The organism is Actinoplanes hulinensis (assembly GCF_019429605.1).
Classification (GTDB): domain Bacteria; phylum Actinomycetota; class Actinomycetes; order Mycobacteriales; family Micromonosporaceae; genus Actinoplanes; species Actinoplanes campanulatus.
The window spans coordinates 165261-280603 of the sequence record NZ_JAHXZI010000008.1 but is presented as its reverse complement, the minus strand read 5'-3'; the positions used below and the strand labels follow the sequence as shown (position 1 = coordinate 280603).

At 72.3% G+C, this 115343-nt stretch carries 99 protein-coding genes and 1 pseudogene (1 of these 100 only partly in view); 37 read left to right on the top strand and 63 right to left on the bottom strand.

Going from position 1 to position 115343, the window contains the following annotated elements:
• The 3 genes from KZ829_RS17225 to KZ829_RS17215 form a co-directional block, all read left to right on the top strand.
• Positions 1-1504 carry the 3' portion of a DEAD/DEAH box helicase gene (locus KZ829_RS17225; RefSeq protein ID WP_220144915.1) on the top strand. 1250 nt of this gene lie to the left of the window's left edge, so only the last 1504 of its 2754 coding nucleotides appear in the window; its start codon lies beyond the left edge, outside the window; it ends in the stop codon at positions 1502-1504.
• A 98-nt stretch (positions 1505-1602) separates the two neighbouring features.
• A complete protein-coding gene (locus tag KZ829_RS17220) occupies positions 1603-2433 on the top strand; it encodes an ATP-binding protein (protein ID WP_220144914.1) in 831 nt (276 codons plus the stop codon).
• On the top strand, positions 2430-2762 hold the full coding sequence (locus KZ829_RS17215; RefSeq protein ID WP_183219173.1) for an STAS domain-containing protein: 333 nt from the start codon (positions 2430-2432) through the stop codon (positions 2760-2762). The genes KZ829_RS17220 and KZ829_RS17215 overlap by 4 nt, the downstream gene beginning before the upstream one ends.
• 9 nt (positions 2763-2771) lie before the next feature.
• Here the strand turns inward: KZ829_RS17215 and KZ829_RS17210 are convergent, their stop codons facing one another.
• The 3 genes from KZ829_RS17210 to KZ829_RS17200 all read right to left on the bottom strand — a co-directional run bounded on the left by KZ829_RS17210 (position 2772) and on the right by KZ829_RS17200 (position 6008).
• Positions 2772-3554 (bottom strand): hypothetical protein, encoded by a 783-nt coding sequence (locus tag KZ829_RS17210; RefSeq protein ID WP_220144913.1) that lies wholly within the window; start codon positions 3552-3554, stop codon positions 2772-2774.
• Positions 3555-3654: 100 nt separating this feature from the next.
• On the bottom strand, positions 3655-5334 hold the full coding sequence (locus tag KZ829_RS17205) for an AMP-dependent synthetase/ligase (RefSeq protein ID WP_308285529.1): 1680 nt from the start codon (positions 5332-5334) through the stop codon (positions 3655-3657).
• Positions 5331-6008: a TetR/AcrR family transcriptional regulator gene (locus KZ829_RS17200; protein WP_246635753.1), complete on the bottom strand. Its 678-nt coding sequence runs from the start codon at positions 6006-6008 to the stop codon at positions 5331-5333. The genes KZ829_RS17205 and KZ829_RS17200 overlap by 4 nt, the downstream gene beginning before the upstream one ends.
• Before the next feature lie 74 nt (positions 6009-6082).
• Here KZ829_RS17200 and KZ829_RS17195 point away from each other — a divergent pair, with 74 nt between their 5' ends.
• A complete protein-coding gene (locus tag KZ829_RS17195) occupies positions 6083-6862 on the top strand; it encodes an inositol monophosphatase family protein (protein ID WP_220144912.1) in 780 nt (259 codons plus the stop codon).
• A gap of 38 nt (positions 6863-6900) precedes the next feature.
• Positions 6901-8115 carry a DUF3500 domain-containing protein gene (locus KZ829_RS17190; protein ID WP_308285528.1) on the top strand — a complete coding sequence of 405 codons (1215 nt, stop codon included), beginning with the start codon at positions 6901-6903 and terminating at the stop codon, positions 8113-8115.
• 38 nt (positions 8116-8153) lie between these two features.
• Here the strand turns inward: KZ829_RS17190 and KZ829_RS44540 are convergent, their stop codons facing one another.
• The 8 genes from KZ829_RS44540 to KZ829_RS17150 form a co-directional block, all read right to left on the bottom strand.
• Positions 8154-8801 carry an FHA domain-containing protein gene (locus tag KZ829_RS44540; RefSeq protein WP_220144911.1) on the bottom strand — a complete coding sequence of 216 codons (648 nt, stop codon included), beginning with the start codon at positions 8799-8801 and terminating at the stop codon, positions 8154-8156.
• Positions 8798-10060 carry a vWA domain-containing protein gene (locus KZ829_RS44535; protein ID WP_220144910.1) on the bottom strand — a complete coding sequence of 421 codons (1263 nt, stop codon included), beginning with the start codon at positions 10058-10060 and terminating at the stop codon, positions 8798-8800. The genes KZ829_RS44540 and KZ829_RS44535 overlap by 4 nt, the downstream gene beginning before the upstream one ends.
• Before the next feature lie 10 nt (positions 10061-10070).
• Positions 10071-11156 (bottom strand): PP2C family protein-serine/threonine phosphatase, encoded by a 1086-nt coding sequence (locus KZ829_RS17175; RefSeq protein WP_220144909.1) that lies wholly within the window; start codon positions 11154-11156, stop codon positions 10071-10073.
• 10 nt (positions 11157-11166) lie between these two features.
• Positions 11167-13446 (bottom strand): serine/threonine-protein kinase, encoded by a 2280-nt coding sequence (locus KZ829_RS17170; protein WP_220144908.1) that lies wholly within the window; start codon positions 13444-13446, stop codon positions 11167-11169.
• On the bottom strand, positions 13443-14669 hold the full coding sequence (locus KZ829_RS17165) for a hypothetical protein (RefSeq protein ID WP_220144907.1): 1227 nt from the start codon (positions 14667-14669) through the stop codon (positions 13443-13445). The genes KZ829_RS17170 and KZ829_RS17165 overlap by 4 nt, the downstream gene beginning before the upstream one ends.
• A 150-nt stretch (positions 14670-14819) precedes the next feature.
• Positions 14820-15740, bottom strand: a complete 921-nt coding sequence (locus KZ829_RS17160; RefSeq protein ID WP_220144906.1) for a glutamate ABC transporter substrate-binding protein — start codon at positions 15738-15740, stop codon at positions 14820-14822.
• Entirely contained in the window at positions 15740-17011 is a 1272-nt protein-coding gene (locus tag KZ829_RS17155; protein ID WP_246635804.1) for a GlnX family signal transduction membrane protein, read from the bottom strand. Before KZ829_RS17155 ends, KZ829_RS17160 begins: the two co-directional genes overlap by 1 nt.
• A gap of 141 nt (positions 17012-17152) precedes the next feature.
• Positions 17153-18706: a long-chain-fatty-acid--CoA ligase gene (locus tag KZ829_RS17150; RefSeq protein ID WP_220144905.1), complete on the bottom strand. Its 1554-nt coding sequence runs from the start codon at positions 18704-18706 to the stop codon at positions 17153-17155.
• Between the two features lie 153 nt (positions 18707-18859).
• Between KZ829_RS17150 and KZ829_RS17145 the strand changes: the two genes are divergently transcribed.
• Positions 18860-20068, top strand: a complete 1209-nt coding sequence (locus KZ829_RS17145) for an EAL and HDOD domain-containing protein (protein WP_308285527.1) — start codon at positions 18860-18862, stop codon at positions 20066-20068.
• Positions 20069-20073: 5 nt separating this feature from the next.
• Here KZ829_RS17145 and KZ829_RS17140 read toward each other — a convergent pair whose 3' ends face one another.
• The 11 genes from KZ829_RS17140 to KZ829_RS17090 all read right to left on the bottom strand — a co-directional run bounded on the left by KZ829_RS17140 (position 20074) and on the right by KZ829_RS17090 (position 32121).
• Positions 20074-20499: a hypothetical protein gene (locus KZ829_RS17140; RefSeq protein WP_220144903.1), complete on the bottom strand. Its 426-nt coding sequence runs from the start codon at positions 20497-20499 to the stop codon at positions 20074-20076.
• Positions 20500-20640: 141 nt separating this feature from the next.
• The gene (locus KZ829_RS17135; RefSeq protein ID WP_220144902.1) at positions 20641-21261 is read right to left on the bottom strand and encodes a peptidase associated/transthyretin-like domain-containing protein; all 621 of its coding nucleotides are present in this window, start codon (positions 21259-21261) and stop codon (positions 20641-20643) included.
• A gap of 98 nt (positions 21262-21359) precedes the next feature.
• Positions 21360-22163 (bottom strand): ABC transporter permease, encoded by an 804-nt coding sequence (locus tag KZ829_RS17130; protein ID WP_246635752.1) that lies wholly within the window; start codon positions 22161-22163, stop codon positions 21360-21362.
• Positions 22160-23119 carry an ATP-binding cassette domain-containing protein gene (locus KZ829_RS17125; RefSeq protein ID WP_220144901.1) on the bottom strand — a complete coding sequence of 320 codons (960 nt, stop codon included), beginning with the start codon at positions 23117-23119 and terminating at the stop codon, positions 22160-22162. The genes KZ829_RS17130 and KZ829_RS17125 overlap by 4 nt, the downstream gene beginning before the upstream one ends.
• Positions 23120-23236: 117 nt before the next feature.
• A complete protein-coding gene (locus KZ829_RS43990; protein ID WP_220144900.1) occupies positions 23237-26392 on the bottom strand; it encodes an AfsR/SARP family transcriptional regulator in 3156 nt (1051 codons plus the stop codon).
• A 22-nt stretch (positions 26393-26414) separates the two neighbouring features.
• Positions 26415-26789, bottom strand: a complete 375-nt coding sequence (locus KZ829_RS17115; protein WP_220144899.1) for a glycosyltransferase — start codon at positions 26787-26789, stop codon at positions 26415-26417.
• 5 nt (positions 26790-26794) lie between these two features.
• Positions 26795-27742, bottom strand: coding sequence for a phosphodiester glycosidase family protein (locus KZ829_RS17110; protein WP_308285526.1), 948 nt, complete (start codon positions 27740-27742; stop codon positions 26795-26797).
• Positions 27743-27802: 60 nt separating this feature from the next.
• Positions 27803-28705 carry a Sco1979 family transcriptional regulator gene (locus tag KZ829_RS17105; protein ID WP_308285525.1) on the bottom strand — a complete coding sequence of 301 codons (903 nt, stop codon included), beginning with the start codon at positions 28703-28705 and terminating at the stop codon, positions 27803-27805.
• Positions 28706-28955: 250 nt separating this feature from the next.
• A complete protein-coding gene (locus KZ829_RS17100; protein ID WP_220144897.1) occupies positions 28956-30746 on the bottom strand; it encodes a carbohydrate-binding domain-containing protein in 1791 nt (596 codons plus the stop codon).
• Positions 30743-31522, bottom strand: coding sequence for a polyphosphate polymerase domain-containing protein (locus tag KZ829_RS17095; protein ID WP_220144896.1), 780 nt, complete (start codon positions 31520-31522; stop codon positions 30743-30745). Before KZ829_RS17095 ends, KZ829_RS17100 begins: the two co-directional genes overlap by 4 nt.
• Positions 31519-32121: a DUF4956 domain-containing protein gene (locus KZ829_RS17090; protein ID WP_220144895.1), complete on the bottom strand. Its 603-nt coding sequence runs from the start codon at positions 32119-32121 to the stop codon at positions 31519-31521. The genes KZ829_RS17095 and KZ829_RS17090 overlap by 4 nt, the downstream gene beginning before the upstream one ends.
• 151 nt (positions 32122-32272) lie before the next feature.
• Between KZ829_RS17090 and KZ829_RS17085 the strand changes: the two genes are divergently transcribed.
• A complete protein-coding gene (locus KZ829_RS17085) occupies positions 32273-32962 on the top strand; it encodes a response regulator transcription factor (protein WP_220144894.1) in 690 nt (229 codons plus the stop codon).
• Positions 32959-34350, top strand: a complete 1392-nt coding sequence (locus KZ829_RS17080) for a HAMP domain-containing sensor histidine kinase (protein ID WP_220144893.1) — start codon at positions 32959-32961, stop codon at positions 34348-34350. The genes KZ829_RS17085 and KZ829_RS17080 overlap by 4 nt, the downstream gene beginning before the upstream one ends.
• On the opposite strand, the gene KZ829_RS17075 is transcribed toward KZ829_RS17080, so the two are convergent.
• On the bottom strand, positions 34335-34574 hold the full coding sequence (locus KZ829_RS17075) for a hypothetical protein (protein ID WP_220144892.1): 240 nt from the start codon (positions 34572-34574) through the stop codon (positions 34335-34337). The genes KZ829_RS17080 and KZ829_RS17075 overlap by 16 nt on opposite strands.
• A 261-nt stretch (positions 34575-34835) precedes the next feature.
• On the opposite strand from KZ829_RS17075, the gene lhgD reads away from it, so the two are divergent.
• Both lhgD and KZ829_RS17065 read left to right on the top strand, forming a co-directional pair.
• Positions 34836-36032, top strand: coding sequence for an L-2-hydroxyglutarate dehydrogenase (lhgD, locus tag KZ829_RS17070; protein ID WP_220144891.1), 1197 nt, complete (start codon positions 34836-34838; stop codon positions 36030-36032).
• Positions 36029-36517 carry a hypothetical protein gene (locus KZ829_RS17065; protein ID WP_220144890.1) on the top strand — a complete coding sequence of 163 codons (489 nt, stop codon included), beginning with the start codon at positions 36029-36031 and terminating at the stop codon, positions 36515-36517. The genes lhgD and KZ829_RS17065 overlap by 4 nt, the downstream gene beginning before the upstream one ends.
• On the opposite strand, the gene KZ829_RS17060 is transcribed toward KZ829_RS17065, so the two are convergent.
• Genes KZ829_RS17060 through KZ829_RS17045 form a run of 4 tightly spaced genes read right to left on the bottom strand, consistent with a single transcriptional unit; the run spans position 36442 to position 40909 of the window.
• A complete protein-coding gene (locus tag KZ829_RS17060) occupies positions 36442-38049 on the bottom strand; it encodes a methyl-accepting chemotaxis protein (protein ID WP_220144889.1) in 1608 nt (535 codons plus the stop codon). The two genes, KZ829_RS17065 and KZ829_RS17060, sit on opposite strands and share 76 nt — an antisense overlap.
• Positions 38050-38101: 52 nt before the next feature.
• A complete protein-coding gene (locus KZ829_RS17055) occupies positions 38102-38944 on the bottom strand; it encodes an ABC transporter ATP-binding protein (protein WP_372453875.1) in 843 nt (280 codons plus the stop codon).
• Between the two features lie 7 nt (positions 38945-38951).
• Positions 38952-39974, bottom strand: coding sequence for a FecCD family ABC transporter permease (locus KZ829_RS17050; protein WP_220144887.1), 1023 nt, complete (start codon positions 39972-39974; stop codon positions 38952-38954).
• Entirely contained in the window at positions 39971-40909 is a 939-nt protein-coding gene (locus KZ829_RS17045; protein WP_220145003.1) for a FecCD family ABC transporter permease, read from the bottom strand. Before KZ829_RS17045 ends, KZ829_RS17050 begins: the two co-directional genes overlap by 4 nt.
• A gap of 217 nt (positions 40910-41126) precedes the next feature.
• On the opposite strand from KZ829_RS17045, the gene KZ829_RS17040 reads away from it, so the two are divergent.
• The gene (locus KZ829_RS17040; RefSeq protein ID WP_220144886.1) at positions 41127-42152 is read left to right on the top strand and encodes an ABC transporter substrate-binding protein; all 1026 of its coding nucleotides are present in this window, start codon (positions 41127-41129) and stop codon (positions 42150-42152) included.
• A gap of 74 nt (positions 42153-42226) precedes the next feature.
• On the opposite strand, the gene KZ829_RS17035 is transcribed toward KZ829_RS17040, so the two are convergent.
• The 6 genes from KZ829_RS17035 to KZ829_RS17010 form a co-directional block, all read right to left on the bottom strand.
• On the bottom strand, positions 42227-42505 hold the full coding sequence (locus tag KZ829_RS17035; RefSeq protein ID WP_220144885.1) for a hypothetical protein: 279 nt from the start codon (positions 42503-42505) through the stop codon (positions 42227-42229).
• Positions 42489-43310 (bottom strand): slipin family protein, encoded by an 822-nt coding sequence (locus KZ829_RS17030; protein ID WP_220144884.1) that lies wholly within the window; start codon positions 43308-43310, stop codon positions 42489-42491. The genes KZ829_RS17035 and KZ829_RS17030 overlap by 17 nt, the downstream gene beginning before the upstream one ends.
• Entirely contained in the window at positions 43307-43939 is a 633-nt protein-coding gene (locus tag KZ829_RS17025; RefSeq protein WP_220144883.1) for a hypothetical protein, read from the bottom strand. The genes KZ829_RS17030 and KZ829_RS17025 overlap by 4 nt, the downstream gene beginning before the upstream one ends.
• A 26-nt stretch (positions 43940-43965) precedes the next feature.
• Positions 43966-46356: a nitric-oxide reductase large subunit gene (locus tag KZ829_RS17020; protein WP_220144882.1), complete on the bottom strand. Its 2391-nt coding sequence runs from the start codon at positions 46354-46356 to the stop codon at positions 43966-43968.
• A gap of 148 nt (positions 46357-46504) precedes the next feature.
• Entirely contained in the window at positions 46505-46972 is a 468-nt protein-coding gene (locus tag KZ829_RS17015) for an OsmC family protein (protein ID WP_220144881.1), read from the bottom strand.
• Positions 46973-47012: 40 nt separating this feature from the next.
• Positions 47013-47354, bottom strand: a complete 342-nt coding sequence (locus KZ829_RS17010; RefSeq protein WP_183219124.1) for an MmcQ/YjbR family DNA-binding protein — start codon at positions 47352-47354, stop codon at positions 47013-47015.
• 79 nt (positions 47355-47433) lie between these two features.
• Here KZ829_RS17010 and KZ829_RS17005 point away from each other — a divergent pair, with 79 nt between their 5' ends.
• On the top strand, positions 47434-48411 hold the full coding sequence (locus KZ829_RS17005; RefSeq protein WP_220144880.1) for a sulfotransferase family protein: 978 nt from the start codon (positions 47434-47436) through the stop codon (positions 48409-48411).
• Positions 48412-48473: 62 nt separating this feature from the next.
• Here KZ829_RS17005 and KZ829_RS17000 read toward each other — a convergent pair whose 3' ends face one another.
• The 8 genes from KZ829_RS17000 to KZ829_RS16965 form a co-directional block, all read right to left on the bottom strand.
• Positions 48474-48620 (bottom strand): hypothetical protein, encoded by a 147-nt coding sequence (locus tag KZ829_RS17000; protein WP_220144879.1) that lies wholly within the window; start codon positions 48618-48620, stop codon positions 48474-48476.
• A 1366-nt stretch (positions 48621-49986) separates the two neighbouring features.
• Positions 49987-50625, bottom strand: coding sequence for an SRPBCC family protein (locus tag KZ829_RS16995; protein WP_220144878.1), 639 nt, complete (start codon positions 50623-50625; stop codon positions 49987-49989).
• Positions 50622-50990 carry an ArsR/SmtB family transcription factor gene (locus KZ829_RS16990; RefSeq protein WP_183219121.1) on the bottom strand — a complete coding sequence of 123 codons (369 nt, stop codon included), beginning with the start codon at positions 50988-50990 and terminating at the stop codon, positions 50622-50624. Before KZ829_RS16990 ends, KZ829_RS16995 begins: the two co-directional genes overlap by 4 nt.
• A gap of 169 nt (positions 50991-51159) precedes the next feature.
• Complete coding sequence (locus KZ829_RS16985; RefSeq protein WP_220144877.1) at positions 51160-52557, bottom strand: cellulase family glycosylhydrolase; 1398 nt, start codon at positions 52555-52557, stop codon at positions 51160-51162.
• Between the two features lie 114 nt (positions 52558-52671).
• Positions 52672-53685, bottom strand: a complete 1014-nt coding sequence (locus KZ829_RS16980) for an ABC transporter ATP-binding protein (RefSeq protein WP_220144876.1) — start codon at positions 53683-53685, stop codon at positions 52672-52674.
• Positions 53682-54449, bottom strand: coding sequence for an ABC transporter permease (locus tag KZ829_RS16975; protein WP_308285524.1), 768 nt, complete (start codon positions 54447-54449; stop codon positions 53682-53684). Before KZ829_RS16975 ends, KZ829_RS16980 begins: the two co-directional genes overlap by 4 nt.
• Positions 54437-55300: an ABC transporter permease gene (locus KZ829_RS16970; protein ID WP_308285523.1), complete on the bottom strand. Its 864-nt coding sequence runs from the start codon at positions 55298-55300 to the stop codon at positions 54437-54439. Before KZ829_RS16970 ends, KZ829_RS16975 begins: the two co-directional genes overlap by 13 nt.
• Positions 55301-55325: 25 nt before the next feature.
• Entirely contained in the window at positions 55326-56447 is a 1122-nt protein-coding gene (locus KZ829_RS16965) for an ABC transporter substrate-binding protein (RefSeq protein WP_220144874.1), read from the bottom strand.
• 212 nt (positions 56448-56659) lie between these two features.
• Between KZ829_RS16965 and KZ829_RS16960 the strand changes: the two genes are divergently transcribed.
• On the top strand, positions 56660-57013 hold the full coding sequence (locus KZ829_RS16960) for a hypothetical protein (protein WP_220144873.1): 354 nt from the start codon (positions 56660-56662) through the stop codon (positions 57011-57013).
• Positions 57014-57017: 4 nt separating this feature from the next.
• On the opposite strand, the gene KZ829_RS16955 is transcribed toward KZ829_RS16960, so the two are convergent.
• Positions 57018-57662, bottom strand: coding sequence for a LysE family translocator (locus tag KZ829_RS16955; protein WP_220144872.1), 645 nt, complete (start codon positions 57660-57662; stop codon positions 57018-57020).
• Positions 57663-57758: 96 nt separating this feature from the next.
• Here KZ829_RS16955 and KZ829_RS16950 point away from each other — a divergent pair, with 96 nt between their 5' ends.
• Positions 57759-58691, top strand: a complete 933-nt coding sequence (locus KZ829_RS16950; protein ID WP_220144871.1) for an alpha/beta hydrolase family protein — start codon at positions 57759-57761, stop codon at positions 58689-58691.
• Between the two features lie 61 nt (positions 58692-58752).
• On the opposite strand, the gene KZ829_RS16945 is transcribed toward KZ829_RS16950, so the two are convergent.
• A complete protein-coding gene (locus tag KZ829_RS16945; protein ID WP_220144870.1) occupies positions 58753-59310 on the bottom strand; it encodes a hypothetical protein in 558 nt (185 codons plus the stop codon).
• A gap of 43 nt (positions 59311-59353) precedes the next feature.
• Entirely contained in the window at positions 59354-59539 is a 186-nt protein-coding gene (locus KZ829_RS16940) for an antitoxin (protein WP_220144869.1), read from the bottom strand.
• A gap of 92 nt (positions 59540-59631) precedes the next feature.
• Between KZ829_RS16940 and KZ829_RS16935 the strand changes: the two genes are divergently transcribed.
• The 4 genes from KZ829_RS16935 to KZ829_RS16920 all read left to right on the top strand — a co-directional run bounded on the left by KZ829_RS16935 (position 59632) and on the right by KZ829_RS16920 (position 66324).
• Positions 59632-61077 (top strand): ATP-binding protein, encoded by a 1446-nt coding sequence (locus tag KZ829_RS16935; protein WP_220144868.1) that lies wholly within the window; start codon positions 59632-59634, stop codon positions 61075-61077.
• A 153-nt stretch (positions 61078-61230) separates the two neighbouring features.
• Complete coding sequence (locus KZ829_RS16930) at positions 61231-61911, top strand: phosphatase PAP2 family protein (protein WP_220144867.1); 681 nt, start codon at positions 61231-61233, stop codon at positions 61909-61911.
• A 10-nt stretch (positions 61912-61921) separates the two neighbouring features.
• Positions 61922-62641, top strand: coding sequence for a phosphatase PAP2 family protein (locus KZ829_RS16925; RefSeq protein ID WP_308285522.1), 720 nt, complete (start codon positions 61922-61924; stop codon positions 62639-62641).
• Between the two features lie 170 nt (positions 62642-62811).
• Positions 62812-66324, top strand: a complete 3513-nt coding sequence (locus tag KZ829_RS16920; RefSeq protein ID WP_220144866.1) for an NACHT domain-containing protein — start codon at positions 62812-62814, stop codon at positions 66322-66324.
• Here the strand turns inward: KZ829_RS16920 and KZ829_RS16915 are convergent.
• Positions 66315-67703, bottom strand: a complete 1389-nt coding sequence (locus tag KZ829_RS16915; protein WP_308285521.1) for a sulfatase-like hydrolase/transferase — start codon at positions 67701-67703, stop codon at positions 66315-66317. The two genes, KZ829_RS16920 and KZ829_RS16915, sit on opposite strands and share 10 nt — an antisense overlap.
• Positions 67704-68331: 628 nt before the next feature.
• Here KZ829_RS16915 and KZ829_RS16910 point away from each other — a divergent pair.
• Positions 68332-68967 carry a 4a-hydroxytetrahydrobiopterin dehydratase gene (locus tag KZ829_RS16910; RefSeq protein ID WP_220144865.1) on the top strand — a complete coding sequence of 212 codons (636 nt, stop codon included), beginning with the start codon at positions 68332-68334 and terminating at the stop codon, positions 68965-68967.
• Between the two features lie 62 nt (positions 68968-69029).
• Here the strand turns inward: KZ829_RS16910 and aceB are convergent, their stop codons facing one another.
• Positions 69030-70655 (bottom strand): malate synthase A, encoded by a 1626-nt coding sequence (gene aceB / locus KZ829_RS16905; protein WP_220144864.1) that lies wholly within the window; start codon positions 70653-70655, stop codon positions 69030-69032.
• Positions 70656-70684: 29 nt separating this feature from the next.
• The gene (gene aceA, locus KZ829_RS16900) at positions 70685-71968 is read right to left on the bottom strand and encodes an isocitrate lyase (RefSeq protein WP_220144863.1); all 1284 of its coding nucleotides are present in this window, start codon (positions 71966-71968) and stop codon (positions 70685-70687) included.
• A 128-nt stretch (positions 71969-72096) separates the two neighbouring features.
• Between aceA and KZ829_RS16895 the strand changes: the two genes are divergently transcribed.
• The 3 genes from KZ829_RS16895 (at position 72097) to KZ829_RS16885 (ending at position 75048) form a co-directional block, all read left to right on the top strand.
• Positions 72097-73548, top strand: a complete 1452-nt coding sequence (locus tag KZ829_RS16895) for an XRE family transcriptional regulator (protein ID WP_220144862.1) — start codon at positions 72097-72099, stop codon at positions 73546-73548.
• A gap of 81 nt (positions 73549-73629) precedes the next feature.
• Positions 73630-74307, top strand: a complete 678-nt coding sequence (locus KZ829_RS16890) for a response regulator transcription factor (RefSeq protein ID WP_220144861.1) — start codon at positions 73630-73632, stop codon at positions 74305-74307.
• Positions 74308-74514: 207 nt separating this feature from the next.
• The gene (locus KZ829_RS16885; RefSeq protein ID WP_220144860.1) at positions 74515-75048 is read left to right on the top strand and encodes a sensor histidine kinase; all 534 of its coding nucleotides are present in this window, start codon (positions 74515-74517) and stop codon (positions 75046-75048) included.
• A 188-nt stretch (positions 75049-75236) separates the two neighbouring features.
• Here the strand turns inward: KZ829_RS16885 and KZ829_RS16880 are convergent, their stop codons facing one another.
• Genes KZ829_RS16880 through KZ829_RS16865 form a run of 4 tightly spaced genes read right to left on the bottom strand, consistent with a single transcriptional unit; the run spans position 75237 to position 76807 of the window.
• Positions 75237-75722, bottom strand: coding sequence for a DUF402 domain-containing protein (locus tag KZ829_RS16880; RefSeq protein ID WP_220144999.1), 486 nt, complete (start codon positions 75720-75722; stop codon positions 75237-75239).
• Positions 75723-75727: 5 nt separating this feature from the next.
• Positions 75728-76114 carry a RidA family protein gene (locus KZ829_RS16875; protein ID WP_220144859.1) on the bottom strand — a complete coding sequence of 129 codons (387 nt, stop codon included), beginning with the start codon at positions 76112-76114 and terminating at the stop codon, positions 75728-75730.
• A gap of 9 nt (positions 76115-76123) precedes the next feature.
• A complete protein-coding gene (locus tag KZ829_RS16870) occupies positions 76124-76438 on the bottom strand; it encodes a DUF1905 domain-containing protein (protein ID WP_246635749.1) in 315 nt (104 codons plus the stop codon).
• 21 nt (positions 76439-76459) lie between these two features.
• The gene (locus KZ829_RS16865) at positions 76460-76807 is read right to left on the bottom strand and encodes a VOC family protein (protein WP_220144858.1); all 348 of its coding nucleotides are present in this window, start codon (positions 76805-76807) and stop codon (positions 76460-76462) included.
• A gap of 101 nt (positions 76808-76908) precedes the next feature.
• On the opposite strand from KZ829_RS16865, the gene KZ829_RS16860 reads away from it, so the two are divergent.
• From KZ829_RS16860 to KZ829_RS16850, 3 genes are read left to right on the top strand one after another with little or no spacing between them, the layout of a single operon-like run.
• Positions 76909-77676 carry a lytic polysaccharide monooxygenase gene (locus tag KZ829_RS16860; RefSeq protein WP_220144857.1) on the top strand — a complete coding sequence of 256 codons (768 nt, stop codon included), beginning with the start codon at positions 76909-76911 and terminating at the stop codon, positions 77674-77676.
• Positions 77661-78230 carry a DUF305 domain-containing protein gene (locus tag KZ829_RS16855; protein ID WP_308285520.1) on the top strand — a complete coding sequence of 190 codons (570 nt, stop codon included), beginning with the start codon at positions 77661-77663 and terminating at the stop codon, positions 78228-78230. Before KZ829_RS16860 ends, KZ829_RS16855 begins: the two co-directional genes overlap by 16 nt.
• A gap of 58 nt (positions 78231-78288) precedes the next feature.
• Positions 78289-78807, top strand: a complete 519-nt coding sequence (locus KZ829_RS16850; protein WP_220144856.1) for a GNAT family N-acetyltransferase — start codon at positions 78289-78291, stop codon at positions 78805-78807.
• On the opposite strand, the gene KZ829_RS16845 is transcribed toward KZ829_RS16850, so the two are convergent.
• The gene (locus tag KZ829_RS16845) at positions 78797-79711 is read right to left on the bottom strand and encodes a LysR family transcriptional regulator (RefSeq protein ID WP_220144855.1); all 915 of its coding nucleotides are present in this window, start codon (positions 79709-79711) and stop codon (positions 78797-78799) included. The two genes, KZ829_RS16850 and KZ829_RS16845, sit on opposite strands and share 11 nt — an antisense overlap.
• Positions 79712-79781: 70 nt before the next feature.
• Here KZ829_RS16845 and KZ829_RS16840 point away from each other — a divergent pair, with 70 nt between their 5' ends.
• Both KZ829_RS16840 and KZ829_RS16835 read left to right on the top strand, forming a co-directional pair.
• On the top strand, positions 79782-80693 hold the full coding sequence (locus tag KZ829_RS16840; RefSeq protein ID WP_220144854.1) for a DMT family transporter: 912 nt from the start codon (positions 79782-79784) through the stop codon (positions 80691-80693).
• Between the two features lie 226 nt (positions 80694-80919).
• Entirely contained in the window at positions 80920-81918 is a 999-nt protein-coding gene (locus KZ829_RS16835) for a sulfotransferase family protein (protein WP_220144853.1), read from the top strand.
• Positions 81919-81924: 6 nt separating this feature from the next.
• Here KZ829_RS16835 and KZ829_RS16830 read toward each other — a convergent pair whose 3' ends face one another.
• Both KZ829_RS16830 and KZ829_RS16825 read right to left on the bottom strand, forming a co-directional pair.
• A complete protein-coding gene (locus KZ829_RS16830; RefSeq protein ID WP_220144852.1) occupies positions 81925-82563 on the bottom strand; it encodes a response regulator in 639 nt (212 codons plus the stop codon).
• Positions 82560-83735 (bottom strand): sensor histidine kinase, encoded by a 1176-nt coding sequence (locus tag KZ829_RS16825; protein WP_220144851.1) that lies wholly within the window; start codon positions 83733-83735, stop codon positions 82560-82562. The genes KZ829_RS16830 and KZ829_RS16825 overlap by 4 nt, the downstream gene beginning before the upstream one ends.
• 138 nt (positions 83736-83873) lie before the next feature.
• On the opposite strand from KZ829_RS16825, the gene KZ829_RS16820 reads away from it, so the two are divergent.
• The 3 genes from KZ829_RS16820 (at position 83874) to KZ829_RS16810 (ending at position 89634) form a co-directional block, all read left to right on the top strand.
• Complete coding sequence (locus tag KZ829_RS16820; protein ID WP_220144850.1) at positions 83874-84641, top strand: ABC transporter ATP-binding protein; 768 nt, start codon at positions 83874-83876, stop codon at positions 84639-84641.
• Positions 84638-87136, top strand: coding sequence for an FtsX-like permease family protein (locus tag KZ829_RS16815; RefSeq protein ID WP_220144849.1), 2499 nt, complete (start codon positions 84638-84640; stop codon positions 87134-87136). The genes KZ829_RS16820 and KZ829_RS16815 overlap by 4 nt, the downstream gene beginning before the upstream one ends.
• A 167-nt stretch (positions 87137-87303) precedes the next feature.
• On the top strand, positions 87304-89634 hold the full coding sequence (locus KZ829_RS16810; protein ID WP_220144848.1) for an N-acetylmuramoyl-L-alanine amidase: 2331 nt from the start codon (positions 87304-87306) through the stop codon (positions 89632-89634).
• A 3-nt stretch (positions 89635-89637) separates the two neighbouring features.
• On the opposite strand, the gene KZ829_RS16805 is transcribed toward KZ829_RS16810, so the two are convergent.
• From KZ829_RS16805 to KZ829_RS16770, 8 genes are all read right to left on the bottom strand, one after another.
• Complete coding sequence (locus tag KZ829_RS16805) at positions 89638-91626, bottom strand: response regulator (protein WP_220144847.1); 1989 nt, start codon at positions 91624-91626, stop codon at positions 89638-89640.
• On the bottom strand, positions 91623-92678 hold the full coding sequence (gene cheB / locus KZ829_RS16800) for a chemotaxis-specific protein-glutamate methyltransferase CheB (RefSeq protein ID WP_220144846.1): 1056 nt from the start codon (positions 92676-92678) through the stop codon (positions 91623-91625). Before cheB ends, KZ829_RS16805 begins: the two co-directional genes overlap by 4 nt.
• Positions 92675-94741, bottom strand: a complete 2067-nt coding sequence (locus KZ829_RS16795) for a hybrid sensor histidine kinase/response regulator (RefSeq protein ID WP_220144845.1) — start codon at positions 94739-94741, stop codon at positions 92675-92677. Before KZ829_RS16795 ends, cheB begins: the two co-directional genes overlap by 4 nt.
• Positions 94741-96210 (bottom strand): methyl-accepting chemotaxis protein, encoded by a 1470-nt coding sequence (locus tag KZ829_RS16790; RefSeq protein WP_220144844.1) that lies wholly within the window; start codon positions 96208-96210, stop codon positions 94741-94743. The genes KZ829_RS16795 and KZ829_RS16790 overlap by 1 nt, the downstream gene beginning before the upstream one ends.
• Complete coding sequence (locus tag KZ829_RS16785) at positions 96207-96737, bottom strand: chemotaxis protein CheW (protein WP_220144843.1); 531 nt, start codon at positions 96735-96737, stop codon at positions 96207-96209. Before KZ829_RS16785 ends, KZ829_RS16790 begins: the two co-directional genes overlap by 4 nt.
• Complete coding sequence (locus KZ829_RS16780; RefSeq protein ID WP_220144842.1) at positions 96734-98101, bottom strand: CheR family methyltransferase; 1368 nt, start codon at positions 98099-98101, stop codon at positions 96734-96736. Before KZ829_RS16780 ends, KZ829_RS16785 begins: the two co-directional genes overlap by 4 nt.
• A complete protein-coding gene (locus KZ829_RS16775) occupies positions 98098-98592 on the bottom strand; it encodes a chemotaxis protein CheW (protein WP_220144841.1) in 495 nt (164 codons plus the stop codon). Before KZ829_RS16775 ends, KZ829_RS16780 begins: the two co-directional genes overlap by 4 nt.
• A gap of 140 nt (positions 98593-98732) precedes the next feature.
• Entirely contained in the window at positions 98733-99098 is a 366-nt protein-coding gene (locus KZ829_RS16770) for a hypothetical protein (RefSeq protein ID WP_220144840.1), read from the bottom strand.
• A 300-nt stretch (positions 99099-99398) separates the two neighbouring features.
• On the opposite strand from KZ829_RS16770, the gene KZ829_RS16765 reads away from it, so the two are divergent.
• From KZ829_RS16765 to KZ829_RS16735, 7 genes and pseudogenes are all read left to right on the top strand, one after another.
• Positions 99399-99986, top strand: coding sequence for a CAP domain-containing protein (locus KZ829_RS16765; protein ID WP_220144839.1), 588 nt, complete (start codon positions 99399-99401; stop codon positions 99984-99986).
• Positions 99987-100142: 156 nt separating this feature from the next.
• Positions 100143-100898, top strand: coding sequence for a L,D-transpeptidase family protein (locus KZ829_RS16760; RefSeq protein ID WP_246635748.1), 756 nt, complete (start codon positions 100143-100145; stop codon positions 100896-100898).
• 174 nt (positions 100899-101072) lie between these two features.
• Positions 101073-101744: a hypothetical protein gene (locus tag KZ829_RS16755; RefSeq protein ID WP_220144837.1), complete on the top strand. Its 672-nt coding sequence runs from the start codon at positions 101073-101075 to the stop codon at positions 101742-101744.
• Positions 101741-104413, top strand: a complete 2673-nt coding sequence (locus KZ829_RS16750; RefSeq protein ID WP_246635747.1) for an AAA family ATPase — start codon at positions 101741-101743, stop codon at positions 104411-104413. The genes KZ829_RS16755 and KZ829_RS16750 overlap by 4 nt, the downstream gene beginning before the upstream one ends.
• A 289-nt stretch (positions 104414-104702) precedes the next feature.
• Complete coding sequence (locus KZ829_RS16745; protein WP_220144836.1) at positions 104703-106007, top strand: efflux RND transporter periplasmic adaptor subunit; 1305 nt, start codon at positions 104703-104705, stop codon at positions 106005-106007.
• Positions 106004-106675, top strand: a pseudogene (locus KZ829_RS16740) (ABC transporter ATP-binding protein); the annotation flags it as partial. The gene KZ829_RS16745 and the pseudogene KZ829_RS16740, both read left to right, overlap by 4 nt.
• Positions 106671-107855, top strand: a complete 1185-nt coding sequence (locus tag KZ829_RS16735) for an ABC transporter permease (RefSeq protein ID WP_220144834.1) — start codon at positions 106671-106673, stop codon at positions 107853-107855. The pseudogene KZ829_RS16740 and the gene KZ829_RS16735, both read left to right, overlap by 5 nt.
• Positions 107856-107964: 109 nt before the next feature.
• On the opposite strand, the gene KZ829_RS16730 is transcribed toward KZ829_RS16735, so the two are convergent.
• Positions 107965-114045 carry a hypothetical protein gene (locus KZ829_RS16730; RefSeq protein ID WP_220144833.1) on the bottom strand — a complete coding sequence of 2027 codons (6081 nt, stop codon included), beginning with the start codon at positions 114043-114045 and terminating at the stop codon, positions 107965-107967.
• Positions 114046-115343: the final 1298 nt, after the last annotated feature.

Below are 115343 nucleotides of genomic sequence, written 5' to 3'. Positions count from 1 at the left end.
CCCCGGGGAGTACACGCAGTTGACCGGCCGGGCCGGGCGCCGCGGCATCGACGTCGAGGGCCACGCCGTGGTGCTGTGGAACCCCGAGGTGGACCCGCGGCACGTGGCCGGGCTCGCCTCCACGCGGACCTATCCGTTGCGGTCGTCGTTCCGGCCGTCGTACAACATGGCGGTCAACCTGGTCGGCTCGGTCGGCGCGGAGAAGTCCCGGGAGCTGCTGGAGTCGTCGTTCGCCCAGTTCCAGGCGGACCGGTCGGTGGTCGGCCTGGCCCGGCAGGTGCAGCGCAACGTCGAGACCATGGAGACGTATTCCGAGGACGCCGCCTGCCACCACGGCGACTTCGACGAGTATTTCGGGATCCGGGTGGCCATCGCCGACCGGGAGAAGTCGCTGTCGCGCCAGGGCGTCCAGCAGCGCCGGTCGGCGGCCGTCGACTCACTGGAGCGGCTGCGGACCGGTGACGTGATCCGGGTGCCGCAGGGCCGCCGGGCCGGGCTGGCCGTGGTCCTCGAGCCGGCGACCGGTGGGTTCGGGGAGCCCCGGCCGCTGGTGCTCACCCAGGACCGGTGGGCCGGCCGGGTCAGCCCCGGCGACTTCGGCGGGCAGGTCGAGGTGCTGGCCCGGGTGCGGGTGCCGAAGAACTTCAACCACCGCTCGCCGGGCGCCCGCCGGGATCTGGCCGCCCAGGTCAGCGCCACCGGGCTGGACCGGCATCCGGACCGTCGCCGGGCCGGGCGCGGCCGCGCCAACCCGGGGGAGGACGCGGAGATCGCCCTGCTCAAGGTGAGGATGCGGCAGCACCCCTGCCACGCCTGCCCGGAGCGGGAGGACCACGCCCGCTGGGCCGAGCGGCGGCACCGTCTGCACCGCGACACCGAGACGTTGCGGGCCAAGGTGTCCGGGCGCACTGGCTCGCTCGCCCGGACGTTCGACCAGGTCTGCGCCGTCCTGACCGCCCGCGGCTACCTCTCCTCCGACGGCGAGGTGACCGAGGCCGGCCGGATGCTCGGCCGAATCTGGTCGGAGGCCGACCTGCTGGTCGCCGAGTGCCTGCGCCAGGACGTGTGGGAGGGGCTGGCGCCCGACGAACTGGCCGCCGCTGTGTCGATGGTGCTCTACGAGTCCCGCCGTGAGGGCGAGGACCGCGCCTCGGTGCCGAAGGGCCCGGTCAGCGGCGCCGTCGACGCCTGCGCCAAGCTGTGGGGCGAGATCGCGGCCGACGAGTCGGAGCACGGGCTGTCGCTGACCCGCGAGCCCGACGCCGGCTTCGTCTGGCCGATGTACCGCTGGGCCCGGGGTGAGCCGCTGGCCCGGGTGCTGGCCAGCGGCCACTACGACGCCGACATGCCGGCCGGCGATTTCGTCCGGTGGGCCCGCCAGGTGCTCGACCTGCTCGGCCAGGTGAAGGACGCGTCCACCGCCTCGCCGAGCGTGCGGGAGACGGCCCGCAAGGCGATCAGCGCGGTCAATCGGGGGGTGCTGGCTCTGCAGAGCGCCCTGTAGATCGTGGCGGATGGTGAATCACCGTTGACGGTATCTCCCGGATAATCCAAGAATTGCGGCGGCGGCATCGATGTTGCTGATTTCCGGGAGAAGAGGGTATGAGCGCGGGCTCACCGCACCTGATCGGGTGGTCCGGTGATGCGGTGGCGGATTCGGTGCTGGCCGTCATCGACGCGGACACCGCGGTCATCGAGCTGTCCGTGTGGGGTGGCTGGGACCGGCGACGGTCGGTGCAGGCCCGTACCGTGCTGGACAAATGCCTGGCCGAGCACCCGACCGGGGTGATCGTGGACCTGCACCGGCTGCGTGACCCGCATGCGGTGAGCGCGCCACTGTGGCTGACCGCGTGCGCCCAGGGGGCCGCCCTGCAACCGCCGGTCGCGGTCGCCGTCTGCGTGCCGGCGAACGCGCCGGTGGCCCGGCGGCTGCGGCGTCTCGGCGCCCGGGACTGGCTGGTGCTGTACGCGACAGTTTCGCAGGCCCGGGCCGCGCTGGCCGGCCGGAACGCGCTGCCGGACCGGCTGCACCTGGCCCTGCCCCCGGACCCGGCGGCCGCGATGCAGGCCCGGTCCCTGGTCTCCGACGCCTGCGCCGGCTGGGGCCTGGGCCACCTGTGCGAGCGGGCCCGCCTGGTGATCTCCGAGCTGGTGGTGAACGCGGCCGAGCACGCCGGCACCGACATCGAGGTGGTGGTGTCGTCGCGCGGCTCCGGGCCGGCGGCCGCGGTGCACCTGGCCGTCTACGACGGTGACCTGGTGCTGCCCCGGGTCTGTGATCCGGTGCCCGGCCCGCTCGGTCCGTCGCTGGTCGACCGGGGCCTGGGGCTGCGGATCGTCGGGTCGGCGGCGTCGGCGTGGGGCGCCCTGCCGGCACGCGGCGGCAAGCTGGTCTGGGCGATCATCCGGTCCCGCCCGGAGGCGCCGTCGTGACCGGGACGCGGATCGCCGGCAGCCGGCAGGGCGACCGCCTGCTGATCACCCTCCAGGGCAGCCTGGACGCCATGTCGGTGGAGGCGTTGCAGACCCAGCTCTACGACCTGACCCGGGTGCACGACCTGATCGGTTTCGGCGACCCGGTCCGGCAGATCCACATCGACGTGGCCGGGGTGGACTTCTGCGACGCGGCCGGGTTGCGGATGCTGGTGGCGGCCCGGCGGGTGGCGGAGGCCCGGCAGGCGACCTGCCACCTGCACGATCCGCAGCCGCACCTGCGATGGCTGCTGCGCGCCACCCGGGCCGCCGACCTCTTCGACATGTGACCGCGGCCGCTACTTCTTGTCGTAGTAGAAGTCCCAGGCCTCGCCGTAGTTGGACGGCTTCTTCACCCCGGACGGCTTGCCGTGGCCGCTGAGCCGGGTGGTCATCTTCAGTGCGCCGTCGCTGTCGCTCAGCGTCACGCCGATGGAGGTGACCCAGCCGGCCGCGTCGGTGGTCGCGGTGAACTGGGCGTTGCCGCCGAACCAGACCGAGATGGCCGGGGTGCCGACCGGCAGGAAGCCGTCGTTGAACTTGTCGCCCTCGATGTCGAGGGTGCCGGCGAACGCGTTCGGCCCGGTGCTGCGGACCTGGTCGACCGACGAGGTGAACCGGGACAGGCCGGTCGGGTCGGTCATGTCGAACCAGTACAGCGAGTCCTTCTTGATCCGCTTCAGGTCGAGGTGCACCCAGGTCTCGTTGCTCTTCTCCCGCGAGTACAGGTCGGTGCCGACCACGATCCGCTGGGCCTGGTCGGCCTCCTTGCCGGTGATCTTGTACTTGACGCTGAGGCGCTTCGCCTTCGGGTCGAACGCCCCGGAGCCGGCGACCTTCTGCTTGTCCGGCACGTCACCGGTCACGCTGAACCGGTAGGTGCTCTTACGAGACTTCTCCAGCGCGGCGAGCAGCTGATCGCGGGCCGGGGCCGCGGACGGGCTCGGCGCGGCGGCGGCCGACGTGGACTCGGTGCCCGGCGTGGACGCGGGCGCGGACGCCCGCTTGACGGCCGGGGTGGTGCACCCGGCGGCGAGCGCGACGGTGGCGAGAGCGAGCAGGGCAGGGCGAGATGGCGACATGTTGATTCCCCCATGGATCGACGCATCCAAAACCCTATGTGATCGCGCAACCGGTATAGACGCAGGCAGAGGCGGGTGCGGCCAAGGTCACGCCGGGCGCCTAGGTGTAGAGACCGTCCAAACGCGACCGGTAGCGCTCCTCGGCCTTCCGGCGGCGCAGCTTCATCGACGGGGTGAGCAGGCCGCTCTCCACGTCGAGGTGCTCGTCGAGGATCAGGAACCGCTTGACCGTCTCCCACGGGTTGAGACCGGCGTTCAGGCGCTCGACGCAGGCCGCGACCTCGGCCTCCACCTCGGGCGTACGGGTGACCTCCGGATCCAGGTCGATCAGCGCGGTGATGTACTTCCGGCCGTCGCCGTGGATCAGGATCTGGCTCGCCATCGGGCAGATCGCCTTGAACCTCGCCTCGATCGCCTGCGGGGCCACGTACTTGCCGTTCGACGTCTTGATCAGGTCCTTCTTGCGGTCGGTGATCCGCAGCGAGCCGCTCTCGGTGATCTCACCGATGTCGCCGGTGTGCAGCCAGCCGTCCACCAGGGTCTCGCCGGAGTCCAGCCCGTGGTAGCCGCTCATGATGCCGGGGCCGCGCAGCAGGACCTCCCCGTCCTCGGCGATCCGTATGTCGGTGCCGGGCAGCGGGCGGCCCACGGTGCCGTAATCCGGGGCCTCGGGACGGTTGAAGACCGTGGTGGCGCAGGTTTCGGTCATTCCGTACCCCTCGGCGATCGGCAGGCCGACGGCGCCGAACCAGGCCGCGATGTCCGGGGAGAGAGCGGCGGCGCCGGAGATGAAGAACCGCATCCGCCCGCCGAACCGGGCCCGAACCTTCGACAGCACCAGCCGGTCGGCCAGCACGTTGCGGTGCCCGGCCTTGATCGCCCAGGCGAACAGGCGGCCCTTGAGGCCACCGCCGACCGACGCGCCGACCCCGGCGTACACCTTCTCGAAGATCCGCGGCACGGCCGGCATGATGGTCGGCCGCACCTCGGCGAGCCGCTGGACGATCCGGCTCACGTCGCCGTCCACGGCGAACTCGAAGCCCACCGACAGCTGGCAGGACAGCAGCGCCTTGCCGAAGGCGTGCGACAGCGGCAGCCACAGGTAGCCGACGTCGTCGGTCCGCAGGAAGCCCATCGCCTGGATCGCCAGGCCCTGGTAGACCCAAGCGCCGTGGGTGATCCGCACACCCTTGGGCAGGCCGGTGGTGCCGGAGGTGTAGATCAGCGTGGCCAGGTCGTCCGGACGGACCGCGTCCGTGGTCCGTCGCACCAGCTCCGGATCGGCGTCCAGCGCCTCCCGGCCGGCGGCCCGCAGCTCGCCGAGGCCGTCCATCCGGAACACCCGCTCCACGTGCGGGCCGACCTTCGCCTCCTGGGCGGCGTCCGCCACGAACGCGAACCGGCTGCCCGAGTCGGTGAGGATGTGCGCCACCTCCTCCGCCGACGACGACGGGTAGACGGTGGTGGTGGCGCCGCCCGCGCACATCACCCCGAAGTCCGCCTCGATCCACTCGACGGACGTGCCGGACGCGATCGCCACCCGGTCCTCCGGGCGCAGGCCGAGCGTGATCAGTCCCGCCGCGATCTCCCGGACCGCTGACGCGGTCTCCGCCCAGGTCTGCGCGATCCACCCACCCTCGCTGCCGGGTCGCCGATAGGCCACTTCATCGGGGGTACGGGCGGCGCGCCGCAGGAACATCGCACCGAACGACGACGGACTGTCCCGCCGTAGATCGTCGAGGCGGGCCAGCTCGACCGCGGGGGCGGCACAGATCGTCACACTCTCTCCTCTGCTGGGCTCTGCACCATCCGGCACAGCCAGGTGGACAGTTCCGGGACCAGGGCCGACAGGTCGGGCACGGGTTCGGCGTCGAGGGCGTCCGACGCGATCTGCCGCAGCGCGTAGATCGCGCCGACATAGGCGCTCAGCGGGGTGTCCCCGATCGTGCCGGGGAACCGCTGTTCCCGCAGCTCGCGGATGAACCCGGCCAGGTGGGTGAGCGCGGCGCGCCGCCGGTCGCGGGCCGCCCGGCTCAGCGCGTCCATCTCCACCCCGAACGCGCGGGCCGCCACCAGGTCGCTCTCGCACGTGCCCAGGTAGGCGGCCACGAACTCGCGCACGCAACCGGGCCAGTCCTCGCCCCGGTTCGCCGCCACCGTCAGCCGGGCCAGGAACACCGCGATGAACCGGTCGTAGGCGGCGTGCACGCAGGCGTCCTTGTCGGCGAAGCACTCGTAGAACGCCGCCCTCGACACCGCGGCCCGGGCGCAGATCTCGCGCACCCCGAAGCCCCGGTAGCCCCCGGCCGCCAGCAGCTCGGTGGCGGCGATCATCATCCGCTCCCGCTGGGCGGCCACCACCTGCTCACGGGCCAGCACGTGCCGGCCCCGGGGCAGGCCGGCCGGCACGGTGAAGATCACTCCGTCGGTGATCCGGTCCATCTGAGTACGCATTGTTACTTCAAGATTCCCATGACGTTCTCGTGACACGGGACAACCCCTCGGGGTGCCGCGGGCAGGATGGGTGCGTGGCTGATGATCTGAGACTCGCCCAGGACGCCGCCCTCGCGGGTGCGGCCGAAGGCCTCCGGCAATTCGCGGCCCTCGCCGGGCTGCCGCGTGAGGTCAAGACCGACGGGTCGGTGGTGACCGCCGCCGACCGGGCCGTCGAGACCCGGATCCGGGAGGTCCTCGCCGTCGCCCGGCCGGGGGACGCGGTCCTCGGCGAGGAGCACGGCGAGACCGCCGGCACCGAGGGCCGCCGCTGGATCATCGACCCGATCGACGGCACCCACCTCTTCGTCGAGGGCGACGACCGGTGGCTCGTGCTGATCGCCCTCGAGGAGCGGGGCGAGATCAGCGTCGGCGTCGCGGCGGTCCCGGCCCAGGGGCGGATCTGGTGGGCCGAACGCGGCGGCGGCGCCTGGGAGGGCCGGATCCAGGACGGCCGGATCCTCGGCGAACACCGGATCCGGGTCGTCGGCGCCGGGCCGGTGGAGCTGGCCGGGAGCCGGCTCGGCGTGGTGCCGGACTGGGGACGCGACACGGTCGCGCCTCTCATCGAGGCGGCCGACGAGCGTGGGTGGGCGGTGCAGCCCGCGCTCCTGGTGGCCCGGGGTGAACTGGATCTGGCGGTGCAGACCGGCGGCCAGATCTGGGACTTCGCGGCCACCTCGCTGATCGTGACCGAGGCCGGCGGCGATTACCGGGGCCTGGACGGGCGGACCCGGCCGGGGCCGGGGGCGGCACTGTATTCCCGGAGTGCGGAATTGGTTGATAAAGCCTTGAAGGTGCTCAACGCTCGCTAGCGTGATGATCCGGACGGATCTTCATCAGGGAGCGGATCGTGAGAAATCGATGGTTGCCCTTCGCCGGCGTGCTTCTCATGCTCGCGTCGGCCGGCTGCGGCGGGCCGGCGGACCAGGAGCCGTCGACCGAGAAGTCCATCTCGGCGGCGGTGGCCGTCGTCAGGTCGTACGAGAAATCGGTCGCCGGCGTGGTCCAGGCGGCCGAGGCGTTCCTCGCCACCCTCGACGCCGACGAGAAGGCGCTCACCCAGCTGGAGCTGTCCGAGGCCAATGCGACCCTGTGGTCGAACCTGCCGTGCGGCTCGTCCTGCCGGCCCGGCATCCGGTTCGGTGACCTGGACATCGAGGAGCAGGCGGCCGCCAGGAGCGTGCTGAAGACGGCGCTCGGGACGCGGTCCGGCAACGGCTACGAGCGGGTCGAGCAGATCATGGCCGCCGACGACCAGCTCGCCCTCCTCCAGGCCAAGGGCGCGATCAGCAGCGCCCGTCCGGCCATGCCGACCGGTGGCCCGCCCAGCGGGATGCCCAGCGGGACGCCCAGTGGTGGCATGCCGGGCGGCGGCCCGCCCGGTGAGATGCCGAGTGGCGGCGCGGACACCACCTACTCCTCCGGCAACTACTTCCTGGCGTTCCTCGGCACGCCCAGCACCACCGGGGCCTGGATGATCAGCTTCGGCGGCCATCACCTCGCGGTGCACATGTCGTACAAGAACGGCGAGGTGGCCGGGGCGTCGCCGTACTTCGTCGGCGTCGAGCCGATCACCTGGACCGACGCCGCGAACATCCGGCACGCGCCGCTGTACGACATGAGGACCGGCCTGGTCACCATGCTCGGCAGCCTCACCGAGACCGAGCGGGGGAAGGCGAAGCTGGCGAAGACGTTCACCGACGTGCTGCTCGGGCCGGGCGAGGACGGCCAGTTCCCGGCGAAGAAGGAGGGCCTGTCCGCCGGGTCGCTCACAGCCGGGCAGAAGAGGCTGGTCCTGGCCGCTGTCGCGCCCTGGGTCGAGGTCGCCGACGACGCCACCGCCGCGGAGCTGATGAAGATCTACGAGTCGCAGATCGACCAGACCTACATCGGCTGGTCCGGCGGCACCTCATTGACCAACCACGCCGACTACGTGCGCATCGACGGGCCGAGCGTCTGGGTGGAGTTCGTCTGCCAGAACGGCGTGGTCGTCCAGGACCAGATCCGCTATCACACGATCTATCGCGACCACACCCGTGACTACGGCGGCGAGTTCACCTTCTGACGCGCGGGCCCCCGGTCACGCCGGGGGCCCGGCGGCCGTCACGGCGCGTGCAGGGTGATCGTCGTCCAGGCGCCGACGTGCACCTGGTCGCCGTCCTTCAGGGTCCGGGTCTGTCCCGGGTCCAGCGGCTGGGCCTCCCCGTTGAGGTAGGTGCCGTTGGTCGAGCCGAGATCGGAGACCAGCCACGTGCCGTCCACCGAGAAGGTGAGCAGCGCGTGGTTGTGCGAGGCCCCGGGATCGGCGGGCGCCTGGGCCAGGTCGATCTCCGGGGTGGTGCCCTTCGAGGAGCTCTGCCGGCCGATCCGCACCTGTGGCGGGGCCAGCCGGACGGTCCGCCCGGGCGCGCCGGACGGGAACTCGACGCCCTCGATGTCGTTGTCGGCGAAGTAGTCAGGGTCGGCGAAGACCGTGGCCGTCCACTCGCCGGCCGGCGCCGCCGGAGTGGGTGTGCTCAACTGCGGGACCCGCCCGGTCGTGTAGTCGTAGCCGCAGTCCTCGCAGAACCGGCCCGGCCCCCGCGGCGCCCGGCACTTGGGGCAGTCCCCGGCCGGTGCGGCCGGCTCGGCGGCGGCCGGGGGAGCGGTCACCACGGCCGCGGGTGCGGCGCCCTCGATCGGGGAGCCGCACGTGTCGCAGAAGTCGTCCTCGGTGGACGCGTGACCGTTCGGGCAGGTGTAGGCGCTCACTGGCCGCGGCCCACCCGGACCGTCTTGGTGGAGCGGGTGTCCAGGGCCATCTCGTCCTCGGCCGCCACCCGGCGCTTGAGCCGGACCGTGCCGGTGACCGCGTCCTCGATCTCCACCACCTTGGACAGCAGCTCCTCGGTGGCGGCGTTGCCGCTGGCCCGGGCGAGCTGGGCGGCCCGGCCGAACTTGATGGTGGCGGTCCGGTCGTCGCCGGCCTTGTGCGCGGTCAGCCCCTCCTGGATCACCTCGGCCAGCTCGGCCTGCCCGGTGTAGTGGGCGACCTGCCTATTGATCTTGGTGGAGAGTGCGGTGTCCTCGGTCCAGGTCGCCTTGACCAGTACGGTCGCGAGCACCGTGTCACCCTCGAGGATCTGCACCCGCCCGGCCATCATGTTGTCGCCGACGTTGCCCGGCGTGACGTCGAAGCAGAGGTGGTAGTCGCGGCTCTCCTGTCCCCAGGAGCCGAGCGGGTAACGGCCCGCCCGCCCGTCCTCGACCCGTTTGCCGGTCAGGTCGGCCACCCGCGGCTCGACCTGCTTCACGAAGCGGATCCTGCTGGTCACCGGGGTGATCACCTTGAGCTGGACGTCGGCGCTGGTCTTGCCCATCGCCGCGGTGATCATCTGCTGGAACGAGGCGGTCAGCTCGGTCGGTTTGGCCACGATGTCGACGGTGCCGAGCATCCGGTCGGCGATCTTGCGGAGCTCGGCGACCTTCCAGTTGGCGCCGACGCCCCGGCAGTCGCAGACGAACTGCTCCTTGATCTGGTCCAGCACCGTCTCCAGATAGCCGGCCCGCTCACCGTTGTCGCCGTCGGTCAGCAGGATGGCGTGCTTGATGTCGCCCGGCCGCTGGGCGAACAGCTGGGCGGCCATCAACAGCCAGGCGCCCATCGCGGTGCCGCCGTTGGCCTGGAGCCGGTCGATCGCCCGGGCCGCGTCGGCCCGGGTCTGCGGCGAGGAGACCGCCAGCTGCCCGGGGTCCGGGAACAGCTGCTGGGCGGTGCTGACGCCGGCGATGATGGCGAAGTTCACGCCGTCGTCGATGCACTCGACGGCCGCCTTCGCGGCCTGGCGGGCCGCGCCGATCCGGCCCTCGGCCTGCATCGACCCGGACGCGTCCACAATGATGATCTCGGTGGCGCCGGCCGTGCGGCGACCGCCCTCGCTGCCGGCCGACGTGATCGTCACGATCGCGTTGACCTCGCTCGCACCCGTGGCGAGGTACTCGTTCTGGAACGCCTCAGCGGTGTACGACACGCGTGTCTCCTCAATCCTCGCTGGTGGTGGACAGTTCCGTCGTCTTCGGTTCGGTCTCGGTCACCGGGTGCACCGGCACCAGGGCGACCGTGATGTTGTCGCCGCCACCGGCCGCGTTCGCGTAGGCGACGAGTGCCCGGGCCGCGTCCAGCGGGCCGGGAGCGGCGGCCAGGGCCTCCCGGATCACGGCGCCGAACTCGGCCGGGTCGGGCAGGTAGTTCCACAGTCCGTCGCTGCACAGGATCAGATGGCCCGGCTCGGTGGCGGTGAACGAGCGCACCCGCGGAGCCACCGGCCCGGCGTCCGCGCCCAGCCACGCCGTGATGGCGTGCGCCTTCGGATCGTTCATGGCGGTCACCGGGTCGGCGCCCAGGGCGATCACGTGGGCGGCCCACGAGTCGTCCTCGGTGAGCTGCTCGGCCGGGCCGTCCGGGCCCAGCCAGTAGATCCGGCTGTCGCCGACCCAGCCGTACCCGACGTGCGGCCCGCGGACCGCGGCGGCCACGATCGTGCAGGCCGGGTTCGCGGCGGCCCGGCGCGGGTCGCCGGTGTGCGCCAGCGAGGCCACCGCGGCGGCGGCCCCGGCGATGGCGTGCGCCACCGCGCCGGCCAGCCCCACCGCGCCCTGCGGACGCTCCAGGTCCACCGTCTCGTCCGGATTGGGCGCCGGCTGCTCGTCCGGGTGGCGGGCGGCGGCCAGCAGCTCACCGGCCGCGCGGACCGCGATGTCCGAGGCGGCGTCCGGGTCGAACGACGCCGACACGCCGTCGGAGACCACCACGTCGGCGGCGTCCGCCCCGACGGCCAGCCACATGGCGTCCTCGTTGCGGTGGTGGCGGCGGCCCCGGTCGCTCACCGCGGCGCCGGTCGCGCCGCCGTCGGCTTCCAGATGGTCGCGGGATCGGCCGGCCTGCATGCCGCACTCCTCGCAGTACCCGTCGTCGTCCACGGCGCCCACCGCCCCGCAGTGCGAGCAGTCCTCCCGGGCCGAGGACGGCTCCGCCGTTTCGGTGAGCCGGCGACCGCACACCTCACAGAAGCTCGCGCCGGCGGTGCGCTCGTCGGCGCACGAGGTGCAGTCGGTGGTCAGCGTCATTTCCGCCCTTTCAAGTACGCGTACGCGGCCGGACCGCGTTCGCCAGGTCGACCAGGCGGATCTTCTCCGCGCCGTGCGTTGCCCGGGCCATCTCCCGGTACGCCGACTCCAGCGCGAACCGTACGTCCCGTTCCGGATCCTTCTCCGCCGGGGTCCCGCCGATCACCGTGGTCAGCACCGTGCCGGTGAGCCGGGTGCCGCCGTCCATGGTGCGCAGCACCTGCTCCAGCAACTCGGCCCGCAGCGACGCCAGCTGGGCGGCCTCCACCTCGAGCCGGGAGATCAGCCCGGCGGCGGTGGCCAGCGAGTCCACATCGACCGTCGCGGTCCGGTGCGAGCGGACCAGCGCCCGGATCGCGCCGATCTGCGAGCTGGGGTACGCCGACGAGGTGCCGGGGACCCGCGCGTACGCCTCCACGGCCCCGGCCCGGTCGCCGTTCGCCAGCCGGCACCGGGCCAGCCCCGCGGCCGCCGCCGTGTACGCCGGATCGGTGCGGCTCACCACGTCGTAGTACCCGCAGGCGGTGGCCGGGTCGCCGGCCAGCTCGGCGGTGACCCCGAGGGCCAGCTGCGGCGCCGGCTCCCCGGGCAGTGCCGACCAGACCGCGTCGAACCGCTGCCGGGCCCGCGCCGGGTCGCCGGTGGACAGCGCCAGGATCCCGTCGTACCAGTCGACCCGCCAGTCCGGCTCCAGCGAGTCGCGGACCATCTCGGCGGCCGCGGTGTCGCCCTGCACGATCAGCTCCCGCAGGGTCCGCAGTCGCACCTCGACGGTGTCCTCCGGGGCGGTCCGCAGCTGGGCGAGCACGGTCTTCGGGTCGGCCGCGGTGATCGAGGCGAGGAAACCGGCGGCCGGGTCGCTCAGGTCGATCAGCGGGACGGGCAGGTCCTGCCAGCGGGCCTTCTCGTCGCGCAGGTCGGTGCGCAGCTCCCCGGTGAAGTAGCGGGACACCGCCGGCCGCGGGGTGCCGTCGGTGGCGAGGACCTGCCGCAGCACCCCCAGCATCTGCTCGGACATCTCGGCCGCGTCGGCGAACCGCTCGCCGGGGTCGGTACGGGTGGCCCGCACCAGCAGCCGGTAGAACGACTCGTGCCGCCGGTACACCTCGAACTCGCCCCGGTCCGGCAGGCTGTCCTTGAAGGTGCCCTGGTAGCCGCGGAAGTCGGTGGTCAGCACCGCGAGGGTGCGGCCGATGGTGTAGAGGTCGGACTGCGGGGACGGCCCGTCGGTGGCCATCTCCGGCGCCTGGTAGCCGGCGGTCCCGTAGATCGCCGCCTCCTCGTCGTCGACGTGCACCACGCCGCCGAGGTCGATCAGCCGCATCTGGTCGCCGGACTGGATCACGTTGTCCGGCTTGAAGTCGCAGAAGATCAGGCCGCGGTCGTGCAGGTACCCGAACGCCGGCATGATCTCCAGCACGTAGGCCAGCGCCTGATCCACCGGCAGCGGGGTCGCCGCCCCGTCGACCCGGCGCTCCTTGAGCAGGTCCTTGAGCGACTTGCCGCCGACGAACTCCATCACGATGTAGCCGGAGCCGTCGAACTCGACGAAGTTGTAGATCTTCACGATGTTCGGGTGCTCGACCTCGGCCAGGAAGCGCCGCTCCGCCACGGCGGCGGCCAGCGCGTCCTCGTCGCCGGAGTTGAGCAGGCCCTTGAGGACCACCCACCGGTCCGACACGTTCTTGTCGACGGCCAGGTAGACCCAGCCCAGGCCGCCGTGCGCGAGCGGGCCGACCACCTCGTACTGGCCGGCGACCAGGTCACCCTTGCTCAGCTTGGGGGTGAAGTTGAACGCCTCGCCGCAGGACGGGCAGAAGCCGGACGGGCGGGCGGTCCGCTCGCCCCGGGCCCGGCCCACCGGGTTGCCGCACTTCGCGCAGAACCGTTTGGACTCCGGCACCTCGGCGACGGTCATCACGGCGGTCGACGGGTCGGCGGTGCGGATCGGCTCGATGGCGACCAGCCCGCCGCCGAACCGGCGGGCCGAGCCGGTCCGGGAGCTGCCGCTGGTCCGGCCGCTTCCCCGGGTACGCGAGGACAGCGCGCTGCTCGCCCGGGCCGACGCGGCGGTCGCCGTCCGGGGCGCGGGCACCGTGACCGGGGCGAGCCCGCAGGTGTCGCAGTAGCCCTCGTCGATCGTCCCGTCGCAGCCGTCCCGGTTGCAGCGGCCCGCCACGACAGCGGGAGCGGGAGAGGGAGCGGGCGTGGTGACGGGCGCGAGCCCGCACGTGTCGCAGTAGCCGTCCTCGATCGTTCCGGGACAGTTGTCCCGCCGGCAGCTGGTCATCGGGCCTCCCTGGCGGCGATGGTGGCGGAGAGCGCGTCCTGGTACGCGTCGACGGCGGCCCGCGCCGTCGTCAGGTCACACGGCGCGGAGAAGAGGGCGTCGCGGGCGGTCTCGGCGAGCGGGCCGAGGCCGGGGTCCTCGCCGAGCCCACGGCTCAGCGCCTTCGCCCGGTACGCGTCGAGCCGCCCGCGCAGCTCGTTGCGCTCGGCCAGCAGGTGGGCGTTGCGGGCCCGCGCGTCCCGCAGGTCGGTCAGCCGCTGCCGGGCCTGCCTGGCCCAGGCCGACAGCCGGGGGCTGATCAGCGCCCAGTGCCCGGCCGCGGCGAGCGCCTCGATCGCGACCAGGTCGGGCAGCAGGCTGTCGCCTTGGACCGTGGCGACCCGGTGCCCGGGGAATCGCCCGGCCACCGCGTCGCGGGCCGCGGCGGCGTCCCGGGACGCCGCGTCCACCTCGGCGGCGAGCCCCCTGGCGTCGCGCAGCCGCTGGGTCAGCGACTCCCGCAGCTCGGTGGCCGAGGTCCGCTCGGCGTCGGCCCGGGCGATCAGGGCACGCACCCGGTCCAGGCCGGCGGTGTTCGTGCCCAGTGGGTCCGAGGCCAGGGTGCCGGTGATGTCACCGAGCAGCCGGTCGGCCTCGTCGAGCAGGCGCTCCGCCTCGGCCGCCAGCGTGCCGGCGCCGGCCTGCCGGGTGAGCGAGCGGGCCCGGGACAGCGCGGCCGCGGCGTCGGCGGCGGCGGGCACGGCCCGGCGCCAGGCGTCACCGGCGGCGGTCACCACGGCGACCGCGGTGGTGAACGCCGCCTCCATGCCGGCGAGCAGTTCGGCCGGGGTGCAGGTGGTGCTGACCTGCCCGGAGCCGAGCAGCCCACGCTGGGCCAGCGGCACCGTGGCGGTGGCCAGGGTGATCGAGTGGCCCAGCACCTCCTGCTGGTAGGCGGCCCGGTCGGCGTCGCTCATCCGCTTCAGCGCGCGGTCGCCGTGCCCGCGCAGCGCCCGGGCCCGGGTGATCACGTCACCGAGCAGCCGGTGGCCCTGCCACAGCTGGGCCAGGGCCTCGCCGGCGTCGGACCAGGCGGCCGCGGTGCGGCCGGTCAGGCGGGTCCGGCCGAGCTCCTGGCGGTCCGGGTTCTGGTCCAGCTCGACCAGGTTGGCGGAGATGGCGGCCACCGCCTTCTCCAGCCGTTCCAGCTCGGTGTCGACGGCGAGCAAGCTTCCCGGGCTCATTGCGCCACCTCCGCTGCGCTCCGGCGTCGCAATGAGTTCAAGACTGAGCTGGATGATTCGCTCGCAAGCTCGCTCATTGCGCCACCTCCGCTGCGCTCCGGCGTCGCAATGAGTTCAAGACTGAGCTGGATGATTCGCTCGCAAGCTCGCTCATCGGTACTCCGCCACGGGTGGCTTCGGCGCCGGGCCGCTGTCGTGCAGCCATTTGTCGTAGAGGGCCTTCCAGGTGCCGTCGGCACGCATCCGCTCCAGGACCGCGTTGACGAACTCGGTCAGGTCGCGGTGGGTCCGGCTGATCGCGATCGCGTACGGCTCCTGGGTGAAGGGGTCGCCGACCACCTTGGCGTACGGGTCCTGGGCGGCCAGGCCGGCCAGGATGGTGTCGTCGGTGGAGATCGCCTCCACCTCGTTCTGCTGGAACGCCACGAGGCACTCGCCGAAGTCGCGGCGGGCCACCGCGTCGGGTCTCGGCTCGATCTTCGCGAGGTTCTCCAGCGAGGTGGAGCCGCTGGCCGCGCACACCGTGCGGCCGCCGAGGTCCTGGATCCGGGTCACCGTCGAGTCCCTGCCGACCAGCACCTTCTGCCCGGCCTCGTAGTAGACGGTGGAGAAGTCGACCCGCTGCCAGCGGGCGCAGTTGGTGGTCATGGTGTTGATGGCCATGTCGACCTGGCCGGTGGCGACCGCGTCCACCCGCCGGGAGCGGGGGATCACCAGGATCCGCACCCTGTCCGGGCTGCCGAAGATGGCCCGGGAGATCTCCCGCGCCATGTCGACGTCGAAGCCCTCGATGGCGCCGCTGAACGGGTCGCGCGAGCTGAACAGCAGGGTGTCCTGGCTGGTGCCGAGGATCAGGTGGCCGCGTGCGCGGATCTCCGCCATCCGGCTGCCGGCCGGGATCTCCAGGCCCCGGGTGGGGCGCCAGCTCTTCCGCGGCTCGCACTCCGGGACCGGTGCCGCCGAGCCGGTGGCGGACGGTGCGGGCGACGGGCCGGGCGCCGGCGGCGGGGGAGCGGGGGTGCAGCCGGCGGCGAGCAGCGTGAGGGCGGCGACGACAGCGAGAGCGCGCATCAGCGGTACTCCTCCAGCCGGGCCCGCAGGCCGATCGTGGCGAGCACGCCGATCACCAGCGCGAGCAGTGGGCCCAGCACGATGAGCGCGCCCAGCCCGGACCCCGCGGCCTCGCTCCGGGAGTCGAAGGCGGCCCGCCGGTCGTCCATGGCCCGGTCGAGGGTGGCGGTGAGCTGGTCGAAGGTCTGCGCCATGCCGTCCGAGGCGGCGAGTTTCACGGCCCCCTCGTAGTCGCCGCCGTCGTCGAGTGAGCGGACCTGCCGGTGCGATGTCAGGAACTCGCCGTGCAGGTCGGCGGCCTCGCGCATCAGCGCCGGCATGTCGTCGAGCTGCGGGTCGTCGAAGGTGACCCGCTCGCTCAGCTGGAGGAACTCCTCCTCGAGCGGCCCGTGCCCGGCCCGCGCCGCGAGGGTGAGCGCCTCGTCGGCCCGCTCCCGCAGCACCAGGATCCGCTTCTCGGCGAGGACCTCCAGCGGTGCCGACCCGTCCCGGTCGGCGGCGGCCAGCTGGCCGCGCTGGTGGCCGAAGACCACGACGCAGCCGACCATCAGGAGCACGGCGACCCCGGAGGCGGCCAGCAGGGGCACGTTGAACACCCGGTTCGTGCTGCGGCTCAGGTAGATCTGTGTCCACACGAGCGCCACCGCGAGCCCGACGAACAGCACCACCAGCAGCATGAGCCACCAGGAGGCGCTGGCGTCGTCGTACCCACTGTCGGCCGCGCGGCGCGCCTCCTGGAAGAGCAGCTGTGCCTGCGGTTGCAGGGTCTCCCGGTTCAGCTGGGAGGCGGTGGACAGGTAGGCGGCGCCGACCGGCTTTCCCTGCCTGTTCAGCGTGCGGGCCGAGGCGATCAGCGCGGTGTAGCGGGTGAGCCCGGTGGCGATCCGCTGGATGGCCTCACCGGCCCGGCCGTCGGCGGGGACGCGGCGGGCGGCCGAGGTGAGCGCGGCGGCGGCCCGCTCCAGGTCGTCCTCGTAACGGCGGGTCAGCCCGGCCGGCTCCAGGCCGCCGGTGATGAAGGCGCGGGCCGCGGTGGTGTCGGCGTCGGCCAGCGAGGAGTAGACGGTCTGCGCCTCGCTCATCAGCGGCTGGGCCCGGTCACGCAGGTCGGCGGTGCCGGTGGCGGCGGCGCTCGCGGTCACGCCGGCGACCAGGCCGGTCAGCGCGGTGAGCGCGAGCAGGGTGACGAGCAGCAGCTGGAGGCGGCCGGGCGAGGTGTGCCGCAACCCGGTGAGGTGCTGCAGCGCGGCCCGTGGCGGCGCCTGAACCATCGTCACGCTGTGAGCCTCTCCCCAGTTGGAACCGCAGGTCCACTGTGCGTCATGGGCGCAACCGCGAGCCGGACCCGGCGCGGTCGGAGGAAAGCAGGACGCCCGGCGGGAGCCGCCGGGCGCCGTGCTCGACCCTCACGTTCAGCTGAGCTCACGTTTGAGCAGCTTGCCGGTCGCCGTCATCGGCAGCGCATCGACGATTTTGACGACGCGCGGGTACTTGTAGGAGGCCATCTGCTCCTTGCCCCACGCGACGAGCTCCTCCTCGGTGACGGTGGCCCCCGGCTTGAGGATCACGAACGCCTTGACCTCCTCGCCGTGGCTCTCGTGCGGCACCCCGATCACCGCGGCCAGCGAGACCGCGTCGTGGGTGATCAGCACCTCCTCGATCTCCCGGGGGTAGACGTTGAAGCCACCCCGGATGATCATGTCCTTGGCCCGGTCGACGATGTAGTAGAAGCCGTCCTTGTCGCGGCGGGCCAGGTCACCGGTACGGAACCAGCCGTTGCGCATTACCTCGGCGGTCGCCTCGGGCCGGCCGATGTAGCCCCGGAAGATGTTGTGCCCGCGGATCGCGATCTCGCCGATCTCGTCCGGGTTCTCGATGGTGTTCCAGTCGCCGTCGATCAGCTTCACCTCGACACCCCAGATCGGGATGCCGATGGACCCGGGGCGCGGGTCGCTGTCCGGGTCGCTGAAGGTGGCCACCGGGGAGGTCTCGGACAGCCCGTACCCCTCGAGGATGGTCACCCCGAAGCGTTCCTTGACCGCCTTGATGATCTCCACGGGCAGGCTGGAGCCGCCGGAGACGGCGACCCGCATGTTGCGGGCGATCCGCTCGACGTCGACGCCCTCGGTCTGGTCCAGGGCGTTGAGCAGGCCCCAGTACATGGTCGGGACGCCGGCGAAGAACGTCACGTTCTCCGACTGGAGCAGCTGGACGGCGGCCGTCGCCTCGAAGCGGGGCAGCAGCACCAGGGTCGACGCCGTGGCGAAGCCGGCGTTCATGTTGACCGTCGAGCCGAACGAGTGGAACAGCGGCAGGACCAGCAGGTGGGTGTCGGTGCCCGGCTGGGTGCCGAAGAGCCGGTTGCAGGTCAGCGCGTTGAGCACCAGGTTCGAGTGGGACAGCTCGGCGCCCTTGGCCTGGCCGGTGGTGCCGCTCGTGTAGAGGATCACCGCGGCGTCGGTCTCGTCGCGCAGCACCGTCTCGAAGACCGGCGACTGCCCGGCCAGCGCCGCGCCCATCGTCTCGGCGCCCTCGATCGGCGACGCGGCCGCCGGGTCGGCGGTGATCAGGAAGAACTGCTCGCAGTCCGCGGCCTCGGTGAAGCCCGCGAAGCCCTCGGCGCCCATCGGCAGCTCCGGGGTGCCCTGGAAGCAGAAGTACGCCCTGGCGCCCGAGTCACGCAGGTGGTACGCGATCTCCCGGCCCTTGAGCAGCACGTTCAGCGGCACCACGACCGCGCCGGCCTTGAGGATGCCGTAGTAGACGATCGGGAAGTACGGCAGGTTGGGGCAGGTCAGCGCCACCTTGTCGCCGGGCTGCACGCCCCGTGCGGCAAGCATGTTCGCCACCTGGTTCGCCGCGGCGTCCACCTGGGCGTAGGTCAGCCGCTGCGGGCCGAGCACCACAGCCGTGCGCTCCGGGTAGTGGCGAGCGCTGTCCTCCAGCAGTACGGAGAGGTTGAGCATGCGGTGGAACCCTTCTTACCGGTGAGTTGTGACGGCCGCCTCATCCCAGCACGACCGCCCCCACCCGTGGAAGTCACCGTTTCGACTTTGTTTCGTGGTGCGATTCATCAAGTCCGGCCGCCGGGTGCCGATGGCTCTGGCGTGGGAATCCCGGTGTTGGACGCGGTACACGTGGGCCGTCAGCCGATCTTTGACGCGGCCGGCGCGGTGGTGGCGTATGAGCTGCTCTTCCGTGGCCGTCTGGATGCCGTCGAGTCGGGGCGGCAGGATACGTACGCCACCAGTGCCGTCATGGTGAACACGTTCACCGAGTTCGGCATCGCCGAGGTGGTCGGCAACCGACCATGCTTCATCAACCTCACCCGCGAGTTCGTGACCGGGCGGCTGCCGTTGCCGTTCGATCCCGACCAGGTGGTGCTCGAGGTGCTGGAGACGGTCGACGTCGACGACGAGGTGATCGCCGGGCTGACCGCCCTCACCGAGGCCGGTTACCGGATCGCCCTCGACGACTTCGTCTGGGGCTCCGGCCACGAGCGGCTGCTCGGCCTGGCCTCGTACGTCAAACTCGATCTTCTCGACGGCGACCTGAGCCGTCTCGACGAGATCGTGGCGGCCTGCCGCGAGTATCCGGGGATCCAGCTCGTCGCCGAGCGGCTGGAGACCGAGGCCCAGGTGGCGCTCGCCGACCATTACGGCATGGAGCTCCGCCAGGGGTACGCGCTGAGCCGTCCCCAGGTGCTCAGCACGCCCAGCCTCTCCCCGTCCCGGCTGCGCCGGCTGGAGCTGGTCGCCGCCCTCATGTCACCGGACGTGCCGCTCGACAAGATCACCACGATCATCGCGAGCGACCCGGCGCTGGCGCTGCGCGTGCTGCGGGTCAGCAACTCGGTCGCCGCCGGGGTGGTCAGCCGGATCTCCTCGGTCCGTCAGGCGATCATGATGGTCGGCCTCAACCGGATCCGCCGCTGGGCCACCCTCATGGTGGTCGACGACGTGGGCGAGGCCCCCGAGGAGCAGCTGCTCACCGCCCTGGCCCAGGCCCGCCTCTGTGAGAGCCTGGCCCCGCGCTTCGGCGCCGACCCGGGCGCCGCCTTCGTGGCCGGGCTGGTCACCGGCATGGCAGGCGTGATGGCGACGACCCCGGCCGCGATGGCCGAGCAGTTGCCGCTGAGCGCGGAGGTGGCCGACGCGGTCATCCACGGCGCCGGCCGGCTGGGCAAGGTGCTGAGCACGGTGCGGGCGTACGAGGACGGCGAGTGGGGCACCGGCGACCTGGCCGGGCTCTCCCTCGACGCGATGCGCTGGTCGACCCTCACCCTCACGGCGGCCAACGCCTACGCCCCCGGCAAGACCGGTAACTGAACCGGTCAGGACCGGGGCTCCGCCTCCACCTCGACCTCCACGCCGTCGGCGTCGGTGACCTCGATGATCTCCCACTCGTGCTCGACGGCCGGGTGGCGGTTCGTCCACCAGACGCCGAAGGCGGTCAGGCCCAGGTTGAACACCGCCGGGCCGATGACGAAGAGGTCGCGCAGCGGGCTGTCGAACAGGTCGTAACGGTTGTCCAGCAGGCAGACGAAGACCGACCAGGGCAGGCCGAAGACGGTCAGCAGGAGACCGACCAGCCCGGCGGCCAGATCGGGCTCGGGGCTGGCGGCGGCCGCCTCGCTGGCCGGGCCGAGCCAGAGGTAGGTCAGCGGGATCAGAGTGCCGCCCTGGATGGCGACCAGCGTCCAGCGGCGCTTGAGGCTCGCCGACCCGGGAACGGTCTCGTTCCGCGCACTGCCCTGCATCGTCGCAACCCCCTGGCTGAGTGTGGTCGCGTCAGCCTAGAAACGTTCAGGCCCGCAGAGAACCCCCCAGGGCAAGGTCCGGCGCGAAGCCCGAACGGTCAAGATCATGAAATATCATGCCGGGCGGTTCATTACCGGGCGTCATTCGCCGATCGCCACGGTGATGGTGCCGAGAAGTCCGGCCTTGAGATCGAACCGGTCCCTCGGCACCACGTGCAGCACCCCGCCGGTGTCCGGGCTCGGATCCTCGGCCCGCGCGGCCACCTGACCGTCGATCTGGCCGGCGATCTGCTCGGGGACGAAGAGCGGGCCGGCGTACGTCACCGACCGTCCCCCGGCCAGGTAGCCGCCCACATGGACCTCGGCGTGGATGGCCACCGGCGCGCCCGCCTCGCGGCCCGGATGGACGGTACGGAACTCCGCGTACCCCTCGGCGCCGGTCACCTGGGCCCCGCGCACCTCGCCGTCGCCGGTCGCCTCGCGGTGCCGGATCTCCAGGACCGCGCCGCCGACCGATGTCCCGGTGTGCGCGTCGAGGACCCGCACCCGCAGCATGAGCGGCACCCCGGGCCGGTCGCCGGCGACGTCCCGGCGGACCAGTTCGAGCGGCAGCGGCTCGGTGCTGCCGGGTTCGGCGCGGATCAGGCGGGCGTGCTGGGGAACGCGCTGCGCCGGCCGGGGAAGGGGCCGGTCGGCGGTCGTCCTGTCGAGGGAGGCACACCGGTTGATGACAGGTGTGCCTCCCGTCTCCTCGTTCCGCAACTGCCCACCCCCGCCGTTGTCACGTCAGAGATGATCTTCGCAAGGTAGCTGCGTCTTCGTGTGCTTTTGCGTTATTTGTCCGCTGGGAAAAGACCTGGTCAGCGGCCCAGCCGCCGGTAGAGGCGCACCGACAGCGGCCCGAAGACCGCGATCAGCGCGACCGGCCAGGCCACCGCGAGCAGCAGCGAGTGGTCGGCCGCCCAGGTCTCGCCACCCAGGCCCGGGTTGCCGTTCAGCTCACGGATCGCGGCCGTGGTCGCCGAGATCGGGTTCCACTCGGACACCGCGCCCAGCCAGCCCGGCATCATCTCCGGCGCCACGAACACGTTCGACACCGCGCTCAGCGGGAAGGCCAGCGGGAACACGATCATCGACACCGTGTCCGGGTTCGGCGCGACCAGCCCGAGCGCCACCCCGGCGCAGCTCAGCGCCAGCCGCAGTAGCAGGAGCAGCCCGATCGACGCCAGCAGCGGCCCGGTCCCGTGGTGCCAGCGCCAGCCGACCAGCAGCCCGCACACCAGCAGCACCGTCGTCTCCAGCAGCGCCCGGGCCAGGTCGGCCAGCACCCGGCCGGTGATCAGCGCGGACCGGGCCATCGGCATCGACCGGAACCGGTCCAGCACACCCCGGCCGGTGTCCACGGCGATCGCGGTGGCCGTCGCCCCGATCCCGTAGAGCATCGTCATCACGAACACGCCCGGGATCAGGAACTCGCGGTACCCGCCGCCGCCCGGCACCGACATCCCGCTGCCGAAGACGTACCCGAAGACCAGCACGAACATGATCGGCAGGCTGAAGTAGATGACGATCTCCTCGGGCGCCCGCACCACGTGCCGCAGGTACCGTCCGGTCATCACCCAGCCGTCCACCAGCGCCCCGTTCCGCTCGGTCCGCACGCTCATCGCCGTGCCTCCGTCCGGGTCAGGTTGAGGAAGACCTCGTCCAGCGTGGGCCGGTGGACGCCCAGGTCGGCGACCGTGATCCCGGCGTCCTGCAGGGCCCGGGCCGCCGCCGTCAGACCGCCCACCCGGTCGGTCACCGGCACCCGCAGCCGCCGCTGCTCGGGGTCCGCGTCCGGGGTGGCTCCCACCGCCACGGCCACCGCGGCGGCCGCCTCGGCGAGCCGGTCCGCGTCCCGGACCACCACCTCGAGCCGGTCCGCGCCGATCGCCGCCTTCAGTTCGTCCGGGCTGCCCTCGGCCACCACCCGCCCGGCGTCCACCACCGCGATCCGGGCGGCCAGCTGATCGGCCTCGTCCAGATACTGCGTGGTGAGCAGCACCGTGGTGCCGTCGGCGACCAGGCCGCGCACCGCCTCCCACACCTGGTTGCGGCTGCGCGGGTCGAGTCCGGTGGTCGGCTCGTCCAGGAACAGCACCCGCGGCCGCCGGATCATGCTGGTCGCCAGGTCGAGCCGCCGCCGCATGCCGCCCGAGTAGTCCCTCGCCGACCGGCCCGCCGCCTCGGTCAGCCCGAACCGCTCCAGCAGCTCGTCGGCCCGGCGGCGCGCGGCCGGGCCGCTCAGCCGGTGCAGCCGCCCGAACAGCACCAGGTTCTGCCGCCCGCTGAGCAGCTCGTCGACGGCCGCGTACTGGCCGGTCAGCGCGATCCGCTCACGGACCGTCCCGGGCTCCCGGGCGACGTCGGCGCCGGCCACCTCCGCCCGGCCGGCATCGAACCGCAACAGCGTGGTGAGCGCCCGCACCGCCGTGGTCTTGCCCGCCCCGTTCGGGCCGAGCAGCCCGTACACCGTCCCGGCGGGCACCCGGAGATCGAATCCGTCGAGCGCGGTGGCCCCGTGCCCGCCCCGATACCGTTTCCGCAGCCTCTCGGCCACGACCGCGAATGTCGTCTGCATGCGCCCAGGCTGGATCGCCGCGCTGACCGGCCGCGCACCGTCCGCTGACGGCCCACCCGGCTGGCTGTCAGGGCTGTCTCAGGGCGGTTGATCAAGCGCTGAGGGCCGGCCGGGCGGTCAGCCGTGGGGGAGGGCCAGCGCCTGCTCCGGGGTGAGGGAGGCGCCGTGGGCGAGCGCCGCCGCGTACCGGGTCCCGCCCAGAGCGGCCCGCGCCGCCGCCGCGGTCCGCGCGCCCAGCGGGGACGACTCCGGGCCGGGGCGCAGGGCCAGCGCCCGGACCGCGCCGAGCAGATGGGCGGCGCGTTCCGGGGCGCCGTCGGCCAGCGCGAGGGCGGCGAGCCGGTCGAGGCCCTCGGCCAGCACCTGGAAGCCGAGCATGCCGCCGCGCACCGTGAACATCTCGCGGTAGCGGGCCGCGGCCGTCCCCGGGTCGCCGGCGGCCTCGGCGATCCGGCCCAGCGCCAGCAGGATCGCCACCCGGGTGCCCTCGGCGCTGTACCAGCCCTCCGGGCAGGTGGCCAGCGCCGCCGAGCAGAGCCGGCCGGCCTCGGGCAGGTCCCCCCGGTCGAGGGCCAGCACGCCCAGGCCGAGCTGGGCGGCCGCGGTGAGCTCGGGGGCGCCGGCCCGGCGGGCCAGCTCGGCGGAGCGGGTGAAGTCCTCGGCCGCGCCGGACCGGTCGCCGGCCGCGTGCCGGGCCTCGGCGCGGCCGCGGATCAGGTCGGCCACGTCCACCGTGGAGCCCAGCTCCCCGGCCAGCCGCAGCGCCTCGGCGACGGACGCCGTCCCGGCCGCCGGGTCACCGCGCCAGGCGGCGGTCTCGGCCAGGCCGGACAGGGCGAGCATGGCGCCCCAGCGTTCGCCGAGGGCCCGGAAGCCGGCCAGCGAGGCCCGGAACTCGGGTTCGGCCAGGGCCGGGTCGGCGCCGGAGAACAGCACCATCCAGCCGCCGCCGATGGCGCCGAGGGCCTCGCTCCACGGGTCGCCGGTCAGCTGGGCGCGCAGGTACCGGTTGAGGGCCACGATGTCGTCGGCGCCGCCGTCCGGTGGGCCGACCGCCATCGCCGACAGGTAGAGCAGGAAGGGCTGCCGGGGAGGGGCGGTCAGCGTGCGCATGAACTCGGTCCAGCGCCCGGCCGGCCGGCCCGAGCCACCGAGGGCCGCCGTGAAGACGCTCATCACGTACTCCTCGGTGAGGTCCGGCGGCGGCTCCGGGCCCGCCGCGTCCAGGGCGAGCCCGGCGAGCGTCGCGGCCTCGGCCCGGAGCCCGCGCAGCCACCAGTAGAAGGAGAGCGCCGCCACCAGGCGCAACGCGGTCCGCGGCGCGCCGGCCGACGCGCTGCGCCGCAACGCGGTGTGCAGGTTGTCGCGGTCCGCGTCGAGGCGCTCCAGGGCGGCGAGCTGCCCGGCGGTCCGCAGCACCGGGTCGGCGCCGGCCGCCAGGTCGAGGAAGTACCCGGCATGGGCGCGGTGCATCCGGTCCCGTTCGCCGGCCTCGTCCAGCCGCCCGGCGCAGTACTCGCGGATCGTCTCCAGCATCCGGTAGCGGTCGCCGTCGCGCTCGATCAGCGACTTGGAGACCAGCCCGGCCAGCAGCTCGACGATGTCCGGCGGCGACCCGCCCGGCCGGTCGAAGGGGGTGTCCGGCAACGGCCCGCACACCCGCTCGACGGCGTCCAGGGTCGCGCCCGAGGCGAAGGCGGCGAACCGGCGGGCCAGCCGGCGTTCCGGTTCGGTGAGCAGGTCCCAGCTCCAGTCGACCACGGCCTGGAGGGTGCGGTGGCGCGCGGTGGCGCCACGACCGGCCCGCGACAGCAGCCGGAACCGGTCGTCGAGGCGGGCCGCCACCTCGCCGACCGGGAGCGCGTGCAGGCGGGCGGCGGCCAGTTCCACGGCCAGCGGCAGGCCGTCCAGGGTGCGGCAGATCCGGCGGATCGCGGCGGCGTTCGCACGCGTGACGCGGAACCCGGGGGAGACGTCCGCGGCCCGGTCGGCGAACAGGCGCACCGCCGGGAACGCGTCCAGGTCGGTGGTGTCCTCCGGCGGGACCGGCAGGCCGCCGACCGGGTGCAGCACCTCGCCGGTGAGCCCGAGCGGCTCCCGGCTGGTGGCCAGGACCCGCAGCTCCGGGGCGCGCGGGAGCAGATGGCCGGCCAGCGCGGCGGCCTCGTCGACCACCTGCTCGCAGTTGTCCAGGACCAGCAGCAGCCGGCGGCCGGCCAGGGCGGCGGCCAGGCGTTCCGGGGCGCTGGGCGGCCGGCCCGCGTCCCGCCGTGCCGGATCCCGCACCCCCAGCGCGGTGAGCAGCGTCCCGGCCACGTCGCCGGGAGCGGCGGCGGCCAGTTCGGCGAAGTACACGTCACCGTCGTGCCGGGCCGCGACCTCGGCGGCGAGCCTGGTCTTGCCCACGCCGCCGGGCCCGTGCAGGGTCACCAGCCGCCCGGTACGCAACGCCGCCGCCACCCGCGCCAGCTCCCCGTCCCGCCCCACGAAGCTGGTCAGCTGGCTGGGCACCCCGTGCCGGGTGGGGGAAGGCGACGGTGTGACCCGGGACGACGGGCCGAGCAGGGCGGCGTGCAGGGCGGTCAGTTCGGGGCCCGGGTCGGCGCCCAGTTCGTCGGCGAGGATCCGGCGCGCGTCCTCGTACGCGGAAAGGGCCTCGGCGGTGTGGCCCGCGGCCGTGAGCGAACGGATCAGCAGGGACCGAAGGCGCTCGCGCAGCGGATGCGCGGCGATCAGGCCGCGCAGCTCGGTGATCGCGGTGGGGGAGGGCCGTGCGCCGGTCAGGAGCGCGTCGTGCAGGTCCTCGACGGCGGTGAGGCGCAGCTCGGTGAGGCGGGTGACCTGGGCGGCGGCGAACGGCGCGTCCCGGACGTCGGCGAGGGCGTCGCCGCGCCAGAGGGCCACGGCCTCGCGCAGCAGGGTGACCGCCCGGTCCGGCTCGCCGGCGGCCAGCGCCCGGTGGCCGTCGGCGGCGAGCGTGGCGAAGCGGTGGGCGTCGACCTCGCCGGGGGAGACGGCCAGCCGGTACCCGGCCGGATCCCGCTCGACCGGCAGCACCTGCCGCAGGCGCGACACCTGGGACTGGAGGGCGTTGCCGGCCCTGGCGGGCGGATGCTCGCCGTAGAGCCCGTCGATCAGGCGGTCGACGCCCACCGGACGGCCGGCGTCGAGCAGCAGCATCGCGAGCAACGCCCGCAGGCGGGGCCCGCCGAGCGGGACCGGGGTCCCGTCCGGGTGCCCCGCCCACAGGGGACCGAGGATGCCGAACCGCATGGCGACGATTCTGCCGCCCGCCTCAGGCGGCCATCGCCCCGGTGGTCGTGTCGCGGCCGGCGGTGGCCCGGTCGGCCATGTGCGGCGCGGTCGTGGAGCGGCGGAAGACGAACGCCCGCTGGATCGCGAACCCGGCCAGGAACAGCGCGATCTCGGTGGCCAGCTCGCCCGGACAGCGGGCCCCGATGTGCGCGAACCCGGTCCGCAGCGCGAAGCCCTTGCCCCGGTTGCGGTCCAGCGTGATCACTTCGGCGCCGGCCCGGCGGGCCCTTTCGAACATCTCGGCGTACGGGGGACCGCTGCCGTCGTCGACCACCACGACCCGGTGGTGGCCCAGACGTCCGACGAGCTCGGCGAGCCGGAGGCCGGGCTGGTACGCGGGGATCAGCACGATCATGGCGATCAGCCCGCGACGTACAGGATGTCGCTGGTGCCCCGCTCTTTGCCCCTGCCGAGCGGATTGTTGACCAGACCGTCCCGGAAGACCATCATCGACGAGCCGCCGCCGTCGAGGTTGTACGCGGTCCGCGCGCCCCGGCCGGCGAAGATCTGCGCGAACTCCGGCATGGTGACGCCCCGGCTGTATCCGCTGCTGCGCCCGTCGGCCACGATGAACAGCAGGTGGTTGGCGCCGACGAGGCCGATCCCGGTGCGCGGCTGCCGGCCCTGGATCGAGTGGTTGCCGAAGTTGGTGTCCACCTCGACCCGGTCGATCCCGTCGATCACCGCGCCGTCGTCGACCAGGCCCGGCCCGAACGACAGCGTGTTCCACACCCCGTCGGCGATCAGCTCGCCGGCGCTGGTGGCGGTCTCGTCGTAGAGCCGCATCGAGCCGTCCGCGGAGAGCGCCAGCCCCTGCCGGGCACCTTTGTCCCGAAATTTCACACCGTTGCGGATCACGATGCCGGTGTCCCGGAACCCGTAGTAGTCGCCGTTGATCGCCAGGACCGCGCCGGCGCCGGCCGCGATCTCCGACGGGTTCGCGATGATGTTCTCGCCGAACTGGTCGCCGGCGAACGCCGACCTGACGATGGTGGCGTCGGTGACCCGGACGTCGGCCACGAAGTAGGTCACCCGGTCGTCGCCGGACCCGGTGGCCACCGTCTCGATGGAGATCTTCGCGGTGTCGCTGGTGTAGGAGGTGGCGGTGGCGGTGCCGTCGGTGTCGGCCTCGGCCGCGACCACGTTCTGCGCGATCAGGCTCGAGGCGCCGGACACCTCGACGTGGTCGAGGACGTAGCGGTCGAGGGCCCAGGCGCCGCCACCACCGGCGGCGGCGAGCAGGCCACGGCCGCCGGCGAGCAGGCCACGGCGGCTGATGCGGCGGGCGGGAGCGGTTTCGTTCGTCACGCTTCGCAGTGAAGCCGTGGATCTTGTGGCGTTCCTGTGCTGAGGTCTATCGGTGAACCACTAGGCCAGTTCGTCGAGCCTGCGCTGGAGGATCCCGGGGGTCCGGTCGGGCTGCTCGGCCTCGATGAAGAGCCGCCCGATGGCCTCCGCGTAGCGGTCCACCTCGTCGCGCTTCTCCAGGTACAGGCCGCCGGTGAGGTGCTCGATGTAGACCACGTCGGGCAGCTTGTCGTGCGGGAACCGCAGGATGCTGAAGGCGCCGCCCAGCGCCGCGTGGCCGCCCTTGGCGAACGGCATCACCTGGAGGCGGACCCGGGGCGACCGGCTGATCTCCAGCAGGTAGCGGATCTGGTCACGGAGCACCTCCACCCCGCCGATCGGCCGGAGCAGCACCGCCTCGTCCAGCACGGCCCAGAGCCGGGGCGCGTCGGCGCGGTCCAGGACCTGCTTGCGGGCCATCCGCAGCCGGGCCCGGCGGTCGATCTCCTCGGGGCCGTCGGCGGAGTGGCCGAGCCTGATGACGGCCCGGGCGTACGCGTCGGTCTGGAGCAGGCCGGGCACGAACTGGACCTCGTAGGTGCGGATCAGCTCGGCCGCCTGCTCCAGGTCGAGATAGCTCTGGAACCAGGTGTCGAGGACGTCGCCGTACGCCTGCCACCAGCTCGGCGCGTTCGCCTCGCGGACCAGGGTGAGGATGCGGCGGTGCTCGGCCTGATCCTCGACTCCGTAGAGTTTCAGCAGGTCGGTGACGTCCCGCTCCTTGAAGCTGACCCGGCCCAGCTCCATCCGGCTGATCTTCGACTCGGAGGCCCGGATGACGTAGCCGGCCTCGTCGCGGCTCAGGCCCCTGGCCCGGCGCAGGGCACGCAGATGCGCGCCGACCTGTAGCCGGCGCACGGTCGCCCCGCTTCGACCGTTCTCGTCGAACTTCTCGTTGTCGCTGTCGGGCACTTCCTCGGACACGTGGACCTCTTCGACAGTCCTCAGTGGATCCTTCGGGGCCATTCGGCCTCAGCATACCCATGGCAAGTGGCTATGGGTCCAGGGAGGTCAACGCGAAGAGCGACGGCGCGGCGCCCCCCGGGGCGCCGCGCCGGCGGGGGGGCAGGTCAGCGGGGCCCGCGCCCTCGCAAGCGGCGGGGGCGCCCGGCCCCCCCCCGCCCCCCCCGCGGGCGCGCCCCCCCGGGGGGCCCCGCGCCGTCGGGTGGAAAGGTCAGCGGGGCCGGCGCCCGCCGCGGCCGCCGGCCGGCGCCTGTCCCGCGGTCACCGTGGCCACCGTGGCGGCCGGGCCGAGCCTGCCGGACGCGTACAGGCCGCCGGTGCTCGCGCCGGTCGCCGTGCCGCCCGTGTGGACGGTGTACTGCTGACCGGACGTGATGGCCGGCGACGAGAAGACGACGTTCCGCACGGTCTTGGTGGTGACATAGGTGGCGACCACGGTGCCGTCACCGTCGGTGATCTGCACGGTGGCGCCCGCCTCGACCGCGCTGTCCAGCGTCGCGGAGAGCCAGCCCTGCTCCGAATCGGTGCCGGGCGCCACCACCATGCCGGCGCTGCCGGCCGCGAGCAGGGTGCCGCCGCTGATGGTGAAGCCGCCGTTGACGTCGAGGGCGCCGTTGCCGTCGCCCTGCGGGCCGTTCACCACGACGGTGCCGCCGGTGATCGACGCGGTGCCGTTGGAGTCCAGGCCGTCGCCCTCGGAGTCGATCACGAGGGTGCCGCCGTTGACGGTGACCGAGAAGTCGCCGGCCTCCTCGCCGCCGCCGGGGAAGCCTTGATCGGCGGTGTCGGTGCTGGTGGTGCCGCCCGCGCCGTTGATGCCGTCGTCGCTGGAGACCACGTGCACGGTTCCCTTGTTCAGCACGAACTCGGCCGCCTCCAGGCCCTCGACGGCCGAGGCGACGTTCAGGGTTCCGCCGTCGATGATCTGCTGACCCTCGGCGTGGACGCCGTCGTCGCCGCTGGCCACGGTCACCTTCGCGCCGTTGAAGTGGACCGCGCCGTCGCTGTGCACGGCGTCGTCCGAGGCGCTCACCACGATCGTGCCGCCCTCCAGCACCTGGATGACGCCGGCCTTGAGACCCTTGGCGGAGGTGTCATCGGTGGGCTGCACGGTGTGCCCGCCGCCGGCCGCGACCTTCAGCGTGCCGCCGGTGACCACGATGTCGGTAACGGCGTCGACGCCGTCACCCTTGCTGGTCAGGGTGATCGTGCCGCCGGTGATCGCGACGTACCCGGCGGTGGCGTCCTCGTCGTTGTCGGCCTTGAGGCCGTCGCCGCCCGCGGTGACGGTGACCGTGCCGTCGTTGACCACCACGTAGTCCTTACCGCGCAACCCGTCGTCCTTCGCCGTCACGGTGATCGTGCCGGACTCGACGAGCAGGCCGTCCTTGCTGGTGATGGCGTCGTTGCCGTTGCCCGTCACGGTCAGCTTCCCGGAGCCGGTCACGGTCAGGTTCCCGGCGCTGAACAGGGCGGCGTTCACGTCGGCGCCGTCGGCGTACGAGGACGCGTCGGCCAGCGTGTTGACGGATCCGTCGGCCAGCCGGATCACCAGCTCCTCGACCTCGGTGGCGGCGATCGCGGCGGTCTCCGAGCTGGTGATCCCGGCGCCGTCGAGGATCAGCGTGACGGTGGCGTCCGGGGCGTTCACCACGATCTGCCCGGCCAGCTTCCCGCTGACCGTGTACGTACCGGCGACCGTGACGGTGACCGTCGAGCCGTCGACCTTCACCCCCTCGGCGGTCGAGGTGGCCGACCTGCCGGTGAGCTCGATGGTGCCGGTGGCGCCGGCGTCGGAGCTGCCGGCGCTGTGCACCTCCTCGTCGGCGGCCAGCACGGCCGCGGCGTCCTGGGTGCCGTCGACCTTCACGGCGGCTGCCGCGGCCGTGGTGGCGGTGGTCGTCGCGGTGCCGGTGCCGTCCGCCGACGAGCAGCCGGCCAGTACGGCCGTGACCAGGACCAGGGAGCTGACGGCGGCGACGACCTTGTTGCGGATCCTCATCGGAACCCTTTCCCGGTGGAGAAGTGACGGCTCAGAACGGGGTGCCAGCGGTTGGCGGGCAGCTCGGGGCGGAGCGCGGCCAGGCCGGTGGCGTACTTGGAGATGCGGCAGGGGCGGTGGCCCAGGGACCAGAGCAGCCGGTCGACGTCGGAGGCGGCCCGGCCGGACTTGGTCTCGACGATCACCGAGTGCGGCATGTGCGCCGCCGATCCGTCCGGCAGCGTCCAGCTCAGCCCGGTGTCGACGGTGACCCGGCTGCCGGTGGACGGGACGTAGAGCGTGTTGCGGCGGTAGTGGGTGGCCAGCACCGGGCGCAACTCGTGGCCGTCCGGGCGGATGTCGGCGCCGGCCAGGGTCTCGTAGGCGTACTCCCGGCCTTCGGGCCCCAGGTCACCGCCGTTCCCGGTGTACGGGATCCGCTCCTTGACCGTGACGCCGCGGGTGCCGCGCGTCTTGACCTCGACGAAGGCGAGTCCGCTGTCCAGATACGTCCGCACCCGGATCTTGAACCGGCGGCGGCGCTGCCGGGCGGCGGCCCGGTAGGCGTCCAGCTCCGGGGTGTCGAAGTAGACCGAGCGGTAGCCGAAGGTGCGCCGGTCGTCGATCTGGAGTGCCCGTACGCCGGCCGGCATCCGGTCCAGCAGGACCGGGAGCGCCGTCGCCGGGAGGACGTACTTGCGGTCCAGCCGGGTCAGCAGGGCGGCCTCACCGACCAGCTCGCCGAGGGAGACCGGGGCGAAGCGGTGGAAGAGCGGAACCTCGGTGGTGATCGTCATCGGGCGTTCACCCGCTCCATCCGCGGGCCGAGGTGGGCGCCGGCCGGCGCGGCGGCCGCCGCCGCCACGTAGCGGACCTCGACGAGGGTGCTGTCGTTGACCATGTCGATCTGCTTGACCACCACGTTCGTCACCCGGCCGCCGAGGACCGCCTCCAGGTGGGCGCGCAGCGCGTCCTCGTCGGTGTGGGCCACGTCCAGCCGGAGCAGCTGGTTGCGGTGCCGGCGGTAGAGGGCCGGGTGGTCGCCGACGACGAGGGCGGCCACCACCAGCGCCATGAGGCCGAGGTGCAGCACGTCCATGACGTCGCCGAGACCGGCGATCAGACCCAGCGCCAGGGCCGCGAAGTAGTAGGCGATCTCGTGCTGGCTGATCTCGTCCGAGCGGAGCCGGATGATCGACAGGACGCCGAACAGGCCGAGGCCGAGGCCGGCGCCGACCGTCGAGGAGCCGAGGACGCCGGCGACGGCCAGGACGCCGATGTTCACTCCCAGGAAGGCGGCGACCAGGTCACGGCGCCGGTGGCGGGGAAAGTAGACACCGAACGTCAGGATGGCGATCGCGATGAGATCCGCGGCGACGGCGAGCAACGTGGTCACGTGAGGACTTCCTTCAAGTGGCGTTCAGCAGGTGTTCTCCATTTCGCCGGACCTTCCTGTCCGGGTCCTGTGCGGCCTCTGTGCCGTGACTCGGAGTTCTTCTTAAACAGCCCTTAGAAAGGCTTCGTCGCGGCGCGGCTTTAATTGCCTGATGCGCATCCTGGTGGTGGAGGACGACGCGGCGGTCCGTGACTCGCTGGCCCGTACGCTGCGCTTCGAGGGGTATCAGGTGGACATCGCCGGCGACGGCCGGGCCGCCCTCGACGCGGTCCGCGACCGCGAGCCGGACGCGCTGATCCTCGACGTGAGCATGCCCCGGATGGACGGGCTGGAGGCGTGCCGCCGGCTGCGGGCCGACGGCGTGGTGCTGCCGGTGCTGATGCTCACCGCCCGCGACAGCATCGGCGACCGGGTCGCCGGGCTCGACGCGGGCGCCGACGACTACCTGGTCAAGCCGTTCGCGCTCCAGGAGCTGCTGGCCCGGGTCCGGGCGCTGCTGCGGCGGTCGGCGCTGGTCGGGACGGCGCCCGCCGGGGACCTGCTCACCTTCGCCGGCGTACGGATGGACCAGGGCACCCGGGAGGTGTGGCGGGGTGACCGCGCGCTGCGGCTGACCCGCACCGAGTTCGGGATCCTCGAGGTGTTCCTGCGCCACCCGCGGCAGGTGCTCACCCGGGCCGCCCTGTTCGAGCAGGTGTGGGGCTACGACTTCGGCGAGGGATCGAACAGCCTGCACGTCTACCTCGGCTACCTGCGGCGCAAGCTGGAGGCGGACGGCGGGTCCCGGCTGCTGCACACCGTCCGGGGCGTCGGCTTCGTGTTGCGGGAGGAGCCACTGTGAGGACCTGGTGGCGCGGCCGGACCCTGCACGACCGGGTCTCCCTGCTGGTCGCCGGCGCGGTGGCGGCGGCCGTGCTGCTGGTCTCGGCCGGGGCGTGGCTGACCGTCCGGGAGATCCAGCAGGACAAGATCTCCGCCGAGCTGCTGGCCGACGCCCGGACCATCGCCGAGCACCCGTGGCAGTGGCTGAGCACCAGGGGCGCCCGGACCGGCCCGGCGAAGGGCGGCTCCGGCGGCCGGGAGATCGGGCCCTGCTGGCAGATCCTGGACTCGGCCGGCGCGGTCGCCGGCGGCAGCGACACCGGGCTGCCGGTCACCGACCTGGCCGCGCGCGTCGCCACCGGGCGGCATCCCGGGGAGGCACAGGAGGAGGTCGGCCTCGGGCCCGGTGACTACCTGATGCTCACCGTGCCGATCGAGGGTGGGGGAGCGGTGCAGGTCGCCATGGACCGGGACCCGGACGCCCACGTGCTGGCCCTGTTCGCCCTGCTCCTGGCGGTCGGCTGCGTGGCCGGGATCGCCGGGGCGGCGCTGCTCGGCCGGACCGTCGCCCGGGCCGGGCTGGCCCCGGTGGACCGGCTCACCGGCGCGGTCGAGGACGTGGCCGTCACGATGGACCTGACCCGGCCGATCAGCGTCTCCGGCGACGACGAGATCGCCCGGCTGGGCCGCTCGGTGAACGCCATGCTGGCCGCGATCGACGCGTCCCGCCGGGCTCAGCGGGCCCTGGTCGAGGACGCCGGACACGAACTGCGCACTCCGCTGACCAGCATTCGTACGAACGTGGAGCTGCTGCTCGCGGTCGAGCGCCGCCCCGAGCTGGCGCACCGGCTGCCGCCGGAGGAGCGGGCCGAGCTGCTCGCCGACCTGGACGCGCAGGTCCGTGAGCTGGCCACCCTCACCACCGAGCTGGTCGAGCTGTCCCGCGAGGAGACCAGCCGGGAGTCGATCGAAGAGGTGGAGTACGCCGAGGTGGTCGCCGCCGCGATCAACCGGGTCCGGATCCGTGCCCCGGGCCTGCTCTTCGACGCCGGGCTGTCGCCGGTGACCGTGTCGGGCCGCCCCGGCGAGCTGGAGCGGATGGTGGTGAACGTGCTGGACAACGCGGCCAAGTGGAGCCCGCCGGGCGGCGCCGTCACGGTCCGGCTGACCCCGGCCGGGGTGCTCACCGTCGCCGACACCGGGCCGGGGATCGCCGGGGAGGACCTGCCGTACGTCTTCGACCGCTTCTACCGCGCGCCGGCCGCCCGGTCGATGCCCGGGTCCGGGCTGGGCCTGGCGATCGTCGCGCAGACCGCCACCCAGCACGGCGGCACGGTGACCGCCGGGACCAACCGGCCGCACGGCACGATCGTCACGGTCCGGCTGCCCGTTCAGGAGCCGAGGTAGTCGATGGCCCGCAGCGCCTCGATGACGCTGGAGATGTGCTCCCGCATGGCGTGTCCGCGAGGCGGTCGGCGTGGGTTCGGCGGTGGCGCCCCCGACAGCGTCGCGGCGGTGGCCCCGGTCGCCGACCGCTCGGTGCCCTGGGACGTGCTCCGGCTGGAGCACCCGTCCGGCTTCTTCGACCTGGTGCTGGGGGACTCGCCGTTGGACACGTCGGTCGTGAGCACCGCCCGGCTGCTGCTCGACGACCGGGTCTTCGCGCACTGGAACCGGGAGGTCCGGGGGGATGGCAGGTCCGGCCAAGCCGAGGGTACGAACGTGGGCCCGCTGGTCAGCCCGGCGCACCGGACATGCCGTTCGGCGGGTTCCGTGACTCCGGATCGCCCTTCAAGGAGCAGGGCGTGGAGGCGTTGCGGTTCTATACCAGGGTCAAGACCTTCGCCATCCACTTCGGAATCTGAGGTGGCCGTACCAGGGAGGCCGCAAACATGGCGGACGAGACCATCGGAATCATCGGGGCCGGCATCGTCGGGCTGGCGATCGGCCGGGAGATCGCGCTACGACGGCCGGGCACCCGCGTCGTGGTCGTCGACAAGGAGGACGAGGTGGCCCGGCACCAGACCGGCCACAACTCCGGGGTGGTGCACGCCGGCATCTACTACACGCCGGGCAGCCTGAAAGCGGAACTGTGCACCCGTGGGCGGCTGCTGCTGCGGGAGTACTGCGCGGACCGGGGGATCGCGTACGACGAGTGCGGCAAGCTGGTCGTGGCGGTCCGCGAGGACGAGCTGGGGCGGCTGGACGATCTGGAGAGACGGGCGCGCGAGAACGGCGTACCCGGTCTGCGGAGGGTCGATCCGGCCGGGATCCGCGAGATCGAGCCGCATGCCGCCGGCCTGGCCGCGCTGCACTCACCGGAGACGGCGATCACCGACTTCCCCGGCGTCGCGAAGGCGTTCGCCGAGGACATCGAGGCGGCCGGCGGCGAGGTCGTCCTCGGCTTCGCGGTGACCGCGATCCGCCGTGAGCCCGGCCGGATCCGGATCGTCGCGGGCGACCGGGACGTCGCCGTCGACCAGCTGATCGTCTGCGCCGGCATCCACACCGACACGGTGTCCCGGCTGGCCGGCGACGCCGCCGAACCGCGGATCATCCCGTTCCGCGGCGAGTACATGCGGGTCCGCGAGGAGAAGGCGGACCTGGTCCGCGGCATGATCTACCCGGTTCCGGACCCGCGTTACCCGTTCCTCGGCGTGCACTTCACCCGGCGGGTGACCGGGGTCGTCGAGGTCGGCCCGAACGCGGTCCTGGCGACCGCCCGGGAGGGCTACCGGCGCACCAGCCTCTCGATCCCCGACCTGGCCGGCATCGCCGCCTGGCCGGGCACCTGGCACATGGCACGGCAGCACTGGCGTACCGGGATCAAGGAGGTGCGCGGATCGCTGTCGAAGAAGCGATACATGGCCGAGGCCATGCGCTACGTCCCGGAGATCGGGGCGGCCGACGTGGTGCGGGCCGGCGCCGGGGTGCGCGCCCAGGCGCTGGACCGCGACGGCGGCCTCGTCGACGACTTCCGCATCCACCGGACGGGGCCGGTCACGGCCGTACGAAACGCGCCGTCACCCGCGGCGACGTCGTCGCTGGCGATCGCCGCGCACGTGGTCGACGGCGTCTTCGGCACGTGACGCCCCGGCTGGTCGTCAGTGCTGTGGTGCACGCCCCGATCTGGAAGGCCGAGCTGGGCCGGATCGCCTCGCGGCACCCGGGCCTGAAGATCATCATCGACCGCATGGGCATCATGGCCCGCCGCGTGGACGACGAGCACCCGAACATCTACGTGAAGGTCTCGGCCCTGCCCGGGGGCCCGCGGCGCGCGCAGGGCGTGCTCCTGCACGCCGGGCCGGGTCTGCTCCAGGGCTCGATGGCCGTGCACGGCGCGCTGACATCCAGCCGCAAGGAGTGGCGGTCCCGGCCGTGGGCTGAAACGCACGCACGTAGAAGGGCCAGGGCCAGCGTCAGCTGGGCCCCGGCCCTTCCCTCGGCGGGAGCGACGGTCGATACCACCGCCCCGCTACGACATCCTGCTCTTGATCTTTACTTGAAGGAGAACCGGCCGACCAGCCGGTGCAGGTCGTCGGCGAGCGAGGCCAGCTCGGAAGCCGCCTGCTGACCCGCCGCGACGGCCATCTTGGACTGCTCGGCGGCGCTGGAGACGTGCCCGATGTTGCCGGCGATCTCCTTGGCGCCGGCCGCGGCGGTCGCCACGTTGCGGTTCATCTCGGTGGTCGTCGCGGTCTGCTCCTCGACGGCCGACGCGATCGTCGTCTGGAACTGGTTGATCCGCTCGATGACCGCGCCGATCCGGACGATCGCCGCGACCGCGCTCTCGGTGTCGGCCTGGATGGCCTGCACCCGCCCGGAGATGGTCTCGGTCGCCTTCGCGGTCTCCTGGGCCAGGTCCTTGACCTCGCTGGCCACCACGGCGAACCCCTTGCCGGACTCGCCGGCGCGGGCGGCCTCGATGGTCGCGTTCAGGGCCAGCAGATTGGTCTGCTCCGCGATCGCGGTGATCGTCTTCACCACGTCGCCGATCTCCTGCGAGCTGGCGCCCAGCTTGCTGACCGTCTCGGTGGTCTCGGCGACCACCGCCACCGCCTCGAGCGTGACGCCCGCGCTGGCCACCGCGCTCTGCGAGATCTCCTGGATGGCGTGGGACATCTCGTCGGCGCCGGTCGCGACCGTCTGAAGGTTGTACGACACCTCGTCGGCCGAGTTGGTGGCCGAGCCGGCGCCCGCCGACACCGCCTCCGAACCGGCGACCGTCTGGTCGTTGACCCGGGACAGCTCCCTGGTGCTCTGGGCCAGCAGCTGGGCGCTGTCGGCCATCGCGCTCACGGTCTCCCGGACCGAGACGGTCGCCCTCTTCACCGAACGGGCCATCATGCCGATCTCGTCCCTGCCCTCGACCGGGACCTCGCGGGTGAGGTCACCGGCCGCCATCGCCTCCATCGCCTCGGCCACGGGGGCGAGACGACGGGTGATCGACCGTGCGGCCAGCACGGACAGCGCGATGCTCAGCAGCAGGCCCACGCCGAGCACGATCAGCACCTGACGCCGGGCCGACTCGAAGCTGTCGTGCGCCTCGGCCACCGCGGCGTCCGCGCTGGCGGCGGTCTCGGCGGCGAGCTCGGCGACGGAGCTCTCCATGCCGCTGTTGACGGCGTCGAAGTCGATCGTCGGCGCGCGGCCGGCCGCGATGTCGGCCATCGCCCCGGTGTACTCGTCCCAGAAGCCGGTGAACGCGTCGAGCGTCTTCTGCTCCGACGCGTTCTTCGGCTGCGCCCGGTACTTCTCGAGCGTCTCGTCGAGACCCTTGATCGCCGCGGCCTGCTGCTCGCCGATGGAGGCCTGCGCGGCCCGGTCCGAGCCGACCGCCAGCCGGGCGGCCGCGTAGTGGTTGATCAGCGCCTGGTGGCCCCGGACCTCACCGAGCAGGGTCAGGTTGGTGACGTTGGTGGAACGCACCTCGTCGAGGCGGCGGTCCATGTCCCCCATACGGGCGACGGCCAGCACGCAGGCGGCGGTGACGAAGATCGCCACCAGCGACATCGCCGCCAGGATCTTCGTGCGGACGCGGAGGTCGGCGAACCAGCCGACCACGGCGTTGCTGCTCGCACGCTCGGGTGCGGCTTCGGAGGACATTGTCTTACGCTCCGGCGGGGGGAGGAGGGAAGGGGCTACTCCCCTCCGATCGTCAGATCCGGGCGTTGGTTGAGAGATCTCCGGTACGGCGACGGGCGGCGGGCACGACCAGGGGGGTGCCGGTCTCCGGGTCGTCGATCACCCGGCAGGGCAGCCCGAACACCTCCTCGACCAGTTCGGCGGTGAGGACCTCGCCCGGCAGGCCGGAACGGGCCACCTTGCCTGAGCGCATGGCGATGAGGTGGGTGGCGTAGCGGGCCGCGTGGTTGAGGTCGTGCAGGACGGCGACGAGCGTCCGGCCCTGGCGCTCGTGCAGCTCGGCGCAGAGGTCGAGCACCTCGATCTGGTGCGCGATGTCCAGGTAGGTGGTGGGCTCGTCGAGCAGCAGCAGCGGCGTCTGCTGGGCCAGCGCCATGGCCAGCCACACCCGCTGCCGCTGGCCGCCGGACAGCTCGTCGACGTTGCGGTCGGCCAGGTCGGCCACCCCGGTGGACTCCATCGACTCCTCGACCACCCGCTCGTCCTCGGCCGACCAGCGGCGCAGGATGCTCTGGTGGGGGTAGCGGCCACGGGCCACCAGCTCGGCGACGGTGATGCCGTCCGGGGCGGTCGACGACTGGGGGAGCAGGCCGAGGGTCTTCGCGACGGTCCGGGTGGGCTGCGAGTGCACGTCCCTGCCGTCGAGGAGCACGGTGCCGGTGGTCGGCTTGAGCAGCCGGGACAGCGCCCGCAGCAGGGTCGACTTGCCGCACGCGTTCGGCCCGATGATGACCGTGAACGAGCCGTCCGGGATCTCGACGCTGAGGTCCTCGGCGATGACCCGCTTGTCGTAGGCCAGTGTCATCCCGGTGCCGCTGAGACGGGTCATGTTCTCTCCTGTTGCCGTGTTCGTCATATCCGCCTCAGATCCGTCCCGCTCGCCGTTCGGTGGTGAGCAGCCAGACCAGGTAGGCGCCACCGACCAGACCGGTGATCACCCCGACCGGGAGGACCCGGTCGTCGAGAGCGTGCTGGGCGATGAAGTCGGCGCCACTGAGCAGCAGCGCCCCGACCGCGATCGACGGCAGCAGGTTCGGCCCGGGCGCCCGGGTGAGCCGCTTGGCCAGGTGCGGGGCGATCAGCGCCACGAAGGCGACCGGCCCGGCGGCGGCCGCGCCGAACGACACCAGCAGCGCGGCGGCCAGCAGCGCGCCGTTGCGCAGCAGGCCGACCGGCACCCCGAGCGCCGACGCCGCGTCGTCGCCCATCTCCAGGATCCGCAGGCCGGGGCCGCAGGCCAGCACCAGGAACGGCAGCACCGCGCCGAGCACCACGAGCAGCGGCACCGCCTGGGTCCACGAGCGGCCGTCCAGGCTGCCGGTGAGCCAGAGCAGCGCCCGGGCGTTCTCCATCTGCTGGCCGCGGGTCAGCAGGTAACCGCTGATGCCGGTGAGGATCGCCGCCATGCCGACGCCGACCAGGATGAACCGGAAGCCGTGCAGCGCCCGGCCGGCGATCAGCTGGATCAGCAGCGTGGCGGCCATCCCGCCGGCGATCGCGGCGATCGACAGTTGCAGGTCGGAGCCGCCGAGGATGACCACGACCAGCGCCGCGGTGCTCGCGCCGTTGGTGACGCCCAGCATGTCCGGGCTGCCCAGCGGGTTGCGGACCAGCGACTGGAAGACCGCGCCGCCGGCCGCCAGGGCCGCGCCGACCAGGATCGCGACGATCAGCCGGGGCAGCCGCAGCTCGGTGATGATGAACTCGTGTGCCGGGTTGCCCGCGCCGAACAGGGTCGCCACCACGTCGGCCGGGGCGATCGGGAAGTCGCCGGTGCCGAGGCTGAACACGCTGACCACGAGGGTGGCGACGGCGGCGGTCACCCCGACCACGACGGCCCGCGGACGGATGCCCACCGGGTTCCTGCGCACTTCTACCAGCGTCATTTGGCGGCTCGCACGAGATAGAGGAACAGGGGACCGCCGAGGACCGCGGTGACCGTGCCGACCTGGAGCTCACCGGGGCTGCCCAGGATCCGGCCGAGCACGTCGGCGCCGAGCAGCAGCACCGGCGCCAGCACCGCGGTGTAGGGCAGCATCCAGCGCAGGTCCGGTCCGGTGATCGGCCGCACCAGGTGCGGGATGAGCAGTCCCACGAAGACGATCGGGCCGCACGCCGCGGTGGCGCTGCCGCACAGCAGGGTGACCGCGACGATCACCGCGACCCGGATCACCGTCGGCTTGGCGCCCAGCGCGCGGGCCGCGTCGTCGCCCAGCGACAGCGCGTTGAGCGGCCGGGCCACCAGCAGCCCGGCCAGCAGCCCGGCCAGGAAGAACGGCAGGAGCAGCTCGACGGTCTCGAAGTCGGCGCTGGCCAGCGAGCCGGCGGTCCAGAACTTCACCTTGTCGATGGCCTGGGTGTCGGAGAGCAGGGTGGCGCTGACGTAGGAGTACAGCGTCGCGTTGAGCGCGGCACCGGCCAGCGCGAGCCGGGCCGGGGTGGCCGAACGCCCGCCGCCGACCGTGTACACCAGGGCGGTGACGACCGCGGCGCCGGCGAGGGCGAACCACACGTACCCGAAGAAGGTGCCGATGCCGAAGAAGACCGCGGCGCTGGCCACCGCCGCCGACGCGCCCGCGTTGATGCCGAGCAGGCCCGGGTCGGCCAGCGGGTTACGGGTCAGGGCCTGCATGATCGCGCCGGCCAGGCCGAGCGCCATGCCGACCATCAGACCGAGCAGGGTACGCGGGAGGCGCATCTCGTGGACGATCCGGTAGTAGTCCGACGCCGGATCGGTCAGGCCGGCCCACACCTCGCCGGGGGCGAGGAAGCGGGCGCCGAACCCGACGCTGAGGACCAGGACCGCGGCGAGCGCCACCAGAGCCAGGAGCAGACCGAACAGGCGTACGACGGAGCGGCGCCCGGCGCGGGCCGGCTCCGTGACGCGTAACCCCTGCTCGACGGGGGTGTCGATGGTGGACAGCGTGGTTCTCCCGCCCTGGTGATCTGGATCCTGTTGACGCGCGTTCGGTCCGTTAGGTTAGCCTAACCATCGCACTCGGTCGTAGGGCCGGTCGTCCCCCCAGAAAGACTTGAACATGAAGTACTCACAGCTTTCTTTGTCCCGTCGTGGCCTGCTGGCCGCGGGTGGCGCCGCCGGTGCGGGCGCCCTGCTCGCCGCCTGCGGTGGCAAGGAGGAGACCGGATCGTCGCCGGCCACCACCGCCGCCGGCCCCTGGGCGTTCACCGACGACCAGCCCAAGGAACACAAGGCCGACAAGGCCCCCGGCAAGATCGTTGCCTTCACCGGCACCGCCGCCGCGCTTGTCGACCTGGGCCTCCAGGACAGGATCGCCGGCGTCTTCGGCGAGACCAAGAAGGCCGACGGCACCGCCGAGGAGCAGGCCGGCGATCTGGACATCAACAAGGTCCAGATCATCGGCAACGCCTGGGGCGAGTTCTCCGTGGAGAAGTACGCGGCGCTCCAGCCCGACCTGCTGGTCACGCACATGTTCGACCCGGGCGCGTACTGGTACGTCCCGGACGCCAGCAAGGACCAGATCCTCAAGCTCGCCCCGGCCGCCACCATCACCGTGGGCCGGGTCCCGCTGAACAAGCCGATCGAGCGGTACGCCGAGCTCGCCAAGTCGCTGGGCGCCGACCTCGACGCGCCGAAGGTGGCCGAGGCCAAGGCCCGCTTCGAGAAGGCCGCCGCCGACCTGAGCGCCGCCGCCAAGGCCGCCGGTGGGGTCAAGGTGCTGTTCGGCTCCGGCGCCGCCGACATCTTCTACGTGTCCAGCGCCGCGGTCAGCTCCGACCTCATGTACTTCAAGGAGCTCGGCGTCGACCTGGTCATGCCCGAGGTCAAGGGCGCCGACTACTTCGAGTCGCTGAGCTGGGAGAACGCCGACAAGTACCACGCCGACATCATCTTCCTCGACGCGCGTACCGGCACCCTGCAGCCCAACGACCTGGCGTCCAAGCCGGGCTGGGCCGCCCTGCCCGCCGTCAAGGCGAACCAGGTCTTCCCGTGGCAGGCCGTCCCGGTCTACTCCTGGGCGAGCTCGGCCCCGCTGATCGAGGCGATCACCGCCGCCCTCACGAAGTCCAAGAAGCTCGCCTGACCCTCGGGCGCTGACCTTCGGCCCCGCCACCGGCCCACACCGGTGGCGGGGTTCAGCACATCGCCCCGCTCAGATCACGGCCTTCGTCCGATTCGGAGGACTCGGCGAACGCCGAGCAGCGCGGTGCCGAGCCCGGCGCCGGCGACCAGGAACCCGAGGAAGAGGAACAGGTATATCGAGTTCATCCCGAACGTCTCCTCCTGGGCTCCGAGGATGCTGCCGACAAGGAATCCGAAGAGCGGCCCCAGCACCGCCACTCCCGCGCCGAGGATGATCAGCCAGACACCGGGCAGGACCGGGATCAGCTGGATCGGGCGGCCCTTCTCCGGACCGCTGTCACGGCCTGTGGCCATCATGCGTCCTTTCCTTGGCATTGGTCATGGGAGGGATTCCATTGACACTGTGCGGGGCATGGCCACGGACGGCGTCGAGGAACGGGCCGATGATGTCGATCGGCAGGGGGAAGACGACGGTCGAATTGTGGTCGGCGCCGAGTTCGAGCAGAGTCTGCAGGTAGCGGAGCTGGAGACTGGCCGGGCTTTCACTGAGCGTCTTCGCGGCGTCGCGCAACTGCGCCGACGCCTGGAGTTCGCCGCGCGCGTTGATCACCTTCGCGCGCCGATCCCGTTCGGCTTCGGCTTCGCGTGCCATTGCCCGCTGCATCACCTCCGGAATCTCGACGTCCTTGATTTCGACGACCTCGACCTTGACCCCCCACGGCTCGGTCATCGTGTCGATCGATTTCGCGAGATCTTCGTTGAGGTCCGCGCGGTGCGCGAGCAGCGTGTCGAGGTCCGCGCGGCCGACGACCGACCGCAAGGTGGTCTGGGCGATCTGCGAGGTGGCGACGGCGTGGTTCTCGACCGACATCACTGATCTCACCGGATCGACCACCCGGAACAGCACGACGGCGTTGACCCGGGCCGGCACGTTGTCGCGGGTGATCACCTCCTGCGGCGGGATGGTGAGCGTGACCACCCGAAGGTCCACCCTGACCAGTTTGTCGACGCCCGGCAGCAGCAGCCGGACACCCGGGCCCAGCGGCTCTCGCAACCGGCCCAGCCGGAACGCCACACCGCGTTCGTACTCCTTCAGCACCCGTACCGAAATGACGGTCAGTACGAGCGGCACCAGGATGACGGCGATCGCAATGATCATTCGGTGGCCTCCGTGCCCGGTTGACGTCGATCGGATCCGTAGCCGGAGCGCCTGCGGGCCAGGGCGGTTGCGGCCGCCTCGCGCTCGGTGACCACGTCGTCGAGCGAACGGTGAGCCACGCCTTCCGGGATGAACACAGGGTTGCGGCGCAGGTGGGACCAGAGCGGCACGCTGAGCAGCAACGCCACGGCCACGGCCACACCGAGCACCAGCAGCGAGCCGGGTCCCGGCGCGGTGAGCGCGGTGCCCAGCGGCCACGCCAGGCCGAGCAGCACCACCGTGCAGGCGATCCCGCGGTGGAAGCGGGCAGCCTCGGAGGCGGGCCACGAGTCGACCGCGCGTTGAATCTCGCGCCCGGACGAGGAAGTCGTACACCTGTCCTTGACGGGACAGGCATTGCAGATCGAGGGCGCCCCACGGTAGCGCATCACGCGGTTCTGAGGGTCAAAGGATTGCGGCCACAGCAACTGGTCCTGTGGACACTGCCAGGCGTCGTGATCTTTGCGGTAGACGAAGCCACCGGATATGCCGCCTTCGGAGACCGAGGCGGCTCGGCGAGCCAGCGCGTCGATGACGTACGCGAATCCGACGACCGCCACGCAGTAGCCGGCCGCCAGCCAGACCTCCACCCCGACGTCGGAGGCGGAGAACCCACTCACGGCTCTTCCGTCTCGTCACGCCGGTCGGAGGCGTAACGGCTCCGCGACCGGGGCATCTCGTCCGCCGAGCCGGCCATGGCCGGAAGACCCGTACGGTCCTCTTCGGCCTCCGAGGTCTCCTCGACATAGAGTGTCTCCGGTGGCAAGGTGGTCGCGGTCGGCTCGATGCCGTGACGGATGCCGAGATAGGTGATCCACAGGAACGGCAGCACACCGCCAACGATCATGAGCAGGTCACCGGGCATCCGCAGCCATTCCAGGACGGCATTGCCCGGTTCGGTGATGTAGCCCAGCGTGCGTGCCTCGAAGTACCCGTCGTTGACCGAGTGCCACAGTTGCAGGATGCCCAGTGGCAGCAGGGTCACGAACACCATCCACGCCAGTCCGATGTTGAGCGACCAGAATGAGGCCTTCGCCAGTCTGTCCGGCCATTTCGCCGCCGGAACGATGTAGCGCAATGCGAAGAGTGCCAAGCCGACGGCGAGCATGCCATAGACGCCCATCATCGCGGCGTGTCCATGGTTGGCGGTCAGTGCCGTGCCGATCTGGTAATAGGACACGATCGGCAGGTTGATCAGGAAGCCGAAGACCCCGGCGCCGACGAAGTTCCAGAAGCCCACGGCGACCAGGAACATCACTGCCCACCGGTGCGGGAACGGCGCACTACTGCGGGTCTGCTGCCGGGAACCCAGTTGCAGGAACGTCCACGCCTCGACGGTCAGGAAGGTCAGCGGGATCACCTCGAGCGCCGAGAAGAACGCGCCCAGCGCCATGTGCTCCACCGGCGTACCGGAGAAGTAGAGGTGATGCATCGTCCCGATCACGCCGCCGGCGGAGTAGAGGATGACGTCGAGGAAAATGAGCTGGATAGCGATCCGGCGCCGCACCACGCCGAGCATCACGAAGATGTAGGCGACCATCACCGTGGTGAACAGCTCCAGGAAGTCCTCCACCCAGAGGTGGACGACCCAGAACCTCCAGAACTCCGCGACGGTGAGGTGGCTCTGTGTCGATGCCAGCATGCCGACCGCGTAGAAGGCTGGGATCGCCAGGCCCGCGTAGAAGAACAGCCACGGCATGTTGAGCCGGTGCTCGGTCTTGAGCCGCGACCGGATCCCGCGATAGACGATCGCGATCCACAGGAAGAGACCGATCACCAGCAGGCCCTGCCAGAACTTCGGCAGGTCCAGGTACTCCCATTGCTGGTCGAAGAAGACCGAACCCTTCGCCCAGTCGACGCCGAAGATGCTGATCGCCTCGCCGGTCAGGGAGCCGACAACCACGATCACCAGCGCGCCGAGCAGACCCCAGGCAAGCCAATGCTGCCGGCGCGGCTCACGCCCCGAAATGATCGGCGTGAGGAAGATGCCGGCGGCCAGGAACGCCGCCGCCGTCCAGAACAGGGCCAGTTGTACGTGCCAGGTGCGGGCCAGGTTGAACGGCAACACCCGCGCGAGATCGATGCCGAAGAATGTACTCAGATCAGCGCGGTAATGTTCGATCGCACCACCCAGCAGCGACTGCACCAGGAACAGTGCGGCCACGACGAAGAAGAACCACGCGGTCACCTTCTGCGCCCTCGTGATCTTCACCTCGCCTGGCTGGCGGAACGCCAGGCTCGGCTGCTCGGCGGCGTGCCAGCCGATGCTGCGGCTCCAGCGTCCGTAGAGCGCGAAGAGCGCACCGAGACCGACCAGCAGAGCGGTCAGCGACAGGCCCGACCAGACCACGATGTCGGCGGTCGGGGTGTTGTCGACGCGCGGCTCCGGCGGCCAGTTGTTGGTGTAGGAGTAGCTGTGGCCAGGCCGCTCAGCGGCGCTCGCCCAAGCTGTCCACGAGAAGAACGCGGTCAACTCGTGGATCTCCCGCGGGTCTGTGATCAACTTCGGGATCAGGCCGTACTTCGTGCTGTCGGTGCCGAAGACACCGGCGTAGTGCCGGGTGGCCGCCGCGAACGCGGAAGCCTGCTCCGCAGTGAACCGCAGTTCGCCGCTCGCCTCGTCGTACCGGTTCTCCCGAAGCATCCGCTTGGCGGCCTCGGTAGGCTCCCGCTGCCCGGAGGCGGTGAGGTCGTCGTGGATGTGCTCGGCTGAGATGCGCAGGTATTCAGCGGTGTAGTCAGGGCCGAGGTATCCGCCGTGCCCCATCACGGAGCCGTACTGTTGCAGCCCTCGGCGCAGGAAGGTCCGCTGCCCGGCGGTCACGTCGGCGCCGGTGTAGACGATTTCGCCGCCCGGAGCGGTCACCTGCTTGGGTAACGGCATCGAGTCCGTGTAGGTCCTCAGGGCCAGCATGCCCATCACGAAGAACCCGAAGACCATGACCAGGGCGACGCCCTGAACCCAACCTTTGGAGAGGCTCAGCTCCGTACGGTCCGAGGACTCCACCTGTGCTTGATCGGACAACGTACCGGCCTTCCGTCAGCTCAGCGATAAATCTGAGGCTAACGCGAACCCGGACTTTCCGGAGCGTAAAGTACTTATTGGCCTCGAACGTACGAAGCGGTACCTACCGTCTAGGTTTCACCGCCCTGGATCAGCCGGCCGTCACCACCGCCTCGTGGCGCACCGGGAAGTTCACCGAGTTGGCGATGAAGCAGGCGTGGTGCGCGTCGTCGTGCAGCTTGACCGCCGTCTCCACCATCTCCGGCGACGCCACGGTCACCTCGGGCCGCAGCACCGCCTCGGTGAACTGCCCGGACCCGGCGCGGGTGGTCATCTCACCGGCGGCGCGGTCCACATAGGAGGTGACGACGATCCCCGCGTCGGCGCAGGCGTGCAGGTAGGACAGCATGTGGCACTGGGACAGCGCGGCCAGCAGCAGCTGCTCCGGGTTCCACCGCTCCGGGTCCCCGCGGAACGTCCTGTCCGAGCTGCCGGCGATCGGCGGCGGCCCCTCCGCGGTGACGTCGTGATCGCGGCCGTAGTCCCGGTAGCCGCTGGTGCCGGTGCCCCGGTTGCCGGTCCAGGTGACGACGGTGGCGTAGTGGTGTGCGAGTGGCATTCACCCTCCCCAGGAGATCCAGAGATGTTCACGGTACGCGTCAGGCGGGCCGGTCCTTCCTCGGCAGGGTGGCGACGATCGCCTCGTAGGACGCGTCGACCGCCTCGAGGATCTCGTCGTCCGGGATGGCGCCGCCCAGGCGCAGCGTGTTCCACCCGTGCCGGCCGATGTAGGCGCTGGCCGAGGCGTCCTCGGGGTAGCGGTCCAGCCACTCGTCGGCGACGTCCCGGTTCGGCCCGCACTTGACGCCGACGGCCTCCCCGGTGCCCAGGAACGCGAAGATCTTCTTGCCGACCTTGGCGACGACGTCGCCCTCCCACGGCTCGTCCTGCCAGGCGCCCGGCTTGGCGAGACAGTGTCGCAACAGTTCGTCACCGATCATGATTCGTGCTTACGCCACATGCGGGCCGCCGGCAACCGCTCTTTGCAAAACGGACATAACGTATCTTACCGTCTAGGCCATGTCTGACCGCCCGATCTTCGTCGTCGGCTGCCCGCGCTCGGGCACCACGATGCTGCAATTGATGCTGCACGCACACCCGCGGATCGCCCTGCCCCCGGAGAGCCGCTTCCTGCTGCCCGCCTACCACCGGCGGCACGAGTTCGGCGACCTGGGCGACCCGGCGCGACGCTGCGCCCTGGCCGAGTTCATCACCGGCACCAGCCACTTCGAGGACCTCGGCCTGGATCGGCAGGCGACGATCGAGGCGATCGCCGCGGCGCCGCCCACGCTCGGCTCGGCGCTCGGCACGGTCTTCAAGCTGTACGCCGAACGGTTCGGCAAGCCGCGCTGGGGCGACAAGCGGCCGCTCTACCTGCGGCACCTGCCGACCATCCGCCGGCTCTTCCCGGACGCGCAGATCATCAACATCGTGCGGGACGGCCGGGACTGTGTGGCGTCGCTCAAGGAGACGCCGTGGGGGCCGCGCGACATCGACGAGCTGATCGACATCTGGGCGCGGTCCGCCGACTCCTCGCTGCGGGCCGCCCGCGCCTACCCGGCCGGCGTCTACCACCAGCTGCGCTACGAGGACCTGGTCGCCGACCCGGAGCCGCACCTGCGGTCGATCTGCGACTTCCTGGGCGAGGAGTACGACCCGGCGATGGCCCACCCGTCCGAACTCGCCGCGGTGGCCGTCCCCGAGTACAAGACCTGGCACGCGCTGACCCGCTCGGAGGTCACCACGGCCCGGGTGAGCAGCTGGCAGCGGCGGCTCACAGCCGAGGAGATCGACCGCTGCGAGGCGATCTTCGGGGACCGGCTGACCCGGTTCGGCTACCAGCTGTCGACCGCCTGCCGGCGTACCCCAGAGATCACGGCGGCCCGCACCTGGCTGGCGGTGCGCGACAAGCTCAGCCCGGCACGGGAGCGTGCCGCCGCCGTGCGCGGGCGCCTGCGAGCCCGCCGCCGCGGCCCGGCCCTGCCCGCCCGTCTGTGAGTCGCGGTCCAGGTCCGCGTTCGCTTCAAGATCCCTTCTTGTACGCGTGTCCTCGTCCCGCCTCATAGGACCGTCCCGTCCGGCCCGGCGATCTCGCTGCCCGCTCCGGCCTGTGCCGCCCCCGCCGGGCTCAGATCGGTGCCCGGGCAGGCCCGGCCGGTCGCCACCACCGGTGCCCGCCGCCGGTCCCGGCCGCACGGTGGGCTCACCCGCCCGCCTTTCGGGTGGTCGCGGTGTTGCCGGCCAGGCGTCCGGGTTGCCTGCTTTCGGTCGTTGCGCCGGTTCCGCTGGGTGGGTGGTCGCGGTGTTGCCGGCCAGGCGTCCGGGTTGCCCGCTCTCCGCCGTAACGCCGGTCGCCCGGCGTGGGTGGTCGCGGGTCCGCGAGGGTGGGTGGGCGCACACGGCGGCGGCCGCCCACTCCGTGGCTTCGTGCGCACGCACCTCGAAACCCGACCGCCGGCACTCTGTGTGAGCGAGGGTCACCGTTCACTGGGTCCTGTGGTAGATCGAGGTAGCCGGGGAGTCTCTTTCTCGGCTGCTGCCTGGCGTCGATGTCACGTCGCCTGTTCGCGTGTTTCCCGCCTTCGCCGCGAGATTCGGCCGGTCACCGCCGGCGGTTCAAGTCATCCGCAAACATCGATGTAGATCTTGAGTGATTGTCGCCGAGCGGCGCGATCTTGGGCGATCGCGGCCATCCGGGCGCATCCGATCACTCAAGGTCTTCCAGGGGAAATGGATCATGGGCGATGATCTGCCGCCGGGCGACAACCAGGCATCATGATCGGCCCGAAACCTACAATCGCCCAAGATCGCCGGCGAGTCGGGGTGACGCCGCAGCCATCCGAATGCGCGGCTTGACATCGCGGCCACCCACAACCGAGAAACAGGCTCTCTGGCTACGTCGATTCTCCACATGAGCCGGTGAACGGGGCTCCTCGCTCACGCGGAGTTCCGGCCGGCCGCGCTTTCGTTCGAAGGTGGGCGCACACGAAAGCCGCCCCGTGGGCGGCCATTGCGGCGAGAGACCACGTAGGCGACCACGACACCGCCACCGTGTGCGCCCACCCACCCTCGGGTAAGCGCGATCACCCACCCCAGGCGACCGGCGCAACGGCCGAGAGCAGGCAACCCGGGTCACGGTGAGTCACTTTCGGCGGGTTCCCCGTGGCGCGACCGGCGTCAAGCGTCATCACCCACCCGGCGCAACCGGCGTAACGGCCGGAAGTTGCAACCCGGTGCCTGGCCGGCAAGAGCGTGACCATTCACCAAGCGTGACCGGTCCGCGGAGGGGGAGTCGACGTCCTCTGTGACGTGGGCGCGGAGGGTGGGAGCCGATGCTCGGCGTGAGCGGTCGTCGAGGGCGGCGGGGTCGGTTGTGCGGCCGTGAGCGGCGGCAGATGGAGGTGATGATGACAGGGCCGGCCTGCCCGGCCACCGATCTACGCCCGGCGGGCGCGGCACAGGCCGGAGCGGGCAGCGAGATCGCGCCGACCGGACGGGACGGCCCTGATCAGGCGGGGCGAGGACACGCGTACAAGAAAAGGGTCGAATGCGGACCTCGACCACGGGAGAGCTTCAGTGCTCCTCGCCGAGGTATGCCTTGAGGGTGTTCTCCGCCTGGCGCCGGGCCTGCCCGGGCTCGGTGCCGAAGGCGATGTCGGCCTCGGCCCAGGCGTCGGCGGACAGCCGCATGAACTGCTTGCCGTCGTCGGACGTCATCCAGGCCATGACGGCCGCCGGGTCGAGTGGGGCGTCCGGCGCGGCCAGGTGGTTGGCCAGGCCCAGGAAGGCGCCCTCCCAGCCGAGGCCGACGGCGCCCGGACCGTACTTCTCCCAGTGCTCGTCCTCGACGTGCGCCACGTGCTCCAGCTCGAACCGGGCGCGGCCGTCCGCCTCCGGGGTGATCCGGACCTCGACCCAGCTGATGCTGCCGCCGAACTCCCAGGTGGCGGCGACCGAGCGGGGCCGGTCGCACGTGGTGATCGTGCCGCCGGCGTTGCCCTCGAACTGGTACCTCCCGCCCTCGCGTAACTCGCCGGAGACCGGCAGGAACCAGCGGGGGATCCGCTCGGGGTTGGTGACCACGTCCCACAGGTCGTCGACGTCGGTGTCGTAGGCCTGGCTGATCGTCATGACCCGGGCCTCACCGGCCTCCAGGACACGGCTGCCGATGGCCCGCCGTACCTCACTGATCTGCTCCTTGACCTCGATCATCGCGTGCTCCTCGCATCGGTGGGTTCGTCGCCGGCGGCCAGTCGCCGCAGGCGCTTGCCGCGGGCCACCTCGGTGGCCATCGCGGCGAGGTGCGGCGCCCAGAACCGCCGGAAGGGCGCCAGCCAGTCGTCCACCTGCCGGAACGCGGTGTCGTCGACCGCGTAGAGCCGGCGGGCGCCGTCCGGGCGCACGGTGGCGAAGCCGTTGTCGCGCAGCACCCGCAGATGCTGGGACACGGCCGGCTGGGTGATGCCGAACTCCGCCCGGATGATGGCGGTGACGGCTCCGGAGGTCTGCTCGCCCTCGGCGAGCAGCTCGAGGATCCGGCGCCGGACCGGATCGCCGAGGACGTCGAACGCATGCACGGGTTCACCTTATCAGATGCGACTTATATAAGTGGGATATTGAAAGAGGTGCGCCGGGCCCGCCCGGTGGAGGGGCGGACCCGGCGCGGTCGGCGACCCGGATCGTGGGTGCGGGCCGCCGGGCCGGACCTGCTTTGGCGGGAGCGGGGCCGGCCGGCTCACACGGTCATCAGGAGGTCGGGAAGTTGTCCGCGGTACGGATCCGGGACCGCATCAGCTGGCCCGACTCGGTCAGTACCCCGGTTCCGGCGAACGAGCCGCCCGCGCAGGTGCCCGGTTTGAGCGCCGCGCTGCCCTCGCCCGCGTCGGAGAACGTCCAGTTCGCGTAGCTGATCTGGAGCCGGTCCAGCAGGTCCAGCCAGGCGTTGCTGCTGGCCGTGTCGACCGCGCCGTCACCGGTGTAGGTCACCGTGCCGAATTCGGTCACGAACAGCGGCAGCGAGGCCGCGGCCCGCTCCACCTCGGCGCGGTAGTTGTCCTTGTGCGACGCCGCGTAGAAGTGGAACGTGTACATCACGTTGGACGCGTTCACCGGGTTGGCGACGATCTCGGACGAGCTGCCGCCCTCGGAGACGCCCAGCGACGACCAGCCCCGGGTGCCGACCACCACGACGGCGTCCGGGTCGTTGGCCCGGATCACCGGGATGACCTGCTCGGCGTAGTTCTTGATGGTCGACCAGCTCACGCCGTTCGGCTCGTTGGCGATCTCGTAGATGACGTTCTTCCTGGCGGCGTTACGGGCCGACACCTGGGCGAAGAAGGTCTTGGCCCGGTCCAGGTTGTACATCGGGTCGCCCGGCGTGAGGATGTGGAAGTCGATCAGTGCGTACATGCCCCGCTGCTCGGCCTCGTCGACCAGGTTGTTGACCCGCGTGGTGAAGCCGGCCGGGTCGGTCTCGTAGCCCTGCTCCTGGACGTACATCGAGACCCGGAACAGGTCCGAGTTCCAGTCCGTGGCCAGCGCGTCGAGGCCTGAGTCGGTGTAGCAGCCCGGGAACCACTGGATGCCGTGGGTGCTCATGCCGCGGAGCTGGATCGGCTTGCCGTACTGGTTGCACAGCTTGGTGCCGCAGACCTTGAGCTGGCCGTTGATCCCGACCGGGGTGCCGTTGACCGGCGGGGGCGGCGAGGTGCTCGTGCTCGGCGAAACACTGGGAGACGTGGTGGGCGTCGTCGTACCGGTGCAGCTCTGGCCGTTGACCACGCAGCCGGTCGGCTGGCCGGTGCCGGTCACGATGAAGCCGAAGTTGGTCGAGGCGTTGGCGGCGATCGTGCCGTTCCAGGCCGCCGGGGTGAAGGTGTAGGTGTTGCCGCTGCTGGTGAGCGTGGAGCTCCAGGCCTGTGTGACCGATGTTCCGGCCGGCAGGGTCAGCACCACCTTCCAGGTGCTGATCGCGGACGGGGACGGGTTGCTGACCGTGATCTCGGCCTGGTAGCCGGTGCTCCAGGAGTTCGCCACCCGGAACGCCGCCGTCTCGGCGTTCGCGGGGAGCGAGAAGAGGACGGCCGTCGAGACGGCGGCCGCGGCCAGCACCGTGGCCAGGATGGTTGTGGTACGGCGTTTCACGAAACATCACCTCGGGGGATGGACGCGGGACCGCCACGGGGAAACGGCGGTGGGACAACCCGCGCTGGGAGCGCTCCCAGGGTCTCCGACTGTAACGTGAGCGCCAATACCTGTCTATTCGAGAGCGACCGCCACCGGCTGGATCGTGACCCGGACCCGGGTGCCCACGGGCAGCTCCGGCAACCGGCCGCTCGGCACCTGCGCCACCACCAGCTGCTCGCCGACGCTCACCGTGACGCGGCTGGTCGACCCGAGGAAGCTGCTGGTCAGCACCGTGGCCGTGGCCTCCGGATCCGGGACGACGTCGACCGCCTCCGGGCGGACCAGCGCGGTGACCGCACCGCCGGCGTGCGGCGTGACCAGCGGCAGCCGGGCCCCGAGCACCTCCACCACGTCGCCGTTCACGCTACCGGACAGCCGGTTGCTGAGACCGACGAAATCGGCCACGAACGCGGTTGCCGGGCGCAGGTACACCTCGGACGGGGTGGCCAGCTGCTCCAGCCGCCCGGCCCGCATCACGCCGACCCGGTCGGCGACCGCGAGCGCCTCCTCCTGATCGTGGGTCACGAACAGGGTGGTGGTGCCGACCTCGGTCTGGATCCGGCGGATCTCGTCGCGCAACTGCACCCGCACCTTGGCGTCCAGCGCGGAGAGCGGCTCGTCCAGCAGCAGCACCCGCGGCTCGATCGCCAGCGCCCGGGCCAGCGCCACCCGCTGCTGCTGCCCACCGGAGAGCTGGTGCGGGTACCGCTTCGCGAAGCCGGACAGGCCCACCAGGTCCAGCATCCCGGCGGCCCGGGTCAGCGGACCCCGGCGCAGGCGCAGACCGAACTCCACGTTCTGCGCGGCGGTGAGGTGCGGGAAGAGGCTGTACGCCTGGAACACCATGCCCATGCCGCGCCGGTTGGCCGGCAGCCGGGTGACGTCCTTCCCGTCGACCAGCACACGGCCGGCCGTGGCGTCCTCCAGCCCGGCGAGGATCCGCAGCGCGGTGGTCTTGCCGCAGCCGGACGGCCCGAGCAGGGCGACCAGCTCGCCCGGCTCGATCGCCAGGTCCAGGTCGTCGAGGGCGTGCACGGTGCCGAAGGTCCGGCGCAGCCCTTCCAGTCTCACGGCGACCCCGGTCATGATCTTCTCTCCTTGGACGACGAGCCCGCCAGGGACAGCACGAGCAGCAGGGCGAACGCGAGCAGCAAGGCGGTCAGCGACACCGCCACCGACACGGTCGCGCTGCTCTTGCCGAGGAACTCGATGGCCACCTGCAGGTTGGTACGGTGCAGCAGCGAGGCGATGGTGAACTCGCCGAGCACCAGGGCCACGGTCAGGAACGCGGCGGACAGCACCGCCGAGCGGATGTTCGGCAGCACCACCCGCCAGATCACGGTGGTCCAGCCGGCGCCCAGACCGCGGGCGGCCTCGGCCAGGGTCCGCACGTCGATCGCGGACAGTCCGGTGTCGATGGCGCGGTAGGCGTACGGCAGGACCAGGATCGTGTAGGCGAACACCAGGGTCAGCGACGAGCCGCCGATGAGGTAGTTGACCCAGGCGTACACCGGGGCCAGGCCCACCACCAGCACGATCGCCGGGATGGTGAGCGGCAGCAGGCAGAGGAACTCGACCACCCGCCGCAGCCGGGGCAGCCGCAGCCGGACCCAGATCGCCGTCGGCACCAGCAGCACCAGCATGAGCACCGAGGTCAGCGCCGCCTGCGCCAGCGAGGCCAGGATGCCCTCGGCCAGGGCCGGGTACTCCTCGGCAAGCCGGGGCCAGTCCAGCAGCAGGGGCCAGGTCTCCGGGTCACGGGTGCTGAACTCCACCATGGCGATCAGCGGCAGCAGGAAGAACACGCCCATGACGGTGAGGACCGTCCACCTGAGGATCACCCGAGCCACTTGGCGGTCCTCTTCTGGAGCAGCGAGTAGAGGGTCATCACCACGGCCACCACGACCACCATGCCGAGTGCCATCGCCTTGCCCAGGTTCGCCTGCCCGAGGACGACCTCGCTGGTCAGGGCGCCGCGGATCTGGAGCGGGACGATCGGGCTACCCTGGCTGACCAGGGCCGCGGCGGTGGCGTACGCGGAGAAGGCGTTGGCGAACAGCAGCAGCGCCGAGCCGAGGAACGCCGGCGCCAGCAGCGGCCCGGCCACCCGGGTCCAGTAGTGCCAGGTGTTGCCGCCCAGGCTAGCGGTCGCCTCCCGCCACTGTGGGCGGACGCCGTCCAGCGCGGGCAGGAACACGATGACCATGAGCGGGATCTGGAAGTACGTGTACACGAGCGTCAGCCCGGGCAGCTCGAACAACCAGACGCCGTTCGCGTACGGATCGAGGCCGTGCTCCTGCAACCAGAGGGTGACGAAACCGCTCAGCCCGATCGTCGCCAGGAAGGCGAAGGCGAGCGTGACGCCGCCGAACTGCGCGAGCACCCCGGCGGCCGCGGTGACCACCCGCCGCAGCAGGCCGTCCGGTTTCGCGGTGACCAGCGCGTAGGCCAGCAGGGCGCCCAGCACGGCCCCGATGACCGCGCTGGCCGCGGAGAGGGTGATGCTGCGGCCGAAGGCCGCGAGAATGTACTCGTCGGCGAGGGCACGCACGTTCTCCAGGGTGAAACCGCGCCCACCGTCACCGGTGAACGCGCCGATCACCACGGTCAGCGTCGGGATGACCAGGAAGATCGTCACGAAGGCGAAGAACGGCACCGTGCCCAGCAGGGCGCCGGCCCGCGGGCGTGACCGGCCGGCCACGCGCCGCGGAACGGCTTCGGCGACCTCAGCCAATGGCCTTGGCCCAGTTCGCGGTCAGGTACTCCTTGGCCTTGGTGCTCTGCGCCTCGGTCGGGATCACCGGGGTGCCCTCGACCTTCGGCAGCGCGGCGAAGGCGGTGGCGTCGATGGTGCCGGCCTTCTGCATCGCGTCGGCGCGGACCGGGCGGGCGCCACCCTTGAGCCACAGGTTCTGGCCCTCGTCCGAGTAGAGGAACTCCTGCCAGAGCCGGGCCGCGGCCGGGTGCGGGGCGTCGGAGCTGATCGCCTGCACGTAGTAGGAGCCGAGCACGGCGCCGTTCGGGACGACGACCTTCCAGCTGGTCAGCTTCTTGGACTGGGCGGCGTTCAGGTAGTCCCAGTCGAAGACGACCGGGGTCTGGCCGGACTCGATGGTCGCCGGGGTCGGGTCGACCGGCAGGAAGTTGCCGGCCTTCTTCAGCGCGCCGAAGAAGGCCACACCGGGCTTGATGTCCTCCGGCGTGCCGCCCTTGGCCACCGCGACCATCTGCACGCCACCGAACGCGGCGCCGGCCTGGGTCGGGTCGCCGTTCAGCGCGACCTTGCCCTTGTACTCGGCCTTCAGCAGGTCGTCGACGCTCGCCGGGGCGGGCACCTTGGCGCTGTCGTAGCCGATCGACATGTAGCCGCCGTAGTCGTTGACCCAGGCGCCGTTGGCGTCCTTCAGCCCGGCCGGGATCTCGTCGAACGTGGACACCTTGTAGGGCGCGAACATCGCCGTGTTCGCGCTAGCCACCGCGCCGCCGAGGTCGAACACGTCGGGCGCGGTGTCCTGGCCCTTGAGCTGGTTGGCGGCGTTGATCTCGTCCTGGCTGGAGCCGTTCGGCTGGGCCGAGTTGACCTTGATGCCGTACTTCTCGCTGAACGCCTTGATGATCTCGCCGTAGTTGGCCCAGTCCGGTGGCAGGGCGATGACGTTGAGCGCGCCCTCCTTCTTGGCCGCCGCGATCAGGGCGTCCATGCCGCCCAGGTCGGCGGCGCTGGTGGCGGTGGCCGCGCCGCCGGTGGGCGCCTCGGACTCCTTCTCCGGTGGCGAGCAGGCGCCGGTCAGCGCGATTATCGTGGCGGCCGCGAGGGTGGCGGCCGTGGATCGGGCAAGGGTGCGCACTGAGTTCCTCCTTCTGCGGCGCCGCAACAGCGGCGCGCGCTCGGTGGATCATGGAAGTGCCGGGTGGAGGGCAGGCGTACAGCGCCTGAATTCGTCCTCACTTTTCCATGCGCTGTCGTTGATCGAAAGCGGTCTCTGAGCGTCGATTCGGCATCCTCCGTGTGGCAGACTCTGCGATCATCCGCATCCTCCGACCACACAGGACCGTGCCGGTGACAACCTTGGATCACGCCGGGGCCCGCCCCTACCCCGCCCGGATCGCGGCGGCGGCCGGTGTGGCCGGGATCGCCGTGCACCTGGCCCTCGCCGGGGGGCACGCCGGGCACGCGCCCGCCGTACTGGCCGGTCTCGCGGTGCTGGCGCTGGTCTGCCTGCCGTGCGGCGTCCAGCTGTGGCGCCGGCCCGGCGACCGCGCCGCCTGGCTGAGCCTGCTCGCGCTCAGCGGCCTGATGATGCTGCTGCATCTGGGCATGCGCCCGGAGGGCGCGATGCTCGCGGTGGTCCTGGCGGTGCCCGCACTCCAGGCCGTCCTGGGCGCGGTCGCCTTCCTCCACCGGTACGGGTGAGCGCTTACACCGGCAGCGGGCGCCCGCGGTCGGTGGCCAGCTTCACCGCGATCAGGCCGAGCACGCCGCCCATGGCCCAGCGCTGGACCCGTAGCCAGCCGGGGCGGCGCCCGAGGAACACCGCGATCGTGCCGGCGGCCAGGATGATCGCCAGGTTCACCGCCATGCTGACGGTCAGCTGCACCGCGCCCAGCAGGAAGCCCTGCGCCACCACGTGACCGGCGCCCGGCCGGATGAACTGCGGGATCAGCGACAGGTAGAGGACCGCGGCCTTGGGGTTGAGCAGGTTCGTGAGCAGGCCCATGGTGAACAGCCGCCGCGGTGAGTCGGCCGCGAGCTCCCGTGCCTCGACGACCGAGGCGCCGCCCGGGCGCAGCGTCTTGAACGCCAGCCAGCCGAGGTACGCCGCGCCGGCCAGCTTGATCGCCTGGTACAGCTCCGGCACCGCCACGAACAGCACGGACAGGCCCAGGTTGGTGGCGGTCAGGTAGATCAGGAAACCGAGCGCCACGCCGGCCAGCGAGACCAGCCCGGCCCGGCGGCCCTGGGTGATGCTGCGGGACACCAGGTACATCATGTTCGGCCCGGGCGTGAGCACCATGCCCAGCGCGACCGCGGAGACCGCCAGTACCGACGACATCGTCACCATGCCACCAGCCTTCCGGTCCCGGCGGGCCCCGGCGACGGCCAATCCACAGGTTCCGGCTCTTGACGGCGCATCGATCGATCGACATAGTCCGTATCCATGAATGTGACACTGTTCCGTTCTTGGAAACGGCAGGCGGTGGTGGCCTCGGCCGCCCTCCTTGCCGCGACGCTTTCCGCGCCGGCCCCCGCGGCCGCGTTTGTGACCGCAACCGCGGTCGCGAGCTACACGACGACGATCAACGGCGACAGCGCCGACGTCTACTACCCGACGACCGGCACCCGGCTGCCGGTCGCGCTCTTCCTCCAGGGCGCCAACGTCGACAAGGCGAACTACTCGGAGTACGCGGGGATCCTCGCCTCGTACGGGTTCGTCGTCGCCGTCCCCAACCACACCCGCAGCCTGTTCGGTGTGAGCGGCCTCTACCCCGAGGGCGCCCAGGCCGGCTGGACCGTCGACTGGGCCGAGGCCGAGGACGACAACCCCGCCTCCCCGCTCTACAAGCGGATCGACGAGAACACGCTGGTCCTCTCCGGACACTCGTTCGGCGCGGCCACCGCGCTCAGCGTCAGCACCGGCCTCTGCGTCATCCCGTTCTGCACGATCGCGAACACCGCGCCGAGCGAGCTCGAGGCGGTCGTCACCTACGGCGGCAACAACGTGCTGCCCGGCACCGAGCTCGTCCTGCCGGTCCTCAACACCGTCCCGGTCGGCTACATCCAGGGCCTGGCCGACGGCGTCGCCAGCCCGTCCGAGGGCGAGACCACCTACCACCTGACCGCCGGCACACCCAAGGCGTTCATCTCCCTGACCGGCGCCAACCACTACGGCGTCACCGACGGCCAGAACCCGGCCGGCGCCGCCCCCGACCCGTCCGCCCAGACCCTCGACCAGGCGACCGGCGTCGAGACGATCGCCCGCTGGTCGGCCCAGTGGCTGCTGGCCCAGACCGGCGACAGCGCGGCCAAGAAGTACGTCTACACCACCGGCGACGCCGCCGACCCGAACGTCACCGTCACCTACGTCAAGTAGGCCCCCGCACGCCGAGGCCGGGCGTCAGCGCCGACGCCCGCCTTCCCCTGCGCCCGTCGCGTCAGGTGCGGCCGCGGCGGCCGCGCCGGATCCCGCGGGGCGGGGGAGAGGCGGCGATCAGATGGTCCGGCCAGGTGACGCGGAGTGTCCCCTGCGCCTCCCACTCGGCGGTCAGCTCGGTCAGATCACGGACCGCCGCGCCGACCTGGTCGTCGCTCCACGGGAACCCGCCCGGATCCAGCACCGCGTAGGCGTCGCGGACCATCGGGGCGGCCGGGGCCGTGTCGCCGGTCTCGACCACCTGATGAATCACCCCGGCCAGCACCTCGGCCAGACCGAGCGTCTGCTTGTTGGCTTCGAGGATCCGCTTGCTGCGGGCCGGCGCGTCATGCCGGGGCCGGCCGCTGACCAGGCGCATGTTGGCGAAGACGGCGCCGGCCGCGATCGAACCGAACACGCCGCCGGCCATGTCGAGGGCCCGCTCGGTCGCGAAGTGTGCCAGGTCGTGCGGTACCCGATATCTCCGGTCGTACCCGGGCAGTTGCATGACCACCCCATCGGCCCGGTGCACGGTGGCGACGGTCGGCCCGGTGCTGCTGTGCGCGAACACGACCAGCATGCCGCCATCCTGCCACCCCGGCCCGCCCCCGTCACCGCCGTCATCAACGCGGAACGGTGTCCCCCTCCCCGGTGCGTTTCTGGGCCTCGTCGACACCCCGGTCGATCTGGTCCGAGTATCTGTTCCCGGTCCGCTCGTCGATCTGGTCGCCGGCCTTCTCCAGGCCTTGATCCACCTGCTCGTCGTGCTGGTCGGCGAGCTTCTTGGCCTTGTCGAGGAAGTCAGTCATGCCAGCCGCATGCCCGCTCGGTGACGGGCCAAACCGTGCGTCACCGTGGCACGCTGGGATGGTCGTGCCTGGATACCCGACCGGAGGACACCATGACCGACGCGAGCTTCGCACGGCCGCGTACCGAGACGTTCGAGTTCGCCGGCGCGACCGTCGAGCTGGTCGACGCGGTCACCCTGCTCGCCGCCGCGCGGGTCAACCCGGTGGAGCCGCTGCGCCGGGCCGCCTGGCCGGTCCCGGTCCAGCGGGTCGACCTGACCGTCGCGGCCGACGCCGCCGACCACGTCTTCACCGCCCGGATCACCACCCTCAGCACCCCGCTGGCCACCGAGCGCCGGATGCGCGGCATCGTGCTGAGCATCGACCCGCTGGGCCCGCTGCTGGCCCGCCGGATCGCGGCCGGCGACCAGGTGGTCACGAGGCTGGTCGACGGCGTCGGGACGGCAGCCGCCGCGGCGTACCGGAAACTGGGTCTGGAGAAACCGGCCGAGCGCGAACCGGAAGTCCTCGCCGACGCCGCCGCCGGTCTCGAAGCGGCCGTCACCTACGAGGCGGACGGCACCGTGGCCCGCGTCGAGGCGCGGGTGCCGCGCGACGAGGTCACCCCGGCCCACCTGCGCGCCTTCGTCACCCTCACCCTCCAGGCCGTCACCGACCTGGCCGGGCCGGGCTCGCTCGACGGGCGGCGTTTCGTGATCAGCCGGGAGGCGGTGCCGAAGGCGCCACCGACCACCGAGACGGTCACGCTGGACATGGTCGGCGGCCTGACCGACGTGGTCGCCGAGCTGCGCCAGATCGCGATCTCGTTCCGGCATCCGGAGGCGATGGCCCGGTGGGGCGCCCGCCGTCCGCAGGGCATCCTCATGTACGGCCCGCCCGGCACCGGCAAGACCATGCTGTCGCGGGCGCTGGCCAACGAGATCGGCGCCGACTTCCGGGAGATCCGCACCCCGGAGATCCTGGACAAGTGGCTCGGCGGCTCGGAGCGCAACATCAAGCAGATCTTCCGCGACGCGCGCCGCTACCGCACCGCGACGGTGATGCTCTTCGACGAGTTCGACTCGATCGTCAGCTACGCGGGCGCCGGCGGGGACGCGGCGAGCCAGGCGCTCAACGCCGTGGCCGGCATCTTCAAGCAGGAGATGAACGACCTGATCGAGGAGAACCCGAACATCATCGTGGTGGCCACCACCAACTTCCCGCACCGGGTCGACGAGTCGCTGACCCGGTCCGGCCGCTTCGACGTGAAGCTGAACATCCCGCGCCCGGACGAGGCGAGCCGTGCCGAGATCTTCCGCAAGATGATCCGCGGCCTGATCACCGCCCACGAGACCCCCGGCTTCCGGATGTTCGCCGACGACCTCGACCTGAACGCGCTGGCCGTCGCCAGCACCGGCATGACCGGCGCCGACATCAAGGAGGTGCTGCGCCGCCTGCAGCTCGGCAAGGCCATGCAGGAGGCGCGCGGCGGCCCGGTCACCCCGATCTCCCAGGAGGAGCTGATCACCTCGGTCCGGGATCTGCGGGGTCATTCCTAGATCATTTTCTGGTACGGGCTACGCGCTCTGCCGTGGGCGACCCGCGAGGCGCTGCCGGCGCACGGCCGCGGCGCGCCCGCCGGGCTGACGTGGACGGTCACGCTCAAGGCCCCACAGGTGCTATCCAGGCGAGCTGTGGGGTAATGACTCGCCATGCAGCCGGACCAGGAGATCTTCCTAGAAGCGCGGGCGGGGGTGGCGGCCACCGTCGCCGTTCTCCCGCTCGTCCCGTTCGCCCTGCTCGCCGCCCTGGTGGTGGGCGGCTGGGAGCCGCTGCACGCGTTCGACCGGTCGGTCACCGACCGGCTGCACGAGGCCGCCCTGGACAGCCCGGCCCTGACCACCGCGATGACCTGGTGGACGAACGTCTTCCAGCCGAACGTGTTCCGGCTGGCCGCGCTGCTGCTGGTGATCTGGCTGGTCCGCCGCGGCGCCCGCCGGCCGGCCGTCTGGGTGGCCGTCACGACGGCCGTCGGCGGGCTGCTCGGCGGCGGGATCAAACTGCTGGTCGGCCGGGACCGCCCGGACCTGCTGGAGCCGGTGGCGCGGGCCGTCGGGTACGCCTTCCCGTCCGGCCACGCCCTCAACGCCGCCGTCGGCATGGCCGTCTTCGTGGTGATCTTCCCGCACGTCCGGGCCCTGTGGGTGGCGGCCGTGTTGATCCCGGTGGGCACCGCGGTCAGCCGGGTGGTCCTCGGTGTGCACTGGACCAGCGACGTGGTGGCCGGTCTCCTTCTCGGCGCGGTCGTCCCGGCGATCACCCTGCTCGTCTTCCGGCGGATCGGCGCCCGTCCTCGCCGGCGGGTGGGTGTCCGGAGTGGCCCGACGGGGTAACGCAACGGCCGTGCCGATAGCCGTACAAGCCCTCAAGCGGGTGCTGCTTCCGATCGCCGCCCTGCTGGCCGTCATGATCGGACTCGGGGTGCTGCTGACCCGCGCGGCCACCCACCTCTGGCCGCTGACCGTCGAGGACGGGGTGAACCGGTACTTCGCCGGGCATCGCACCGAGACGCTCAGCGACGTGTCACACCTGGCCAGCGGCATCGCCGACACGCCCCGGATCATCGGCGTGACAGCGGTGGCCGCGCTCGTGCTCGCGCTCACCCTGCGCCGGGTCCGTGAGCCGCTCTTCCTCTGCCTCGCGGTGACCGCCCAGGCGCTGGTCTTCTACTTCACCACGGTCGCCATCGACCGGCCCCGGCCGGACGTGCCCCGGATGGACGAGTCGCCACCCACCTCCAGCTTCCCGTCCGGGCACACCTCGGCCGCCGTCGCCCTCTACCTGGGCCTGGCGGTGCTGCTCGCGGTCCTCGTCCGGCGTACCTGGCTGAAGGCCCTGTGCTGGGCGCTCGTGCTGGTCCCGGCCGGGGTGGCGCTGGCCCGCATGTACCGCGGCATGCACCACCCCAGCGACGTCGCCGCCGCCTTCGTGAACGGCTGCACCTGCGTCTACGTCATGTCCCGCGCGGTCCTCGACCGCCGCGTCCGCTGGCGGCCGTCGTCGGCGGCGGGCGGGGAAGCCGGCCGCCGCCTCGGCTTCCGTTCCGGAGCGGCGGCGCGGTAACTCAGCCAGGCCGCCGCGACGGTCGCCGCCGGTCCGGCGAGGGCCACCAGTGTCTCCATCAGGCTCATCGCTCCACCACTTCCTTCCTCGGCTCCGCCACGAGCATGGCGGGGCCGGGAAGTTTCTCGATACGCTCGGGAAACTCGCGGAAACCGAGGTCGGGAGTGCCCATGCCGGGAGGACGCCCCGCACGGCCGGGCGCCCGCGCCCACCCGGAGCTGGAGGAGATCGCCGCCTGGTTCCGGCAGGCCCTCACCGAGGCGGGCTACGGAAGCGTCAACGCGTTCGTGCAGCGCCACCCGTTCGACAAGAACCTGGTCTACGGCTTCGCGAACGGCAACCGCTTCCTCGCCCTCGACTCCTGCCGGGCACTGGCCGTGGCGCTGGGCCGCGGCCCCGACGAGGTCGACCCACTGTGGTGGCGGGCCAAACAGGCCATCGAGCGGCAGTCGGCCGCCGGCCGGGACCGGGGATCCCCGGCCGTGGACTCCTGGGACCGGCTGCCGTGGCCGCCCGCCGCGTTGCAGGACATCCTCGAAGCTCAGGCGCAGGCGGTCGACCTGCTGCCGTACCAGTTGCTCGGGGTGGAACCCCCGCCGGTGTCGGCCGTCTACGTCCGGCAGCGGGCGAGGACGCAGCCGGTGACCGCGAAGGCCGACCGCAAGGAGGCGCGTGCCGACGGCGCGGACCGGGAGCGCGCCGACACCGGCGGCGAGAAGCCGATCCCGATCACCGAGGCCCTCGACCGTCACGAACACCTGGTCATCACCGGGGAGCCGGGGGCCGGGAAGTCGACGTTCGGCCAGTACCTGACGTTGCAGTTGTCCCGGCTCTGGCTTCGGCAGTGGAACGGGGAGAAGCCGCCGGTCAGCGAGCCGGTCGTCCCGCTGCGCATTCCGGCGCGCACCCTCGTCGGGGCCCGCTCCTGGACCGCCGGGCTGGCCTCGGCCGTGCAGTCGGCGCTCGGGCTGCGCCTGGTCTCCGAACCGCAGGCGGCCCAGTTCGAGCGACGGCCGTTCGGGATCCGCTGGCTGGTCATCGTGGACGGTCTGGACGAGATCGTGGACCGGTCCGCCCGCAACGAGGTGATCCAGGCCCTGGCCGCGCGATGCCGTCCCGGTGGCGACTACCGCATCGTGGTGACCACCAGGCAGCTGCCGGACACCGAGTTCGGTCCGCTGCGGACCCAGCACGTCGAGACCTATTCGGTGGAACTGTTCGGGCGTGACGAGCTACGGACCTTCGCGGAGAAGTGGTTCGGCGCCCAGGGGGCGGAGCGACCCGAACACGACGCGGCCCGGTTTCTGCACCAGACCGCCGACGGGCGGCTGCGGGAGCTCGTCCGGAATCCGCTGCTGGCCACCATCGCGGCGATCACCTACACCCGGTACCCGGACCGTCCGCTCCCCAGCGGCCGGCTCGACCTCTACGAGCGGTTCCTCGACCACCTGCTCGACGACGACACCAGCGGCCGGCACACCGTCGCCGAACTGCGCCGGGTGTACGCCGGGCGCCCGGCCCGCCTCCGCTTCGCCGAGTGGATCTACGACCGCAGGCGGATGCTCCTGCGTCATCTCGGCGCGGTCCGCCTGGACAGCGAACGGCCCCTGATCGAGGCGGCCCTGGAGTGGATCACCGAGCACGCGCCGGCGGCCGAGCGGCCGCCCGCCGGATGGGAGGACGACGTCCGGGCCGTCCTCGTCGGCTCCGGCCTGCTGCTGTACGAGGGTGACCGGCTGCGGTTCCCGCACCACTCGTTCGCCGAGTTCCTGGCCGCCGAGGAGCACGCCACCCGCGTCGGGCCCGAGTTCACCGGCCTGGGCGAGTGGATCGCCAAAGGGCTGCGGCCGGCCGAACGTGAGTTCGTGCTGTTCCTGTTCGCCCGCTGGTGCCGGGAGCCGTCCCACGACGTCACCCGCGTCATCGAGCCGCTGCTGCTCGGCGATCCCCAGCGGGCTCTGCTGGCCGGCCGGCTGCTCGCGGAGACGGGTGGCGCGCCGGAGATCAGGCGGCGTGTGCGGGACCGGCTTTTCGCGCTCGCCCTGTTCCACACGATCCGTGAGGAGCTGGGCACCGACCTCGACCCCCTCGGCATGTTCCCGTTGGCGCCGGTCGAGGTCGATGCGATCGTCGAGGTCCTGGCGGGATTCGTCGACGACCCGGCGGTCATCGAGCGCCTCACCGGCCTGGCCGCCGAGCCGAGACTGCCCGAACCCTTGCGGATAGCGGCGTTACGGGCGCTGGGCCGGGTGTCCGACCCCGGGCAGGCGCTGGAACGGCTGGAGGCGCTGGCCCCGGCGCTGCGCGGTATGGACCTGCTGGAGGCCGCCCGGGCCGCGATCGCGCTGGAACCTTCCGGGCGGCTGAGCCGGATCCTGCTGGAGCGGCTGTGCGGGGAACCGGGCGTCCAGCCCATCGACCGGGTCCAGGCCGCTGCGGAGCTGTTTGAACTCGGTGGCGCGGGGACGGCCGTCCGTGTGGCCCGCGAGGCGGTTCTCGGTGGGCGCCTCGATGCCGAGAGCCTCCGGTCCGCTCTTCAGACCTGGTTGACCGGGCTGCCCGAGGGCGACGAGCGGACCGCCGCGATCGCGGGCCTGCTGACCACGCCGCTGTCCGCTCGCCAGCGTGCCGTCGTCGCGGAATGCCTCGCCCGGATCGGCCGGCTCGACGAGGCCGGTGACCTGGCCGTAACGGTGCTCACCGAACTGTCCGAGCTCGGAAACCAGGTGCAGCCGTTGCTCGCGTCCTGCCTGCGTCCCGGAGACCGGCGTCTGCCCGAGGCCGTGGCGCTGATCCGCCGGTATGGCGACCCTGGATCGCGTGCCCACGCGATCCGTGGGCTGGCCGATGCGGGCTGCGAGGCGGAAACCATCGACCTGGCACGGGAGGCGATCGCGGACCTCGGCGCCGATGCGTACGCCGTCGGTCTGGCCGCTGGAGCCTGGCTGGCGGCGAAGGGAGGCACCGGCCTGGACGAGGTCCTCGCGGCGATCCGCGGCCGGGGAACGGGCCGGACCAGGTGGATCGGGAACCTGGTGGAGGTGCTTGCCGACGCCGGCTTCCCGGAGGCCGCGATCGGGATCGCCCGGGACAGCCTGCCGACCCTGATGCAGAACAACTGGGAGGCCGCCGAATGCTTCGAGACCTGGCTGGCCGCCGGCGGACCGGAGGAGGCCGGACGGATCACCGCCGCTCTCGACCGCCTGTCCGGTATGCCGGTCCAGGCACGTGCCCAGGTGGCTTACGCATTCGCTGTCAGGGGCCACCTCGACGAGGCGGACCGCATGACCAGTGGGTTGATCGATCTTCCGGTTCTCCATTACACCGAGGTCCTGGCGATCGCCAGGACGATCGTCCTGGTCCACGGTGAGCCGGGAGCGGATCTCGTGGTGAAGGCCCTCACCGATCGCGACGGCGGCACCGGCGAGCGGATGGGGGTGGCCGACCACCTCGCGGCGGCCGGCCACGTCAACGCGGCTCAGCGGATCTGGTCCCTGGTGCTGACCCGTAGGCATGCGCCCCTGCACTGGCTGTTGCTCGCCGCTGGCCGGCTGAGCGAGACCGGGGGAGCGGCCCTGGCGGTGGCCACCCTCGCCGCCCACAACGACCCGGTCGTACAGGATCGTCGGTCATTGATCGAGGTGATAGGCCGCATGAGCCGCGTCCGGGCCGGTCAGTTGTAGCGCAACTGTGGCGCGTCGAGCTCCTCCCAGCGGGTGCGCAGTTCGGCGACCAGTTCCGGCCTCCTCACCGCCAGGTTGGCCTGCTCGCGCGGGTCGGCTTCCACGTCGTAGAGGGCGTCGGCCCCGGTCGCGGTCGCCCGGAGGTACTTGTAGCGGCCGCGGCGCAGAGCCCGGGCGCTACGCGTACGCCAGAAGAGATCGCGCTCGGGCGCCGAAGCCCCGCGCAGCAGGTAGCCCGCGAAGCTGGCGCCGTCGAGCGGGTAGTCCGGGTGCGGTTCGGCGCCGGCGATCTCCAGCAGCGTGGCGGTCCAGTCGTGGGTGACGATCGGCTCGTGGCTGACCTGCCCGGAGCGGATGCGGGCCGGCCACCGGACGATGGTGGGCACCCGGATGCCGCCCTCGTTGAGGCTCGCCTTGTTGCCGGACAGCGGCCAGTTGTAGGAGAACCGCTCCCCGCCGTTGTCGCTCTGGAAGATCACCAGGGTGTCACGTTCCTGGCCGGTCCGGCGCAGCGCGTCGAGCACCTGCCCGATCCGCTGGTCCAGGTTCTCCACCATCCTCGTGTACGTCTCCAGCGAGCCACCGTCCTCGTGGAAGATCGCCCGGATGTCACCGGCCCTGATCCTGGCGGTGATCTCGTCGCTGACCGCGCGGTCGCCGGGCGCCTCCCACGGCCAGTGCGGGCTGGTGAAGTTGAGGTGCAGCAGCCACGGCCTGTCGTGCGGCCGCCGCACGAATGCCTCGGCCCGGTCGGCGATGACGTCGGTGTAGTAGCGGCCGTCGTCCTCGGCCGGCGTCTCACCCTCGTACAGGTCGTACTTCCCGGTGTGGCTGTACTTCGAGTAGTAGTCGACACCACCTGAGTAGTTGCCGAAGAATTCGTCGAAGCCGCTGCGCAGCGGACCGAAGTGCGGCAGGAACCCGCCGTGCCACTTGCCGATCAGCGCGGTGGCGTAGCCGGACGCCCTCAGCAGCGACGGCAGCGTCGGGTGGGTGGCCGGGATGCCGTCGGTGGCGTTCGCGGCGCCGATCGGCTCGGGCAGGCCGCCGGGCGTGCGCCCCGGGAACCGTCCGGTGTAGAGCGCCACCCGGGTCGGCGAGCAGACCGCACCCGCCGAGTACCCGTTGGTGAACCGCACCCCGCCGCGCGCCAGCCGGTCCAGGTTCGGCGTCCTGATCAGCGGCGAGCCGTAGCTGCTCAGGTCACCCCAGCCCAGGTCGTCGGCCAGGATGAACAGGATGTTCGGCCGCTTCGACCGACCCGGCGCGGCCTGGAAGGCACGCTCCGCGGCGGCGGCCTCAGCGGGAATGGCGGTCGCGGCGGCGGCGCCGGCGAGCGCGCCGAACACGCCTCGCCGACTGGTCCCACGGTGGGTCACGTCGTCTCCAGGAAATCGAGGAAGCCCGACAATATCCATGGGCGCGATAGGATTAAAGGTGTTACCGAGATGCGGGAAGTGGGCCCTTTGCGGCTGGCTCCCAGGGTGACCCTGCCGGCGAACTGATTTCACGCCCGCGCTCCGTGCCCGGATCGGGTAGGCGCTCTCCCTGTACTGCCCGCGTCCCGGGCCGGTTGGCGCTCACGTTGTGCTGCCCGTGTGCCGGAGCTGCCGCTATCACGTGGGTGAGCGATCACGGAGCCCGTTTGCGTGTGGCCCGGCCTGATTCGCGGGTCACAGGGGTGGGTGGCAATCAATTAGCCAGCAGAGTCAGGGTGTCTCAACCGTGTTGAGACCGCTCTGGGAGCCAGCCGGTTATGGAGTCAGGGTGCGGATCGTGGTGCGGAGGCGGCGGCGGAACAGGTCGTCGGCAGCAGGCCGGCCACCGCCGATTGGGAGCATTCCGGTAGCGGCCCTCGCCGGCCTTCACCGGATCGGGGGAGGCGATGGCGCGCAGGATGTCCGGGGCCTCGGTGCACGGGCCGTAGGCGCCGTCCAGCGCGAACCAGTCGATGTCGTCCATCCCGTCGAGCACCGGATCACGGTATGCGATGGAAGCATGAGGACCATGACGAAGCTGAGTGGGCGCGAGATCACCGAACGGGCGCCGCAGGGGTGGGTCTATCTGCTCGGGGCGCTGCGGACCCGGCTGCGGACCGGCGACTTCGCGACCGGGCTGGCACTGGTGAACACGATCGGCGCGGCGGCGGAGGCGGCCGACCACCATCCCGGCCTGGATCTGCGGTACACCTATCTGGACGTGGTGCTGAGCAGCCACGACGTGGGCGCGGTGACCGGGCGGGACCTACGGCTCGCGGCGACGATCAGCGAGCTGGCCGACTCGGCCGGGGTGACCGTGGACGCGACCGGGCTGACCGTGCTGGAGATGGCCCTCGACACCCCGTCCCCGGAGCGGGTGGGGTTCTGGGAGGCGGTGCTCGGCTATCCGCACGACGGCGACGAGCTCAAGGACCCGGCCGGGAAGCTGCCGACCATCTGGTTCCAGCGCTCCGGCGACGAGGAGCCGCGCCAGCGCTGGCACCCGGACCTGTGGGTCGACCCGTCCGAGGTGCGGCCGCGGATCGACCGGGCGCTGGCGGCCGGCGGCACCCTGGTCAGTGACGCCGAGGCGCCGAGCTTCTGGGTGCTGGCCGACCCGGAGGGCAACAAGGTCTGCCTCTGCACCTGGCAGGACCGGGGGTAGAGCAGAAGTGGAACGACGGGGCGGGGATGGACCGAGACCATCCCCGCCCCGCCCTGCACCGATCAGGCCGCGACAGGAGCCTGATCGGTGACCGGAGCCGCCGTCCCACCGGACAGGTGCCGAAGGTAGGCCGGCAGGGTCAGGAACTCCGGGCAGGTTCGCTCGGTGAGCAGCACCGAGAGCAGCGTCCGGGCCTGGCCGAAGCAGCGGGCCCCTTCCTCGTCCAGGGCGCCGGTCTCGCTGAGCACGTCGAGTTCCTCACGCAGCATCCGGGTGACCAGGGTGGCCGTGACCGGCACACCGTAATCGGTCGGGGTGCCCGACGAGATCCACTGCCAGAGCTGGGCCCGGCAGATCTCGGCGGTCGCCGCGTCCTCCATCAGGCCGCCGAGCGCCACCGCGCCCCGGCCGCCCAGCCACGCCGCGATGTACCGCAGCGCGACACTCACGTTGTTGCGCAGCGCGACCTCGCTGACCGAGACCGCGGCGGACTTGACGTCCAGCAGTTCCGCGGCGGTGACCCGCACGTCCTCGCGCTTGCGCACGATCTGGTGCGGCTCGTCGCCGAGCCACTGGTCGAACACCTCACGGCAGGTCTCGACGAGGCCCGGGTGCGCGACCCAGGAGCCGTCGAAACCGTCGCCGACCTCGCGCCGCTTGTCCTGGCGCACCTGGTTGAGGGCCCGCTTCGCGGCGACCGGGTCACGGCTCGGGACGACCGCGGCCATCCCGCCGATCGCGTGGGCGCCGCGCTTGTGGCACGTACGGACCAGCAGTTCGGTGTAGGCCCGCATGAACGGCGCGGTCATGGTGACCTGCGAACGCTCGGGCAGGACCACGTCCGGACGGTTCTTGATCATGCTGAACAGGTAGTCCCAGCGGCCCGCGTTCAGGCCGGCCGAGTGCTCGCGCAGCTCGTACAGGATCTCTTCCATCTCGAACGCCGCGTTGATCGTCTCGATCAGGACGGTGGCCCGGATCGTGCCGCGCGGGATGCCGAGGTACTCCTGCGCGAAGACGAAGACGTCGTTCCAGAGGCGGGCCTCCAGGTGCGACTCCAGCTTCGGCAGGTAGAAGTACGGTCCGCTGCCCCGGTCGATCTGCCTGCGCCCGCAGTGGAACAGGTAGAGACCGAAGTCGAACAGCGAGGCCGAGACGGCCCGGCCGCCGATGCGCAGGTGGCACTCCGGCAGGTGCCAGCCCCGCGGCCGGACCATGATCGTCGGGGTCTTCTCCCCAACCTCGTAGAGACGACCGTCGGCGGCGGTGAAGTCGAGCACGCCGTCCAGCGCGTCACGCAGGTTGAGCTGTCCGAGGATCACGTTGTCCCAGGTGGGCGACGTCGCGTCCTCGAAGTCGGCCATCCAGACCTTGGCGCCCGAGTTGAGGGCGTTGATGGTCATCTTCCGCTCCGGCGGGCCGGTGATCTCGACCCGCCGGTCGGTGAGGTCCGCAGCCGCCGGGGCGACCTGCCAGGACAGGTCGTCCCGGACGTGCTGCGTCGAGGTGAGGAAGTCCAGGTCGGTGGTACGGGTGGCCCGGCGGCGCCGGCGGCGCTCCAGCAGCTGAACCCGGCGGGCGCCGAACTCGCGGTCAAGTGCCACGATGAACTCGACGGCCTCAGCGGTCAGGATCTCGGAGTAACGGCCAGCGGTCGTACCGGTGATGGTGATCTCTTCGGCGCCCATTGTCTCTACCTACCTGTCGCTGTCGCTTGTCAGAACTGCTCGGCCTCGGTGGAACCCGACAGCGCCGTGGTGGAGCTGTCCGGGTTGAGAGCGGTGGAGACGGCGTCGAAGTAGCCGGTGCCGACCTCGGCCTGGTGCTTGGTGGCGGTGTAGCCGTCGGCCTCGGCCGCGAACTCGGCCTCCTGGAGCTTCACGTAGGCGCTCATGCCGGTCGTGGAGTAGCCCTTGGCCAGCTCGAACATCGAGTGGTTGAGAGCGTGGAAGCCGGCCAGCGTGACGAACTGGAACTTGTAGCCCATCGCGCCGAGCTCCTTCTGGAAACGCGCGATGGTGTCGTCGTCCAGGTGCTTCTTCCAGTTGAACGACGGCGAGCAGTTGTACGACAGCAGCTTGCCCGGGTGCTTGGCGTGCACGGCCTCGGCGAACTTGCGGGCGAACTCGAGGTCCGGCTTGCCGGTCTCGACCCACAGCATGTCGGCGTAGTCGGCGTAGGCGATACCGCGGGCGATCGCGGCGTCGTCGCCCGGGGTGACCCGGAAGAAGCCCTCGGAGGTGCGCTCGCCGGTCACGAACGGCTGGTCACGGGGGTCGACGTCGGTGGTCAGCAGGTCGGCCGCGAGGGCGTCGGTGCGGGCGATGACCAGCGTCGGCACGCCGGCCACGTCGGCCGCGAGGCGAGCGGCGTTCAGCGTACGGACGTGCTGCTGGGTCGGGATCAGCACCTTGCCGCCGAGGTGGCCGCACTTCTTCTCGCTGGCGAGCTGGTCCTCCCAGTGCACACCGGCGGCGCCGGCCGCGATCATGCCCTTCATCAGCTCGAACGCGTTGAGCGGGCCACCGAAGCCGGCCTCCGCGTCGGCGACGATCGGGGCGAACCAGTCGCGCTCGTACCGGCCGTTCGAGGTGTCGATCTGGTCGGCGCGCAGCAGCGCGTTGTTGATCCGCCGGACCACCGCGGGCACCGAGTTCGCCGGGTAGAGCGACTGGTCCGGGTAGGTGTGGCCGGAGAGGTTCGCGTCCGCGGCGACCTGCCAGCCGGACAGGTAGATCGCCTTGAGGCCGGCGCGCACCATCTGGGTCGCCTGGCCACCGGTCAGCGAGCCGAGGGCGTTGATGTAGTCCTCGGTGTGGAGCAGCTCCCACAGCTTGGCGGCGCCGCGCTCGGCCAGGGTGTGCCGCTCCTGCAGGGTGCCCCGCAGCTTCACGACGTCCTGCGCGGTGTAGTCACGCTTGATGCCGGCCCAGCGGGGGTTGTTGGCCCACTCCCGGGTGAGGTCCTCAGCGGTACCGCCCCGGTTCTCGAACTCAGTCATCAGAAAATCCCTTTCGTGCCCTGTCGCGTTCTTCCTCGTGGAAGAACTTCACTCTCACGGATCGCACCAGCCCCTTTGAAGACTCTTCTTGCGGAAAGAAGTGAAGAAATTCTGTTAGTGTGAAACCCGTGACCGCTTCACCTTCCGACCCCTCCGTAGACCTGGTGACGCTGGGTCAGCGCCTGCGCCATCTGCGCCGCACCCGTGGCATGACGCTCGACCAGCTGAGCGACGCCGTCGGGCGGGCGCCCTCCCAGCTGTCGCTGATCGAGAACGGGAAGCGGGAGCCCAAACTCTCGGTGCTCCAGGCGATCGCGGGCGCTCTCGGCGTACCGATGCAGGATCTTCTCCGCCCGGAGGCGCCGAGCCGGCGCGCCGGGCTGGAGATCGAGCTGGCCCACTTCCAGCAGAACCCGGCCTACCAGGCCCTCGGCCTGCCGGTGGTGCGCGCCGGGCGACGGCTGCCGGCCGACGCGCTGGAATCGCTCATCGGCATGCACCGCGAGCTCAACCGGGTGCTCACCGAACAGACCGCCACACCCGAGGTGGCGCGGCGCGCCAACGCGCAGCTGCGCGCCGACATGCGCCGGCGCGACAACTACTTCGCCGAGATCGAGCAGGCGGCGGCGCGGGTCCTCCAATCGGTACGGCACACGACCGGCCCGCTGTCGCAGCGTGGCATCCTCGACATCGCCGCCCAGATCGGCTTCACCCTGCACTACGTCAACGACCTGCCCAGCTCCACCCGGTCGGTCACCGATCTGAAGAACCGCAGAATTTATCTCCCGCAGGTGGCCAGCGGTAAGGGCCACGACCCGCGCGCCGTCGTGCTCCAGACGCTCGGCCACTTCGTGCTCGGGCACAACGACCCGGCCGACTACGGCGACTTCCTGCGCCAGCGGGTCGAGGTCAACTACTTCGCGGCGGCGCTGCTCATGCCGGAGAAGTTCGCCGTCGACTTCCTGGCCGAGGCCAAAGCCGACCGGGCGCTGGCCATCGACGACTTCCGGGACGCGTTCGGGGTGTCCTACGAGACGGCGGCACACCGGTTCACCAACCTCGCGACCCACCACCTCGGCATCCCGGTGCACTTCGCGCGGGTGCACGAGAGCGGCATCGTCTACAAGGCGTACGAGAACGACAACGTGCGCTTCCCGTCCGATGTGACCGGCGCGATCGAGGGGCAGCCGGTGTGCCGCAAGTGGGCGTCGCGGACGGTGTTCGAGGCCGACGACCCGTACTCGTCGTTCTACCAGTTCACCGACACGACGGCCGGGACGTACTGGTGCACCGTGCACGTGGAGGCGACCAGCTCCGGACTGTTCTCGGTCACGGTCGGCACGCCGTACGAGCACTCCCGCTGGTTCCGCGGCGGGGACGTCACCGGGCGCACCGTCTCGCACTGCCCCGACCCGGACTGCTGCCGCCGCCCGCCCGTCCAGCTGGTGGACCGCTGGTCCGGCAACGCCTGGCCCAGCGCCCGGGTGCACTCGCACCTGCTCGCCGCCCTGCCGCCGGGCACCTTCCCGGGCGTCGACAACCGTGACGTCTACGACTTCCTCGAACGGCGTGCCCTCTAGCGGCGTCCCCTCGATCCGCGTGCCTGAGAGTTCTCCCAGACGGCTGCGGAAATGTCGTAGGTGGACCGTAATCTCGGGGCCATGACGGGGCATCGGCTGCTGGTCGTCGACGACGAGGCGACCGTTCGTGAGCTGCTCTCCGACGCCCTGCGGTTCGCCGGATTCCAGGTCACGTCGGCGGCGAGCGGAGCACATGCCGTCGAGGCCCTCTGCCTTCCGCCGACGCCGGACCTGGTGCTGCTCGACGTCATGCTGCCGGGGATGGACGGGTTCGAGGTCCTCCGGCGGATGCGGTCCTCGGGCCAGCGGGTCCCGGTGCTCTTCCTCAGCGCCCGCGACGCCCCGGACGACAAGATCGCCGGGCTGACCGCCGGTGGCGACGACTATGTGACCAAGCCGTTCCACCTGCGGGAGCTGATCGCCCGGATCAGCGCGGTGCTGCGGCGGTCGGGGGAGTCCACGGTCGGGGTCGCCGACCTGACCCTCGACCCGGAGCGGCAGGAGGTCGCCCGCGGCGGGCGCGTGGTGCGGCTGTCGCCGACCGAGTTCCGGCTGCTCCGCTTCCTGATGACCAACGCGGGGCGGGTCTGCTCCAAGGACGAGATCCTGGCCGCCGTCTGGCGGTACGACTTCGCCGGCGACACCAGCATCGTCGACACCTATGTGAGTTATCTGCGGCGCAAGGTCGACACCTCGGAGCCGCGCCTCATCCAGACCCGCCGCGGCGAGGGCTACGTGTTGCGGGCGCCGGGCCGATGATGCTGGGTTCTCTGCGGGTGCGTCTGCTCGCCATCGCGCTCCTCCTCCTGACGAGCGGGATCGTGATCAGCGACGTGGTGGTGGCCGGGCTGCTGCGGCAGCATCTGGTCAGCCGGGTGGACCGACGCGCCCGCCGGTTCCGCCGTTCCGGTCTCTGGCGCCTCCGGGGTCACCGGCCTTTCCCGCGGTTCCTCCGGCACGGAGCGGATGATCAGTGCGGCGATCGGGCCGCCCTCGGCGGCATCCGTCACCGGGGACGAGGCCCGGCTCCGGCAGGTGGTCACGAACCTGGTCGGCAACGTGCACGCGCACACACCGGCCGGGTCGCCGGTGCGGATCGGAGTCGGGCGGCTGGACGGCGAATCCGTCCTGGAGATCGCCGACAGCGGGCCCGGCATCCCACCCGGCCAGGGTGAGCTGATCTTCGAGCGGTTCCATCGTGGCGACGGGGCCTGGGTTCGAGACGGCCGGGGCGGAGCGGGACTGGGGCTGTCGATCGCGCGTTCCCTGGTGACCGCGCACGGTGGCCGGGTCGAGGCGGTCAGCCCACCGGGCGGCGGCGCGACCTTCCGGCTCCGCTTTCCGGCGATCAGCGAGACCCCGGACGCGGACCCTTCCGGCTCGGCCTTGGAGAACGTTCAGGAGTTCCGCGGGAACGGCCAGGAGGGGCCGCCAGGCTCGCCGCCGGGAATCGCCTGCCCACCGCCCGCGTCGGCGAGGTTCTCGAACGGGTCGGGCTGAGCGCCGTGGCCGCGCGGGGGGCTCGCGACGGGTGGTGCGTGTGTGGTTGCGGGGGTGGTAGGAGGGGTGGGATCTCACGGTGGGTGGTGTGTGAGCGCTCGCCGGGATGATGGGCGGAGTGAGTGCCGAGGCGTGCGAGGTCGGCCGGGGAGCGCTGCGGCACCGGGGCAAGAGCGGGAGGGCCGAGGTCAGCGGGTGAAGGCGGCCAGCCGCCGGCGGGCCTCCGTCTCGAAGGGCTGGACCGCCCCGGTGAGCAGGCCGACCAGGTCGTCGGTGGTGGCGCGGGCCTGGGCGATCACCGGCGCCGGGTAGCCGTAGCGGGCCTGATGGTCGGCGAATTCGTCCTCGTCGAGGACGGCCACCGAGCCGTCGCGGCGGCGGATCACGTCGAGGTCCAGGTCGACGGCGTGGATGACACCGTCGATGATCTCGGGGCGGGTGGTCACGTCGATGTAGGCGGAGAGCTCGACGTGGTCCGGGTTGAAGCTGGCGATCCAGCAGCCGGCCGCCGGGATCAGGGTGACGACATCGTGCCGCTGGATGATCGGGGGCTCCTCACCGCGCTGGACCGGGGTGCCGGTGCGGGCGCCGAACCAGCGCCCGTGCCGGTCCTCGCCGAGCGGCTCCAGCGGGTAGAACCAGTGCAGCCGCCCGCCCCACTTGGTGAACCGCATCTGGATCACGCCGGCACCGCCGCCACGGCCTCGACCTCGACCAGCAGGCCGGGGCGGAACAGGCCGGCCACCTGGACCAGGGAGCTGGCCGGCGGGCGGGTCACGTCGACGAACTCGTCGCGCACCTTCCGGACCGTGGCGAGGTCGGTGGTGTCCGTGACGAACCAGGTCAGCTTGACGACGTCGGCCCAGGTCGCCCCGGCCGAGGCGAGCACCTCGCCCAGGTTGCGGAAGACCAGCCGGGTCTGCGCCTCCCAGCCTTCCGGGATCGTGCCGTCGGCGTCGATCGCCACCTGGCCGGACGTGTGGATGACGCGGCTGCCCGGGGCGATCACCACGGCGTGGCTGTAACCGTTGGCCGAGGGCGGGCCGGGGAAGTCGATGGTCGGCATCCGTCCACATTAGATATCGAGCAGCTCCACGGTCACCGTGATCACGTCACCGGCGGTCAGCGACTCGGCCTTGCGGATCGCCTTCTTCACCGGCAGCACATAGGCGCCGCGGCCGCTGTCCGGGAACACCGAGGTGGTCCACGAGCTGCCACCCAGCCCGGCCCGCACCCGCAGCGAGCCGAAGCCGCGGCTCAGCCCGCCGGCGCGCTCCCGGATCTCCTCGGACGCCGCCACCGGCAGGCTCACGAAGGTCCAACTGTCATCACGCCGCGCATCCCAGATCCACAGCTCGCTCTCGAACTCCACCCGCACGAGCAGCAGCATGCCACCCGGGTACGACATTTCTCAGGCGGACTGCGGGGCCCCGCCGAAGCCGATCTCGTTGCCGTCCGCGTCGGCGTAGGTGGTCTTGCGGACACCGTTGTCGTACGTCTCCTCCGTGGCCGGCGTCAGCCCGCGCGCCGCGATCCCGGCGATCCGGGCCTCGAAGTCGGAGACGAAGAGGGTGATCAGCGCGTGCCCGGCGTGCTCCGGCCGGTGCTCGACGTAGACGTACCGGTGTTCGGCCACCTCCCACACCGATTCGACGTCGTTGGGGGAGAAGGCGGGCGGGCCGCCGAACAGCTTCTCGTACCAGTCGAGGGCGACCGGGTAGTCGCGTACGGAGATCCCGGCGAACAGGTCAACGGACATACCTACAGCGTAGGCAACCATAAAGAACCCTTAACACTGTTTACTGTTAGGTGTCTTTAATTTACGTTGATGAACACGTTCCCCTGAATGAGGAGCAGTTCATGAAACGTAGGTTCACCCTTCCCCTGCTGACCGTCGCGACGGTCGGTGGTTCCCTCCTGGCGGCCGCTTCCCCGGCGTCCGCCCACGGCTACATCTCGTCCCCGCCCAGCCGGCAGGCCAACTGCGCGAGCGGCGCCGTCTCCGGCTGCGGCGACATCGTCTACGAGCCGCAAAGTGTCGAGGCGCCCAAGGGCTCGATGCAGTGCAACGGCGGCACCAGCCGGTTCACCGTCCTGAACGACACCTCGAAGAGCTGGCCGGCCGCGAACGTCGGCACCAGCGTCACCTTCAACTGGGTGCTCACCGCCCGGCACGCGACCGCCACCTGGGAGTACTTCATCGGCAACAGGCTGGTGGCGTCCTTCAACGACGGCGGCGCGCAGCCCGGCGCCACCAAGTCGCACACGGTGAACCTGTCCGGCTACAGCGGACGGCAGACCGTGCTGGCCCGGTGGAACATCTCGGACACGGTCAACGCGTTCTACTCGTGCGTCGATGTGAACATCGGCGGTGGCGCCAACCCGACGCCCACGCCGACCCCGACCGCCAGTCCCACGCCTACGCCCACGCCCACGGTCAGTCCCACGGCCACGCCGACCCCGACCTCGACGGCGACCTCGGGGACGACCACGTGGGCGGCCGGCAAGGCGTACAAGGTGGGTGACCGGGTCACCTACAACGGCGTCACCTACCAGTGCCGGCAGGCGCACACCGCGCTGACCGGCTGGGAGCCCCCGTACACCGCGGCGCTGTGGGCCGCCGTCTAGCTGCCACGGGCGGCCCGGTCCTCCGGGCCGCCCTCGCCGTACTGCTCCTGGGGCTTCTCGCCGCCGGGTGCGGCCGGGAGCAGAAACCGGCGTTCAGCGACACCGACGTGATGTTCGCGCAGATGGGGCTCGCGCAGATCACCGAGGGGGACCGGGTCGCGGAGATCACCGAGCAGCGGGCCGCGAACCCGGAGCTGCGGGCCGTCGCGGCCGAGCTGCGCGGCCAGTGGCGTACCGAGGGCGAGACGCTGCGGGGCTGGCTCGACGACTGGGCGCGGCCGCACGCGGCGGACCCGTCGGCCGGGGCGCACGCGGGCCACGGCGCGCTGCACTCGCTGCGCGAGGAGGACTTCACCGGGCTGGGCGCGCTGGCGGGTCCCGACCTGGACCGCGGTGCGGTGGCGCTGCTGCTCGGCAACCTGCACAACGCCATGGAGACCATGCGGATGGAGGCCGCCTCAGGCTCGTACCCCGAAGCCGTTGATCTGGCGAAACGCATGACGGAGTCGCGGCAGAAGCAGATCCAGCGCCTGCTCGCGATGGCCGCGGGCTGAGAGCGGGGGTCAAGAGCAAGGGCCGAAAAGATCGAGCGATGACGGTACGGTCGATCGCGTGCCCGAACTCATCGCACCGACCACCCGCCTGCACGCCGCCTGGATCGCGTCCCGTGACGAGTGGGGCCGCGGCGTCCACCAGGACGGCGCGGGCCTGCGTGCGGTCGACGAGGTGGACACTCCGGACGGCTTCGCCCGCTGGGTGGCCGGCCTGCACGAGGCGGAGGGCGCCGCGCTGTTCGAGGGCTGGGTGCCCTGCACCTTCCGCTGGATCGTGGAGGGCGACCGCTATCTGGGCGCGATCGCGCTGCGCCACGAGCTCAACGACTTCCTGCTCGACGCGGGCGGCCACATCGGTTACGGCGTCCGCCCGTCGGCGCGTGGCCGTGGCCTGGCCGGGTGGGCCCTCGCCGGGATCCTGCCGGAGGCCCGCAAGCTCGGGATGGCGCGGGTGCTGCTGACGTGCAAGGTGGACAATCCGGCCTCGGCCCGGACCATCGAGCGCGGCGGCGGCGTCCTGGAGGACATCCGGGTCACCGAGTTGGGCACCCTGCGGCGCTACTGGATCACGCTGTAGCCAGTGGGGTGGCGGGCAGGGCCGAGACCGTCGCGCGCAGTGTCCGCAGCAGGCCGGTGACCAGCGGGCCGGTCCGCCGGCGGGCGGTGACCACGCCGACGTGGCGGCACGGCCCGGGCGGGACGAGCCGGGCCGCGGTCAGCCCGGCCGGGTCGGCGGTGAGCGCCACCTCCGGGATCATGGCGATGCCCACGCCGGCGCGGACCAGCGACTGCGCGAACTGGTAGTCGGTGCCCCGGCAGGCGGTCAGCACCTCGAAACCGGCCATCGCGGCGTAGTGGTCGAGCATCTCGCCGACCGACAGGCAGCCGTGCACCCAGCGTTCCCCGGCGAGTTCGGCGATGGCCAGCCCGGTGCGCCCGGCGAAGCGGTGCCCGGCCGGCAGCACGATCCACATCGGGTCGTCGAGGAGCGGCTCGTAGTCCAGCCCGCTCGGTGACGGCGGCTGCCCGTCGAAGTGGTAGACCAGCGCCAGGTCGGCGGCGCCGGCCCGGACCACCGGGATGCTGTCCTCCGGCTCGCTCTCGATGACGGTCAGCTCGACGCCGGGGTGGTCGCCCGCGAACCGGGTCAGCGCGTGCGGCAGGATCCGCTGCCCGCCGCTGGTGAAGGTGGCCACGGTGAGCCGTTCGGGCCGGGTGGTGGTGAGGCGTTCGATCTCGCGTTCGGCGGTGAGCAGTTCGGCGGCGATGGTGGCGGCGGTCTCGGTGAGGACCCGGCCCGCCTCGGTCAGTTCGACGCCGCGGGTGCTGCGCCGGACCACCGGGGTGCCGATCGTCCGCTCCAGGGCGGCGATCTGCTGGGACACGGCGGACGGGGTGAGCCGGAGCTCGGCGGCGGCCCGGTTGAAGCTGCCGTGCCGGGCGACCTCGGTGAGGATCTGGAGGCGACGCGTGTCGATCATCAGTATTCCTTAACACGGCATCAGTAAGTGGCCACTTCCGCTTACTACCGTACGGGTCCAGGCTGACAGCGTGAATCGTCTCGCCTGGTTTCTGTTCGTGCTGGTCTCGTTCCTCTGGGGCATCCCCTACTTCCTCATCAAGATCTCGATCGAGGACCTGTCGCCGGTCTTCGTGGTGGCCGGCCGGGCCGCCATCGCCGCCGCCGTGCTGATCCCGGTGGCGTGGGCGCGCGGCACCCTGGGCGCCCTGCGCGGCCGGTTCCGGGTGGTCGCGCTGATCGCGATGGTGCACATCGTCGGGCCGTTCCTGCTGATCACGTACGGCGAGCAGCACATCACGTCGTCGCTGACCGGCCTCCTGATCGCGGTCGAGCCGGTGGTGATCGCCCTGCTGCTGTCCGGCTCCGAGCCGATCACGCCGATCCGCCTCGCCGGTCTGGTGCTCGGCTTCGCCGGGGTGGCGGTGCTGGTCGGCCTCGACATCTCCGGCGACGGTGACGGGCAGGGCCTGCTCGGCGCGGCCATGGTGCTGCTGGCGACGGTCAGCTACGCGGTGGCGACCGTGGTGGTGCAGCGCCGGGCCTCGGACATCCCGCCGGAGTCGCTGACCGTGGGCACGACCGCGATCACCACGGTGGTGCTGGTGCCGTTCGCCGTCACGGCCCGTCCAACCGGCCCGGTCGGCGCCGACTCGTGGGCCGCGCTGGTGGTGCTCGGCGTGTTCTGCACGGCGGTCGCGCTGCTGTCGTTCTACCGGCTCATCGCGCTGGCCGGTTCGAACCGGGCCGGGCTGGTCACGTATGTGAACCCGGTGGTGGCGGTCCTGCTCGGCGTGGTGCTGCTGAACGAGCCGGTCGGTGCCGGCACGGCCGCCGGGTTCGCCCTGGTGGTGGCGGGTTGCTGGCTGTCCACGCGGCCGCCGCGCACGCCGGCGCAGACGCGGGTGGACCGGCTCGCGACGGCGGACCGGCCCACCCGGTGATCGGCTCTGACCACTACTCTTTGTATAGGTAATTAATACCTAGCGTAGAAAGGATCTGTGAATACTCAGTTAATTCACAGGTGCACGACAGCTCTTTCGGCTTGGATGCAGACGACTTTTGCGAAATCTTTGCCAAGTCTTCAAGATCATGGGGAAGACCTGGAAGGGAGCGTCATGACGGCAGTGGGGGCGACAAGCCCGGTGGCAGCAATCTACGGTGGTCGGCATGTCCTCTGATCGCCCGATCTTCGTCGTCGGCTGCCCCCGGTCCGGAACGACGATGTTGCAGCTCATGCTGCATGCGCACCCCCGCATCGCGCTGCCGCCGGAGACCCGCTTCCTGTTGGCGGCCTACCAGAAGCGTGCGGAGTTCGGCGATCTCGGCGACCCGGCCAAGCGGCGCGAGCTCGGGCAGTTCATCGTTGAATCGTCACAGTTCGAGGATCTCGGCCTGGACCCGGAGAAGACGGTGGAGGCGGTCGTGGCCGGCCCGCCGACCCTGGGCTCCGCCTTCGGGATCGTCTTCCGGATGTACTCGGAACGCTTCGGCAAGGCCCGGTGGGGCGACAAGCGGCCGCTCTACCTGCGGCACCTGCCGACGATCCTGCGGCTCTTCCCGGACGCGCAGATCATCAACATCATGCGGGACGGCCGGGACTGCGTGGCGTCGCTCAAGGAGACGCCGTGGAAGCCCTCCGAGTTCGACACGCTCATCGACTACTGGGCGAAGTCGGCTGACGCGTCGCTGCTGGCCCAGCGGCGCTACCCGAAGGACGTCTACCACCAGGTGCGCTACGAGGACCTGGTCGCCGACCCGGAACCCCACCTGCGCCGGCTCTGCGACTTCCTCGAGGAGGACTTCGACCCGGCGATGACCGCGCCGAACAAGCTGGCCTCGGTCGCCGTGCCGGAGTACAAGACCTGGCACACCCTGACCCACCAGGCGCCCACCACCGAGCGGATCGCGAGCTGGCGCAGCCGGCTCACCGACGAGGAGGTGCGCAAGTGCGAGGCGGCGTTCGGCGACCGGCTGTCCCGGTTCGGCTACGAGCCGTCGATCCCGATCCCCCGTAGCGCCAAGATGCGGGCCGACGCCGAGCTGCTCGCCAAGCACCGGCTCGGCCCGGCCAAGCAGGCCGCCCGCAACCTGTGGACGCAGATCCGCTCCTCCGAGCAGGCCGAGCCGCCGGTCGCGGCCCGGCTCACCACCCGGCAGGTGCGCTGACCCGGGTCAGCTCACCAGCCGCCGTTCCCAGGCCCACGCGGCGATCTCCACCCGGTTCCGGGTGCCCAGCTTGGCGTGAATGCTGCCGAGATGGGTCTTCACGGTGCCGACCGAGATGAACAGCTCGCCGGCGATCTCCGCGTTGGTCTGGCCCCGGGCGGTGAGGCGGACCACCTCCAGCTCACGCGGGGAGAGTCCGCCGTCACCCGACGGGGCCACCGGGGCGGCCAGGTGCCGTAGCAGGCGCACCGTGATCGACGGGCTGACCAGCGCGTCCCCGGAGGCGGCGGCCCGGACCGCCTCCACCAGCAGCGCCGGGCCGGAGTCCTTCAGCAGGAACCCGGCCGCGCCGCCGAGCAGTGCCTGATGCACGTACTCGTCCAGGTCGAAGGTGGTCACCACGACCACCTTCACCGGGTCGGCCACCTCCGGCCCGGCCAGCAGCCGCAGCGCCTGGAGGCCGTCCATCCGCGGCATCCGGATGTCCATCAGCGCCACGTCCGGCCGCAGCCGGCGCGCCTCGGCCACCGCCTCGACGCCGTCGGCGGCCTCACCGACCACCTCCATGTCCGGCTGCGCGCCGATGATCATGCCGAAACCGGTGCGGACCATCGCCTGGTCGTCCGCGATCAGGACCCTGATCACCGCTGCACGCTCCACTCCAGAGGTAACGCGGCGTCGACGATCCAGCCGCCGCCGATGCCGGGCCCGGCCGTCATCCGCCCACCCACCGCGCGGACCCGTTCGGCCAGGCCGACGAGACCGTACCCCGGGCGGTCACGCGGCGCCGGATGCCTCGGCGCCGGGCCGTCGTCGCTCACCCTCACGAACAACTGCTTCGGGGTACGGGTGAGCTGCACCGCCACCGACGAGGCGCCCGGCGCGTGCTGCCGGGCGTTGGTCAGCGCCTCCATCACGATCCGGTACGCCGACGACGACACCTCCACCGGCAGCCCCGACACGTCGCCCTCGACATCCAGCCGGGCCGCCGGCCCACCGGCCGCGGTGAACTGCTCGACCAGCGCCGCCAGCTCCGGCACTCCGGCGACCGGGGCGAGCGGCGCGTCCGGCCGGGACTGCGCGTCCCGCAGCACGCCGACCATCCGCCGCATCGACGCCATCGTCTCGGCGCCGGCCTGCTCGATCTGCTCCAGGGCCAGCAGCACCCGTTTCGGGTCCCGCTCGGCGACGAACCGGGCGCCCTGCGCCTGGACCACGATCCCGGTGACGTGGTGGGCGATGAAGTCGTGCAGGTCGCGGGCGAACTCGGCACGCTGCTCGGCGCGGACCGCGTCGACCGCCCGCTGCCGGTTGCCCTCCAGCGTGCGCAGGTAGACGCCGACACCGATGGCCGCGGCCCCGGCCAGAGCCTGGACCAGCGAGAACGTAATGTAGCTGCCGAGGTCCCCGGCCCGCAGCGGCACCAGGGCCACGGCCAGCAGCAGCACCGCCACCGCCGGCACCGCCCAGGTCGCGCGGCCCCGGCGGGCGACCACCATCAGCACACCGAGCAGCGCCGCCGACTCGGCCAGACCCCAGACCGACGCGAAGTCCGTACGCGGGGCCAGCAGTGCGGTCAGCAGCAGCGACTGGAGACCCAGCAGGGTCGCGATCCGGGGCAGGAACACCGAGTCCGGCCGGTGGGCGGGCAGCCAGACGGCGGCCGCCGCGATCGCGGCGCCCACCCGCCACAGGCCGTACTCCGGGCCGCTGGACAGAATGCCGCCGCTCCCGCCGCCCACGTCGATCACGCCGAGCAGGGCCAGCGTCCCGAGGGCCGTGAGCTGGCCCATCCGGAACAGGGTGTGGTTCATCATCGTGACCCAGCGTAGGCGGGCGGGCGACCTGCCCCATCGGCCGAAAGTCAGAGTGCCGCTCTGACAGCGGGCCGATGCGCCGGGTTGTGCCGATCGACCAGGATCCCTCTGTCCGTTCCCAGCGACCTTGGAGCACTCATGCAGACGCAGTCCTCACCCGTCGCCGGCCGCGACAGCCTCGCGGCGGTCGCGGCCGTGGAGCTGGTGAAGGTGTACGGCACCGGCGACACCGCGGTGCGCGCCCTCGACGGCGTGACCGTGGGCTTCGAACGGGGCCGGTTCACCGCGATCATGGGACCGTCCGGCTCCGGCAAGTCGACCCTCATGCACTGCCTCGCCGGCCTGGACACCGCCACCTCCGGCCAGGTGCTGCTCGGTGGCACCGACCTCACGAAGCAGCCGGACCGGGTGCTCACCAAGGCCCGGCGGGAGCGGATCGGCTTCGTCTTCCAGTCGTTCAACCTGCTGCCGCAGCTCACCGCGGCCGCCAACATCACCCTGCCGCTCGACCTGGCGGGCCGGAAGCCGGACCCGGAGTTCCACGACCGGCTGATCACCACGCTCGGCCTGGCCGGGCGGCTCGGGCACCTGCCCGCCGAACTGTCCGGCGGCCAGCAGCAGCGGGTCGCCCTGGCCCGGGCGCTGGTCTCCCGCCCCGAGGTGGTCTTCGCCGACGAGCCGACCGGCAACCTGGACTCCCGCTCCGGCGCGGAGGTGCTGGGCCTGCTGCGCGACTCGGCCCACGACCTGGGGCAGACCATCGTCATGGTCACCCACGACCCGGTCGCCGCGGCCTACGCCGACCGGGTCGTGATGCTCGCCGACGGACAGCTGGCCGGCGAGATCCACTCGCCGGACGTCGCCGCCGTCACCGAGTCCCTGCGCAATCTGGCGGCAGACCGGTGAGCGTGGTTCTGCGTACGCAGTTGACGGGGGTGGCCAAGCGCCCGGCCCGGCTGCTGCTCACCGGCATGGCCGTGCTGGTCGCCTCGTTCGTGGTCTACGCGACCGTGCTGGCCCAGCAGATCACCGAGCGCAGCGTGCTCAACGGCCTGAGCGGCACCCCGGAGACCGTCGACCTGGTGGTCCAGAACGGTGAGATCACCACGGGGGATCTCACCGCCATCGGCAGGCTGCCCGGGGTCACCGAGACCGCCGTCCGCACCGAGGCCTACGCCCGCACCCCGGCCGGTGACCTGATCATCGCCACCGACCCGGGCAGCGGCCCGCTCAGCACGGTCAAGGTCACCGAGGGTCGCTTCCCGGCGGCGGCCGGCGAGATCGCGGTCACCCCACGGACCGTCGAACGGATGGGCCTCGGCCTCGGTTCCACCACCACGGCCCAGCCCGGTGAGGGCAAGGCGGTGCCGCTCACCGTGGTCGGCGTGCTGGAACCGCGCGACGACATCGGGTTCCTGGCGTACGCGCCGCTGTCCACGGTCGTCCAGATCAACGGGTTCGACCAGCTCAACCGCATCGATGTGCGCTTCGACGGCGGCGCGGACGCGGAGGCCGTACGGGAGAAGGTCGTCGCCCAGTTGGCCGGCGAGGCCGCGCCGGAGGTCGCGGGAGGGGCCGAGGTCCGGCTCTCCGAGGCCCGGGAGGCGGCTGCCGAGATCGACCAGCTGTTCATCGTGGTCCGGGTGTTCGTGGCGGTGGCGGTGGCCGCGGCCGTGCTGATCGCCGCCTCCACCTTCCGGATCGTCTTCGCCCAGCGGATGCGGCAGCTCGCCCTGCTGCGCGCGGTCGGCGCCGGCCGCGGAGCCCTGGCCCGGGCGCTCGCCGCCGAGGGCGCGCTCACCGGACTGGTCGCCGGCGTCACCGGGGTGCTGGCCGCGCTCGCCGTCGGCCACCTGATCCCGCCGCTGCTCAGCGCCTTCGGCGTGGAGGTGTCCCGGCCCGGGTTCCCGCTGGTCCAGGCGGTGGGAACGGTCCTGCTGGCGGTGCTGATCACGATCGTCGCGGTGCTCGCCCCGGCGCTCTCCGCGGCCCGGGTGGCGCCGCTCGAGGCGTTGCGCTCGGCGGCCACCACCGGCGCCCGCCGGGGGGTCGGCCTGCTGCGGGCGATCACCGGGCTGCTGCTCGCGGCGGCCGCGGCCGGGATCGCCGCCCTGGTCACGATCAACCTGCCCGGCCCGCGGGAGCAGGACTACGACGCCGAGACCATGATGCTGGCCGTCGTCGGGTCGGGCCTGCTCGCGTACCTGGCCCTGATCGCCCTCGGCCCGGTCCTGGTCCGGCCGGTGCTCGCGATCGCCGGCTGGCCGCTGCGCCGGTCCGGGCCGGTCGGCCGCCTCGCCGTCGGCGGGGTCGGCGGCAGTTCCCGGCGGGCGGCCGCGGTGTCGGTGGTGGTCGCGCTCGGCGTCACCCTGATCGCCGGGGTGCTGGTCGGCGGCGACTCGATCCGGGTCCTCTCCGAGCGGGAGACGGTGGCCGCGGCGCCCACCGACTTCGAGGTCAGGGGACCGGACGGCAGCACCCTTCCGGCCGGCCTCGCGGAACGGGCCGCGCAGAACGCCGACCTGAGCCGGGTCGCCACCTACCGCTGGATCGACGGCGCGCAGGTCGGCACCTTCACCGCCGCGGTCGCCACCGACGTGTCGGCGAAGGCCGTGCCCCGCCTCGCCGACCTGGACACCTCGGCGGGCGCGCTCACCGACGTGGCGCCCGGAAAGGCGGCGATCGCGGGCTACCTCGCCGAGACGGACGGGCTCGCCGTGGGCGATCCGGTCACGGTCAAGGCCGACGGCAAGGAGGTACGGGTGACGGTCGCGGCCGTGCTCGGCGGCGATGCCCCGCTGCACAGCCAGATCCTGCTCGACCCGGCCGACCTGACCGCCCTCGGGGTGGCCGCCGCGCCGACCGGGATGCTCGCCGACGCCGCCCAGCCCGGCGAGGACGGCCGTGCCAAGGGGCTGCGCGCGCTGCGGACGGTCGTCGCCGCGCAACCGGACCTGGGGGTCAACGTCCTGGCCGACCAGCGCGACCAGATCACCGAGGCGCTCGGCGTGCTGATGGCGATCGCGCTCGCCCTGATCGGCCTGACCGTGCTGATCGCGATCGTCGGCGTCGGCTCCACCACCGCACTCTCGGTGGTCGAACGGGTCCGCGAGTCCGGGCTGCTGCGTGCCGTCGGGATGTCCCGCGGCGGGCTGCACGGCATGCTCACCACCGAGTCCGCGCTGTACGGCGTGATCGGGGCGGTGCTCGGACTGCTGCTCGGAGTCCCGTACGCCTGGCTCGCGGTCTCCGCCATCGGCCTGGAGGCGCCGCTCACCCTGCCCGGGTGGCAGCTGGCCGCGGTCTTCGGCATCCTCGTGGCGCTGACCGCGCTGGCCGGAGTGATGCCGGCCCGGCGGGCCGCCCGGGTCAGCCCGGTGACCGCCCTGGGCGCCGACTGACCGAGAACGCCGGCTGACCGGCATCGATGGCGCGGGCCGTGGCGACACGGCCCGCGTAGTCGTCCGATCACAGGTAACGATGTCCCGATGGGGGACGGGACGCGTCCGGATCGTCCGGTAAGGTTCACGCCCGCGAAGGTTGTCGATCATTGCGGGGGACACGGGGAATGCGGCGAAGGCTGACAATCGGTATCGGCACGGCGGTCGCCGTGCTCGCGGCAGGCGGGGGCATCGCCGCCCTGACCTGGCCGTCCACATCAGAGGCAGAGGCGGCCGAGCCGGTCGCGGTGACCGGCACGCTGGCCGCGGAGCCGAACCCCGAACCGCCGCGGATCAAGACCGCGCTGAACACCGTCGGTGTGACGGCGAACGGCGCGAAGGCGGACCTGGCGCAGCAGCGGACCAAGCGGTTCAGCCTGCTCGGCGTCACCTGGAACGACGGTGGCGACGCCCCGGACGGCACCATCGAGGTGCGCACCCGCAGCGTCGCGACCGGCAAGTGGTCGGACTGGCGGAAGCTGGCGATGCGCGACGACGCCCCCTCCGGGGTGGAGGCCGACGACCTCGGCCGGGGCGCCACCGCCCCGCTCTGGGTCGGTCCGTCCGACGGCGTCGCCGCCCGCATCGCGGGTAGGGGCGCCGGGCTGCCGGCCGGCCTGCGGGTCGACCTGATCGACCCGGGCAGCGAGAGCGGCGGCCGTGGCGGCGGCGAGCCGGCGCCCAGCGCCTCCGCCTCGCCCTCGGTGGAACCCACGACTGCCGAGCCCAGCGCCGAGCCGACCGGGGAACCGACCGAACCGGTGGCCGAGGAGCCCGCGCCCGGCGAGACCACCACCTCCACCGAGGCGCCGGCCGCGACCGGGGAGCCGACGGCCGAGCCGTCGCCGAGCGCCGACGACGCCACCAAGGTCGACTCGCTCGACGAGCAGGTCGTCACCCCGACCGGGGACGCCGGCATCGCGGCGGTCACCGCGGTGACCACGGCGCCGATCAAGGCGCAGTTCCCCACCTACTACTCGCGCAAGGCGTGGAGCGCGGACGAGACCATCACCCGGCCCACCGAGATCTCGGTGGCCAACCAGGTCCAGACGGTCTGGGTGCACCACACCTACCACGCCGACGACAGTTCCAACGACTACGAGTGCGCGGACGCCCCGGCCATCATCCGGGCCATCCAGGCGTACGACATCAACAGCGACGGCTTCTCCGACATCGGCTACAACTACCTGGTCGACAAGTGCGGGCGGCTCTACGAGGGGCGGACCGGCGGGGTGGAGAACGCCGTCGTCCCGGCCGCGGTGAAGGGCTTCAACACCGGGTACGCGTCGATCGCGGTGCTCGGCGACTACCGGTACGCCGAGTCCACCGACGCCATCGAGACGACCATCGCGCAGGTCGCGGCCGCGCGGCTCGGCAAGTACGGCTACAACCCGGCGTCGACGGTGACCCTCACCGCCGGATCCGCCAACAGCAAGCTCGCCGCCGGCGACAAGATCACGGTGGCGCGGCTGGCCGGGCACAAGGACGCCGACGCGACCCTCTGCCCCGGCGACAACCTGTACAACGCGCTGGGCGACATGCGGGCCAAGGCGCAGCTCATGGTCACCGGCCTGGCCCTCAAGTCGGTCACCGGCGGCGGCTACTCGGCGGGCGCCTGGTACGTGAGGAACGCCGCCACCGTCAGCTGGACCGTCGGCAACGACTCCGCCGAGATCGCCCAGTTCGACGTGCTGGTCGACGGCGCGGTGGGCAGCACCGTCCCGGGCACCGCCCGCAGCGCCACGGTCAGCGTCCCCGCCGGGAAGCACTGGATCACCATCGTGGCCCGGCACACGTCCGGCAGCACGGCCCGGTTCGGCGTGTGGATCTTCGGCGACCCCACGGCGCCCACCTTCCGCGCCACCCCGGCGGTGGTGCTGCGCACCGGCACGTACAGCACCGGCTCGGTGCCGGTGACGTTCTACCCGAACGGCGCCGACAACCTGAAGCTGGCCGGCTACACGGTCAGCCGGCCGGTCTCCGGCAACCTGGGACCGGTCACGAGCTGGGCGACCGCCGTCCGGCCGGGCACCGCCACCTGGACGGTCACCGCCCGGGACCTGGCCGGCAACACCCGGGGCGCGACGATCACCCGGGCCGTCCTGCTCTCCCCGGAGACCGCCGCCAAGAAGACCGGCACCTGGACGAAGAAGACCGGCAGCGCGTACCTCGGCGGCAAGGCGCTCTCCGCGACCAGGAAGAACGCGAAGCTGACCTGGACCTTCACCGGCCGGCACGCGTCGCTGCTGTTCTCCCGCGCCGCCAAGTCCGGCAAGGTGGCCGTCTACGTGGACGGCAAGAAGGTCACCACCATCGACCTGAAGTCCAGCAAGAGCCTGTACCGGCAGGCGGTGTGGACCCGGAACCTCGCCTACGGCAAGCACACCGTGGCGATCGTGGTGCTGGGCACCTCCGGCCGCCCGACCGTGGTGTCGGACGGGCTCGCGTACGTCAGGTGATCCTCAACCGGAGCGGCGCGAGGTCCCGTGCCGCTCCGGTCCGTCGGGGCCGAGGGCCGGGGGCAGCGTGAACCAGAAGGTCGCGCCCCGGCCCTCGCCGCTCTCCGCCCAGATCTCCCCGCCGTGCCGCTCCACCGCCCGGTGCACGGTGGTCAGCCCGATCCCGGTGCCCGGGAACTCACGGGCGTCGTGCAGCCGGGCGAACGGCCGGAACAGCTCACCGGCCTGCTCGGCCGGGAACCCGGCGCCGTTGTCGCGGACGAAGTAGCGGCCGTTCTCACAACCCACCTCGACGACCGGCCGCTCGACCTTGCGGCTGAACTTCACCGCGTTGGCGATCAGGTTCTCCAGGACCACCCGGACCAGGCCCTCGTCGGCGTCGGCGACCATCTCCTCGTCCACCTGGAAGGTCACCCGCCGCTCCGGCTCCCGGGCCGTGACGTCACCGATCACCTGGCGTGCCGTGGCCGTCAGGTCGAACCGTCCCCGGCGCAGCTCGCCCCGGCTGGCCTGGGCCAGGATCAACAGCGACTCCACCAGGTCGGCCATCCGCAGCGCGGCCGAGTGGATACGGGTCAGCCGGTGCCGGGTCCGCTCGCCGAGCGTCTCCTCCTCCTCTTCCAGCATGTGCTCGGCGAAACTGCTGATCACCTGCAACGGGCCGCGCAGGTCGTGGGAGACCGAGCCGGAGAACGCCTCCAGCTCCCGATTGCGCCACTCCAGTTCCTCGACCAGCGCCGCCCGGGTCTCGGCCAGCTGCCGGGCCGCCCGCTCCTCGGCCGCGTCCAGCTCGCGGCGCATCAGCTCCTCGCGGATCCGGCGGGCCTCGTCGTGCGTCTGCTTACGGCGGATCTGGGCCCGTACGTGCACCCGCAGCCCCTCCGGCACGTCGGCCTGCCGGACGTAGTCGTCGGCGCCCGCGGCCAGGCAGTCCAGCATCCGCTCGTCGTCACCGGTCATCACCAGCGGCGTGTCCCGGACCGTCGGCACCTCGCGCAGCCGGTGGCACGACTCCCGGGCCAGGTCCATGTCGTCGTCGAAGCCGAGCACGATGCAGTCCACCGGCTGGGCGGCGAGCAGCTCCAGGATGTCGTCGATGCCGGTGGCCCGGACGATGTCGTAGCCGTCGGCCCGCAGCGTGTCGGCCCACAGCTCCAGGTCGGCGCGGTCGGTGCTGACGATCAGCACCTTGCCCGGCCCGTGCATCGCGCCGAGCGCCCCGATCGGCAGCTGCTCGGCGCTCTGCCGCAGCACCGCGGACAGCTTCGCCAGCACCACCTTCAGGTTCTGCTGCTTGCGGATGAACGCGTCGGCGCCGGCGTCCAGCGCCTGCATCTCGGTGGCGTAGTCGTCGGCGGCCGTCATCAGCAGGCAGGGGGTGTCGCGCAGCGCCGGGTCGAGGCGGATCCGGCGGATCACCGTGGCGCCGTCCAGGTCCGGCATCACCCCGTCGACGATCACCGCGCTCGGCCGGCGGTCGGCGGCCGTCCGCAGGCCCTCCTCCCCGCCTGCCGCGGTCAGCACCGTGTACCCCTCCGGCTCGAGCAACCCGCGCAGTTCCTCCCGGAACGTCATGCTGTCGTCGATCACCAGCACGGTGGTCCGGTCACCGTCGTGGTCCGGGAGGTCACCGAGCAACTGCCGGGTACGGGCGACCACGTACCCGGCGTCGTAGGGCTTGCCCACGTACTCGTCGGCGCCGGTGCGCAACCCGGCCAGCCGGTCGGCCACCTCGCTCGCGCTGGACAGCAGCATCGTCACCACACCGGAGCGGCCCGGCGTGTGCCGCAGTTCGGTGAGCAGCTCCAGACCGTCGGCGTCGGGCAGCATCACGTCCAGCACCGCGGCGTCGAACGGCTCCCCGGCGAACGCGAGCCGCGCCTCCGCCCCGGTGGCGCACAGGATGGTGGCGAACCCGTCCTCGGCGAACGCCTCGTGCAGGTCCATCCGTACGGTCAGGCTGTCGTCGACGATCAGCACGGTCGGGGTCATCGGCGCACCGCCGCGGGCTGGAGTTCGCCGAGGCGGGCCGCCATCCGGCCGGGCGGCAGCACGTGCGCGGCCGCGCCGATCAGCGCCGCCTCCCGGGGCATGCCGTACACCGCGCAGCTGCCCTCGTCCTGGGCGAAGGTGGCCGCGCCCCGGCCGCGCATCCGCAGCAGCCCGGCCGCGCCGTCCCGGCCCATCCCGGTGAGCAGGCAACCGGCCGCGCGCGGCCCGAACTCCTCGGCCACCGACTCGAACAGCACGTCCACCGACGGGCGGCAGGAGTGCCGGGGCGGCGAGGTGCTGAGCCGCAGTGTCCGGTCGCGGACCAGCAGGTGCCGGTCGGGGGGAGCGAGCAGCACCCGCCCGCCTAGCCCGCCGACAGCGGTGCCGTCGGCGGCGTACCGGATGTCGCGCCCGGTCTGCCCGGCCAGCCAGTCGGAGAAGGCGACCGCGAACTGCTCGCTGGCCGCGATGTGCTGCACGCAGAGCACCGGGACCCCGAACCCGGCGGGCAGCCCGCGCAGGAACTCGGTGAGCGCGGCGGGACCACCGGTGGAGGCGCCCACCGCCACCAGGGTGAGACCGCCGTGGGGACCGGGCGCGGGCGGCGGCGACGGCGGGGCGGCGACCCGGCCGTCCAGCCGGGCCCGGGGATGGGTGATCACCCGGATCCGGGAGACCAGGCGCAGGGTGGCCCGCAGCCGCGACGGCCAGTCCGCGTCGGAGTCGTCGCCGCGCGGCTTCTCCATCACCTCGACCGCCCCGGCGGCCAGGGCGTTGTACGTGGTGAACAGTTCCTCCCGGTCGGCCGACGACACCACCAGGATCGGGGTCGGGCACTGCGCCATGATCTGCTCGGTGGCGGCCAGCCCGCTGATCCCGGGCAGCATCATGTCCATCGTGATCACGTCCGGGCGCAGCCGGGCGGTCATCTCCACGGCGCGTTCGCCGTCCGGAGCCTCACCGACGATCTCCAGGTCCGGGTCCGCCGCCAGCGCCTCCCGCAGGTGGTGCCGCATGGTCAGTGAGTCGTCCACGATCAGAACTCGCGTCATGACCGCACCACCAGCCTCCGGATGTGGCCCAGCAACCGCTCCTGGTCGAACTCGCCCTTCTCGACGTAGGCGCCGGCCCCGGCGTCCCGGCCGCGGTCCCGGTCGGCGGCGCTGGCCCGGGAGCTGACCAGGATCGCCGGGATCCCGGCCAGCCGCGGGTCGGCGCGGGTCCGCTCGACGAAGGTGAACCCGTCGATGCCTGGCATGTCGATGTCGGTGAGGAACAGGCCGTACCGGCGGCTGCGGGCCTTCTCCAGGGCCTCCTCCGCGGAGGCGGCCAGATCCACCTCGTACCCGGCCGACTCCAGGATGCTGCGCTCCAGCATCCGGGTGGTGAGCGAGTCGTCGACCACCAGGATCGGCAGTGGCGTGAGGGTGGCCGTCACCTGCGGGCCGGTCCCGGACAGGCGCCCGCCGGCCACCTCGGCGGCCAGGCCGTCCGGGTCCAGCACCAGGCGCGGATTGCCGTCGGCGTCGACCGTGACGCTGCCGACCACCGGCGACGCCCGGGCCAGTTCCGGCAGCGGGCGGGCGACCAGGGCGGACGTTCCGGCCAGCCGGTCGACGCCGAGCGCGAACAGGCCCCTCTCGCCCTTCACCACGACGGCCGCGCCGATGCCGGCGGACTCGGGGGCGGCCGTGCCCGCGTACAGGGCCTCGGCCAGCGGCAGGAACGGGGCCGCGCTGCCGTCGTAGACGATCCGCCCGGTCACCGCGGCGGTGGCGGCGTCCTCGGCGGACAGCCGCACACAGCCGCGTACGGCGTCCAGCGGCAGGGTGACCATCATGCCGCCGGCCGCCACGTTCAGGCCGGTCATGCTGAGCAGGACCAGCGGGATCGCCAGCTCCACCGATGCGCCGGCGCCCGGGGTGCTGCGTACCTTCACCTCGCCGCGCAGCCGGGCCGCCACCTCGCGGACCGCGTCCATGCCGATGCCCCGCCCGGCCACCTCGGTCACCGAAGGCGAGGTGCTGATCCCGCCGCGCAGCACCAGGTCGAGCACGCCGGCGTCGTCCGGCGGCCCGGCGCCGGACGGCAGCAGGCCCCGGTCCCGGGCGGTGTCGCGCAGCGCGCCCATGTCGAAGCCGCGCCCGTCGTCGAGGCACCGGAACACCGCGTGCCGGCCACGCCGCTCCACCTCGACGGTGACCGTCCCCTCGGCCGGTTTGCCCGCCGCCAGCCGCAGTGGCTCCGGTTCGATGCCGTGCACCACCGCGTTGCGCACCAGGTGCAGGAAGGCGCCGCTGACCGGGCCGAGCAGGTGCGCGCCCATCCGGACCCCGGCGCCCCGGGCCTCGAACCGGACCCGCTTGCCCTCGGCGTCGGCGGCGTCCCGGACCGCCCGGCGCATGGCGGTGAACATCGAACCGGCCGGCACCAGCCGCAGCCCCTCCGCCCTGGCCCGGACCTCGTCCAGCTCCCGCTGGATCTGATCGACCGCGTCGGTGAACCGGCGGCCGGCCGACCCCAGCTCCCCGGCCAGCCGCCCGGCCGCCGCCCGGGCCGTCGCCGGGGTGGTGGTACGGCCGACCCGCAACTGGTCGGCGAGCACCTCCGCGGACCGGTGCAGCCGCTCCACGGTGGCACAGCCGGTGCGCAGCGGCGCCATCCGGGCGGTGGTCTCCCCGATGGCGTCGAGCAGCTCGTCCAGGTCGGCGGTGGCCGCCCGCGGGTTCACCACCACCTCGGCCGGAGCCGGGGCCGGGGCCGGCTCGTCCGGCCCGGTGTCCACCGGCGGCTTCGGCCGGTCCTCGAGCTCCACCACCCGCGCGGTGATCTCGTCGTTGAGCCGCAGCAGCTCCCGCATCGCGTCGGCGGCCGGCGGCACGTCCGCGCCCCGGTACGGGATCAGCACCTCCTCGAGGGCGTGCGCGTGGTCGGCGATCTCCTTCTGCTTGACCACCCGGGCCGCGCCCTTGAGCGTGTGCGCCACCCGCAGCAGCCGCGCCACCTGTTCGGGACCGCCGCCCTGATCCAGGTCGAGGACGCCGGCGCTGATCTGGTCGATCAGCTCCCGCGCCTCGATCCGGAAATAGCGCAGCGGATCCTTGCCCTCGGCCATCAGCGACGTCCGGTCCCGACGAGGTTCAGCAGGTCACCGGAGAGCGAGGAGAGGTGCGCCGCGGTCTGCTTGGTCTGCACGGCGCTCGACTCGGTCTCCCGGGACACCCGGGCGGTCTCCGACGCGGCGACGTTGACCTGCTCCACCGCGGTGGTCTGCTGCTTAGTGGACAGCTCGATCTCGCGGGTGGCGTCGTTGGTGGTGGAGACCAGCCGCGCGATCTTCCGGAACGAGTCGGTGGCGTCGTCGAACTGCCGGGCTCCGGTGTCCACCGCCTTCGACCCGATCTCGGTGGCCATCACCGTGGTGTTGACCGCGCCGCGGACGTCCTCGATCAGCGCCCGGATCTCCTTGGCCGACGCCGCTGTCCGGTCCGCCAGCTTGCGGATCTCCTCGGCCACCACGGCGAACCGGCGGCCCCACTCGCCGGCGCCGCTGGCCTCGATGGTGGCGTTGATGGCCAGGATGTTGGTCTGTTCGGCCAGCTCCGACACCAGGTCCACGACCAGCCCGATCTGCTGCGACTTCTCGCCGAGCGCCAGCATGTGCTGGACGATCTGGTCGACCTGGGTGCGGATCGCGGTGATCGAGGCCCGGGTCTGGTCGATGGTGGCGTCCCCGGCACGGGCCGCCGCCTCGGTCTCCTCGGCGATCTTGGAGACACGCTGGGCGGTGTCCGCGATCTGCCGCGAGGTGATCAGCAGCTCGCTGATCGTCGTGGTGATCTCGTTCATCGCGCTGGCCTGGTCGCGGCCGCCGTTGACCTGCTGCGACGCGGCGGCCTCCAACTGGGCCGAGGAGCTCTGGATGTGCCCCACCGCGGTGCCCACCTCGCGGCGCAGTTCGCGGTTGAGCCGCAGGGCCACCAGCACGGCGCTGAGCGTGGTGAGCAGGCCCAGCCCGACGATCAGCACCATGGCCTGTTCGGCCCGGTCCGACGCGGCCTCGCGGTCGGCGTCGACGTTCACCCGGACCCGGTCGATCACGTCGGTGAGCGCGTCCTCCAGCTGCTTGCGGACCGGTACGACCATGTTCTCGTTGAGCCGCGTGATGGCCGGGATGTCGGCGTTGCCGGCGCGGGCCCGCATCACCTCGGTGCTCGCCACCGCGTGCTTGTCGTCGAGGGCGGCGATCCGGTCCAGGGCCTGCCGGGTCTCCGTGTCCTTGACGTGGGCGCGCAGCTCGTCGAGGCGCCGCCGGAACTGCTGGTGGTTCTCCTCGGTGAGCTGGGCGTTCTCGTCCGACGCGTCGAGCAGGTAGGCCCGGTAGTCCGCGATCCGCGCCTCCATGGTCCGGCCCAGGTTCTCCGTGCCGGTCAGGTCGTCGGTCGCCGCCGTGATGGCGGCGTCCTTCGCGGTGACCACGAAGATCAGGGCGACCACCGCGGTGGCGACCGAGAGCAGGGTGAGCAGGACGGTGATGACGACACCGACCGCCAGCTTGCCGCCGTACGTACGTCCGGCTGTCATCGGACCTCCTCGGGGACGGGCCGGTGCCCGGCCAGGCGGTGGACGAGCTCCCGGACGGCCGGCACGTCGACGATCGGCCGGTGGCCGTCCGGCAGCCGCACCATTTCGTGCAGGCAGCTGTCCGGGCCGCCGCCGTCGAAACCGTCGACCACGTCGGCGAGCGGAACCCGCAGGTGCCGGTCGAGTTCGTGGAAGGCGAGCGCCAGCGGCGGCGTGCCGTGGGCGAGCAGCAGCCAGCGGGGCCGCCGGGGGACCGGGTGACCGAGCAGCGCCGCCAGGTCGTACACCGGGACCACCGCGCCGGCGAACCCGGCCACCCCGAGCAGCGCCCGGACCGAGGTGGGCAGCGGCGTCACCGGCCGGTCCGGGTGCACCCCGGACGCCTCGGCGAGCCGCAGCGCGTACGGCCGGTCACCGGCGCTGACCGCGAGCAGCTCGACGGTCCCGCACTCGAGGACGCGGGCCGGCTCGGCGAACGACCGGTCGAACTCCTCCCGCAACCGGGTCACCCGGCCGGCCACCGTCATCCCCGCACCTCGCACGCCTCGAGTTCGGTACGGCACAGGGTGGTCAGCGTCAACCGCCCGAACCCGCCGCCGAACAGCACGACCCGCTCCTCGTCCTCGTGCGGCAGCAGCTCGAGCGCCGACGCCAGGTGCGCGGCCGCGCCCCGGTGGTCGCCGTGCCGCCGGGCCAGCAGTCCCATCCGCAGCCGGGGCATGGCGAACTCCGGATCCAGGTACGCCGCCAGCCGGTACTGCCCGGCCGCCTGATCCGCGCAGTCCAGCTCGTGGCAGACGCCGAGCAGGTGGTGCGCGTCCGGGTGCGGCCCGCCCACGTCGATCAGCCGGTGCGCGGTGTCCCGGGCCTCGGCGACCCGGCCGAGCTGGGCCAGCAGCACGCCGCGCAGCAGCATGTCGTCCGGCCCGAGCAGGCCGAGGGCCTCGGCGAACCGGTCGTCGCGCAGCAGCCCGATGGCCCGTGACCGGGTGCCGGCGGCGGGCGCGGGACGGTCCGGCGGAGGTTCGCGGGCCGGGGCCGGTGCGGGTTCCGGCGCCGGCACGGGCGGGGCGGCGGTCTGCCGGCGGTAGTAGACGGTGCCGCCGTCGTGGCACAGCTCCAGTCCCTTCGGGTGGCTGCCGAGCGAGTCGGTGTGCCCGAGGAACAGGTAACCGCCGTCGGTCAGCGCCTGGGTCATCCGCCGGACCAGGCCGTCCGCGACCTCCGCGGTCAGGTACATCAGCAGGTTGCGGCAGAAGATCACGTCGTAGCGGGGCGGGTGCCACAGCTGCGGGTCGTCGCCGGCCACGTTGTGCTCGACGAACCGCACCGTCGCCACGATGTCCGGGTGCACCCGGAACCCGTCGCCGGTCTCCCGGAACCAGCGCCGTCGTACCTCCTCGGGGGTGTCCCGCAGCGACCACGGGGAGTAGGTCGCGGCACGGGCCCGGTGCAGCATCTCCCGGTTGGCGTCGACGCCGACGACCGAGATGATCCAGTCCGGGCTGGGCCGGGCCGGCCAGGCCGTGATGGCCAGGGAGTACGCCTCCTCGCCGGACGAGCAGCCCACCGAGAACAGCCGCAGCACCCGCTGCCCGGCCCGCTTGCGGAGCAGCTCCGGCAGCACCGTGTCCCGCAGCACCCGGAACTGCTCGTCGTGCCGGAAGAAGTAGGTCTCGGTGATGCTCAGCGCCTGCGCCAGCTCGGCGATCTCCGCGGTCCAGCGGCGGCCGGCCAGCCGGTCCAGGTACTCCCGGTCGGTCAGCCCGTGCGCCTTCGCCCGGGCGGCCAGCACGGCGGCGGTCTGCCCCGGGTCGTTGTCGGCGACCGTCCACCCGAGCCGTCTCTGCAACAGCTCCCGGAACCGGGTCAGCGACAGCGCCCCGATCATGGGACCGGCTCCGGTGCCTGCCCGGCGGCCTCCCACACCGCGTCCGGCACGGCACGAAAGCCGCGCAACAGCAGCAGCGGATCGGCGCCGATCGTGCCGACGCCCGCGACCAGCGCCCGGGACACGCCGGTGAACAGCGCCGACGGCCCCTCCGGCGGGGACACCCGGATCTCCTGGACGCCGAGCACCGGGCCGGTGGCGCAGGCCACCGGGCCCCGTCCTGTCCGCACCGCCACGTACCGGTCGATCCGGCCGTCGGCGCCGGTGAGCAGCCGGGTCACGTCGATCACCGGCGCCGGTTCGCCGCGCAGGACGGTCAGGCCGCGTACGTAGGGCGGCGTTCCGGCGAGCGGGCGGGTCTCCAGCGGGCGCATGGTCTCGACGACCTCGTCCAGCGGCAGCGCGCAGAAGAGGGGACCGGCCCGGAAGACCAGCGCGAGGACTCCGGCGTCCAGCGCCGGGGCTGTTTCTTCGCCGTGCTGCCCTCCCACGGCTTCAGGCTAGCGAGGTTTTTGTGAGCTTCGCTCACCTTGCCAACCCTTTACAAGCATTTTTCCCGGTACGGGTGGGAGCGGCGTTCTTCGGCCGGTCCCGGCGTGCGGCCGCCCTCCGTACGCCGGGACCGGCCTGCTCAGGTGCCGCCGTCCGGTCCCCGGAACCGCAACGACAGCGGCCGGCTCTCGGCGGCGTGCCGTGGGGCGGAGTACCCGGACCAGGGCGCCCCGTCGTACCCCGCATCCTGGGCCGGCCCGTAGCCGGGCACCGGCCGCCCGGCGACCGGTAGGTCGGCCCGCTGAGCCGCGGTGATCCGCCGGGTGACCGCGTCGGCCAGCGGATCCGGCGCCGGGGCGGGCTGATCGCGCGCCACCTCGGGCCAGCCCGCCGGGATCGGCCCGGCCACCGGTTCGGCCGCCGCCGGGGCCTGCCGGTCCGGCTTCCGGCGCAGCCGGAGCAGCACCGCGGCGGCACGGAGCATGTCCAGGTATCGATTGCGCACCGCGAAACCGTAGCGACGGGCAGGCCCGGCCGGGACCCTCCGGGCGGTCGGCAACAACGCCTGAGCGGATTACCCCGGTAGAAGGAAGAATGCCGGAATCCTGTGCGGCTGTGCGATGGATGTGCTCCCCGAATCTCGGCGTCTGAGCAGCTCAGCGAGGTTCCAGCGGGCCCGGTCGGGTTCCGGTGGCGCGCCGGGACGCAAACGGCACAGTGACCGGTGATCGGCGACCGGAGTTGGTCATCCGGGCGAGCGCCCCGGAACGGCCGGAGCGCACGGAGACGAGGGGGTCGACAGGGTATGCGGAAACCTTCGGTGGTGCTCGGTGTGGGCGCCTTGGCGCTGGTCGCGGGAGGGTTCGCCGCGCGGGCGCCGGTGTCCACGCCCGCCGCCGTCTCGTACGGCGAGACGCTCTCCGGCCGGGGCGCCGCCCCGGCCGGTGACCCGATCTCGGCGTCCCGGACGGTGGTCACCGCGGCGTCGGTCTCGTCCAGTCCGCAGGCCCCGGTGCAGCAGCAGGTCCTGGCGCTGGCCAACCAGCACCGGCGAGCCGCCGGATGCGAGCCGCTCAGTCTGGACCGCCGGCTGATCGGGGCGGCCAACCGGCACGCCGCCGACATGGCCCGGCGCGGCTACTTCGACCACGAGTCACCGCGCGGCGAGATGGCCGGATCGCGGGTGACCGACGCGGGCTACCTGTGGAGCCGCTACGGGGAGAACATCGCCCGGGGGCAGGACAGCCCGTACCGGGTGGTGACCGACTGGATGGAGAGCCCCGGCCACCGGCGCAACATCCTGGACTGCCGCCTCGATCAGACGGGGGTGGGCCTGGCGCTGTCGTCCGGCGGGACCCCGTACTGGGTGCAGGAGCTCGCCACTCCCCGTTGATGTTCCGCTGACTCCCCGGAGCGGAGTTCGCCTCAAGCGGGCATGGCCGTGTGCCGATGGCATACCGGTTTCATGTCACCGTCCTTCCCCACAGGTCACCGGTGGGACGGCTGTGCTTCTATGTGCGGACACCAACATCCCTGGGGAGGGATCAGATTGGCAACGAGACGGGTTTCCGCCCGCCTCACCGGGGCCGTTTTGGCGGCTCTGGTGGGTGGCGGTCTCGGCGCTGTCGCGCTGACGCCGGCGAGCGCCGGTGCAGCCGCGCCGGTGACCGCGGCCGTGACCACGTCGGTGGTCACCAAGGCGGCTGCCGCGTCGTGCGCGACCGGCAAGTACCAGAAAAAGGTCGAGGGCTACCTCAAGCAGCTGGGCGGGTACGGCACGGTGACGGTCGACGGTAAGCAGTCCACCGCCGACTGTGCCGCGATCGTGAAGTTCCAGAAGCGGTTCGGTATCCAGCCGGCCAAGGGGCTCGCCGGCCCGACCACCTACGACGTCGCCAAGCGACTGGCGGCGACGAAGACGTCGGCCTGCAAGCCGAAGAAGAAGGGCATCACCTTCTGCGTCGATCTGACCAACCAGACGACGTGGGTGATGAAGAACGGGAAGCCGCACACCAAGCCGACCGTCACCCGTACCGGGTACGCGGGATACCGGACCCCGGCGGGCACCTTCTCGATCAACAAGCGGACGAAGAAGGAGTGGTCCGACCCGTACGAGGTGTGGCTGCCGTACTGGCAGCGCTTCATCGGCGGGCGGGGCTTCCACCAGACCACGACCTACATCCACGACAAGTGGCGCGGGTCGCACGGCTGCGTGAACCTGCTCCAGTCCGACGCCAAGCTGTACTACGGCATCGGCAAGATCGGTATGACGGTGAAGGTGTTCGGGCGCCGTCCCGGCACCTGATCCCTCGTCCGAACCGTGGAACGGGCCGCTCCCTCAGGGAGCGGCCCGTTTCTGCGGTGACCTGGGCGGATCCGCCTGATCTTGCTGATGGAGCTGAATCCCGAATAGCGTTTTCGTAACAATTTCGGGGGACACTGCGGGGACGGACTCACCCGTCAGGCAGTGGAGCCGCCCATGCTGAAACGAGCGACCTCTCTTCCAGCGGCGGCCGTCGCCGCTCTGACCCTTTTCGCCGGGTGTGGCGCCTCAGAGTTCACCTACGTGAAGAACTCGGGCGAGCGGACCTACTTCAAGGTGCCGCACGAGTGGCACGAGGTCGGCACCAAGTCGCTCGACGACGCGCTGACCGGGCTCAACTCCGACTCGGCCGCCGCGGGCCTGCGCCAGCGGCTGTGGTGGTCGGTCGCGTACGACGCCTCCGCGTACCCGAGCGCCGAGCACCTGATGACCGCCGGCGTCACCACCGAGCCGATCCTGTACGCCCGTGTCGCCCAGACCACCGAGGCGCAACGGGACACGATCTCGCTGGACATCCTGCGCAACTTCTTCCTCCCGGTCACCCAGGAGGCCCGCGACTCGGTCGCCCAGACCACCTCCCTGACCGGGTTCGAGCTGCTCCAGGACGAGGTGATCACCCCGGACAACGGGCTGCACGGGGTCCACGTCGTCTACAACTACGACCTCGGGCTCGGCGTCCTGCACACCTTCGACCAGACCGCCCTGGTGAACAACGACGGCAGCAAGATCTACCTGCTGCTGATCCGGTGCACCACGAGCTGCTACGCCGAGCGGTCCGGCGAACTCGACACGATCGCCACCTCCTTCACGGTGAGGAGTGACAAATGACCGCGCCCGAGGGACTGCGCCCACCCGACGAGGGACCCGGCGAACAGGTCCGTCCCACCCGCAAGCGGCTGCCGTTCTGGGACCGGATCAAGTTCCTGCTGCTCTTCGTCGTGGTGTGGTTCGCCCTGGTCTGGGCCGCGATGGCGGACAACCCGATCCTGCCGTTCGAGGACGCGGTGCGCGAGCTCGCGGCCAGCGGCAAGGGCATCACCGTGATGGTGCTGTCCGGCATCGAGGTGCTGCGCCAGATCCACTTCCTGATCAGCGAGCACTCGGCCGGCTACCACCGGCTGTGGACCAGGGGCATCTTCGGCGGCTTCGAGCGGATCACCCACCGGATGTTCTCCGACTGGACCCGGTTCCGGCTGGTCCGCATCTTCAAGTGGCTGCTCCTCATCAGCCTGGTGTCGCTGGTGCTCGCGTCCGTGCTGGACACCTCGCCGGCCCTCGCCCTCTTCGAGCTGCCCGCCCTGCTGTGGTCCGTCGCGCCGATGTTCCTCCAGGTCGTCTTCATCCTGTTCATCGCGGTCGGCCAGTTCGTCGCGATCTTCTGGTTCCTGTCCCGGGGCGGCGTCGAGGTCTACTACCCGGACGACGTGAAGACCCGGTTCGCCGACGTGTGGGGCCAGGACCACGTGCTGGAACGCGTCAAGGAGAACATCGTCTACCTGGAGAACCCGGAGGCCATCGAGACCAAGGGCGGGTACGTTCCGGGCGGCATCCTGCTCTGGGGCCCGCCCGGCACCGGCAAGACGCTGATGGCCGAGGCGGTGGCCGGCGAGACCGGCAAGCCGTACGTGTTCGTCGACCCGGGCGCCTTCATCAACATGTTCTTCGGCGTCGGCGTGCTCAAGGTCAAGTCGCTCTTCCGCAAGCTGCGTAAACTCGCGCTCCGGTACGGCGGCGTCATCGTCTTCTTCGACGAGGCCGACTCACTCGGCAACCGCGGCGCCCTCGCCCAGGGTGGGCCCGGCTTCCCGCGGGGCGGCATGACCCCCGCGCCGTTCGCCGACGGCTGCCAGGGCTTCACCTACCTGTCCGGCGACTCGCGGTTGCTGCTCACCCGCGAGGCCATGCGGCACGACCTTCCGGAAGCCCGCGAGAACAGGATGATGTACGGCGGGGGCATGGGCGGTGGCGGCGGCATGGGCACGCTGGAGGCCCTGCTCACCGAGCTGTCCGGGCTGAAGAAACCGCGCGGCTTCATCAACCGGCACGTCCGCCGGGCGCTCGGCATGCGGCCCAAGCCGCCACCGAAGTACCGGATCCTCGTCATGATGGCCACCAACCTGCCCGAGGCCCTCGACGAGGCGCTGCTGCGGCCCGGCCGGATCGACCGCATCTACAAGGTCGGCTACCCCACCAAGGCCGGGCGGGTGCGCACCTACCAGGGCTATCTGGACAAGGTGCAGCACGAGCTGACCGAGGAGCAGATCGACAAACTGGCCACGATCACCCCGTACGCCACCGGCGCCACCATCAAGGACACCGTCAACGAGGCGCTGATCACCGCCATCCGCCACGGCCGGGACACCATCACCTGGCGGGACATCATCCGCGCCAAGCAGCTCAAGGAACTCGGCCCGGCGGAGAACGTCGAGTACATCGAACGGGAACGGCACGCCGTCGCGGTGCACGAGGCCTGCCACGCCGTCATCGCCTACCGCACCCGGCACCACCTCGAGATCGACATCGCGACCATCGAGAAGGGCAGCGGCTACCTCGGCATGGTCGCCAGCATCCCGCCGGAGGACCAGTTCACCACCTGGCGCAGCCACTACGAGTCGGACATCTACGTGTCGCTCGCGTCGCTCGCCGGGGAACGGATGTTCTTCGACGGCGACAGCTCCTCCGGCGTCTCCGGCGACCTCGAGTCGGCGACCGCGGTGGCCACCCACATGGAGGGCGTCTGGGGCATGGGCTCCACCGTGTCGTCGTACTCCTACTCCAGCCGCCTCGGCACCGGCACCCCCGGCGGTCCCGGCAAGGGCGAGAAACCCGAGATCAGCGCCCGCCGCGCGCTGGCCGACCGGATCGAGGACAACCTCGGCGAGATGCTGCGGCGCACCGCCGCGCTGCTCGAGGAGAACCGGCGGGAGGTGCTCGCCCTGGCGCACGCCCTGGAGACGCACAAGACCCTCACCGGCGAGGACGTCATCGCCGTCCTGGAGGGCCGGCCGGGCCCGCTGATCGACGGTTCGGTCTACGCCGACGCCGAGTTCATCGCCGAGCTGGAGGAGTACCACCGGGCCGCGCTCGCCGCGCACCGCGACCACGGCGGGGTCCCCGTCGCGCTGCCGTCCCGGCCGGGCGCCGAACCCGTCCCGGAGCCGGCCGCCGTCCCGGAGCCCGCCCCGGTCCCGGCCGCCACCACCCCGGATTCGTCCATCTGGCGGCGCCCCGACCCGCCGTCCACCAACGGCGCCAACCCGGATCCCGGCTCCCCGGACGGCACGACCCTGATTCCGGGTTCCCCGGACGGCGTCGCCCCGCATCCCGGCTCCCCGGACGGCGTCGCCACGGATTCCGGCTCCCCGGACGGGCCGGCGGCGAACGGTGCGAGCCCGGCCGACGGCACGGCGCCGGAGAACGGGGCCGCGCCACCGTCCCCGCGCCCGGGCCACGGCGTCATCCCGACCCAGCGCGACCCGGACCGGGCGGACCCGTAAACCCCTTCAGCTGGCTGTCAGAGCTGTTTCGAGCGCCTTCAGACAGCACTGACAGCCAGCTGAAGAACTCGCGACGCGGACGGGCCGGAGGCCCGTGCCCGTGCCTGCTTGCGCCCCACTCACGCCCGCAGCGGCCCAACGGCCCGGCGTGGCACCCGATCGCCCCCCTGGACGATCGGGTGCGCGTAGCCCGTACGAGAGAAAGGTTTTGATATCTCGGGGAAAGCCGGTGGCGCGTTCTCGGCATAGAGTGGCCTCTGTGTCTCGCGCCCGCTCACGTGCCGTGATCATGTTTCTCGGTGTCCTGCTCCTGTCGCAGACCGGCGCCTCCTGTGACGACGAGGCGAGCGCCGTCCGGCTGGGGTCTGCCGAGGTCGGGACGGTCGACGAGATCGTCGAGGCCCCCGGGTCGGTGACCGCGCGGACCGCCGCGACGCTGACCGCCCCGGCCGCCGGCACGCTGCGTGAGCTGCTCGCCGAGCCGGGGGAGCGGGTGGCGAAGGGCGACGTGCTCGCCGTCATCGACTCGCCGGAGCTCACGCGGCGGCGGGACGCGGCGCGGGAGGCGCTCGATCAGGCGCCGTCCGGGGGGAGCGTCCCGGTCGGCGGCACCGCGGAGTTCACGGCCGTGCGGAAGCGGACCGACAGGCAGGCGGCGGCGGCGTTCGAGCAGGCCCGGGACGCGGCCGGGCAGATCGCCGACCCGAGCGTGCGTGCCGCGCTGCTGCATCAGGTGGACGCCGCCGAGAACCAGTACGAGACGGCCTCGGCCGCCTCGGCCGCGGCGCTGCGGTCGGTGCAACGCGGCGTGGCGTCGCTCGGGCGGGCCATGGGCTCCCTCGCCGCGGCGCAGCGGATGCAGGCCGAGCAGGCGTACCAGCTGGCCGACGCGGCCGTCGACGCACTCACCCTGAAAGCCCCGGTCGCCGGGGTCGTCCAGTACGGCGGACCACCCCCGGCCGGCGGCGGCGGATCCCTGGCCGGACTGCTGGAGAGCGGCCAGGTTCCGCAGACCACCGGAATCGTGTCGTCCGGTGTGGACGCCGCCGTGCCGGAGGGCGGCTACGTGGCCGCCGGGACCCCGGTGATAACCGTGGTCGACACCGGCCGGCTCGGGCTCTCCGCCGAGGTCGACGAGACCGACGTGCTGCTGGTCGAGGACGGTGTCGAGGCGGAGGTGGAGCTCGACGCCGCGCCCGGCGCCCGCTACCCGGCCACCGTCCGCGCCGTCGATCTGCTGCCCACCACCTCGGCCCGCGGTGGCGTCTCCTACCGGGTCCGCCTGGAACTCGCCGAGGGCCGGTACCCGGACAGCGGCGAGACCGCACCCGTCCCACGGCCCGGGATGAGCGCCGTGATCCGTCTCAAGGTGCGGCAGGCCGCCGGCGCGGTCACCGTGCCCGCCTCGGCGGTGGTGGCCGCCGACGGCCGGGACACCGTCTGGACGGTGCGCGACGGGAGGTACGCCGCCGTCCCGGTGCGGCTCGGCGTCCAGGGCGAGGACATCGTGCAGATCCTGTCCGGCGTCGGCGCGGGGGAGCGGGTGGTGATCGCCGGCGCCGACCAGGTGAGCGCCGGGGACGAGGCGCCGTGAGCACCCCGGCCATCGTCGCGCAGGACGTGAGCCGCACCTACCAGCTCGACGGCCTGTCGGTGCCGGCGCTGCGCGGCGTGTCGCTCACCGTCGAACCCGGTGACTACGTGGCCATCGTCGGCACCTCCGGCTCCGGCAAGTCGACGCTCATGCACCTGCTCGGCGGCCTGGACCGGCCCACCGGCGGCACCCTGCTGATCGGCGGCCGCGACGTCGCCCGGCTCACCCCCAACGAGCTCGCCGAACTGCGCAACACCACGATCGGGTTCGTCTTCCAGTCGTTCCACCTGCTCGCCCGGACCACCGCCCAGGACAACGTCGGCCTGCCGCTGGTCTACCGCGGCATCGGCCGTCGCGAACGCCGGGACCGCGCCGCCGCCATGCTGGAACGCGTCGGCCTCGCCCACCGGATCACCCACCGGCCCAACCAGATGTCCGGCGGCGAACAGCAGCGCGTCGCCATCGCCCGGGCCCTGGTCACCGGGCCGTCGGTGCTGCTCGCCGACGAACCCACCGGCAACCTCGACTCGGCCACCGGCCAGGCCGTCCTCGCCCTGCTCGAATCGCTCAACGACGACGGTGTGGCGATCGTGCTGGTCACCCACGACCGGGAGGTCGCGGCCCGGGCCCGGCGGCAGATCGTGATGCGGGACGGGCTGATCAGTGCGACTCGCTGAGGCGTGGCGCGTCGCCCTCGACGCGCTGCGCGCCAACCGGCTGCGCAGCCTGCTCACCATGCTCGGCGTGGTCATCGGGGTGGCCGCCGTGGTCGCCCTCGTCGCCATCGGCACCGGCACCAAGGAGCAGATCGAGCGCCAGGTCGAAGGGCTCGGCTCCAACCTGCTGCTGGTCGTGCCCGGCCGGATCGAGGCGGGCTCGGCGCCCACGTCCTCGCCGCTCACCCTCGACGACATCGATGCGATCAGCCGGGTGGTCGGCGATCGGGCACGGGTCGCGGTCACCATCGCCTCCGGCGAGACGGTACGCGCCGGCTCGCGCACCCGCTTCTCCAGCATGCAGGGCGTCCTCGAGACCACGCCGACCGTCTTCGTCCGCCGCCTCGACCGGGGCAGCTACCTGACCAGGACCGATGTGAGCACCGGCCGCCGGGTCGCGGTGCTCGGCGCCGGGACGGCCCGGGACCTGTTCGGCGACCGGGACCCGATCGGCCGGCAGATCACCATCGGTGGGGTCCGGTTCCGGGTGATCGGCGTGTTCGAGCCGCTCGGGCAGAGCCTCGGCGTCGACCGGGACGGCGAGGTGCACGTGCCGGTCACCGCCGCGCAGCGCCTGCTCGGCACCGAACGCATCGACGGCATCGCGATCCGCGCCCCCGACCGGGAACGCATCGGCGAACTCTCCGACGCCGTCGTCGCGACACTCGCCGAACGGCACCCGGACACCGACTTCTCCGCCGTCACCCAGGAGCAGATCCTCGGCGTGCTCGGCGACATCCTCGGTGTGCTGACCGGGGTGCTCGCCGCCATCGCCGGGATCAGCCTGCTCGTCGGCGGCGTCGGCGTCTCCAACATCATGCTCGTCTCGGTGCGCGAGCGGACGAAGGAGATCGGCCTGCGCAAGGCGGTCGGCGCCCGGCCCCGCGACATCGGCGTCCAGTTCCTTCTCGAAGCGGTCCTGCTCACCACCACCGGCGGTGTGCTCGGCATACTGCTGGGCGGCTCCGCGGCCCTGCTCGTCGACCGGCTCAGCCCCGTCCCGGCCGCCCTGACCTGGTGGTCCATGGCACTGGCCTTCGGGGTGTCAGCCGCCGTCGGGATCATCTTCGGGGTGGTGCCGGCGCAGCGGGCCGGCCGGCTCGACCCGGTCGTCGCCCTGCGTACCGAGTAACCGGCTCAGCAATCCGCCGACCGCACCGAATGTGGTTCCGGCTCGGACCCCCCCGGAACCCTCGGTGTCACCTCGGTCGTCGTCCTCATGATCGGCCTGATCTGCCTGACTACCGCCGCGGATCCACCACCGGGTGCTCGGCCGTCGACTCGGTGAGTGCCTCCTCACCCTCGGCGGCCGGGCGTGCGCCCAGCGGCGCCCTGATCTCCGGAGACTTCCTCGGGTACGGGCCCCAGCCGTCCCGCAGCACATGGATGTAGACGGCCTCCAGGCACACCCCGATGCGCTCCACCAGATCGGTGTCCTCCGGCGAACCCAACCGGATCGCCCGCGCGAAGTGGTCCAGCGCCTCCATGTGCCGGTTCTGGTCGAAACAGCTGCGCCCGGCGTTCTCGTGGACCACGCTGCGCACGGCGGCCGGAACATCCGCGTCCACCGCCCGCTGGAACAGCCGGTCCGCCTCCATGTAGTCGCCCCGCAGCCGCAGCACGTGGGCCAGTTCGGCCTGCGCGATCACCTGCGACTGAAGGTCCTGTGCCGACTCGGCGTGCGCCAGGGCCAGCCGGGCGGCGGCCGCGGCCATGCCCAGCTCACCCAGGAGGCGGTACACCTCCGCGCGTACGCTCAGCAGCCCCGCCTTGACGATGTTGTCGGCCTCGTCGGCCAGCGGGCCGTCCAGGCGTTCGCCCAGCTCGCGCAGCGCGCTCCGGTCGTCGACCACCTCGCGGAGGCTGGCGCGGTCCAGCCGCCAGCGGATCGCGGACAGGTCGGCGGCGGTCAGCGGCAGATGCGGCGCCAGTTCCGGGCCCTGCGGCTGCTCGTCCTCGGCCGTCGTCTCCGCGGCGCCGGCGGTCTCGCTCTCCGCGGGCTTCGTCTCCTCCGGCGTCGCTTCCGCGGCCTCATCGGTGCCGGTGGCGTCCTCGGTCTTCGCCGGCGTCTTGCTGACGAACCAGCCGCTCCCGAGGGCCGTGTCCGAGTACCGTCGAGGCTCGGTGTCCGGCCCGGAGGTCTCCAGGCGGGCGATCGGCCGCAGGTTGTGCAGCGCCCCGTCCGCATCCATGTACGGCTGATCGATATCGGCCCAGTCCCGCACCATGTCGGCCCGGTCCTTTTCGGGCTGCGCGGGTACCGCGGCCCGGTCGTCCTCGGCCGTGGGCCGGTCCGGCGCCGCATCGGTGCGGATCTGCGCCGATGTCGCCTCGGCGTGGGCCTGTGGCGGCGCGGCTTCGGTCCGGGCCGGGAGCGCCTCCGGTCCGGTTTGCGCCCCTTCCGGTCCGTTCTGCGCCGCGTCCGGTCCGGCCTGGCCCGGACGCGTCAGCGGGAATCCGATCCGCTCGCGGGCCGCGGTGTCGCCGTGATCGGTTCCCGTGACCGGACGCGGCAACGCCACCGTCGGCCGCCCCACGGTCGCCCCACCCGCGATCGGTCCGGAACTCGCGTTCCGTGTCGGCTCGCTCTGCGCTCCGCCCGGGTTCGCTTGCCCGGCTTGCGTTCCGCCCGGGTTCGCCTGCCCGGCTTGCGTTCCGCCCGGGTTCGCCTGCCCGGCTTGCGTTCCGCCCGGGTTCGCCTGCCCGGCTTGCGTTCCGCCCGGGATCGCCTGCCCGGCCGGTGCACCGCCCCGGCCGGCCGGCTGCCCGCTCGGCTGCCCGTCCCGGCGAACAGCGTCCGAGGAGCGGCCATCGGAACCGCCGCCGGCCTGTTCGCCGCGCGGTTGCTCCGTGCGGCCGCCCGGCTGCGCCACCGGACGGGAATCCTGCGATCCGCTCGGCCCGCGTCCCTGAACGCCCGGAAGGTCGCCGAGCGACTGCGCACGAGCCACCCCGGGCGCGGCGGGACTCGTCGGCCGCCCCGGCCCACCGGAACCGTCCACCGGCGGCGCCGGCACCGGCACCGGTCCGGCCTGCCGGCTCTGGCCGCCGTCCGCCTTGTTCACCGGAGGCACCGAGATCGGCGTCGCGGCATTCCACCCCGACTGATCCGCACCCGCCCGGCCCGGCGCGGGCGAGCGAGGCGTGAGCCCGGGCTGCCCGTCCTCCCGCCATGCCGTGCTGGGCGGTGTCGCGTCACTCCGCTCGCCGGAGGGCGCGCCCTGCCCCGCCTCCCGCCATGTCGCGGCGGGAGGAGCGACACCATCGGCTGCGGGCCGCGTCTCGGTCCATCCCGGCGGCGGCGGGACCGCCCTGGGCGCCGCTTTCGGACTGGGCCGCCTGACCCCGCCCTGGTCCGCGGCGAGCGGCACCGGGCCTGCGTGTGCCGTGTTCGGTCCGGTCCCGCCCTGGTTCGGGGCGAGTGGCGTCAGGCCCGTGGCCGTCGCGTTCGGTCCGGTCCCGCCCTGGCCCGCGGCGGACGGCGTCGGGCCCGTGGGCGTCGCGTTCGGTCCGGCCGGGGACGAGGGCTGCGGTCCCGTCCGGATCGGCGTCGATCCCCCCACCGGAGGCGTAGGCCACCCGGCCGAGGGCGGCTGCTGACCGGAAACCGGCCACGCCTGCCTGTCACCGCCCGGGCCCTGCTGAACCGCGGGCGGCCATGCGCTCTCCGGTCGCGGCGCGGCCGGAGCCCCCGAAACGGGCCGGCTCGCGTCCGGCCGAACCGCGGGCGGCCACGCCGACGCGGGAGAGGGTTGACCACCCGGAACAGCACCGGGCTGACCACCCGGGACCGTGCCGGGCTGGCCACCCGGGACCGTGCCGGGCTGGCCCGCGGCACCCGGCCCGGGAACCACCGGCGGCCGCGCCGGTGACACCGGCCGCGACCCGGCGGGCGGCTGAGCCTCGTCCGGCACCATCGCCCACGGACCGTCGCCCTCGGCGAGGAACACGTGCGCCGCCCGGGGCGACCGCCGGGACCGCTGCTGCGGAACCTCCGGCTGACCCTCGTCCGGCCGCCGGATCTCCCCGGTCACGTAGGGGTTGTTCGTCTGCCACCCCTCACCGGCCCCGCCACCCCGCGGGTCCACCGGGCCACCCCACCGGCCACCGGCCGGATCACCCGGCACGCCCGCGCTCTCGGCCCACTGCGCCGTACCGGGATCGTGCGGTGCGGCCCCGCCGCGCGGGGCGGCGTCCGGCCCACCCCTTTGCGTCATGGCGGGGTCGTGCGGTGCGGCGGCACCCCGCTGCGCCGTAGCGGGGTCGTGTGGTGCGACTCTGCCGTGCGAGGTGGCGTCCGGGCCACTCCACTGCGCCGGGGCGGGCTCGTGCGGTCGATGGGCGGCGTCCGTACCGGCTGCCGGCCGGGCGGGCTCGACGGCTGGTTGCGGGCCGTTCGGCCCGATCACGCGAGCCGGCGGCACCGGCGTCGGCGCCGCGACAACCCGCGGTGCGGCCGGCGGGTCAGCCTTGATCACACGCGGCGCGGGCGGCGGAGTGGTCCTGCTGACAACCTTCGGCGGTACGGGCGGCTCTGCCCGCCGCACCACACGAGGACCGTCCTCCCGCGGACCGCTCCCACCGGCCGTCTCGCTGCCCGGCGCCGGCCAGGACCCGGATTCCCGCAGGTCCCTGGTCTCCTCGTCCCCGGTTCCCACCCGGTCCGTACCGGCCTCGCCGCCGGTTCCCCGCCCGTTCCCGGACTCCACGCGATGCCCACCAGGCCCGTGGCCTACGGGCGGCTGTCCGGTACTCGAACCGGGCTGGCTCATGCCGCGTTCGTTGCCTGAATTCGACCGGTCCGCGTCACGTACGTTGCTGGAACCCGACCGGTCCGCGTCACGTCCGCTTCCGGGCCCCGGCTGGTTTCCACCGTCCTCCATGCCGGAGCGGATCTGGTCGCCGGAGCCGTGGCGCTCAGTGCCCGGCGCCGTGCCGTAGCCCGGCTGACCCCGTTCGGCGGCCGGATCCCGCGGGGCCTGCTCGGCGCCGTAACCGTGCGGCTCCTGAGCCTGTGCGGCGACGGCGGCGGACCCGTCCGGGCCGCGCCCGCGGTCGGTCAGGTCGACTGTCGGCTCCGTGGGGCTGTTCGTGGCCGCCCGGCGCTGACCGGGCAGGAGGCGAACCACCTTCGACCGCCAGGATTCACCCCGCCGTTCGTTGCCTTCGCGCGACGCGTCCGCGTTCGGGGGTTCCGTGGCGCCGGAACCGGCCGCCGCCACTTGGCCACCCGGCTCGGAAGGCGCCTGTCCGCGAGCCCCGGCCGGGGCCGGACCGGAACCGTCCGGATAGGACCCCACCGGTTGCGGCCGGGCATCCCGGCCGTCGCGCACTGCTGCTCCGCCGGTGACCGGCGGCACGCCGCGCCCGGCCTCGACCGGGGCGGAGACCTCGGCGCCCTGTGCGGGAGCCGCGGAACCGAACCCGGTCTGCCCGCGCCCATCCTCCGCCCGGCCCGCGCCGGATCCGGACGTCTCGTTCCCGGCCACGCCCGAGGCGGTCGTGCCGGGACCGTTCGCCCAGGCTCCACCGGCCAGGCGCTGACCGTCCGCGTCCCACGCCGCGGAACGCTGTCCGTCGCCCGCTTCCGGCCCGGTGGACCGCTGCCGCTGTTCGGCCCGCTGCGGGTCGCCGGTGTTCCCGGTTCCGGCCTGCCGGAGGTCGCCGGGTTCCTGCGTGCCGGGGCGTGCCCGGTCGCCGGGCGCTTGCGTGCCGGGACGTGCCCGGTCGCCGGGCGCTTGCGTGCCGGGACGCTGGCGGTCGGCCGATTCCCGGGCGGCGGGACGCTGGTCCGGTGCGAGGGCGGGGCGGCTGTCCCCACTGGCAGGGAGGGCGCCGCGGCGCTCCCCGTCCGGCCGGGAGGACTCGTACGGATCCTCCGCGCCCGGAGCCGATACCTGCGCCCGCCCGGTGACCGCGAGGTCGTCGCGGCGAGGCGCCGGGGCCCGCCGGGGCTCCTCCTCGTCGCGGCGCGGACGCCGCCCGCCGGGCGGACGGATCGGCCCGAAGTTCTCGTCGTCCCAGGTCTGAGCGGCCCGCCCGGGTTCGTTGCGGGACGCCGGGGCCGGCCCACGCTGCCGCTCCGGGTCGATTTCGGCGACGTTGTCCCGCGAGGCCGCGGGCTCCTCCCAGAACTCGTCGGCGCCCAGTTCGATGGTCCGTCCGGCGGCCGGCCGCTCGTCCTCGAGGACCGGCTCGGCGGCACGCTCCCGGCCGAGGTCGCCGTCGTTGTTCCACAGCTCGTCGGGTCCGATCTCGACGGCCCGCCGGCCACGCCGGTCGTCGCGCGGCGGACGGCTGTCGCGGCGCTCGTCCCGTGACGGCTCGGCCCACTCGGAGCGGCCGCCTTCGCGGCGAGCGGAATCGGCCCAGTCTGCCCGGGCAGGCTCGCGGCCTTCGCCACGCCGCGGATCGCGCGAGTCCCGAAGGTCGCGAGTGTCCCGGACCTCACGAGAGTCGCGGGGGTCCTGAAGGTCCCGAGAGTCGCGGGGGTCCCGTGAGCCCCGGATGTCTGAAGTGTCGCGAATATCCCGTGAGTCGCGGACGTCGCGGGGATCGCGGGAACCCGCCCGATCGGCCCTGGGGTCCCGACGGTCGTCGCGTACCGGTTCGTTCCAGTCGGCGCGAGCGGGCTCACGGCGGTCGTCGCGGTCCCGGCGGGAGGGCTGCCTGCGGTCGTCCCAGTCGTCCCGGTAACCGCGCTCGTAGCCGTCCCGGCCACCGGGCGCCTCGTCCCGGTACCGAGGCTCGGCATACCGGCTGTCGCGCCGCTCCGAGCGCCCGTCCAGGCGCTGCTCCGAACGCCCGTCCAGGCGCTGCTCCGAACGCCCGTCCGGGCGCCGTTCCGAACGACCGCCCGAAGGCCGCCCCGGCTCGCGGTCATCGGCACGCCGGTCGCGGCGCTCGCCCGCGGCGGGGTCGTACCGGTCGGGCCCACGCCGCCGCGGGGCGGCACCGCGGCGCAGATCGGGCCGGGCCGCCGGGTCGATGATCGGAAAGTCCGGTTTGTCGAAGTCGACACCGAGTTCGGGGCGGTTGAAGTCGATGTCGTCGAAGTCGTCGCCGACCAGGTTGTCGACGGAGGTGTCGATCGGCTCGAAGTCGGGGTCGTTGAGCCAGCTCGGCCGTTCGCCGTCGAAGGCGGTCCGTTTCGCCTGCTGCGCGGCGACCTCGTCGGCGCCTCCGGCCCGACGGCGGGTCGGGATGACCGGGTCGGGGACCGTACGTTTGGTGTAGTGCTGCTCCTGCATGACCGCGGAACTGGGCATGAACGAGTACTCGCTGTACTCGTCATCCCAGTACTCGTCGTCTTCGAAGCTCATGACGCGGTCCCGAATCGGCTGGGAAGGGTCCCCTCGCCCCGACACCGCATCCGTGCCACCGTCCTCATGCTGTCCCACCTCCGCACCCCGGTGCCCGCCCCTCGCCCTCCGCGATCAACGCCTGCCACGTGGTGGATGTGGAAGGTTAACCACGGATTTGCGAAGTGCGCCACCGCTCTGCGGAGCCCCGTCACCGGCCTCGCGGACGGCCCGCGAGCGTTGACCGCCCCGGCGCCGCAGCCCGCCGGGATAGCGCGATCACCGGGGTATACGTCTCGCGGACCTGCCCGGTTCAACGGTTTGAGCAGTGACTATCACGTAGTTCGGGAGCGGCCGGCCGGGCTCGCCGCAATCAACGGGGATCGCTGCTGAGGGGTGACGGCGCACATGACGACTTAAGAACCTTTTAAGCTCCCTTTCAGGAGAGCTAAGAACTTGTGGATGACCCTGAACAGGTGACCGCGAAGTGTCGAAGGCCACTCTGGACTTTCGCGGATCAAGGGCTTTCCGCCTGGCACGGTTGATGAGCGCCCGGTTCTGCCGGGCGACCCGCCGCGGCCAACGACGTCCTCGGCGGATTTTCCACGACCTGGTCTCCCGGGCCACACCGCCCGGGTCCGACACCCCTCGGCCTCCCGGCCGGCGGCCACCGCCCCCCAGTCAGGCGGCCGCACCGTTGCCCGTGAGCGATATCCGCGGAGACGACGCCCCCTCCTCTCCTCCGCGGTTGGCGGTTCGGCACGGGGCCGGGCAGGAGGCGGCGGCGGGAGCCCATCTCCCGTCGCCGTCCTCCCCGGCACACCAGTCAGACCTTCTCCGGCAGGCGGCCACTCCGCTCCCCCCGATGCGGTGGCCGTCGCATGCCCGGCGCCCGGTCAGTGGGTCCGCACGGACCGGGGCCGACGGGCCGGCGGACGGTGGCGGGTTCCTCCTTCCCGCCACCGTCCCCCATCACCACCTGAGACCTCCCGGTCGGCGACTGTCGCCCCCAAGACCGGCCCATGGATGGCGCCCCCTTCCGTCCTCCGGCCGGTGACTTCGCCTGCCCGGGTTGAGGGACGGCGGCGGGACCTGTCTCCCGCCGCTGTTCCCCTCACCCGTACCCGTTGTGCCCGAACCTCCCGGCCGGTGGCTGTCGTCTCCCCCCGATACCGGTCCGCTGGACGCATTCCCCCTGTCGTCCGGTGGCCGGTGACTTCCACCCGGCCGGGTCGAGGGGTGGGGGGGGGAGCGTGTGTTCCGCCACCCCACCGGCCCCCGGGGTGGGTTCGCCCCCAACCCGCGCCCCGGCGGCGGCC

Excerpts from the sequence above, each read along its gene's own strand:
- KZ829_RS17220 (WP_220144914.1), top strand. The coding sequence starts at position 1,603 with ATGAGCGCGGGCTCACCGCACCTGATCGGGTGGTCCGGTGATGCGGTG.
- KZ829_RS17210 (WP_220144913.1), bottom strand. The coding sequence starts at position 3,554 with ATGTCGCCATCTCGCCCTGCCCTGCTCGCTCTCGCCACCGTCGCGCTC.
- KZ829_RS17200 (WP_246635753.1), bottom strand. The coding sequence starts at position 6,008 with ATGCGTACTCAGATGGACCGGATCACCGACGGAGTGATCTTCACCGTG.
- KZ829_RS17175 (WP_220144909.1), bottom strand. The coding sequence starts at position 11,156 with ATGACGCTGACCACCGACTGCACCTCGTGCGCCGACGAGCGCACCGCC.
- KZ829_RS17170 (WP_220144908.1), bottom strand. The coding sequence starts at position 13,446 with ATGACCAGCTGCCGGCGGGACAACTGTCCCGGAACGATCGAGGACGGC.
- KZ829_RS17165 (WP_220144907.1), bottom strand. The coding sequence starts at position 14,669 with ATGAGCCCGGGAAGCTTGCTCGCCGTCGACACCGAGCTGGAACGGCTG.
- KZ829_RS17160 (WP_220144906.1), bottom strand. The coding sequence starts at position 15,740 with ATGCGCGCTCTCGCTGTCGTCGCCGCCCTCACGCTGCTCGCCGCCGGC.
- KZ829_RS17155 (WP_246635804.1), bottom strand. The coding sequence starts at position 17,011 with ATGGTTCAGGCGCCGCCACGGGCCGCGCTGCAGCACCTCACCGGGTTG.
- KZ829_RS17150 (WP_220144905.1), bottom strand. The coding sequence starts at position 18,706 with ATGCTCAACCTCTCCGTACTGCTGGAGGACAGCGCTCGCCACTACCCG.
- KZ829_RS17140 (WP_220144903.1), bottom strand. The coding sequence starts at position 20,499 with ATGCAGGGCAGTGCGCGGAACGAGACCGTTCCCGGGTCGGCGAGCCTC.
- KZ829_RS17130 (WP_246635752.1), bottom strand. The coding sequence starts at position 22,163 with ATGAGCGTGCGGACCGAGCGGAACGGGGCGCTGGTGGACGGCTGGGTG.
- KZ829_RS17125 (WP_220144901.1), bottom strand. The coding sequence starts at position 23,119 with ATGCAGACGACATTCGCGGTCGTGGCCGAGAGGCTGCGGAAACGGTAT.
- KZ829_RS43990 (WP_220144900.1), bottom strand. The coding sequence starts at position 26,392 with ATGCGGTTCGGCATCCTCGGTCCCCTGTGGGCGGGGCACCCGGACGGG.
- KZ829_RS17115 (WP_220144899.1), bottom strand. The coding sequence starts at position 26,789 with ATGATCGTGCTGATCCCCGCGTACCAGCCCGGCCTCCGGCTCGCCGAG.
- KZ829_RS17100 (WP_220144897.1), bottom strand. The coding sequence starts at position 30,746 with ATGAGGATCCGCAACAAGGTCGTCGCCGCCGTCAGCTCCCTGGTCCTG.
- KZ829_RS17095 (WP_220144896.1), bottom strand. The coding sequence starts at position 31,522 with ATGACGATCACCACCGAGGTTCCGCTCTTCCACCGCTTCGCCCCGGTC.
- KZ829_RS17085 (WP_220144894.1), top strand. The coding sequence starts at position 32,273 with ATGCGCATCCTGGTGGTGGAGGACGACGCGGCGGTCCGTGACTCGCTG.
- lhgD (WP_220144891.1), top strand. The coding sequence starts at position 34,836 with ATGGCGGACGAGACCATCGGAATCATCGGGGCCGGCATCGTCGGGCTG.
- KZ829_RS17060 (WP_220144889.1), bottom strand. The coding sequence starts at position 38,049 with ATGTCCTCCGAAGCCGCACCCGAGCGTGCGAGCAGCAACGCCGTGGTC.
- KZ829_RS17055 (WP_372453875.1), bottom strand. The coding sequence starts at position 38,944 with ATGACGAACACGGCAACAGGAGAGAACATGACCCGTCTCAGCGGCACC.
- KZ829_RS17050 (WP_220144887.1), bottom strand. The coding sequence starts at position 39,974 with ATGACGCTGGTAGAAGTGCGCAGGAACCCGGTGGGCATCCGTCCGCGG.
- KZ829_RS17040 (WP_220144886.1), top strand. The coding sequence starts at position 41,127 with ATGAAGTACTCACAGCTTTCTTTGTCCCGTCGTGGCCTGCTGGCCGCG.
- KZ829_RS17035 (WP_220144885.1), bottom strand. The coding sequence starts at position 42,505 with ATGGCCACAGGCCGTGACAGCGGTCCGGAGAAGGGCCGCCCGATCCAG.
- KZ829_RS17030 (WP_220144884.1), bottom strand. The coding sequence starts at position 43,310 with ATGATCATTGCGATCGCCGTCATCCTGGTGCCGCTCGTACTGACCGTC.
- KZ829_RS17015 (WP_220144881.1), bottom strand. The coding sequence starts at position 46,972 with ATGCCACTCGCACACCACTACGCCACCGTCGTCACCTGGACCGGCAAC.
- KZ829_RS17010 (WP_183219124.1), bottom strand. The coding sequence starts at position 47,354 with ATGATCGGTGACGAACTGTTGCGACACTGTCTCGCCAAGCCGGGCGCC.
- KZ829_RS17005 (WP_220144880.1), top strand. The coding sequence starts at position 47,434 with ATGTCTGACCGCCCGATCTTCGTCGTCGGCTGCCCGCGCTCGGGCACC.
- KZ829_RS16995 (WP_220144878.1), bottom strand. The coding sequence starts at position 50,625 with ATGATCGAGGTCAAGGAGCAGATCAGTGAGGTACGGCGGGCCATCGGC.
- KZ829_RS16980 (WP_220144876.1), bottom strand. The coding sequence starts at position 53,685 with ATGACCGGGGTCGCCGTGAGACTGGAAGGGCTGCGCCGGACCTTCGGC.
- KZ829_RS16955 (WP_220144872.1), bottom strand. The coding sequence starts at position 57,662 with ATGGTGACGATGTCGTCGGTACTGGCGGTCTCCGCGGTCGCGCTGGGC.
- KZ829_RS16950 (WP_220144871.1), top strand. The coding sequence starts at position 57,759 with ATGAATGTGACACTGTTCCGTTCTTGGAAACGGCAGGCGGTGGTGGCC.
- KZ829_RS16945 (WP_220144870.1), bottom strand. The coding sequence starts at position 59,310 with ATGCTGGTCGTGTTCGCGCACAGCAGCACCGGGCCGACCGTCGCCACC.
- KZ829_RS16940 (WP_220144869.1), bottom strand. The coding sequence starts at position 59,539 with ATGACTGACTTCCTCGACAAGGCCAAGAAGCTCGCCGACCAGCACGAC.
- KZ829_RS16935 (WP_220144868.1), top strand. The coding sequence starts at position 59,632 with ATGACCGACGCGAGCTTCGCACGGCCGCGTACCGAGACGTTCGAGTTC.
- KZ829_RS16930 (WP_220144867.1), top strand. The coding sequence starts at position 61,231 with ATGCAGCCGGACCAGGAGATCTTCCTAGAAGCGCGGGCGGGGGTGGCG.
- KZ829_RS16920 (WP_220144866.1), top strand. The coding sequence starts at position 62,812 with ATGCCGGGAGGACGCCCCGCACGGCCGGGCGCCCGCGCCCACCCGGAG.
- KZ829_RS16910 (WP_220144865.1), top strand. The coding sequence starts at position 68,332 with ATGACGAAGCTGAGTGGGCGCGAGATCACCGAACGGGCGCCGCAGGGG.
- aceB (WP_220144864.1), bottom strand. The coding sequence starts at position 70,655 with ATGGGCGCCGAAGAGATCACCATCACCGGTACGACCGCTGGCCGTTAC.
- aceA (WP_220144863.1), bottom strand. The coding sequence starts at position 71,968 with ATGACTGAGTTCGAGAACCGGGGCGGTACCGCTGAGGACCTCACCCGG.
- KZ829_RS16890 (WP_220144861.1), top strand. The coding sequence starts at position 73,630 with ATGACGGGGCATCGGCTGCTGGTCGTCGACGACGAGGCGACCGTTCGT.
- KZ829_RS16885 (WP_220144860.1), top strand. The coding sequence starts at position 74,515 with ATGATCAGTGCGGCGATCGGGCCGCCCTCGGCGGCATCCGTCACCGGG.
- KZ829_RS16880 (WP_220144999.1), bottom strand. The coding sequence starts at position 75,722 with ATGCGGTTCACCAAGTGGGGCGGGCGGCTGCACTGGTTCTACCCGCTG.
- KZ829_RS16875 (WP_220144859.1), bottom strand. The coding sequence starts at position 76,114 with ATGCCGACCATCGACTTCCCCGGCCCGCCCTCGGCCAACGGTTACAGC.
- KZ829_RS16870 (WP_246635749.1), bottom strand. The coding sequence starts at position 76,438 with ATGCTGCTGCTCGTGCGGGTGGAGTTCGAGAGCGAGCTGTGGATCTGG.
- KZ829_RS16865 (WP_220144858.1), bottom strand. The coding sequence starts at position 76,807 with ATGTCCGTTGACCTGTTCGCCGGGATCTCCGTACGCGACTACCCGGTC.
- KZ829_RS16860 (WP_220144857.1), top strand. The coding sequence starts at position 76,909 with ATGAAACGTAGGTTCACCCTTCCCCTGCTGACCGTCGCGACGGTCGGT.
- KZ829_RS16845 (WP_220144855.1), bottom strand. The coding sequence starts at position 79,711 with ATGATCGACACGCGTCGCCTCCAGATCCTCACCGAGGTCGCCCGGCAC.
- KZ829_RS16835 (WP_220144853.1), top strand. The coding sequence starts at position 80,920 with ATGTCCTCTGATCGCCCGATCTTCGTCGTCGGCTGCCCCCGGTCCGGA.
- KZ829_RS16825 (WP_220144851.1), bottom strand. The coding sequence starts at position 83,735 with ATGATGAACCACACCCTGTTCCGGATGGGCCAGCTCACGGCCCTCGGG.
- KZ829_RS16820 (WP_220144850.1), top strand. The coding sequence starts at position 83,874 with ATGCAGACGCAGTCCTCACCCGTCGCCGGCCGCGACAGCCTCGCGGCG.
- KZ829_RS16810 (WP_220144848.1), top strand. The coding sequence starts at position 87,304 with ATGCGGCGAAGGCTGACAATCGGTATCGGCACGGCGGTCGCCGTGCTC.
- KZ829_RS16805 (WP_220144847.1), bottom strand. The coding sequence starts at position 91,626 with ATGACCCCGACCGTGCTGATCGTCGACGACAGCCTGACCGTACGGATG.
- cheB (WP_220144846.1), bottom strand. The coding sequence starts at position 92,678 with ATGACGCGAGTTCTGATCGTGGACGACTCACTGACCATGCGGCACCAC.
- KZ829_RS16795 (WP_220144845.1), bottom strand. The coding sequence starts at position 94,741 with ATGGCCGAGGGCAAGGATCCGCTGCGCTATTTCCGGATCGAGGCGCGG.
- KZ829_RS16790 (WP_220144844.1), bottom strand. The coding sequence starts at position 96,210 with ATGACAGCCGGACGTACGTACGGCGGCAAGCTGGCGGTCGGTGTCGTC.
- KZ829_RS16785 (WP_220144843.1), bottom strand. The coding sequence starts at position 96,737 with ATGACGGTGGCCGGCCGGGTGACCCGGTTGCGGGAGGAGTTCGACCGG.
- KZ829_RS16780 (WP_220144842.1), bottom strand. The coding sequence starts at position 98,101 with ATGATCGGGGCGCTGTCGCTGACCCGGTTCCGGGAGCTGTTGCAGAGA.
- KZ829_RS16765 (WP_220144839.1), top strand. The coding sequence starts at position 99,399 with ATGCGGAAACCTTCGGTGGTGCTCGGTGTGGGCGCCTTGGCGCTGGTC.
- KZ829_RS16755 (WP_220144837.1), top strand. The coding sequence starts at position 101,073 with ATGCTGAAACGAGCGACCTCTCTTCCAGCGGCGGCCGTCGCCGCTCTG.
- KZ829_RS16750 (WP_246635747.1), top strand. The coding sequence starts at position 101,741 with ATGACCGCGCCCGAGGGACTGCGCCCACCCGACGAGGGACCCGGCGAA.
- KZ829_RS16745 (WP_220144836.1), top strand. The coding sequence starts at position 104,703 with ATGTTTCTCGGTGTCCTGCTCCTGTCGCAGACCGGCGCCTCCTGTGAC.
- KZ829_RS16730 (WP_220144833.1), bottom strand. The coding sequence starts at position 114,045 with ATGAGCTTCGAAGACGACGAGTACTGGGATGACGAGTACAGCGAGTAC.